Genomic DNA, 115343 nt, shown 5'->3' on the forward strand with positions numbered 1-115343 from the left:
ATGGGTGGAGTTGACCGGTACTAATAGGCCGAGGGCTTGTCCTCAGTTGCTCGCGTCCACTGTGTTAGTTCTGAAGTAACGAACTCCCACACCCCTTTTGGGGTGGCTGGTTGTAGTTCGACATCTTCATAGTGTTTCGGTGGTCATAGCGTTAGGGAAACGCCCGGTTACATTCCGAACCCGGAAGCTAAGCCTTTCAGCGCCGATGGTACTGCAGGGGGGACCCTGTGGGAGAGTAGGACGCCGCCGAACAATTATTGTGGGAAAGCCCCGCACCTTCTGGTGCGGGGCTTTTCTGCGTTCACGGGGGGTTTTCTGCGTACCGATCCCTGTCTCTGCAACGGGACCGGTACGCCGAGGGGAGAGGTCAGAGACGGCCTGCTGCCTTGAGGGCCAGATAGGCATCGGCAAGGGCCGGCGCCAGATTGTCGGGCGTCGCGTCCACGACGGTGACACCGTGGCGTTGGAGCTGTTCCGCGGTACGACGGCGTTGCGCTTGCGTCTGCGTGCCGGCGGCGGCCTCGTAGACCGCCTCGGTGCTGCCCCGCGCTGTGCTCATCGCTTCTGTGTGCGGGTCGGTCACGGACGCCACCAGGACCGTGTGGCGCTGAGTGAGCTGGGACAGGACGGGGAGCAGGCCCTCTTCGACGGGGGCGGCTTCCAGGCTCGTCAGCAGGACGACGAGCGAGCGGCGGGGAGCGTGGCTGAGGGCGGCCGAGCCGAGGCCCCGGGCGTCGGTCTCCACCAGCTCCGGTTCGAGCGGGGCGAGGGCGTCGACGACGGCCGGGAGGACGTCCTTGGCGGAACGGCCTTGGACGAGGGTCCGGATGCGGCGGTCATAGGCCAGGAGGTCCACGCGGTCGCCGGCTCGGGAGGCGAGTGCGGTGAGGAGGAGCGCGGCGTCCATGGACGCGTCGAGGCGGGGCACGTCGCCGACGCGGCCCGCCGAGGTGCGGCCGGTGTCCAGGACGACGAGGATGTGGCGGTCCCGCTCGGGGCGCCAGGTCCTGACCGCGACGGTGGTGTGGCGGGCGGTCGCGCGCCAGTCGATGGAGCGGGTGTCGTCGCCGGGGACGTACTCGCGGAGGCTGTCGAACTCGGTGCCCTGGCCTCGGACGAGGACGCTGGTGCGGCCGTCGAGCTCGCGGAGCCGGGCCAGCTTGGACGGCAGGTGCTTGCGGCTCGCGAAGGGCGGCAGGACGCGGACCGTCCAGGGCACCTCGTGGTTGCCCTGGCGGGCGGCGAGGCCGAGAGGTCCGTACGAGCGGACGGTGACGCGTTCGGCGTGCCGGTCGCCGCGGCGGGTGGGGCGGAGGACCGTGGTGAACCGCCGTCGCTCGCCCGCCGGAATGGCGGCCGTGTGCCGGGAGGCGGTGCGCTCAGAGCCGGGGACCCAGCTGCTGGGCGGCCAGGCGTCGCGGAGCTGGGCGCGGAGGCGCCGCCGGGACGGGTTGGTGACGGTGAGGTGTACTTCGGCGGCGTCACCCAGTCGAACGCTTGTGTCACCACTTCGGGTGAACCGGAGTGTTCGCACTGGCGCGGCGAGCGCGTAGTCGCACAGAATTGCGAGTGAAAGCGGGGCGTTCACCGCCAGCATTCCCGTCCAGCCGGGGGCGAGGATGCCGACGGGGAGGGCGCCGATGGCGGCGAGGAGCGCGGTGCGTCCGGTGAGGGCCACGGTTCACCGCCTCATCGGGGGACGGGGACGTGGGTGAGGATCGCCGTGATGACGGAGTCGGGGGTGACTCCTTCCATCTCGGCCTCGGGCCGCAGTTGGACGCGGTGGCGCAGCGTGGGCAGGGCGAGGGCTTTCACATCGTCGGGGATGACGTAGTCGCGGCCGGTGAGCCAGGCCCAGGCGCGGGCGGTGGAGAGCAGCGCGGTGGCGCCTCGGGGTGAGACGCCGAGAGTGAGTGAGGGGGAATCGCGGGTGGCACGGCAGATATCGACGACGTAACCGGCGATCTCGGCGGTGACCTGGGTCTTCGCGACGGCCGCGCGGGCGGCCTCCAGGTCGGCCGGGCCGGCGACCGGGCGCACCCCGGCGGCCCGCAGGTCGCGCGGGTTGAACCCTTCGGCGTGCCGGGTCAGGACGTTGATCTCGTCCTGGCGCGACGGAAGCGGGACCGTCAGTTTCAGCAGGAAGCGGTCCAGTTGGGCTTCGGGGAGCGGGTAGGTGCCCTCGTACTCGACGGGGTTCTGGGTGGCGGCGACGAGGAAGGGCTCGGGCAGCGGGCGCGGGGTTCCGTCGACCGTGACCTGACGCTCTTCCATCGCCTCCAGGAGCGACGACTGGGTCTTGGGGGGCGTGCGGTTGATCTCGTCGGCGAGCAGGAGGTTGGTGAAAACCGGGCCCGGCTGGAAGGAGAACTCGGCGGTACGGGCGTCATAGACCAGGGAGCCGGTGACGTCACTCGGCATCAGGTCGGGGGTGAACTGAACTCGCTTGGTGCCCAGTTCGAGAGAGGCGGCGAGCGCGCGGACGAGCAGCGTCTTGGCGACACCGGGCACGCCCTCCAGGAGGACGTGACCTCGGCAGAGCAGGGCGACGACGAGTCCGGTGACGACGGGGTCCTGCCCGACCACGGCCTTCCCGATCTCGGTGCGCAGTGCCTCCAGGGAGGAGCGGGCGCTGTCCGAGTTCTCAGCGGTCTCGGGGGTCGGGGCACTCATGAGGTGCGTACCTCTCTTTCGAGGGCGTCGAGTTGGTCTGCGAGGAGGGTGAGAGCGGCGTCGTCGGCGGGGATCGGGCCGAAGAGGAGGTCCCGGAGGTCCCTGTCCCCGGTGGTGGAACGTGCCGACACGGCGGGGAGCAGGGCGTCCGGGGAGTGGGCTTCCGTCGGCGGGACACCCAGGAGGGGGGCGAGTCGGGTACGGGTGGCGGCGCGCAGGACGGTGGCCGCGCGGTCGCGGGCGTTGGTGCGGCGGTAGAGGCGGGCGCGGCCCTCGGTGGTCTCGGAGGCGCGGATGGTGACGGGGAGCCGTTCGGTGACGAGGGGGCCGAGGCGGCGGGCGCGCCAGATGGCGGCGAGCACGGCGGCGAGGGCGAGTTGGAGGGTGCCCCACAGCCAGCCGGAGGGGATCAGTTCGAGGAATCCGCGCTCGGTGCCTTCTTCCCCGTCACCGGTGTCGCCGCCACCGCCGGAGGCGGAGGGGTCGTCGAGCGAGGGGAGGTACCAGACGAGATGCGGTCGGGAACCGAGCAGTTGCAGGGCGAGCGAGGCGTTGCCCTGCTGGTCCAGGCGCTCGTTGTAGAGGAGGTCGGGAGAGCCGAGGAGGACGGTGTCCCCCCGCGCGGGGGAATTGACCCGGACGAGCGCGGCGGAGGTGCCGCTGGGGTAGCAGGTGTCGCTGCCGGGGAGGGCGGTCGAGTAGAGCTCTCCGCCGAGGTCGACCGTGCCGGCCCGTTCGGCGGCGGGCAGCGAGCACCGGGGGGCGCGGGCCGAGACCGGGGCGGAGGAGTCCGCGTTCACTCCAGGGGCCAGGGTACTGACGGAGGGGGCTCCGGCGGAGAGGAGGACGGTGCGGCCGCCCGCGGAGTCCATGTGGGCGCGCAGGAGGTGCTGCTGGTGGTCCGTCAGCAGGTCGGGGGTGGTGACCAGGAGGGTGGTGTCGGGGCCGGTCGCGGCGGTCGCTTCTTCGAGGGTGGTGACGGTGCGAGTGGTGACGCCCCGGTGCCTGAGCAGTTCGGCGACGGCCCGGCTGCCCTGGGGGTCGGCGGAGCGGGGATCGAGGTGGCCGTGCTGGGTGTCGGCGCGTACCAGGGCCATGACGATGCCGGCCGCGACGAGGGCGGCCAGGGCGATCAGCAGCCCTCGGGCCCGGGTCCACGTCTGGCGGGCGGAGAGGTCCGTCGAGGTGGGAGAGGTGGTGGAAGGGGTGCTCATCCGGCCGCTCCCCGGGGAGCGGTACTCGATTCGGGCTTGGCCCGTTCCACAGCGGTGTCCAGGTGCTTGAGGCGCTGGTACGCGCTCCGGTCGGCGGTGCGGCCACCGTACGTGACGTCGTCGAACGCGCGGGCGGCGGCGTGGAGTCCGTCCGCGTGGGCGGGGAGGGACCGGCCGGCTTCGGCCGCGGCTTCGTCGGCGGTGCGGCCGGGGCGCGGGTCGAGGAGGGTGCGTTCCTCCAGGGAGCGGACGACGGCCCGCATCCGTTCCTGGACGGCCTGGTTCCAGCGGCCGGCGGCGGCGTGCTCCTCGGCTGCCGCGCGGTGGTCGGCGGCGCCGCGGGTGCGGTCGTCGAAGAGAGGGTCCGTGGTGACGGGCTCGCGCCGGGGAGTGCCGAGCCGCCACCACAGGGCGCCCAGGAGGGCCAGGACGATCACGGCGATCGCCACGAGGCCGAACGGGCCGCCCGGAGTGGCCCCCGAGGCGGAGTCGAAGAGCCGGCCGAGCCAGTCCCAGAAGCCGTCGAGCGCCCGTTGGAGCAGGTTCGGGTCGTTCTCGTGGTACCGCGGATCGGACAGTTCCCGCTCGGCCGCCTCACGGGCGGGGACGCGCGGGATGTCCAGTGGTACGTCGTCGCCCGCGTGGACCGCCGGCCACGCCGTCGTCACGCCCCCCGTGGCCGGCACCGCATCAGCCCCCGGAGGTGGTGCCGTCGGCCGGCCCGTAGCCCGGCACGCCGGCGGCGCGGGCCAGGTCCAGGTCGAGGGCCTCCCGGCGGATGCGCTGGTCGATGTAGAGCAGGACCGAGACGCCGGAGGAGATCGGGTAGGTGATGGAGGCGGCGATGACCGCGCCGATCCCGGTGATGATCAGGAACGGCCAGCCGAACTCCGGGGCGGAGCCGGTGAGCAGGCCGCCGAGCCCCTCGCCGTCCACCGCGAACGCGATGACCGTGAACGGAATGGCGATGATCATGGAGATGAGGAACATGAGCAGCATGGTGAGCGTCAGGACGCCGAAGATCCGCCACCAGGCGCCCTGGACGAGCTTGGCGGACCGCCGCAGGGAGGCGATCACGCCCTGCCGTTCCAGCATCAGCGCCGAGTAGGAAAGGCTGAAGCGGACCAGCAGCCAGACGATGCCCACGAGAGCGGCGAGGCCGCCCAGGACCGTGAGCAGTACGCCGGGGGCGGAGCCGCCCAGGAGCAGGCCCGGGAGCAGGCCCACGGCCATCACGGCGGCGCTCAGCAGCGGCAGCAGCAGGGTGAGACCGAGGAGCTGGGGGAGCCTCGGGCGGGCCTCTCGCCAGGCGTCGGAGAGCGTTACCGGCCGGCCCAGCACGGCACGGCTGATGACGATGGTCAGCACGGCGGTGGTGATGAACGTGCCGATGAGGGTCAGGATCATCGTGGGGCCCAGCGAGACGAGGCTCGCCTTGAGGGACTCCACCGACTGGGCCAGGGCCTCTTCCGGCGTCGGGTCCGCGCTGAGCTGCGGCGGCGCGGGGACGAGGTAGCGCTGGACGAGGATGTCGCCGATCTGCGTGATCACGGAGACGGTGAGCGTGATGCCGAGTACGGTCCGCCAGTGGGCGCGCAGGGTGGAGACGGCACCGTCGAGGATCTCGCCGACGCCGAGTGGCCGCAGCGGGATGACGCCGGGCTTGGCGGCGGCCGGCCGGCCCCAGGCGCCCTGGTGCTGACCGCCGCCCCAGTCGGGTGCGGGGGCGCGGGGCGGGACCGGGCCGGACGGGCCGGGCGCGGTCGGCGGGGACCACTGGCCCGCGGGCGGCTGGTTCGCGGACCACTTCGGGGGCGTGCCGGGGGCGCCGGAGGGCTCGGCGGGCCGGTCGGCGTCGGAGCCCCGGCCGTCGGAGGGGGAGGATCCGGGCGAGGCCCAGCCCGGAGTGTCGTTCACGGTCGTCCACCTCGTGCGTTGGTCGCGGTGCCGGCTCGTCGAGCCGGCTCGGTCACGGTGCCGGGCCGCTCCGTGGGGCGGCAGGTTGGCAGCCATGGTGCCACGCGCCGTTCCCGGCCGGGCCTGGGGCCGGATCTCCTCGGCACCTTCATTGTCCGTGGCTCAGCGGGCAGACTGGGCGGATGGCTGATCAGTACGCACAGACGCCCATCGGCTCCGTCCCGCCCACGCTGCCTTCCCTGCGCTGGGAGGAACCGCCGGAAGGGCCCATGGTGGTGCTCCTCGACCAGACGCGGCTGCCCGCCGAGGAGGTCGAGCTGGTCTGCACGGACGTGCCGGGGCTGGTCCGGGCGATCCAGACGCTCGCCGTGCGCGGGGCGCCGCTGCTCGGCATCGCCGGTGCGTACGGGGTGGCGCTGGCCGCGGTGCGGGGCTACGACGTGGACGAGGCCGCCGGGTCGCTGGCGGGGGCGCGGCCCACCGCGGTGAACCTGGCGTACGGGGTGCGGCGGGCGGCCGGCGCGTACCGGGCGGCGCTGGAGAAGGGCGAGACCCGGGAGCGGGCCGCCCAGGCGGCGCTCACGGAGGCCAGGGACCTGCACCGGGAGGACGCCGAGGCCAGTGCGCTGATGGCGGCGCACGGGCTGGCGCTGCTGGACGAACTCCTGCCGGGCGGCGGGCACCGGATCCTGACCCACTGCAACACCGGGGCGCTCGTCTCGGGCGGGGAGGGCACGGCGTTCGCCGTGGCGCTGGAGGCGCACCGGGCGGGCCGGCTGCGGCGGCTGTGGGTGGACGAGACGCGGCCGCTGTTGCAGGGGGCGAGGCTCACGGCGTACGAGGCGGCCCGGACCGGGATGGCGTACACGCTGCTGACGGACAACGCGGCGGGTTCGCTGTTCTCGGCCGGAGAGGTGGACGCCGTGCTGATCGGCGCCGACCGGATCGCCGCCGACGGCTCGGTGGCCAACAAGATCGGCAGCTACCCGCTGGCGGTGCTGGCCAGGTACCACCACGTACCGTTCATCGTGGTGGCGCCCGTCACCACGATCGACTTGGCGACCCCGGACGGGGCGTCCATCGAGGTGGAGCAGCGCGCCGGGCAGGAAGTGACGGAGCTCACCGCACCGCCGCAGGTGGCGGTCGGCGGGGCGGGGGCGGCGGCCGGCGGCGGACTGCCGGTGGCCCCGCTGGGAACGCAGGCGTACAACCCCGCGTTCGATGTCACGCCCCCGGAACTGGTGACGGCGATCGTCACCGATCTGGGGGTGGTCTCCCCCGTCACCGGGGGTGGAATTGCCGAGCTGTGTGCCAGGTCACGCCGGGTAACGATTAGCTAATGGGATGATGTCGAATATGAAGGGACGCGTCCTTGTCGTCGACGACGACACCGCACTGGCCGAGATGCTCGGGATTGTGCTGCGTGGTGAAGGTTTCGAGCCGTCGTTCGTAGCGGACGGCGACAAGGCACTTGCTGCTTTCCGGGAGGCCAAGCCGGACCTGGTGCTGCTGGACCTCATGCTGCCCGGAAGGGACGGCATCGAGGTGTGCCGGCTCATCCGGGCCGAGTCCGGGGTGCCGATCGTGATGCTCACGGCCAAGAGCGACACCGTCGACGTGGTGGTCGGTCTGGAGTCCGGGGCCGACGACTACATCGTCAAGCCGTTCAAGCCGAAGGAGCTGGTCGCCCGCATCCGGGCGCGGCTGCGGAGGTCGGAGGAGCCGGCGCCGGAGCAGCTCACGATCGGTGACCTGGTCATCGACGTGGCCGGTCACTCGGTGAAGCGGGACGGGCAGTCGATCGCCCTGACGCCGCTCGAGTTCGACCTGCTCGTCGCGCTGGCCCGCAAGCCGTGGCAGGTGTTCACCCGCGAGGTGCTGCTGGAGCAGGTGTGGGGCTACCGCCACGCCGCCGACACCCGGCTGGTGAACGTCCATGTGCAGCGGCTGCGCTCCAAGGTCGAGAAGGACCCGGAGCGGCCGGAGATCGTCGTCACCGTGCGTGGTGTCGGTTACAAGGCCGGACCCAGCTGATATGTCCCGCGGCAGTGCTGCTCCGAAGCCCGGGAACCCGGGAGTCCGTGCGGGGCGGGCTGCCGGGCAGGGACGTCAGCCGTGGCGGCCCGGCCGCCTGCTCCAGGACGGGGCACCGGGCGGGCCGGTGCTCCGGCTGCTGGTGCGCTGGGTGAGGCGCCCGCTGCTGCCGGCGCTGCGGCTGTGGCGGCGGAACATCCAGCTGCGGGTGGTCGTCGCCACCCTGCTGATGTCGCTCGGCGTGGTGCTGCTGCTCGGGTTCGTCGTCATCGGCCAGATGCGCAACGGTCTGCTGGACGCCAAGGAGCGGGCCGCCCAGAGCCAGGCGTCGGGCGGCTTCTCGGCGGCCCAGGACCAGGCGAACGAGCAGCCGGGCCCGGGCGGTCCGGACGGCGGTACCGGGCGGGCCTCGCTGAACTGGCGGTCCGACCTGGTCGTGCAGCTCGCGAGCGGCGGTCAGGGCGCGTTCAACGTGGTGGCCCTCAGCTCCGACACGGAGGGCGCGGCGCAGAGCCGTGGCGCGCGCGCCTCGGGCGGTGTGGAGCCGTCGCGGAGCATCCCGGCGCAGCTTCGGGACGCGGTCGCGGAGGGCACGGGGACGTTCCAGACGTACACCCGGATCAACTACTCGGACGGCAAGCAGTCCGAGGCAGGGCTGGTCATCGGCAAGCGCCTCAACGACATCGACGGCAACTCCTACGAGCTGTACTACCTCTTCCCGCTGACGCAGGAGGAGGACTCGCTCGCGCTGGTCAAGACGACCCTCGCGACGGCCGGACTGTTCGTCGTGGTGCTGCTGGGCGCGATCGCCTGGCTGGTGGTGCGGCAGGTGGTGACGCCGGTGCGGATGGCGGCCGGGATCGCCGAGCGGCTGTCGGCGGGCCGGCTCCAGGAACGGATGAAGGTCACCGGCGAGGACGACATCGCGCGGCTCGGCGAGGCCTTCAACAAGATGGCGCAGAACCTCCAGCACAAGATCCAGCAGTTGGAGGAGCTGTCGCGGATGCAGCGCCGGTTCGTGTCGGACGTCTCGCACGAGCTGCGCACCCCGCTGACCACCGTACGGATGGCGGCCGACGTCATCTACGAGGCCCGCGAGGACTTCGACCCGGTGACGGCGCGGTCCGCGGAACTGCTCGGGGACCAGTTGGACCGCTTCGAGTCGCTGCTGGCCGACCTCCTGGAGATCAGCCGGTTCGACGCGGGGGCGGCGGCGCTGGAGGCCGAGCCGATAGACCTGCGGGAGGTCGTGCGCAGGGTGATCGGCGGGGCCGAGCCGCTGGCCGAGCGCAAGGGCGGACGGATCCTGGTGGTCGGTGACGAGCAGCCGGTGGTCGCCGAGGCCGACGCGCGCAGGGTCGAGCGGGTGTTGCGGAACCTGGTCGTCAACGCCGTGGAGCACGGTGAGGGCCGGGACGTGGTGGTGCGGATGGCGGCTGCGGGCGGCGCGGTGGCCGTGGCGGTGCGCGACTACGGCGTCGGGCTCAAGCCCGGCGAGGCGACGCGGGTGTTCAACCGCTTCTGGCGGGCCGACCCGGCGCGCGCCCGCACCACGGGCGGTACGGGGCTGGGGCTGTCGATCGCCGTGGAGGACGCGCGGCTGCACGGTGGCTGGCTTCAGGCGTGGGGCGAGCCGGGAGGCGGTTCGCAGTTCCGGCTGACGCTGCCGCGCACGGCGGACGAGCCGCTGCGCGGTTCGCCGATACCCCTGGAGCCGGAGGACTCGCGGCGCAACCGCGAGCGGGCCGCCGCCGAGGAGGCGACGCTGGCCGCGGGCCGGCTGCCCACGGTGCCCGGCCAGGCCGCGGGCCCGGGCCGGGCGGGGCCGGCCGGTCCGGGGCGTACGGCACTGCCGCCCCGGCAGGCGGCGCAGGTGGCCGCCGATCCGACGGCCCTGCCCGGCAGCGGTTCGCGGGTGGTGGCGCGCGGCGCGGGTGAGCGGGCGGGCGAGGGGGCCTCGTCCACGACGCGGGACGGAAATCGGGAGGGTACGACTCGTGGGCGCTGAGCGTCGACGCGGCCGTGGACGTACGGTGCGCGCAGCCGGGCTGCTCGGATGCGGTGTGCTGCTGGCCGGGTGCGGGGCGATGCCGGACAGCGGGGACGTCTCGCAGGTCAAGGCGTCCAACCCCGGGGACTCCCAGGTGCGGGTGTATCCGGTGTCACCGCGGGAGAACGCGGAGCCGGACGAGGTCGTCAACGGGTTCCTGGAGGCGATGACGGGTGACGACCCGGGGTTCGCCACGGCCCGGACGTACCTGACCAAGAAGGCGGCCCGGGAGTGGAAGCCCGAGGAGCGGACCACGGTCCTGATGGCCGCGCCGGTCAGCCGCCGGGAGCGGATCGGCATCCGGGAGGCGCAGGACCGCCTCGTCTACCCCTTGCGGGGGGACCAGGTCGCGACGGTCGACAGCCGTCACGCCTACGAGCCGACGCGGACGACCCCGTACAACGGGACGATCCAGCTGGTGCAGGTGCCCGGCCCGGACGGCAAGGGCAAGGAGTGGCGCATCGACAGCCTCCCGCCGGGGCTGCTGCTCGGGGAGTCGGACTTCCAGCGCAACTACCGGTCGGTCAACACGTATTACTTCGCGTCCGGCCGGCGCTGGGTCGTGGCCGACCCGGTCTACATCCGGCAGCGCCAGGATCCGGTGACCCGGATGGACCCGGTGGCGCAGACGGTCAAGGCGCTCCTCGAAGGTCCGACGAACTGGCTCGACCCGGTGGTGGATTCGAGTTTCCCCACCGGCGTGGCACTGAAGGAGGGCGTCACGTCACTGACGCCCGACGACCAGAACAAGCTCAAGGTGCCGCTGAATGAGAAAGCGGACAACATCGGCTTCGAGACGTGCAAGGCAATGGCGGCGCAATTGCTGTTCACGCTCGGGGATCTGGGCTCGGCCAGGGTGGAGCAGGTCGAGTTGCAGCGGGCGGACGGCGGCGCGCTGTGTGTACTGGGGGAGAGTCAGAAGGAGAACTACCGGGCCGATCCTTCGGGCGGTCTGAGGCCGAGCACCTATTTCGTCGACGCGTCCGGCCGGCTGGCCAAGCTCGACGCGGGGGTGGAGAACATGGGCAGGCCGACGAACGTGCCCGGACCGTTCGGGAACGGGGCGGTGCGGCTCACCAGGGTCGCCGTCGCGCGGGACGAGCGCAGGGCGGCCGCGGTCACGGACGACGACCGCTACCTGCGGGTGGGTTCCGTCGTCTCCGACACGCACGAGCCGCCGGCGCCGCTGTTGCGCAGTGACGGTCCCGGTCCGGACGACCGGCTGTCCGCACCGACCTGGGACGGCCGCGGCGGCCTGTGGATCGCCGACCGCGATCCGGCCGACCCCCGGCTGCTGTACCTGCCGAACGGCGCCGAGGAGCCGCTGCCGGTCTCGGCCCCGTGGCTCGCCGACGGGGTGAGGGTCGAGGCGCTGCGGGTGTCCGAGGACGGGGTGCGCATGGCGCTGCTGCTGTCGAAGGGCGGCCGGACGACCCTGCACATCGGGCGGGTCGAGCGGCAGGGCACCGGCGCCAAGCAGACGGTGCGGATCGTCGACCCGCAGGCCGTCGCGCCCCGGATGGAGTCGGTGACGTCGGTGTCGTGGGCCGGGCAGAGCCGGCTGGTGGTGCTGGGCAAGCTGGCCGGCGGGGTGCAGCAGGTGCGCTACATCCAGACGGACGGTTCGACGTCGGCCGCGGCGGTCCCCGGTCTCAACCAGGTGAAGGTGGTCGCCGCGTCGAACGACGAGCGGGCGCCCCTGGTGGCGGCCTCGGCGGACGTGGGCATCGTCCGTCTCCAGGCCGGTGCGAACTGGCAGCCGATGGTCGAGAAGGGCACCTTCCCCGTCTACCCCGGCTGACGGCCGGTCCATGCCCGGCGGCTCGGCCGGCCGGTTGTCCACAGGGGTGGATGACCGGCCCGGGCGGCGGGAGAGTGGGGCCATGCGCTGGTGGTGGCGGGAGATCACGGGGCTGGTGCTGCCGGTCGCCTGCGGCGGATGCGCGCGGGCGCGCACCCCGCTGTGCGAGGCGTGCCGGCGGGCGCTGTGCCGGCCGGGCGGGCGGCGGGTGAGGCCCGACCCGGAGCCGGCCGGGCTGCCGGTGGTCTGCGCCGCCGCGCCGTACGCGGACGCGGTACGGGCGGTGCTGCTGGGGCACAAGGAGCGAGGAGCGCTGGGGCTGGCCCGGCCCCTCGGCATCGCGCTGGCCGGGGCCGTACGGGCCTCCGTGGCCCTCTCCGGGGCCCCGGGAGGCGGAGAGCTGCTCCTGGTACCGGTGCCCTCCTCACGGCGCGCGGTACGGGCACGTGGCCATGACGCGGTGCGGCGGATCGCGCTCGCGGCTGCGGGGGAGCTGCGCCGGAGCGGCAGCACCGCGCGGGTGCTGCCGGTGCTGCGGCAGCGCCGGGCGGTCGCGGACCAGTCCGGGCTGGGCGCCCGGGAGCGGCTGGCGAACCTGGCGGGTGCCCTGGAGGTGGTGCCCGGTGCGGGACGTCTGATCGCGGACGGCGCGGGCGGCGGTAGCGGCGGACGCGGCCGGGCTCCCGGGTCGGCCCGGGTCGTCCTGGTCGACGACCTCATGACCACGGGCGCCTCGCTGGCCGAGGCGGCCAGGGCGCTGCGGGCGGGTTCCGGGCCGCGATCGGGGGGACCCGTTCGGGTGAGCGCGGCGGTCGTCGCGGCACCGTCGATCTCGTTCGAATTAAACCGGAACTGACGGGGAACTTGCATCGTTGCAGTTACTGAGAGCGCAAAAACACCTGATCGGAGGTTCGTGCGGGCAGCGGGTGCCGACATCCGTCCGAGCGAGCTATGTTCGGGTGTGAGGAATGGCGAAAGCCGCGCTTCACCGAATGCACTGCCGTGCTTCCGGCCAGATTCCGGGTAACGGTCAGGACATCGAGGTGGTGGGGTGGGGATCTTGCCGACGGGGGAGGAGGAGGTCGAGTCGCCAAGTCCGAGGCTCCGGTACATGCCGGGGTCTGGTGCAAAAGGGAGATGCTCGCCGGCCGGTGGGTCGGCAGGCGATCCGGGAACGGAGTTCTGCGTGGACATCGTCGTCAAAGGCCGCAAAACCGAGGTGCCCGAGCGGTTCCGCAAGCACGTGGCCGAGAAGCTGAAGCTGGAGAAGATCCAGAAGCTCGACGCCAAGGTGATCAGCCTCGACGTCGAGGTGTCCAAGGAACACAACCCGCGGCAGGCCGACCGGTCCGACCGCGTGGAGATCACCCTCCACTCCCGGGGACCGGTGATCCGGGCGGAGGCGGCGGCAGGCGACCCCTACGCAGCCCTTGACCTGGCGACGGGCAAGCTCGAAGCACGGCTGCGCAAGCAGCACGACAAGCGGCACACCCGCCGCGGCAACGGCCGGCTGTCGGCCGCCGAGGTCGCCGACGCCGTTCCGGGCGTCGCCCACCTGAACGGAAACGGCTCCGTGGCGGTGGAGGAGCGCGACTCGGTGCCCACCACACGGATGGGCCCGCTGGAGGTGAAGGGCGAAGGACCTCTGGTAGTCCGCGAGAAGACCCACACGGCCGCCCCCATGTCGCTCGACCAGGCTCTCTACGAGATGGAACTCGTCGGGCACGACTTCTATTTGTTCGTGGACTCCGAGACCAAGCAGCCCAGTGTCGTCTACCGCCGGCACGCCTACGACTACGGCGTCATCCACCTGGAGAGCGACCCGCTGGCCGGCTCCGAGGCAGGCGGCGCGGGTGGCGCGCTCGGTGGCTGACCGAAGCTGAAGCACCCCGGTGGTGCCCCTGGAAGCGCCGTGTGCGCCCCCAGGGGCACCACCGTGCGACCGCAGGATCACCGTCTCGCCGTCCGGGCATGAAATCATGGCGAGGCACGCCAATCGCACCTCTCGGGGCCGGGGTTGGCGTACCGCACGTGAACGTCAGGCAGGCCTGCAGGGGGAGGAACGATGGCGGACAGCTTCGGCCCGGTGCACCACCCGGGCGGCTCCGACGCCCCGGTGGGCGGCGCGGGCTTCGGAAGCGGTACCGGCACCGACGACGGCACGTCCCGCAAGGAACCCATCCGGGTCCTGGTCGTGGACGACCACGCGCTCTTCCGCAGGGGCCTGGAGATCGTCCTCGCCCAGGAGGAGGACATCCAGGTGGTGGGCGAGGCGGGCGACGGCGCGGAAGCCGTCGACAAAGCGGCCGACCTGCTGCCCGACATCATCCTGATGGACGTCCGGATGCCCAAGCGCGGCGGCATCGAGGCCTGCACCTCCATCAAGGAGGTGGCCCCCAGCGCCAAGATCATCATGCTGACGATCAGCGACGAGGAGGCCGACCTCTACGACGCGATCAAGGCGGGCGCGACCGGCTACCTCCTCAAGGAGATCTCCACCGACGAGGTCGCCACGGCTATCCGGGCGGTCGCCGACGGACAGTCGCAGATCAGCCCGTCCATGGCGTCCAAGCTGCTCACCGAGTTCAAGTCGATGATCCAGCGCACCGACGAGCGCAGGCTCGTCCCGGCGCCCCGGCTGACCGACCGCGAGCTGGAGGTCCTCAAGCTCGTGGCCACCGGCATGAACAACCGGGACATCGCCAAGGAGCTGTTCATCTCCGAGAACACCGTGAAGAACCACGTCCGCAACATCCTGGAGAAGCTCCAGCTGCACTCCAGGATGGAAGCGGTGGTCTACGCGATGCGGGAGAAGATCCTCGAGATCAGGTGAGGCGGGCCAGCGCGGACATCAGCTCCGGGGCGAGCTCCGGCCGGTCCACCCGCTCGACCCGCACGGCGTCGCAGCCCACCCACTCCGCGGCCTCCCGCAGTGCCTCGGCCATGGGGGCGACGGCCTTCGGGGAGGACAGTGACACCTGCTTGGCCACCAGGGTCGTCCCCTCACGCGCCGGATCGACCCGGCCCACCAGCTTCCCGCCGGCGAGCAGCGGCATCGCGAAGTAGCCGTGTATCCGCTTCTGCTTGGGGACGTACGCCTCCAGGCGGTGGGTGAAGCCGAAGATCCGCTCCGTCCGCGCCCGCTCCCAGATCAGGGAGTCGAACGGTGACAGCAGGGTCGTACGGTGCCGGCCGCGCGGCACGCTCGCCAGCGCCTCCGGGTCCGCCCAGGCCGGCTTGTCCCAGCCCGCCACCCGCACCGGCACCAGCCCCGAGTCGGCGAGAACCGCGTCGAACTGCTCGCCCTTGAGCCGGTAATAGTCGGCGATGTCCGCGCGGGTGCCCACGCCCAGCGCCTGACCGGCCAGCCGCACCAGCCGGCGCAGGCACTCGGCGTCGTCCAGCTCGTCGTGCAGCAGCTCGCCGGGCACGGCACGCTCGGCGAGGTCGTACACCCGCTTCCAGCCGCGCCGCTCGGTGCACACCACCTCCCCGTACATCAGCGCCCGCTCGACGGCGACCTTGGAGGCGGACCAGTCCCACCACTCGCCGCCGTTCTTGGCGCCGCCCAGCTCCGTGGCCGTCAGCGGTCCCTCGTCGCGCAGCTGCTTGATCACCGTCTCGTAGGCGCCGTCCGGCAGGTCGTGGTGCCACTGCGGGCGCTCGCGGTAGGCGCGGCGGCGGAAGGCGAAGTGCGGCCACTCCTCGATCGGCAGGATGCACGCCGCGTGCGACCAGTACTCGAAGGCGTGCGTGCCGGTCCAGTACGCGCTGTCGACGGTGGTGCGGCCGACGGCGCCCAGCCGTGCGTACGGCACCAGTTCGTGGGAGCGGGCCAGCACCGAGATGGTGTCCAGCTGGACGGCGCCCAGCCGGCGCAGGACGCCGCGCACCCCCGCGCGGCGGTCCGGCGCGCCCAGGAAGCCCTGGGCGCGCAGCGCGATACGACGGGCCTCGTCGGCGGAGAGCTCGGCGGTGGGAGGCGGCAGGGGCGTCATGGTCCGCGCGGTCGTCATGCTGGGCACGATAGACGGGGGCACTGACAGCGGGCGGGGGCGGCGGGGACCTCAGACCGGGTTGCGCCGGGCCGGCAGGTAGGGCTGCCGGGATGCCAGCCCGAGGTCGGAGGGGAGCAGGGCGCCGATCCAGCAGTCGCGGACCGTCCCCCGGTGCTCCATGCCCGCGCGCAGGGTGCCCTCCATGGTGAAACCGGCCTTCTCGGCGACCGCGCGGGAGGCCGGGTTGCCGACCTGGGCGCGCCACTCCAGGCGGGAGCAGCCGAGGCCGGTGAAGGCCCAGCGGGCCAGGGCCAGCACCGCCTCGGTCGCGTACCCGTGGCCCCGGTGCTCGCGGACCGTGTAGAAGCCGATCTCCCAGCAGCCCGAGCGCGGGTGGTGGAGGCCGGCGGAGACCAGCAGCGGGCCGCCGTCGCGGGGGCGGGCGGCGAAGGTGTACTCCGTGTCGCCGCCCCAGCCCTCCGGGACGTGGCGGCCGACGAAGTCCTCCGCGTGCTGCCGCTCGTAGGGGACCGGGACGGAGATCCAGCGCTGGACCGCCGGGTCCTGGCAGGCGGCGAGCACCTCGTCGGCGTCGGCAGGCGTGAAGGCGGCCAGGGACAGGCGCTCGGTGGTGAGGGTGACGGGCTCCATGACGGGATTCTGGTGCGCGGCCAAGGGAGGGGGCGAACACTTTTCGGGTTCAGCGGCACCTTCGGCAGGTCCCGCGCGTTGTCCTTGGGGGCGGCATGTCGGCATGGCGGTCGGCCCAGGTGAGCGCGGACCTCCCGGCGCGGTGGCGTCCTCGCTTACGATGGCCGTTGCGGTGGGGCCCACCTGCCGTGCCCGTGCCAGTGTCCATGACAAGACCTAGTGCCAGGCCCGACCGGCAAGGAGACCAGCCTCAGTGTCCGTCTTCAACAAGCTCATGCGTGCAGGCGAAGGCAAGATCCTGCGCAAACTGCACCGCATCGCGGACCAGGTCAACTCCATCGAAGAGGACTTCGTCAACCTCTCCGACGCCGAGTTGCGGGCGCTCACCGAGGAGTACAAGCAGCGGTACGCCGACGGTGAGAGCCTCGACGACCTGATGCCCGAAGCCTTCGCCACGGTCCGCGAGGCCGCCAAGCGCGTGCTCGGCCAGCGCCACTACGACGTGCAGCTCATGGGCGGCGCCGCGCTGCACCTCGGTTACGTGGCCGAGATGAAGACCGGTGAGGGCAAGACCCTCGTCGGCACGCTGCCCGCGTACCTGAACGCGCTGTCCGGCAAGGGCGTGCACCTGATCACGGTCAACGACTACCTGGCCGAGCGCGACTCCGAGATGATGGGCCGGGTCCACAAGTTCCTGGGCCTGACGGTCGGCTGCATCCTCGCCAACATGTCGCCCGCGCAGCGCCGCGAGATGTACAGCTGCGACATCACGTACGGCACGAACAACGAGTTCGGCTTCGACTACCTGCGCGACAACATGGCGTGGTCCCAGGACGAGCTGGTCCAGCGCGGCCACAACTTCGCCTGTGTCGACGAGGTCGACTCCATCCTGGTCGACGAGGCCCGTACGCCGCTGATCATCTCCGGCCCGGCCGACCAGGCCACCAAGTGGTACGGCGACTTCGCCAAGCTCGTCACCCGCCTCAAGAAGGGCGAGCCCGGGAACCCGCTCAAGGGCATCGAGGAGACCGGCGACTACGAGGTCGACGAGAAGAAGCGCACCGTCGCCATCCACGAGGCCGGTGTCGCCAAGGTCGAGGACTGGCTGGGCATCGACAACCTCTACGAGTCGGTGAACACCCCGCTCGTCGGTTACCTGAACAACGCCATCAAGGCGAAGGAACTGTTCAAGAAGGACAAGGACTACGTCGTCATCGACGGCGAAGTCATGATCGTCGACGAGCACACCGGCCGTATCCTCGCGGGCCGCCGCTACAACGAGGGCATGCACCAGGCGATCGAGGCGAAGGAAGGGGTGGACATCAAGGACGAGAACCAGACCCTCGCCACGATCACGCTCCAGAACTTCTTCCGCCTCTACGACAAGCTGTCCGGTATGACCGGTACGGCCATGACCGAGGCCGCCGAGTTCCACCAGATCTACAAGCTGGGCGTCGTCCCGATCCCGACGAACCGGCCGATGGTCCGCAAGGACCAGTCGGACCTGATCTACCGCACCGAGGTGGCGAAGTTCGCCGCGGTCGTCGACGACATCGAGGAGAAGCACAAGAAGGGCCAGCCGATCCTCGTCGGCACGACGTCGGTCGAGAAGTCCGAGTACCTCTCGCAGCAGCTCTCCAAGCGCGGCATCCAGCACGAGGTGCTCAACGCCAAGCAGCACGACCGTGAGGCGTCGATCGTCGCCCAGGCCGGCCGCAAGGGCGCCGTCACCGTCGCCACCAACATGGCCGGCCGCGGTACCGACATCAAGCTCGGCGGCAACCCGGACGACCTCGCCGAGGCGGAGCTGCGCCAGCGCGGCCTGGACCCGGTGGAGCACCAGGAGGAGTGGGTGGCCGCGCTGCCCGCCGCCCTGGAGAAGGCCGAACTCGCCGTCAAGGCGGAGTCGGAGGAGGTCAAGGAGCTCGGCGGGCTGTACGTGCTGGGCACCGAGCGGCACGAGTCGCGGCGCATCGACAACCAGCTTCGCGGTCGTTCCGGCCGTCAGGGCGACCCGGGCGAGTCCCGCTTCTACCTGTCGCTGGGCGACGACCTGATGCGGCTGTTCAAGGCGCAGATGGTCGAGCGCGTGATGTCGATGGCGAACGTCCCCGACGACGTGCCGATCGAGAACAAGATGGTCACGCGCGCGATCGCGTCCGCGCAGTCGCAGGTCGAGCAGCAGAACTTCGAGACCCGTAAGAACGTCCTGAAGTACGACGAGGTGCTCAACCGGCAGCGCGAGGTCATCTACGGCGAGCGCCGCCGCGTCCTGGAGGGCGAGGACCTGCACGAGCAGATCCGCCACTTCATGGACGACACCATCGACGCCTACATCGAGGCTGAGACGGTCGAGGGCTTCGCGGAGGAGTGGGACCTGGAGCGGCTGTGGGGCGCCTTCAAGCAGCTCTATCCGTGCAAGGTCACCATCGAGGAGCTGGAGGAGGCGGCGGGCGACCGCGCGGGCATCACCGCCGAGTTCATCGCGGAGTCCGTCAAGGAGGACATCCACGAGCAGTACGACGCGCGGGAGAAGCAGCTCGGCTCCGAGATCATGCGTGAGCTGGAGCGGCGGGTCGTGCTGTCCGTGCTGGACCGCAAGTGGCGCGAGCACCTCTACGAGATGGACTACCTCCAGGAGGGCATCGGCCTCCGCGCGATGGCGCAGAAGGACCCGCTGGTCGAGTACCAGCGCGAGGGCTTCGACATGTTCACCGCGATGATGGAGGGCATCAAGGAGGAGTCCGTCGGCTACCTGTTCAACCTGGAGGTCCAGGTCGAGCAGCAGGTCGAGGAGGTCCCGGTGCAGGACGCGGCCGCGCGGCCGTCGCTGGCCAAGGAGGACGCCGTTCCGGCGCAGGCGGGCGCCGGGCGCCCCGAGATCCGGGCCAAGGGCCTGGACGCGCCGCAGCGGCCGGACCGGCTGCACTTCTCCGCGCCGACCGTGGACGGCGAGGGCGGCGTCATCGAGGGCGACTTCGAGAACGGTGACGGCTCGGCCCGGTCCGAGGCGGACGGGATGACCCGCGCGGAGCGGCGCAAGGCGCAGAAGGGCGGCCGCCGCCGCAAGAAGTAGCCCTCCCGCCGGAGGGACACGGCTTCCGGGGCCGGGCGCGCGACACGAGACGGTGTCGCGCGCCCGGCCCCGTCGTCGTCCGTGGCGTCAGCGGTGCTCGCCGCCGAGCTCGACGGCGGCGCAGCGCCATTTGCGGTCGTCGCCCCGCTCCAGGCGGAACGCCATCGCCCGGACCTGCTCGCCCGCCGCGATGCTGGCGAACGCCTCGACGACGCCCGGGCGCAGCGGGAAGCCCCCGCAGCGGCGGACGACGGGGCGGGCGCCGCGGGCCCGCAGCGGGGTGGCGGGCGCGAGCCGGACGAGCTGGTCGTAGGCCTGGCCGACGGTCTGGCCCAGCATCCAGTGGACGGGGCGTTCACCGCTGAGGACGGCGAGCAGCCGCTCGGCGAAGAGCACATGGGGCGGGAGCGGCCGGCGGGCGGGCGCCGGAACCGTGGTCGTGCGGGGTGGGGCGGTCCGGGGTGGGGCGGTGCGGGTCGGGGCGGACCTGTCCGTGGCGGTACGGGTCGCGGGGGACCGGTCCGCGGTGGTGCGGCGGGTGGTGGGGCCCGTCGCCGGGCGGGGTGCGGCGGGCCGGGTCGTGCCGGGGCCGCGCCGGTCCCGGCGGCGGGCCGGGCCGGACGTCGTCCTGGTTGCGGTGCTGCTCATGCTGATCGCCCCCGTTCCATGGCCCGGGTGATTACCGGGCGGTAACTTGCGTTGGTGATCTTCTACGGGGGCGGGCGGGCCGCCCGCAACGGCCGCCGCGGGGGGCGCCGAAGTTCCGGGCGGATCACCTATCCGGGTGAGGGGACGCCCGTGCGGGCGGGGCGGCACCGGGTGACGCGAGGTGTGCGGTGGACCGGGCGGGCCGGTGGGCGCCGGGCCCGAAGGGGTACCGCGCACGTATCCTGAGGGCGTCTGTCGACTACGAAAGCGGCCTGCCATGCGCGTCTACGTCCCCCTGACCCTCCCCGGTCTCGCACAGGCGCACTCGGCGGGAGAACTGGGCCCCGGACCCCTCACCGCGTACGCCGTGACGCCCGGGCTGCGCGAGTGGTACGTCTCGGACGACATCGAGGAGCTGGAGTACGCGGCGCTGAGCCGGGCGGCCGCCGCGTCGCTGCGGCTGCTGGCCGCCGATCCGGGCGCGGCCCGGCGCAGGGTCGTCGTGGCCGTCGACGTACCGGACGGAGCGGCGGTCGCCGATCCGGATGGGGCGCTGGACCCCTCGTCGGTCGGCGAGGTGCGGATCGAGCGGGCGGTGCCGCTGGCCAAGGCGGCCGCGGTACACGCGGACGGTGACGAGGCCGCGGACGACGTGACGGCGGCGGCCGACGCGCTGGGCGCGGCGGACCACGGGGACGACGACGCGCAGTTCGTCGTGGACGGGGCCGAGGACCACGAACTGCTGTGGTTCGGGGTGCAGGAGATCCCCGGGCTGATCGGCTGAGCACCGGCTTCCCGCTGGTGGGGGCCCGTTGTCGGAGCGTGCCGGTACCTTTTTGGACATGGGCAAGCGCGGCACGCACCTGGTGTGGGACTGGAACGGCACACTCCTCGATGACATCGACGCGGTCATCGGGGCGACGAACGCGGCGTTCGAGGAGATAGGCCTGGAGCCCATCACCCTCGCGCGGTACCGCGAGCTCTACTGCGTCCCCGTCCCGCTGTTCTACGAGCGGTTGATGGGGCGGATGCCCAGCGAGGCGGAGTGGCTCGTGATGGACGAGGCGTTCCACCGGCACTACTGGGTGCGGGCCGAGGTGTGCGGGCTGGCGGACGGGGCGGCCGAGCTGCTGTCCGCGCGCCAGGCGGCGGGGTCCACCCAGTCACTGCTGTCGCTGGCCCCGCACGAGCTGCTGGTGCCCATCGTGCGACGGCACGGCATAGAGGAGCGGTTCGTCCGGGTGGACGGGCGGACGGACCGGTCGACGGCCGGCAAGGCGGAGCACATGGTGCGGCACCTGAGGGCGCTGGAGGGCGTGCCGCCGGAGCGGATCGTGGTGATCGGGGACGCGGCGGACGACGCGGTGGCGGCGGCCCACGTGGGCGCGCGGGCGGTGCTGTACACCGGCGGCTCGCACAGCCGGGCCAGCCTGGAGGTGGTCGGCGTGCCGGTGGTGGACACGCTGGCGGAGGCGGTGGCGGTCGCGGAGGAGCTGGCGGCGTGACCCCGGCCGGACCGGGCGCCCGCCCGCGCCGGCCGTGAAGCGGGGCGGGCGGAGAGCGCGCCGGCCGTGCGAGCGCGCCGGCCGTGCGAGCGGGCGCCGGACCGGGCGGGCCTGTCAGGTGGCCGGTGACTTGGCCCTGAGGACCTCCAGGAAGGCGCGCATCCAGGTGGGATGGTCGGGCCAGGCGCGGGAGGAGACCAGCGTGCCGTCGACGACCGCCTCCGCGTCCTGGAAGGTGGCGCCCGCGGCCTGCATGTCCAGCTCCAGCGCCGGGTAGGCGGTGACGCGGCGGCCGTCCAGGGCGCCGACCGCGGCCGTCAGCAGCGGGCCGTGGCAGATCTGGGCGACCGGCTTGTCGGCGTCGAAGAAGGACTTGAGGATCTTGCGCAGTTCGGGGTCGTTGCGGAGGTACTCCGGCGCCCGGCCGCCCGGGATCACCACGGCCGCGTACCGGCTGGGCTCGACCTCCGAGAAGGCCAGGTCGGCCGGCCAGGTGTAGCCCGGCTTCTCGGTGTAGGTGTCGTACCCCGGCTCGAAGTCGTGGACGACGAAGCGCAGAAGTTTCCGGGCGGGCGCGGCGATGTGGACCTCGTACCCCTCCTCCCGCAGCCGCTGGTACGGGTAGAGGACCTCCAGGGACTCCGCCGCGTCGCCGGTGACGATCAGGATCTTCACGGTCATCACTGCCTGCCTCTGCTGGGAGGTGGTGCGAGGGGTATGGCACCAGGACATGTGTCGCTGTCCAGAGTGTCAAACTTCATGGCCGGGTTTTGTACACATACGGCTCATGACGGGCCGGGGGTCAGGAGCGATAGCCTGGACCCGTGATCAGCGCGATACGCCATGGGGGCAGCGGAGCCCCCGGCCAGCGCCCGGAGTGCCACCGTGCCCGGGCGATCGCTGACCCGTTCCATCCGGCCCGGTCGCCAAAATTGGCCAATAACGGCCCGGACATCTCTCATCGCGGCATAACGTCGCCTCAGACCGGATACCCCGCGTCGTGGCGTTGTGTCACTTCTTTCACCTACGTCACGCAACGGCGCGCGACAGGAGCCAGAGGACATGCAGACCAAGCTGGACGAAGCCAAGGCCGAGCTGCTCGAACGGGCCGCCCGGGTAGCTGAGCACAGCCCGGTCGGGGGGCAACTCCAGACTGGGTCCGAGAACGGGGACCGTCCGGACGAGGACGTCGTTCTCGGATACCTCCAGCGCTACTACCTGCACACCGCTCCCGAGGACCTCACGGACCGCGACCCGGTCGATGTCTTCGGCGCGGCCCTTTCCCACTACCGGCTGGCCGAGAACCGTCCCCAGGGCACCGCCAGCGTCCGTGTGCACACCCCCACGGTCGAGGAGAACGGCTGGATGTGCAGCCACTCCGTCGTCGAGGTCGTGACGGACGACATGCCGTTCCTGGTCGACTCCGTCACCAACGAGCTGTCCCGGCAGGGACGCGGCATCCACGTGGTGATCCACCCCCAGGTCGTCGTCCGCCGTGACATCGCCGGCAAGCTGATCGAGGTGCTGCCCGACGGCGGCACCCGCACCGATCTGCACGACACCCTCACCGAGTCCTGGATCCACGTCGAGATCGACCGCGAGACCGACCGCGCCGACCTCAAGCAGATCACCGCCGACCTGATGCGCGTCCTGTCCGACGTCCGCGAGACCGTCGAGGACTGGGAGAAGATGCGCGACGCCGCGCTGCGCATCGCCGAGGACCTCCCCCGCGAGCCGATCGCCGACGACCTCCGCGACTCCGAGGTGGAGGAGGCCCGCGAGCTGCTGCGCTGGCTCGCCGAGGACCACTTCACCTTCCTCGGCTACCGCGAGTACGAGCTGACCGGCGACGACGCGCTGGCCGCCGTGCCCGGCACCGGCCTCGGCATCCTCCGCTCCGACCCCCAGCACAGCGACGACGAGGCGCACCCCGTCTCGCCCTCCTTCAACCGGCTGCCGCGCGACGCCCGCGCCAAGGCCCGCGAGCACAAGCTGCTCATCCTCACCAAGGCCAACAGCCGCTCCACCGTGCACCGCCCGTCCTACCTCGACTACGTCGGGGTCAAGAAGTTCGACAAGGACGGCAACGTCGTCGGTGAGCGGCGCTTCCTCGGCCTGTTCTCCTCGGCCGCCTACACCGAGTCCGTCCGCCGCGTGCCGGTGATCCGCCGCAAGGTGGCCGAGGTCCTGGAGACGGCCGGCTTCTCGCCCCACAGCCACGACGGCCGCGACCTGCTCCAGATCCTGGAGACCTACCCGCGCGACGAGCTGTTCCAGACGCCGGTCGACCAGCTCGAGTCGATCGCCACGAGCGTGCTGTACCTCCAGGAGCGGCGCAAGCTGCGGCTCTACCTCCGCCAGGACGAGTACGGGCGCTACTACTCCGCCCTGGTCTACCTGCCGCGGGACCGGTTCAACACCACCGTCCGGCTGCGGATCATCGACATCCTGAAGGAGGAGCTCGGCGGTACCAGCGTCGACTTCACCGCCTGGAACACCGAGTCGATCCTCTCCCGGCTCCACTTCGTCGTCCGTGTCCCGCAGGGCACCGAGCTGACCCCGCTCACCGACGCCGACAGCGAGCGCATCGAGGCCCGGCTGGTCGAGGCCGCCCGCTCCTGGGAGGACGGCTTCGGCGAGGCGCTCAACGCCGAGATGGGCGAGGAGCGCGCCGCCGAGCTGCTGCGCAGGTACGGCAACTCCTTCCCCGAGGGGTACAAGGCCGACCACACCCCGCGTTCCGCCGTCGCCGACCTCGCCCACCTGGAGCAGCTCGTCCGGGGCGAGAAGGACTTCGCCCTCTCCCTGTACGAGCCGGTCGGCTCGGGTCCGGGCGAGCGCCGCTTCAAGATCTACAAGACCGGGGCCCAGATCTCCCTGTCCGCCGTCCTGCCGGTGCTCAACCGGCTGGGCGTCGAGGTCGTCGACGAACGCCCGTACGAGCTGCGCTGCGCGGACCGCACCCAGGCGTGGATCTACGACTTCGGGCTGCGCATGCCGCACGGTGCCGGCGGCGACTACCTCGCCGACGACGCGCGCGAGCGGTTCCAGGAGGCGTTCGCCGCCACCTGGACCGGCCGCGCCGAGAACGACGGGTTCAACGCGCTGGTGCTGAGCGCGGGCCTGGGCTGGCGACAGGCGATGGTGCTGCGCGCGTACGCCAAGTACATGCGGCAGGCCGGCTCGACGTTCAGCCAGGACTACATGGAGGACACCCTCCGCCACAACGTCCACACCACCCGTCTGCTGGTCTCCCTCTTCGAGGCGCGGATGTCGCCGGAGCGCCAGCGCGCCGGCACCGAGCTGACCGACGGGCTGCTGGAGGAGCTGGACGGGGCGCTGGACCAGGTCGCCTCGCTCGACGAGGACCGCATCCTCCGGTCGTTCCTCACCGTCATCAAGGCGACGCTGCGCACCAACTTCTTCCAGAAGAAGGACGACGGCACGCCGCACGACTACGTGTCGATGAAGTTCGATCCGCAGGCCATCCCCGACCTGCCGGCGCCGCGCCCCGCCTTCGAGATCTGGGTGTACTCGCCGCGCGTCGAGGGCGTCCACCTCCGCTTCGGCAAGGTCGCGCGAGGAGGCCTGCGCTGGTCGGACCGGCGCGAGGACTTCCGTACCGAGATCCTCGGCCTGGTCAAGGCGCAGATGGTGAAGAACACCGTCATCGTGCCGGTCGGCGCCAAGGGCGGCTTCGTCGCCAAGCAGCTCCCGGACCCGGCCGTCGACCGTGACGCCTGGCTGGCGGAGGGCATCGCCAGCTACCGGACCTTCATCTCGGCGCTGCTGGACATCACCGACAACCTGGTGGCGGGCGAGGTCGTCCCGCCGGCCGACGTGGTCCGGCACGACGAGGACGACACGTACCTGGTGGTCGCCGCCGACAAGGGCACGGCGACCTTCTCCGACATCGCCAACGAGGTCGCCGTCGCCTACGGCTTCTGGCTGGGCGACGCCTTCGCCTCCGGCGGCTCGGCCGGCTACGACCACAAGGGCATGGGCATCACGGCCCGCGGCGCCTGGGAGTCGGTCGAGCGGCACTTCCGGGAGCTGGGCCACAACACGCAGACCGAGGACTTCACGGTCGTCGGCGTCGGCGACATGTCGGGCGACGTGTTCGGCAACGGCATGCTGCTGAGCGAGCACATCCGGCTGGTCGCGGCCTTCGACCACCGGCACATCTTCATCGACCCCACCCCCGAGGCGGCCGTCTCGTACGCCGAGCGGCGCCGGCTGTTCGAGCTGCCCCGCAGCTCCTGGGCCGACTACGACAAGGAGCTGCTGTCCGCGGGCGGCGGCATCCACCCCCGTACGGCCAAGTCGATCCCGGTCAACGCGCACATGCGCACGGCCCTCGGCATCGAGGGGACGGTCACCAAGCTGACCCCCGCCGAGCTGATGCAGGCGATCCTCAAGGCGCCGGTCGACCTGCTGTGGAACGGCGGCATCGGTACGTACGTCAAGGCCACCACCGAGTCGCACGCCGACGTCGGCGACAAGGCCAACGACGCCATCCGCGTCAACGGCGAGGACCTGCGGGTCAAGGTCGTCGGCGAGGGCGGCAACCTGGGCCTGACCCAGCTCGGCCGGATCGAGTTCGCCCGCCGGGGCGGCCCCGGGGGCGAGGGCGGCAAGGTCAACACCGACGCCATCGACAACAGCGCGGGCGTGGACACCTCCGACCACGAGGTGAACATCAAGATCCTGCTCAACGGCCTGGTAGCCGACGGCGACATGACCGTCAAGCAGCGCAACAAGATCCTCGCCGAGATGACCGACGAGGTCGGCACGCTGGTGCTGCGCAACAACTACGCGCAGAACGTGGCCCTCGCCAACGCGGTCAAGCAGTCCCCGTCGCTCCTCCACGCCCACCAGCGGTTCATGCGCCGGCTGGGCCGTGAGGGCCGGCTGGACCGGGCGCTGGAGTTCCTGCCCAACGACCGCCAGATCCGCGAGCTGCTCAACGCGGGCAAGGGACTCAGCCAGCCCGAGCTGGCCGTGCTCCTCGCGTACACCAAGATCACGGTGGCGGACGAGCTGATCCACACGGACCTGCCGGACGACCCGTACCTGCGCGAGCTGCTGCACGCCTACTTCCCGACGAAGCTGCGCGACGAGTTCGCCGAGCAGATCGACGCCCACGCGCTGCGCCGCGAGATCATCACCACGGTGCTGGTCAACGACACCGTCAACACCGGTGGCTCGACCTTCCTGCACCGGCTGCGGGAGGAGACGGGCGCGTCGATCGAGGAGATCGTCCGGGCGCAGACCGCCGCCCGCGCGATCTTCGGCCTCGGTGAGGTGTGGGACGCCGTCGAGGCGCTGGACAACAAGGTCGCCGCCGACGTCCAGACCCGCATCCGGCTGCACTCGCGGCGCCTGGTCGAGCGCGGCACGCGCTGGCTGCTGGGCAACCGGCCGCAACCGGTCAAGCTCGCCGAGACCGTCGAGTTCTTCGCCGAGCGCGTGGAGCAGGTGTGGGCGAAGCTGCCGCAGATGCTGCGCGGCGCCGACCTGGAGTGGTACGAGTCGATCGTCGAGGAGCTCACCTCGGCGGGCGTGCCCGACGAGCTGGCGCTGCGGGTGGCGGGCTTCTCGTCCGCGTTCCCGACGCTCGACATCGTGGCGATCGCGGACCGGACGGGCAAGGACCCGATGGCCGTCGCCGAGGTCTACTACGACCTGGCGGACCGGCTGTCCATCACCCAGCTGATGGACCGGATCATCGAGCTCCCGCGGGCCGACCGCTGGCAGTCGATGGCCCGTGCCTCCATCCGCGAGGACCTGTACGCCGCGCACGCCGCGCTCACCGCCGACGTGCTGTCGGCCGGGAACGGCACCTCCACGCCGGAGGAGCGGTTCACGGCCTGGGAGCGGAGGAACGCCGCCATCCTGGGCCGGGCGCGCACCACGCTGGAGGAGATCCAGGGCTCGGACGCGTTCGACCTGGCCAACCTGTCGGTCGCGATGCGGACCATGCGGACGCTGCTGCGCACCCATAGCTGACGGGCCACGACGAGGGGCGCCCCGCCGGTCACCGGCGGGGCGCCCCCGTGCGTGTCACAGGCCCTTGAGGGAGGGCGGCCCCGGCACCGTCTCCGTCCACAGCCGCCGGCACGACAGCAGCGCGGCGGCCACCAGCACCCCGTTGCGCAGCGCCACCACCGCGCACCCGGCCGGGGAGACGGCGATGACCTCGTCGTACAGGAGGGGGTAGGCGAGCGCGCTGAGCGCCGCCGCGGGCAGCATCAGCAGCGCCACCATCCGCTGGCTGGTGTCCCGGCAGGTCAGGCAGACCGCGCCGAGACCCAGCAGCCACACCATGTACTGCGGGCTGATCACCCGGCTGGTCACGGTGAACAGCAGCACCGCGGTGAACGCGGCGTCCACCGGGGTCGCCACGGTCCACTGCCACGACCGCACCCGCCACAGCAGCAGCCAGCAGAAGGCGAGCGCGGTGAGCACCAGCGCGAAGTGCGCCGCGCTGGAGGCGTACGGCCCGGCCAGCTCGAAGGCCCCGTACCGGTAGCGGACCCGGCCGGGCCACCACCCCGCCAGTGTCGCCAGCGACAGGGCGGTGCCGCCGACGGACTCGATCTGCACGCCCCGCCCGCCCTGCTGGCGGGCGAAGTCCAGGGTGTGCGTGAAGCCCAGCGCCAGGACCCCGAACAGCACGCCCGCGGCCACCAGTGCCGAGACCCAGGCCCGGCGGGTGAGGTGCCCGCGGGGCGTGCCGAGCAGGGTGAGCAGGGGCCACACCTTGACCATGGCGCCGAGCCCGGCCAGCGCCCCGCCCAGCCGGGCGTGACCGCCCCGCAGGGCCAGCAGGCCGAGCACCGCGACGGCGGTGACCTGGACGTCGTACCGCGCCAGGGGCAGGTGCAGGAGCAGCGGCAGGCCGCCCACCCACAGCCAGGCCCCGCCGGCCCCCGCCCGCGCGAGCGCGAAGGCGACGACGGCGTCGGCGAGCAGTGTCAGGGCGACGAACGCCTGGTAGTACGTCAGCTCCGGGACGTGTCCCGGAGCCAGGAACACCAGCCCGGCGCCGGGCGGGTACTGCCAGGTGACGTCGTCGGGCGGGAACGTGCCCTGCGAGAGCTGCTGGTACCAGTGCCGGTACAGCAGGTAGACCTCGCGGCCGATCCCGCCGATGCCGAGGGTGTCGCGCCACAGCAGCACGAGCATCCCGGCGCGCGTGAAGGCCCACACGGCGGCCAGCGGCAGAGCCGGGGACCGGTCCGTGAAGATGGGCGTGCGGCGTGCGCTGATCCTGGAGATGGTCATCGCTGGGCACTTTAGCCCGCTATGACCTATTTCTTCCTCGTGTGTGCTTCATATGCGTCAACAACCTCCCCCGCCGGGCCGTCCATCAGCAGCCGTCCGGCCTCCAGCCACAGGGCACGGTCGCACGTCCGGCGGATGGCCGAGTTGCTGTGGCTGACCAGGAAGACCGTCCCGGCCTCCCGGCGCAGCTCGGCGATGCGCTCCTGGCTGCGGCGCTGGAAGGTCGCGTCGCCGGTGGCCAGCGCCTCGTCGATCAGCAGGACGTCGTGCGACTTGGCGGCCGCGATGGAGAACCGCAGCCGGGCGCCCATGCCGGAGGAGTACGTCCGCATCGGCAGCGAGATGAAGTCGCCCTTCTCGTTGATGCCGGAGAAATCGACGATCTCCTGGTACCGCTCCTGGACCTGCTCGCGGGACATCCCCATGGCGAGGCCGCCCAGGATGACGTTGCGCTCGCCCGTCAGATCACCCATCAGGGCGGCGTTCACCCCCAGGAGGGAGGGCTGGCCGCGGGTGTAGATCCGCCCCTCGCTGGTGGGCAGCAGTCCCGCGACGGCCTTCAGCAGGGTGGACTTGCCCGATCCGTTGGAGCCGATCAGCCCGATCGCCTCGCCCTTGTACGCGGCGAAGCTGACGCCCTTGACGGCATGGACCGTCCGGGTGCCGGGCGCCGCCGTGCGCGTACGGGACAGGAGCCGGCCGAGCGCGGCCGTCGCGCCGCCCCGGCCGGCCCCGCCGGCGCCCTGGACGGTGTAGGTGATGTGCACGCCGTCGGCGACGACGGTCGGAACCCGCTGCCCGGTGTGTGTGTCAGCCACGGCCGTACGTCTCCTCCGCCTGCCAGAACCAGATGAAGCCGCCCACGGCGGCGACCAGCGCCCAGCCGGCCGCCACGGCCCATACGTGCGGCGGGAGCTGGGCGGCGGTGAAGCTGTCGATGAGGGCGAAGCGCATCAGGTCGATGTAGACCGCCGCCGGGTTGCACTCCAAAGCCAGCAGCACCGCGTGCGGCAGGTGGTTGTTCGCCAGGACGTGGTCGACGCTCCACATCACGCCGGACACGTACATCCAGGTGCGCAGCAGGAACGGCATGAGCTGCGCGACGTCCGGCGTACGGGCGGCGAGCCGGGCCATCACCAGTGACACCCCCGTGTTGAACAGGGACTGGAGGAACAGGGCCGGAACGGCCAGCAGCCAGGACCGGCCGGGGGTGACCCCGACGCAGAACAGGATGAGCACCAGCGCGCACAGCGAGAAGACGAGCTGCTGGAGCTGTTGCAGCGCGAGCGAGACGGGCAGGCTCGCCCGCGGGAAGTGCAGGGCCCGGACGAGACCGATGTTGCCGCTGATCGCCCGCGTCCCGGCCATGATCGAACTGGAGGTGAAGGTCCAGATGAACACGCCCGTGACCAGGAACGGGACGAAGTCGGGCACGCCGGCCCGGGTGTTCATCAGCACCCCGAAGATGACGTAGTAGACCGCCGCGTTGAGCAGCGGGGTCATCACCTGCCACACCTGGCCCAGCCGGGCCTGGCTGTACTGCGCGGTGAGGCGGGCCGTGGCGAAGGCGGTGATGAAGTGGCGCCGCGACCAGAGCTGCCGGGTGTACTCGGGCAGGGAGGGGCGGGCCCCGCTGACGGTGAGCCCGTGCCGGAGGGCGAGCGCGCGGAGGTCCTCGGGGTGGTCGTCCACCGGTGGGGGTGCGAGTGTCTGGGTACTCACAAGGCGGTCTCCCTCGGCGAGTGGGGGGTGGTCGGCGACGGAACGGACCCGTTTCGTCGCTACGTCGAGGGTAGGGCGGTCCAACGTCGGAACGCAACCGTCCCGTCGTCTCGTGGGGGTGGCGCTATGATCCCCGCATGAGCACACCCCCGCCCCGCCGGCAGCCCGCAGGAGCCGCCGTGCTCCGGGAGGACGTCACCGAAGCCATCCGCGCCGCCGTGTTCGAGGAACTGGCCGCGGTCGGCTTCGCCCGTATGTCCATCGAGGGCATCGCCCGGCGGGCGGGCGTCGGCAAGACCGCCGTCTACCGGCGCTGGAAGTCCAAGCTGTCGCTCGTCCTCGACCTGCTGACCGCCTTCGCCGCCCAGGGCCTGCCGGCCCCCGCCACCGGCTCGCTGTACGGGGACGTCCGCGCCCTGCTGGAGGTCGGCGCCCACGCGCTGCGCCACCCGGTCGCCTCCCAGGTCATCCCGGACCTCCTCGTCGAGGCGGCCCGCCACCCCGAGATCGCCGACGCGGTCAAGGCGGCCCTGCTCGACGGCCAGCAGGGCGTGGCCGCCCTCGTCGTCCGGGACGCGGTCGCGCGCGGCGAGCTCCCGGCGGGCGCCGACCCCGCCCGCGCGCTCGACCTGATCATCGGCCCGCTCTACTGGCGCCTGGTGGTGGTCCGCACGCCGCTCCCGGAGGGGTACCTCGACGACCTGGCGGCGGCGGCGGTCGCCGCGCTCCGGGCGTGAGGGATGAGGGTCTGACGGCGTGACGGCCCCGGGGGCGGAGGGGCGCCGGCACCGGACGACGTCACCCGGTCGGACGCGGCTCCGGTGACGCCGGGCGCCCGTCGCGGTTGAGCCCACCGACACGAAAGGACGGTGGGTGAGCGTGCACGCACTGGGTATCGACGGCGCCTGGGTCATGGAGCCACGGGTCTTCCGGGACGAGCGTGGCAGCTTCCACGAGTGGTTCCGGGCGCCCGACCTCCAGGGGGCGGCGGGGTACGGGCTCGGGCTCGCCCAGGCGAACTGCTCCGTCTCCGCCCGGGGCACCCTGCGCGGCGTGCACTTCGCCGACGTACCGCCGGGCCAGGCCAAATACGTCACGTGCGTGCGCGGCGCCGTGCTCGACGTGGTCGTCGACCTCCGCACCGGCTCGCCCACCTACCGCGCCTGGGAGGCCGTACGCCTCGACGACCGCGAGCACCGGGCGGTCCACCTGGCCGAGGGGCTCGGCCACGCGTTCATGGCGCTGACCGACGACGCGACGGTCGTCTACCTCTGCTCGCGCGGCTACGCCCCCGAGCGGGAGCACGGCGTCCACCCCCTCGACCCGGACCTCGCCATCGCCTGGCCCGCCGGGCTCACCCCCCTGCTGTCGGCCAAGGACGCCGCGGCCCCCACGCTCGCCGAGGCCGAACGGACCGGTCTGCTCCCGTCCTACGAGGCCTGCCGGCGCTGGTACGAGGGTCTGCGCGCGCCCGGGGCGGACGACGCGGGGGCGCCGCCGCGCGTCCCGTCGACCCGCCGCTGAACGGCCGGGAGCCGGGTACCGCCTCGGGTGAGGCGGTACCCGGCTCCCGGGTGTGACGGGGTGTCAGTGGCCGTACGGCCTACCAGCGGTACCAGCGGCCACGTGCGCCGCCGTGACCGGCCGGACGGACCAGGAAGCCGACCAGCCAGACGACCAACACGATGGCCGCCACCCACCAGAGCACCTTGAGGGCGAAACCCGCGCCGAAAAGAATCAGGGCGAGAAGAAGAACAAGAAGAAGCGGGACCATGGTTATCAACCTCCGAAGCCGCTTGTGCCCGGCATAAAGAAGATCACACGATGAGAATCCGATTTTCTTCCCGGGTTTGCCCGGCGGTGTCCCGGCAATACGCCACACCAATCCCGTAGTCGACCGTGTGGGAGTGTGATTCCGATGGCAGCCGACGAGAAGGCACAGGCCAAGACGGAGCAGGCCAAGGGCAAGGTCAAGGAGACCCTCGGGCGTGCCCTCGGCAACGAGCGCATGGAAGCCGAAGGCCGCGCCGAGCAGTCCAAGGGTGATCTTCGGCAGGCGAAGGAGAACACGAAGGACGCCTTCCGCCGCTGAATCGCCGGACGTCCCGAGAACGCCGGACGTCCCGTTTTGCAAAGGTCCACGGCCCGCCCCCCTTTCCGGGAGGCGGGCCGTTTTCCTGTTCAGCGCAAGGTCACCGCACCGTCAACCGGCGGCGCCGCCCGGGATGAAACACGCGGTGATGGTCTTGCCGTCCTCCTGGGCGTGGGTGTGCCAGTGGTCCGACAGGGCGTCCACGAGCGCGAGTCCGCGCCCGCCGGGCGAGGTGGTGTCGGGCGTGCGGGGCGCCGGCACGCCCCTGCCGTCGTGGTCGTGGACGCTGACGTGCAGGCACCGGCTGTCCCAGGTCAGGACGAGCTGGGCGGAACTGTGCGCGTGGACGTGGGCGTTGGTGATCAGCTCCGACACCGTGAGCAGGACGTCGTCCACCGTCTCCGGGGCGTCCTCCGTCCACCCCAGGGACTCCATGTGCTCAAGTGCCCAGTGCCGCCCTGCCCGTACGCCACCCGACACGGGGAAGCACCGGGCCCAGCCCACGGCCCTCATCGACGAGTCGGACATCGTGTCTCCTTTACCGTCCGGCCTTCTGGTCAGGGAACCGCCCTGCCCGTGTACCCCCTGGACGAGGAGGACACCTGCGCCCGGATCCGGCGGCCGTACCGGCTCACCGGCCCGCGCGCAGTGCCGGGAAGGCTTCGGCGAGGGCGTCGCGCCAGGGGCGCGGCGCGGGCAGGCCGGCCTCGCGCCAGCGGTCGTGGCCCAGCACGCTGTACGCGGGGCGGGGCGCCGGGCGGGGATGGGCGGCGCTGGTGACCGGCCGGACGCGCGCGGGGTCCGCGCCGAGCAGGCGGAAGGTCTCCCGGGCCAGGTCGTACCAGGTGCCGTCCCCGCCGTTCGTGGCGTGGTAGATCCCCGGGGGCGCCCCCACCAGCCGGACCAGCCGGTGCGCCACGTCGGCGCTCCAGGTCGGCTGCCCGCGCTGGTCGTCCACCACGTCGACCCCGTCCCGGTGCGCCTCCGCCCGGATCATCGCCCGGACGAAGCCGCCCCCGCCCGCCCCGTACAGCCACGCCGTCCGCACCACGTACCCGCGCTCGGGCAGGACCTCCAGGACCGCCCGCTCACCGGCCAGCTTGGTGCGCCCGTACGCCGTGCGGGGGCCGGGCACGGCCGACTCGGCGTACGGCACGCGCGCCCGCCCGTCGAAGACGTAGTCCGTGGAGACGTGCACCAGGGCCGAGCCGACCGCCGCGCACGCCTCGGCGAGGTGCCGCACCGCCGTGCCGTTGACCGCCAGGGCGTCGGCCTCGCGCGTCTCGGCGTCGTCCACCGCCGTCCAGGCGGCGCAGTTCACGACGACGGAGGGGCGGAGGCCCCGGAGCGCGGCCAGGACCGCGTCCCGGTCGGTGACGTCCAGGTCCCGCCGGGTCAGACCGGTCGCGCCGTCCCCCAGGCACGCCAGCACGTCCCGGGCCAGCATCCCGCCGGCGCCCGTCACCACCCAGGTCACAGCGCCGCCCGGTCCAGCAGGGGCTGCCACCAGGAGCGGTTGTCCCGGTACCAGGCGACCGTCTCCGCGAGCCCGGTCGCGAAGTCCTTGCCGGGCCGGTAGCCCAGCTCGTCGCGGATCTTCGTCCAGTCCACCGAGTAGCGCCGGTCGTGACCCTTGCGGTCCTCGACGTGGTCCACCCGCGAATCGTCCGCCCCCAGGGCCTCCAGCAGCAGGTCGGTGAGCTCCCGGTTGGACAGCTCAGTGCCGCCGCCGATGTTGTACACCTCGCCCGCCCGGCCCCGGGTGCGCACCAGTTCCACCGCGCGCACGTGGTCGTCGACGTGCAGCCAGTCCCGCACCTGCGAGCCGTCCCCGTACAGCGGCACCCGGCCGCCGTCCAGCAGCCGGGTGATGAACAGGGGGACGACCTTCTCGGGGAACTGGTGGGGGCCGTAGTTGTTGGAGCAGCGTGTCACCCGCACGTCCAGGCCGTGGGTGCGGTGGTGGGACAGGGCGAGCAGGTCGGCGGACGCCTTGGTCGCGGCGTACGGGGAGTTGGGCCGCAGCGGCTCATCCTCGGTCCAGGATCCGGTGTCGACCGACCCGTACACCTCGTCCGTGGAGATGTGGACGACCGTGGCGATACGGTTCCGCACGGCCGCGTCCAGCAGGGTCTGGGTGCCGAGCACATTGGTCCGGACGAACGCGTCGGCGCCCGCGATCGAGCGGTCGACGTGCGACTCGGCGGCGAAGTGGACGATCTGGTCGTGTTCGGAGACCAGCTTGTCGACCAGGACCGGGTCGCAGACGTCGCCCTGGACGAAGGCGAAGCCGGGGTGCCGGCGCACCGCGTCCAGGTTCGCGGGGTTGCCGGCGTAGGTGAGCTTGTCGAGGACGGTGACCTCCGTGCCGGCGGGGCCCGAGGGCCCCAGCAGCGTACGGACGTAAGTCGAGCCGATGAAGCCGGCTCCGCCGGTCACCAGGACACGGGGGGCGCTGTTCATGCCGAGATCTGCACCTTGCTGTGATCGCCGAGCACCAGGCGGTGGGCGGCCGGGATGGGCGGGGCGGGAGTGATCTCGACGTTACGGCCGATCAGGGACGCCTCGACGCGCCCCACGCCGTGCAGGGACGAGCCGCTGAGCACGATGGAGTACTCGATCTCGCTGTCCGTGACCCGGCAGTCCTCCGCGATGGACGTGGACGGGCCGATGTAGGAGTTCTCCACGACCGTGCCCGCGCCGATGATGACCGGGCCGACGATCCGCGAGGCCCGCACGGTCGCGCCGCCGCCGATGCGGACGCGGCCGATGATCTCGGTGGCGGCGTCGACAGTGCCCTCGTTGAGCGGGGTGAGCAGCTCCAGGACGGACCGGTTGACCTCCAGCATGTCGGCCACGTTGCCGGTGTCCTTCCAGTAGCCGGAGACGATGGTCGAGGTGACGGTGCGCCGCTCGTCGATGAGCCACTGGATGGCGTCGGTGATCTCCAGCTCGCCGCGCGCGGACGGCTCGATGGAGCGCACCGCTTCGTGCACGGCGGGCGTGAAGAGGTAGACCCCGACGAGCGCCAGGTCGCTGCGGGGGTCCTGGGGCTTCTCCTCCAGCCGGGCCACCCGCCCGTCGACGTCGAGCTCGGCGACGCCGAAGGCGCGGGGGTCGGGGACCTTGGTGAGCAGGATCCGCGCGGCGGGGCGGGCGGCGCGGAACTCCTCGACCAGGTCGGTGATCCCGCCGACGACGAAGTTGTCCCCGAGGTACATGACGAAGTCGTCGTCCCCGAGGAATTCCCGGGCGATCAGCACCGCGTGCGCGAGGCCGAGCGGGGCGTGCTGGGGGATGTACGTGACGGCGAGGCCGAAGCGCGACCCGTCGCCGACGGCCGCCCGGATCTCGCCGGCGGTGTCGGGGGCGACGATGATGCCGACCTCGCGGATCCCGGCGGCGGCGATCGCCTCCAGCCCGTAGAAGAGCACCGGCTTGTTGGCCACGGGGACGAGCTGCTTGGCGGAGGTGTGCGTGATGGGGCGCAGCCGGGTGCCGGCGCCTCCGGAGAGTACGAGAGCTTTCACTTCACTGGCCTGCCTGTCTGCCTCGGGCTGACGGGGACAAGGTGCAGGTTGTGAACGAGAGTTGAGCGCCACGAATTACGTGCCCCCGTGGGCCATACGTGTGATTCGGCGATTCGCCCCGACGCGACAACGCCCACACGACACCCATGCGGTGAACTTCCGTGCGGCTTAAGTACGCTTATAGGTGCTTCGCTACGTGTGGTCGGTATTGCTACGTTCGGCCACCATGAACGTCCGAATGTCGTCTCTGTCCTGGGACGTACGGAAAGCCCGGATCGTCGTCATCGTCGTCGCGGCAGTCGCGTTCGTCGCGAAGACGGCGCTCGCGGCGCACACGCGCGGGCCCGCCGACGTGCGGTTCTTCTGGGGCTTCGCCCGGGCCATCGCCCGGACGGACCCGGTGCGCATCTACGCCGAGCCGCTGCCGTGGCTGCCGGTCTACAACCACCCGCCGCTGGCGAGCTGGATGCTGCTGGGGCTGGAGTGGCTGGCGCAGCACGGGGTGCCGTGGCGGCCGCTGATCCGCTTCCCGGCCTGCCTGGCCGACTTCATCACCGTGCTGCTGGTCTTCGCGATCGTACGGCGGCGGGCCGCCCGGCTGCGCACGGCGGTGCTGTGCGCCCTGGGCGCGGCGCTGTGCCCGGTGCTCGTGGCCACCTCCGGCTACCACGGCAACACCGACTCGGTCGCCGTGATGTTCGCGTTCGCCGCCGTCCACCTGCTCGTCGACCGGAGCAGGCCGGTGGCGGCCGGGCTCGCGGCGACGCTGTGCGTCAGCGTCAAGCTCATCCCCGTCGTCGCGGTGCCGCTGCTCTTCGCCGCCGCCTGGCGCACCGGGGGCCGCCCCGTCCTGCTGCGGTTCACCGCCGCGGCCGGGGCCCTGTTCCTCGCCGTGTGGGGGCCGGTGATCGCGACCGTACCGGGCGGGCTGAAGGCGAAGGTGCTGGAGTACGCGGGCGGCAACTTCAGCTTCTGGGGCATCGTCCGCTTCGCCCGCTGGGCGGGCGTGCCCGAGCCGTACGTCCAGCTCCTGCGCGGCGACGGCCACTTCCTGATCGTCGCCGCCATCATGGCCGTCGGCGTCTGGCTGGCCTGGCGGCGCCCGGCGGACGCCCCGCTCGCCGTCGCCGTCACCCTCGGACTGCTGCTGTTGCTGAGCACCGCCTCGGGCGTGCAGTACCTGGCGTGGCCGGCGGCCGGGCTGTTCGTCGTCGGCCTGTGGCAGGGCCTGGCGTACGCGGTCGTCGTCGGCTCCGTCGCCGCCTCGGTCTACTCCGGGCAGCGCCCGGTGCACTGGACGGACACCGAGATGGCCTTCGGCGCCCTGGGCTGGGCCGTCCTCGCCGTGTGCGTGGCCTCCGCGCTCCACGCGGCCCTCGCCGCCCGTCCCCGGCCCGCTCCCACGACCCCGCTCCCACCCGCCCGCCAGGCCGCCGCCGCGCCCGCCCCACCGGCCGCGAGCCCCGCACGGCACCCCGCCGACTGACCTGCCCCCGACCCCCCGCGAGAGTGGAGAAGCCCGTGACGGAAGGCCAGAGCAGCCGAAGCAGCAGCCCCAGGATCGGGATCCTGGTGGTGGCGTACAACGCGGAAGCGACGCTGGAGAAGACCCTCGACCGGATCCCCGCCGACTTCCGGCCCAGGATCGCCGAGATCCTCATCCTCGACGACGCCAGCCACGACGCGACGTTCACCGCCGGCTGCCGCTGGTCCCAGCTCGACGGGATGCCGCCGACCGTCGTCATGCGGCACACCAAGAACCTCGGCTACGGCGGCAACCAGAAGGCCGGGTACGCGCTCGCCGCCGAGCGCGGACTGGACATCGTCGTCCTGCTGCACGGCGACGGGCAGTACGCCCCCGAACTGCTGCCCCGGATGGTCGAACCCCTCGAACGCGGCGAGTGCGAGGCGGTCTTCGGGTCACGCATGATGCGCCCCGGGGACGCCCTCCGCGGCGGCATGCCGTTCTACAAATGGCTCGGCAACCGCGTCCTCACCCGCTTCGAGAACCGGCTCCTCGGCTCGGACCTCACCGAGTTCCACTCCGGCTACCGGGCCTACCAGGTCGACGCCCTGCGGCGGCTGCCCATCGACCGCAACACCGACGCCTTCGACTTCGACACCCAGATCATCGTCCAGATGGCCGACGCCGGCATGCGCATCCGCGAGATCCCCATCCCCACCTACTACGGCGACGAGATCTGCTACGTCAACGGCATGCGCTACGCCAAGGACGTCGTCAAGGACGTCCTGGAGTACCGGCTGGCGAAGAAGGGCTTCGGGACCTGCGGGTGGATCCCCAAGCCCGTCGAGTACGCCTTCAAGGAGGGCGACGGCTCCTCCCACGCCGTCATCCTGGACCGGATGCGCGACCTGCCGCCCGGCCGCGTCCTCGACGTCGGCTGCTCCGGCGGCGTGTTCGCCGGGCACCTCGAAGCCCTCGGCCACACCGTCACCGGCATCGACCGCGTCGAGGTCGAGGGCGTACGGGACAGGTGCTCCGGCGGCTTCTTCCTCGCCGACCTGGAGGAGGGCCTGCCCGACGGCATCGGCGAGGGGTACGACTACGTCGTCGCCGGCGACGTGATCGAACACCTCTCGCGCCCCGAACGCCTCCTCGCCGAACTGCGCGGCGCGCTCCGCCCCGACGGACACGTCCTGCTGTCCGTACCGAACTTCGGCCACTGGTACTCCCGGCTGCGCGTCGCGCTCGGCATCTTCGACTACGACCGGCGCGGCATCCTCGATGAGACCCACCTGCGGTTCTTCAGCCGCGCCAGCCTCCGCCGCACCGTGCGCGCCGCCGGGTACGACGTGCTGTCCATCGTCGCCACCGGAGCGCCCTTCTGGTCCGTGCTCGGCCGCGGGCCGCTGTCCCGGGCGCTCGGCGGGACCTCCCGGCTGCTGACCCGCCTGCGGCCCACCCTCTTCGGCTACCAGTACGTCGCACTGCTCACCCCGCATGCGGCGCGGACGATCATCGCTGGGGAGCACATCGATGTCCAGGACATCCTCAACCGTCAGTTCGTCCCCGACGACACCACCGCGGCCGACCGCGTCGGCGTGTGAGAGGCGGACGTTGACCCTGCCCGGTTTCACCCTGCTGCTGTTCGCGGTGTTCTCCTCCGCCGCCGGCCAGATCATGCTCAAGCACGGCATGGAGACCGCCGCCACCGCCACCGGCAAGACCGGCGGCTCCCTGGCCGTACGCGCCGCGACCACCCCCTGGGTGATGCTGGGCCTCGCCGTCTTCGCGATCTCCGCCGTCGCCTGGATGTCCACCCTCGCCCGGGTCCCGCTGTCCATCGCGTACCCCTTCAACGCCCTCGGCTACCTGCTGATCGTGCTCGCCGGCTCGACGCTGCTGCACGAGCGGACCTCGGTGTGGACCTGGGCCGGCTCGCTGCTCGTGGTGGCCGGCCTCGTGACGGTCTTCCTCGGCCAACGGAACTGATCCACTTCAGAAGGACCGAACGCCCATGCCCGCACTCAGCGTCATCGTGTCCGGCCACGCGCCCCTCGGCCGGCTCCGCGCCTGCCTGGACGGCGTCACCGCCCAGACGCCGCCCGACCTCGACATCGTCGTCACCGTCCCCGACACCGACGGCCCCGCACGGGCCCTGGCCACCGTCCACGAACTGCGCGACCCGCGCGTCACCGTCGTGCCGGTCGCCCCCGACGCGCCCGCCGCCACCGCCCGGGCCGCCGCCGCCCACGCCGCCACCGGCGCGTACCTCCAGTTCCTCCACCCCGCCACCGACCGGCTCCCCGACGGTGCGGCCGCCGCTCTCACCGCCCGCCTCGGCACCCTCCGCGACGCCCCGGACGTCCTGCTCATGGACCACCACCACGCCCACTGGTGGGACGACGCCGTGCCCAGCGGCTCCACCGACCTCCTCGCTGGCACCGGCCCCACCACGCTCGCCGACCGGCCCGCGCTGCTGGACGTCGCCCCCCACCTCGGCAACCGCCTCATCAGCGCCCGGCTCCTGGCCGAACACCCCGACCTGACCGGCACCGAGGGCCACGACGAGCTGTACCTCTCCTACGCCGTCCTCCTCCTCGCCCGCCGCATCACCACCTGCACCACCGTCGGCCTCGTCCGCCACAAGGACCGCCCCGCCCAGCGCCGCGCGGCCGGACCCGAGCAGCACTTCGCCGCCTTCGGCCAGTACGAACGCCTCCACCAGCTCGCCCACGCCGCGTCCGCGCCCCCCGCGCTGCGCGCCCGGCTCTACGACCGGATGGTCGGCGACTACCTGGCCACCCTCGCCCGGCGCGACGAACTGCCGCCCGCCCTGCTCGCCGACTACTTCCGGCACGCCGCCCGCCACACCGCCCGCTTCCGCCCCGAGGGCCACCAGCGCCCCGGCGGCCTCGACGGCGTCCGCCACGTGCTCCTCGGCCGCGGCGCCCACCTCGGCTACCGGCTGCTGCGCATCGCCAACGACAAGCGCCGCTCCGCCGCCGGCACCGCGGCCACCCGCGCCGAACGGCTCGCCGCCGCCCGCGCCCGCCACCGCTACCAGCGCCGGCTGCGCCGCGGCATCGACCAGGACCTCGCCGTCTTCTCCGCGTACTGGGGCCGCGGCGTCCACTGCAACCCCGCCGCCATCGCCGCCGAACTCGCCGAACTGGCCCCCGACATCCGCCAGGTGTGGATCGTCGAACCCGGCCGCGTCCCGCTGCTGCCGCCCGGCACCGACCACGTCCTGCCCGGCACCCCCCGCTACTGGGACGTCCTCGCCCGCGCCAAGTACCTGGTCAACAACGTCAACTTCCCCAACGGCGTCGTCAAGCGCCCCGGCACCGTCCACCTCCAGACCCACCACGGCACCCCGCTCAAGCGGATGGGCGTCGACCAGCGCGACCACCCCGCCGCCGCCCAGGGCCTCAACCTCGACGCCCTCCTGGAGCGCGTGGACCGCTGGGACTACAGCCTCTCGGCCAACAGCTACTCCACCGAGACCTGGCAGCGGGCCTACCCCGCCGGCTACCGGTCCCTCGACTACGGCTATCCCCGCAACGACGTCCACTACCGGGCCACCGCCGCCGACGTCCGCGCCGCCCGCGCCCGGCTCGGCATCGAACCCGGCCGCCGCGCCCTGCTGTACGCGCCCACCCACCGCGACCACGAGCCCCGCACCCGCTGGACGCCCCGCCTCGACCTGCCCCGCCTCGCCGACGACCTCGGCGACGACACCGTCCTGCTGGTGCGCGGCCACTACTTCCACGACCGGCTCCCCGGCCCCCGCCACGACCGCGTCCTCGACGTCACCGGCTACGAGCCCGTCGAGGAACTCGCCCTGGCCTCCGACGGGCTCATCACCGACTACTCGTCGGTCATGTTCGACTACGCCAACCTCGACCGGCCCGTCGTCCTGCTCACCGACGACTGGGAGACCTACACCGCCACCCGCGGCGTCTACTTCGACATCACCGCCGAACCGCCCGGCCACGTCACCCGTGGCCAGGACGAGCTCACCGAGGTCCTGCGCGACGGCACCTGGTGCGACGAGGCCGCGGCCAAGCAGCGCCACGACTTCCGGCTGCGGTTCTGCGAGTACGACGACGGCCGGGCCGCCGAACGGGTCGTCCGCCGCGTCTTCCTCGGCGAGGGCGAGGAGAGCCTGCCGCCCGTCCTGCCCCTGGAGCGGCGCACCCCCGCCCCCACCCCCGAGGAGGCCACGCTCCGATGACCGCCGCCCCCGACGTGACCGTCACCGTCATCGTCCACAACGACGCCGAACGGCTGCCGCGCGCCGTCGCCTCCGTACGCGCCCAGACCCACCGCGACATCGAGATCGTCATCAGCGATGACCACTCCACCGACGCCACCCCGCGGGTCGCCGCCGAACTGGCCGCCCAGGACGACCGCATCCGCGTCCTGCGGCTGGAGCGCAACAGCGGCGGCTGCGGCACGCCCCGCAACCGCGCCCTGGAGACCGCCCGGGCCCCGCACCTGATGTTCCTCGACAGCGACGACGAACTCCCGCCGCGCGCCTGCGAACTGCTCCTCGCCGCGCTCACCGGCGAGGACGCCGACTTCGCGATGGGGGCGGTCGAGCGGGTGCGCACCGACACCGGGGACGTCTCCCCCTGGATGGCCCACCTGTTCGCCCGGCGGCGCACGGTGCGGGGCATCGCGGAGGAGCCCCGGCTGCTGTTCGAGCCGCTGTCGACCAACAAGATGTACCGCAAGGAGTTCCTGGACCGGCACGCCCTCCGCTTCCCCGAGGGCGTGCACTACGAGGACCAGCTCTTCTCCGCCCGCGCCTACACCCTGGCCCGTGCCTTCACCGTCATCACCGAACCGGTCTACCGCTGGTACATCGCCCCCTACGCGACGGCCGACGCCGCGACCATTTCCAACCGGCGCCACCTGATCACCAACGTCCGCGACCGGGTCACCATCGCGCGGCTGATCGACGACTTCCTGGCCGGGCAGGGCGTGCCGGACGCGGTACGGGAGGAGAAGGACCACAAGTTCCTCTCCCACGACCTGCGCCTGTACGCCGGTGACCTGCCCTACCGCGAGCCCGGCTGGGTCGAGGAGTTCGCCGCGGAGGTCCTGCCGTACCTGGACGGACTGTCCGCCGCCGCCTTCGCCCGGATGCGCAGGGACGAGCGGATCGTGCTGGGCCTGCTGCGGGAGCGGCGGTACGAGGAGGCCCGGCTCGCCGCCCGGGGCCTGACGCACCCCGTCGGGCCGCGCGAGACGGTCACCGACGGGCGCGGCCGCACCTACTGGGGGAGCGCCCTGCCGCGCACCGGGGCCGGGCGGGACGACCTCGACCTGACGGAACTGGACCTGGCGGGCTGCCCGTTCGGGTTCGCCCGGTTCCGGCACGAGATCACCCGGGTCGCCCGCGCCGACGGCGGCGCCGTGGACCTGGAGGTACGCACCTACGACCCGGGGCGGCGCCTCCCGCTGGCCCCGCTGCCCGCGCGGCTGCACGTCTCGCCCGCCGGGCGGCGGCTGACCGTGCCGCTGCGGATGGACCCCGCGGGGCGGGGCGTCTTCGAGGGCGCCGTCCGGCTCGACCCGGCCGCCGCGTCGCTGCCCCTGCACGGCTTCCGGGGCGTGCGGCACCCCGTCCTGGGGGTCACCGACGGGCGCTCGGCCCACACCGGGGTGCTGCTCGCCCCGCTGGACTTCGCGCCCTTCGAGGTGGCCGGAGCGGGGCGGCACCGCGTCATGGTGGAGCCGGAGGGCCGGGACGCGGGGCGGCTCCAGCTCCGCTGGCGGCCGGGCGGGGCGATGGGCCGGCTGCTGGGACCCGTCGTGCGGCAGGGCCCGGTCCGCCGGGCCGCCAAGGCCCTGGTCGGCCCGTAGCGCCCGGGGGCGCGCCCCGTGCCGGCGCTCAGCGCGGCGTGGGGAACAGGGCCTGACCCGCCCCGTCCATCGACGGGGCGGGGCGGCGCTCCTCCAGCGGGACGACGGGCGGCAGGGCCGCCGGGTCCTCGCCCAGGAACAGGTGCCGCACCACCCGCTCGGCCGCGTACCCGTCGTCGTACGGACAGAAGCGCGCCCGGAACGCGGCCCGCAACTGCGCGGAGCGCGAGCCGCGCCAGTGGCCGCCGGCGAAGATGTCGATCAGCTCGTCCTCGGTGCGGGCGACCGCGCCCGGCGGGAAGGCCCGCAGGTCGAAGTAGGTGCCGCGGGCCGCGTCGTACGCCGCCCAGTCCTCGGTGTGCACCACGATCGGCCGGTCGAGGCCCGCGTAGTCGAACATCAGCGACGAGTAGTCCGTCAGCAGCGCGTCCGACGCCAGGCACAGGCTCTCCACGCAGGCGTGCCCGGACACGTCGATGATGCGGGGGTTGCCGTCCGTGGCGAACGGAGCGCCGTGGGTGGGGTGGGCGCGGGCCAGGATCACGAACCGGGGGCCGAGGGCCAGCAGCAGCCGTTCCAGGTCCAGCAGCCGTGGCTGCGGGCGCACGTAGTCGCGGTGCGTGGGGGCGTAGAGGATCGCCGTGTGCCCCTCGGGGATGCGCAGCGACTCGCGCAGCAGGGCCACGTCGGTGGCGGTCGCCCGCTGGAAGACGTCGTTGCGCGGCGAGCCGAACTCCAGCACGCGGTACGCGGCCGGGTAGACCCGCTCCCACACCAGGCTGGAGTGGCGGTTGGCGGACACCAGGGCGTCCCACTTGTCGATGTTGCGCAGGAGCTGGGCGAAGTCCGTGTCCCGCGCGGCCGCCGGCCGGTACTGGAGGTCCAGGCCCATGTGCTTGAGCGGGGTGCCGTGCTGGGTCTGGATCAGGAGCTGGCCGCGCCGCTTGACCAGCCGCCGGTCGAAGTTGACGTTGTTGACCAGGTATTTGGAGCGGGCCAGCGCGGTCCAGTACGCCGCCGACCCCGGGCGCAGCCGGCGCGTCGCGGGCGGCACGGTGTGGGCGTGCTCGGGCGCGCACACCCAGGCGGTCCGCACCCCGGGGGCCAGCTCCCGCACCCGCTCCTCGATCGCGGCCGGGCTGCACGCGTACCCCCGGTTCCAGTACGCGGCGAACACCGCCCGGTCCTCGCGCACCGGCAGGCAGAGCTGGATCCGGTAGTGGAGCTGGAGCAGGGCGCCCCGCACGGCCCGGGCGGTCCACGCGGCCCACCGCACGGCCCGCTTCAGGTACCCGCGGGCGGCCGTGATCGCCCGGTAGGTGCGGTGGCTGCCGAACCGGACCAGGGCGTGCCGCAGCCGGGTCGTGGCCTTGGGGGTGGCGCCGCGCGTGCGGAAACGGCGGTAGTGGCGGCGGGCGCGGCGGAAGAAGTCGGCGCGGGTGCCGCGCGGCAGGCGGCCGGGCGCGGAGAAGACGGAGGTGAAGTGGTCGGCCATGCGCCGGAACAGCACCGGCCGCCAGCGGGCCAGCTCGGGACGGGCGTCGATGAACGCGAAGACCCGCTCGTACTGCTCGAACAGGTCGAAGTGCCGGGGGCTGGTGGTGCGCAGGATGGAACCGGTGCGGCGCTGGCGGTAGTGCACGCACACCCGGTCGAGGGTCGCGATCGACCCGGCGGCCATCAGCGCCGGGTACGTCCACGGGGTGTCCTCGTAGAACCCGGGCGGGAAGGTGAACCCCTCGCGCTCCAGGAACTCCCGCTTGTACGCCTTGTTCCACACCACCATCAGCACCTTCAGCAGCCCCGGCCGCTCGGTCAGCGGGAAGGGCGCCGGGCCGGCCTCGGAGAGGTGGCTGCGGAACTCGTGGCGCACCGCCTCCCCCGACCAGTAGACGCGGGCGTAGTCGTACACCAGGAGGTCGGGCGAGCCGGTCTCCTTGAGGCGGTCGGCGACGGCCTGGAGGGCACCCGGTACGAAGGTGTCGTCACCGTCCAGGAAGAGGACGTAGTCGCCGGTCGCCCGGGCGAGCCCGGCGTTGCGGGCGGGCCCCAGCCCGGCGTTCTCGGGCAGGTGGACGGCGACGACCCGGCGGTCCCGGGCGGCGAACTCGTCGATCACCGCCCCGCAGCCGTCGGGCGAGCAGTCGTCCACGGCGATCAGCTCCACGTCCTCGAAGGACTGGGAGAGCACCGACTCCAGGCACTCGTGCAGATACGCCTGGACCTTGTACGCGGGGACGATGACGCTGAACCGGGGCATGGCCCGGGAACGTCGGATGAACCGACCGGGTTACGCCCGCCGTGGCATACGGGGGATCCGGTGGCTCACCCGTACCGCAGCGGCACGCGTCCGGTCGCCCCGCCCGGACGCGTCCCGCCCGGCGGTCACTTGACCGCGCCCGCCATGACCCCGGAGACGAACTGCCGCTGGAAGGCGAAGAACACGGCGAGCGGGATCACCATGGACACGAACGCACCGGGCGCCAGCACGTCGATGTTGTTGCCGAACTGCCGCACCTGCTGCTGGAGCGCCACCGTGATCGGTGGCGACTCGGAGTTGGCGAAGATCAGCGCGATCAGCATGTCGTTCCACACCCACAGGAACTGGAAGATGCCGAGCGAGGCGATGGCCGGGCCGCCGAGCGGCATGACCACCCGTACGAACAGCCCGATCTCGCCCGCCCCGTCCAGCCTGGCGGCCTCCAGGAGCTCCCGGGGGATCTCCGCGAAGAAGTTCCGCAGCAGGAAGATCGCGAACGGCAGGCCGAAGGCGACGTGGAAGAGCACCACACCGAGCGTGGTCTCGAAGATGCCGATCACGCCGAACAGTTTCGACACGGGCACGAGCGCCACCTGCACGGGCACCACCAGGAGCCCCACCACACCCAGGAACCACCAGTCGCGGCCCGGGAACTCCATCCACGCGAAGGCGTACCCGGCGAGCGAGCCGATCACCACGACCAGGACGGTCGCGGGCACCGTGATCAGGACGGTGGCCAGGAGGGAGTCCGTGATGGTGTCGTTGCGGAGGATGCTCGCGTAGTTGGACGTGGTGAGCTGGGCCGGGGCGGTGAAGACCTGCCACCAGCCGCTCGCGTTGATGTCGACCGGATCGCGCAACGACGACACCAGCAGGCCGACCGTCGGCATCAGCCAGAACAGCGCCACCACGACGAGGAAGACCCGCATGGCGCCACCGCCGGCCCCGGCGGCCAGACGCGCCCCGAGCGACCGCTTCGCCTTCACGACCGTACCGGTGCCGCTCATCGCCGCGTCTCCCTTCGCATGCGCCGGATGTTGAAGAGCATCACGGGGATCACCAGCAGCAGCAGGAGTACGGCGATGGCGCTGCCCACACCGAGGTGGGCGTCCGTGCCGAACGAGGACCGGTAGAGCTGCAGCGCCAGGACGTTCGCATCGTCCTGCACCGAACCGGGCGCGATGATGAAGACCAGGTCGAAGATCTTCAGTACGTTGATCATCAGCGTGACCAGGACGACCGCCAGGACCGGTGCGAGCAGCGGAACGGTCACCCGGCGGAAGACCTGCCACTCGTTGGCACCGTCCACGCGCGCCGCCTCCAGCAGCTCGCGCGGCAGCCCCGCCAGCCCCGCCGCGATCAGCACCATCGCGAAGCCCGCCCACATCCACACGTAACTGCCGATGATGGCCGGTGTGACCAGGGCGGGGCCGAGCCAGTCGACGCCGTTGTACGGCTCGTGGAAGTTGCTCTCCGGGAGCCGCAGGCGGGCGCCGTCCGCCTCCTCGGGCAGCGAGAACGAGCCGTCGGCTCCGGCGGTCGCCGTGGCGATGACCCGGCCGTCCCGGACGGCCTCCACCTTCAGGCCCTTCAGGCCCAGCTCCTTGGCGTCGACGGCGTTGGGCGTGCCGCCGCCGCCCCGCGAGAAGTCCAGCCAGGCGGTGCCGGTGACCTTCCCGGCCTCCGGTGCCGCCGCCTTCGCCGGCCGCGCGTCACCCGGCATCCTGGCGGGCGCCACACCCACCAGCGGCAGCTCCACCGGGGTACCCGCCCGCACCGGTTCCTTGGTGATGAACGCGCCTCCTCCCGCCGGCCGGAGCGGATGCACCGGCAGCGGGCGCGCCCCCGGGTACCCGGCGGACTCGGAGAACGTGTCGTGCACGCCCACCCAGACGGCGTTGGCGATGCCGCGGTCGGGGTCCTGCTCGTACACCAGCCGGAAGATGATGCCCGCGGCGAGCATCGAGATCGCCATCGGCATGAAGACGATCAGCTTGAACGCCGTGCCCCAGCGGACCCGTTCGGTGAGGACCGCGAAGATCAGGCCGAGCACCGTGGCGACGGTCGGCGCGACCACCACCCAGATGGCGTTGTTCCTGACGGCGGTGAGGATGGTGTCGTCGGTGAAGATCTCGACGTAGTTGTCGAGCCCGGCGAACGAACTGCCGGACTGGTCGAAGAACGACCGGTAGACCGAGTACCCGATCGGGTAGACCACGAGCGCGCCCAGCAGCACCAGGGCGGGCAGCAGGAACGCTGCCGCGACGAGTGTGCGGGTGCCGGTCACGCTCTTGCGCGTCCCAGGGGGAGCGGGGGGCTCCGGTCGCGCCGCGCCCCCCGCCGTCGCCGCGGCCACCGCGTCAGCTCTTGAACGCCTTGGCCGCGTCGGTCTCCAGCCGCTGCTGGATCGCCGCGATGTCCTTCGGGTTCTTCAGGAAGTCCTGGAGCGCCTTCCACTCGCCCTTGCCGGGCGTGCCGCCGAACGACTGCGGCATCTGGTCGGACATGTCGAAGCGGAAGTCGTCCCCGGCCGCGATCAGCGCCTTGGCGATGCCGCGCTGGACGTCGTTCGGGTACGCCGCCACGTCCATGGCCTTGTTGGGCGAGAGGAACCCGCCCTCCGCCGCCCAGATCTTCGCGGCGTCCGGGGAGGCCAGATAGGTGAGCAGGGCCTGCGTGGCGGGCTTGGAGGTCAGCCCCACCGCCACGTCGCCACCGGTCACGACGGGAGCCTCCGAGCCCACGGCGGGGAACGGGAACACCTTGGCGTCCTTGCCGATCTCGGCCTTCGTCTGGGCGATGTTGATCGACACGAAGTCGCCCTCGAAGACCATGGCGGCCTTCGGCTGGTCACCGCCGGTGAAGGTCTGGGTCACCGACTTGGGGAACTCCGTCTGGAGTGCTCCGTCCGCGCCGCCCGCGATCAGGTTCGGCTTGCCGAAGAGCTCGGCGAGCGTGGTGAGGGCCCGGGTGACGGACGGGTCGGTCCACTTGATCTCGTGCTTGGCCAGTTGGTCGTACTTCTCCGGCCCCGCCTGGGAGAGGTAGATGTTCTCGAACCAGTCGGTGAGGGTCCAGCCGTCCGCACCGCCGATCGACACCGGGGGCACGCCGGACGCGGAGATCGTCTCGGCCGTCGACAGGAACTCCTTCCACGTCTTCGGCTCCGAGGCGCCCGCGTTGTCGAACACGGCGGTGTTGTACCAGACCAGCGACTTGTTGGCGGCCTTGAAGTACACCCCGTACTGGGTGCCGTTCACCGAGCCGAGGTCCTGCCAGCCCTTGGAGAAGTTCTTCGCCAGCTCCGCCTTGGCGGCGGCGCCCAGCGGCTTGGCCCACTTGCGGTCCACGGCCTGCTTGAGCGCCCCGACCTGCTGGAGCATGGCCACGTCCGGCGGGGAACCACCCGCGATCTTCGTGCCGATGTAGTTGAGCATCGCGTCCTGGGTGGGGACGTAGGAGACCGTCGCGCCGGTGCGCTTCTCGAACTCGTCGAGAACCTTGGTGAAGGCCTTCTGCTCCGGGCCGGTCCAGACGGCCACGACCTGGACCTTCTGGCCGTCCAGCTTGGGGAGCCCGACCGTGGGGGAGGCCTCCTGCCCCGTGCCCTCGGTGGGACGGGACCCGCCCGACCCGCCGTCCCCGCCCCCACAGCCGGCCAGCGCCAGAGCGCCGGCCACCGCCATCGCCGTCACGGCCCCGCGTGTACGAAGAGTTCTGCGCATCACTGCCCCGTCTCTCCTGTGCCCGTGCTCGTCCCGTGCGATCAGGTCTACGCCCGGCGCACGGGCGTCGCAATACCGCCTTGCGGGCCGAGTGGGTGATCGTGATGCGCTTGTGACGTCGATCACACCGCTGGGCGTCGGGCCCGGGGCCTCAGGGGCGCACGGCGGGGACGAGCGGCGGCAGCGGGGCCGCGCCCACCGACCGGGCCGCCCGCTCCAGCGCGCTCGCCAGCAGGGCCAGGTCCGTCGGTCCGTTGCCCAGCTCCCGCACCGGGCGGCGGGTCGGCGGATCGCCCATCCGCTCCCACTCCAGCGGCACCACGGTGGGCCGCTGCGTCGCCGTACGGGGAATGCGCCCGGTGACCCGGCCGCCCTGGAAGGGCGTCACCCGGCCATCCGGGTGACCCAGCCGGCCGCGCCCCGGAACGGGGACGTCCGGCCCCGGGGCGGCGGCCGGGGCGTCCAGCACCACCCGCAGCCTCGACCGGCGGGCCGGCTCCGTGTCGGCGGTGCGGTCCGGGCGGCCGGACGACACCACCAGGTGCACGCCCAGCCGGTGGCCGTCCCGGGCCACGGCCTCCAGCGCCCGCACGACCGACCCGGCCGCCGGGCGCCCGGGGCTGCCGAGCGCGGGGGCGACCAGGGCGTCGTAGTCGTCGACCAGGACGACCAGGCGCGGCAGCGGGGGCGGGACCTCGTCCGCGGCGGTACGGGACGCGGGACGCAGCCGCAGCGTCCCGCTCGGCGCGGTGTCCACGTCACCCTGGCCGGCGGGCCGGCCCTGGTCCACGGGCCGGCGCGGACCGACCATGCGGTCCGCGACCTCCCGCTGGGTGTGCCACTCGGTGAACTCCTGACGGCCCAGCAGCTCGGCGCGGCGCTTGAGCTCCGCCCCGAGCGCCTGGGCGAACTCCCGCATGCGCACCGGGTCGGAGGCCACCAGGTGCTCGGTGGCGTGCGGCAGCTCGGTGCAGGGCGCGAGCCCTTCGCCGCGCTCGCCCCCCGCCCCGTCGACGAGGAGCAGCCCCAGCCGGTCGGGGCGGGACGCGGCCGCCAGCGACGCGGCGATCGACCGGAGCAGTTCGGTGCGGCCGCTGCCCGCGGGGCCCTCGACCAGCAGGTGCGGGCCCTCCGTGGTGAGGTCCACGGCCAGGGGCCCGCGCGGGCCGGTGCCCAGCACGGCGGTGCCGTCCGGCGCCGAGGCCCAGCGGGCCATCAGGGACGCGGGGGTCGCCCGGGCGAGCCCCAGCTCGTCCAGCAGCCGGGCCGAGGGGGGCAGCGGCAGGGCGGTGGCGCGGCCGGCCGGGAGGGCACCGGCGGCGGCGCCGGGGTGCGCCGCGGGCGTCGCCCGCAGCGGGGCGAGGGCCCGCGCGAACCGCTCGGCCCAGGCGGGGGAGACCGCGTCCAGGGTGCCGACCGTGCCGTGACCGGCGGGCTGCCCGCCGGCCGTGCGCATCAGGCGCAGCGCGGTCGCCACGTCACCGGACAGCAGCGCGGCGGCCCCGCACTCGCGGAAAGCCGGCGACGCGGCGCACGCCGTCTCGTACGTCTCCATGACCGGGGACACGGGTGAGGCCGCCGGGGTCTCGGCCAGGCAGACGAGGTGGATACCGGCGGCCGGCCCCGCCCCGGCCAGCCGCGCGGTCGTCTCGCGCAGCGCGGCGGAACCGGGGTCACCGTCCACGATCACCACCGTGCACCTCCCGTCCTCCGCGCGGTGCCGCCGGGCGGCCTCGGCGACGGACGCGCGGTCGGCGCTCGCCCAGCCGGGCCCGAGCGGCCCGTCGTCCAGCCGCCGGGTGAGCTCGGCCGTCCGGGCGTCGGCCTGCTCCCGGTCGTACGCGAGGAGCAGCCGGCAGTCCTGGCCGTGGGCCGGGCGCACGTGCGGCAGCCAGCCGAGCCAGCTCCACTCGCGCTTGCGGCCCGCCCCGCTGATCAGCACGATCTCCAGGTCGGTGGGCGGGTGCAGCGCGGCGAGCTGCGCGACGACGGAACGGGTCAGGCCCAGCAGCCGCGGCCGGGGCCCGGCGAGGCCGAGCGAACCGGCCTCGTGCAGGCCCACCGTGACCGGCACGGCGGCCAGCTCGGCCCGGTCGGTGGTGCCCAGCCGCACGACCAGCGCCTCCGGGTGACCGGGGCCCCGCTCCCACAGGCGCGGCCCGGGCCCGAGCGCGGTGAGCAGCACGGCGGCGGGGTCGGGCCAGGTCTCCTGGCCGGTGCCGCGCGCGAGGGCCGTGGGGCCCTGCCCGCCCGGCGCCCCGGTCTGCCCGTCGGCGCGCCCGCCCGCCAGCCGCCGCGCCCAGGCGCCTATGCCCCGCCTGCGCGGCGGTACGGCGGTGTCGGCGGGCGACCCGGGGAGGGCGGGGGCGCCCGGGGTGGCGGATCCCGCCGGGGTGCCGGGTCCCGTGGGGGCGACGGTGTCGGCAGGGGCGCCCGGGGTGGCGGATCCCGCCGGGGTGCCGTGGGCGCCGGGCTCCGTATGGGCGCCGGGAGTGCCCGGGCCCGTATGGGCGCCGCCCACGGGGGTGCCGCGCGGGGGCGTGGCCTGCCGGGTGCCGTCCGCGCCGGGGGCGCCGGCCCCGCCGCGCGGGCCGGCCGTCACCGGGCCGCCGACGGCCACGGCACCGCCCGGGCCCGACGGTCCGGCTCCGCCCGGGGCCGGGCGGGACGCCTGGCGCGGCACCGGCCGGTCGCCGGACGAGGCCGCCGGCCCGTCCTCCGCCACCCAGGGCGCCGCGCCCGCGGGGGACACCCGGAGGTGGCCCTCGCCGTCGGGAGCGGTGGGCAGCGGGGTCCCGTCAGCCGGGGGCGGCCCCGCCGTCAGCCGCAGCGACGACTCACCCAGCCGCAGCAGCGCCCCCGGCGACAGGCGGACCGGGCGGGAGCCGACCTCGGAGCCGTCCAGGGTCGTGCCGTTGGTGGAGCCCAGGTCCGCGACCGTCACCCGGCCGCCGTCCGTGACGGTCACCGCGCAGTGCAGGCGGGACACGTCCGGGTCGTCCAGCGGGACGTCGGCGTCCGCGGAACGGCCGATACTGATCCGTCCCGGATGCAACAGGTGGACCCCGCCCGCGTCCGGGCCGGCCACCACGTGCAGCCGCGCGGCCGCGCCGTCCAGGGGCGCGTGGTCCTCGCCCGGCACCTGGAGGGACAGCACCGCGCCGTCCACCAGGGGCGGTTCGCCCAGGACGCGGCGCTGCGCGTCCAGCCGCTCCCCGCCCGCGTACAGCACCACCGTGCCGGAGGGGTCGGTGCCCGACACGGCGGCGGCCAGCCCGGAGGCGACGGCGGCCAGCGCGGTCCCGGCCGGGGCGGTGACAAGCACGTCACAGGCGCGCCCCGCGGCCTGGCCGCCGGTCGGCGCCGCGAGGACGGTCAGCCGGATCTGCATCGCCGTCAGCGGTCCCTTCTGCGCGGCGCGCCCGGCAGGGGAGGGAATGGCCCGTCTCGATCTCCCCCCACCCGCCACGGACGCGTCGTCCGGTCAGGTCGGCACGGACCACGGGGCTCCCGACCCCGCGATGCGCCGTGCTGGAGGCATCCTCCCACCTGGGACCGACAGCGCGGCGCCGGACCGGCAAGAAATGATCTTGACCGATCGGAGGCGATCACGAAAAGGCCTGCTTGCGTGCGTCTTGCGATCGTGTGGGCCGGTGCGAGTCGTGTCACCCTGGCAACCGTGTCCCGTTCGCCCGCGTCTTGCAGGGTCGAACCGGACCGGAAGACGACCCGCCGGTGTGCCACCGTCCGGCACTACAGTGGGTCGGACACCCGGGCGGGCCCCAGCGGGCGGCCCGGGCAGGCAAGGACCACGATCGCAGGGAGCGCATGACGTGCGGCCGGTAGGCAGCAAGTACCTGCTCGAGGAGCCGCTCGGGCGCGGCGCCACGGGCACCGTCTGGCGAGCCCGCCAGCGTGAGACCGCGGGCGCCGAGGCGGCCGTGGCCGGCCAGCCCGGCGAGACCGTCGCGATCAAGGTCCTCAAGGAGGAGCTCGCGAACGACGCGGACGTGGTGATGCGGTTCCTCCGGGAGCGCTCCGTCCTGCTCCGCCTCACCCACCCGAACATCGTGCGCACCCGCGACCTCGTCGTGGAGGGCGACCTCCTCGCCCTCGTCATGGACCTGGTCGACGGCCCGGACCTGCACCGCTACCTCCGCGAGAACGGCCCCCTCAGCCCGGTCGCCGCCTCGCTCCTCACGGCCCAGATCGCCGACGCCCTCGCCGCCAGCCACGCCGACGGGGTGGTCCACCGCGACCTGAAGCCCGCCAACGTGCTGCTCGCCGAGCGGGACGGCCAGATGCACCCGATGCTCACCGACTTCGGCATCGCGCGCCTCGCGGACAGCCCCGGCCTCACCCGTACGCACGAATTCGTCGGCACGCCCGCGTACGTGGCGCCCGAGTCGGCCGAAGGCCGCCCGCAGACCTCCGCCGTGGACGTCTACGGCGCCGGCATCCTGCTCTACGAGCTGGTCACCGGCCGCCCGCCGTTCGCCGGCGGCACCGCGCTCGAGGTGCTGCACCGCCACCTCAGCGAGGAGCCCCGCCGGCCCTCCACTGTCCCCGGCCCCCTGTGGACCGTCATCGAGCGCTGCCTCAGCAAGGCCCCGGAGCGCCGGCCCAGCGCCGAGAACCTGGCGCGCGGACTGCGTACCGTCGCCGCCGGTATCGGCGTGCACGCCACGCCCGCCCAGATCGAGGCGGCCGACGGCGTGGGCGCGCTGCTCGCCCCCGACCCGGCGCCGGCGTCCGTCTCCGAGACCCCCGGGGCCGCCGACCCGACCCAGGTCCTGCCGAGCGGCGCCGGCCAGTACGACCCGGGCGCCCCCACCAGCGTGCTGCCCACCGGCGGAGCCGCCGGACAGGGCGGCCACGGTGCCGCCGACCCCACCGCGGTCATGCCGCCCGTGCCCCCGCGCTCCGACGGCTCGCCGCAGCCGGAGGAGCCGCACCCGTGGCAGAGCCAGCTCCGCGCCGCCCGGGACCGCAACGAGCAGACCCAGGTCCAGTACCTCGACCCGAGCCAGGACCCCCTGCGCCGCCGCCCGCAGCGCCAGGCGCCCCCGCAGCAGCCGCCGCAGCACCAGCAGCGCCCGCCCCAGCAGTACCCGCCGCAGCACCAGCGCCCGCAGCAGCCGCCGCAGCGCAGGCAGTACGCGCCCCCGCCGCCCCCGCCGCAGCAGTACGCGCCCCAGCACCACCAGCCGCACCCGCCGCAGCACCACCAGCCGCAGCAGCCCCAGCAGCCGGCCCCGCGCCCGCCCCGCGAGCCGCGGCCGCCCCGGCAGCGCAGCGCCAACCCGATGCGCATCCCGGGCCTGGGCTGCCTCAAGGGCTGCCTGTTCACGATCCTCCTGTTCATCGTGGCGGGCTGGCTCATCTGGGAGCTGACCCCCCTCCAGGACTGGATCGCCGACGGCAAGGGCTACTGGCAGGCCATCAGCGACGGCGTCTCGGCCGTGTCCGACTGGATCTCGGGGCTCAGCAGCGGCTCCGGCTCCACCGGCACCACGCCCTCCGGGCAGTAACTCTGCCGATTTGTCGACTTCCGGGGGGTGATTTCCCCCCGGAGGTGAATACCGGCGGCCGGGCCCGCGTAACTTGGTCGGGAACGCCAGCCGCTGAGGGAGCAGTCTTGGCACGGAAGATCGGCAGCCGGTACACCGCCCACCAGATCCTGGGGCGGGGCAGTGCCGGAACGGTGTGGCTCGGCGAGGGCCCGGAGGGCCCCGTCGCCATCAAGCTGTTGCGTGAGGACCTGGCCTCCGACCAGGAACTCGTCGGACGCTTCGTCCAGGAGCGCACCGCCCTGCTCGGGCTGGACCACGCGCGCGTGGTCGCCGTCCGCGACCTGGTGGTCGACGGCAACGACCTCGCCCTCGTCATGGACCTCGTCCGGGGCACCGACCTGCGCACCCGGCTGGACCGCGAGCGCCGGCTGGCGCCCGCGGCGGCCGTCTCCATCGTCGCGGACGTCGCCGAGGGCCTGGCCGCCGCGCACGCGGCCGGCATCGTCCACCGCGACGTCAAGCCGGAGAACATCCTGCTCGACATGGAGGGCCCGCTCGGCCCCGGCGGCGCCCACCCCGCGCTGCTCACCGACTTCGGCGTGGCCAAGCTGATCGACACCCCCGGCCGTACCAAGTCCACCCGCGTCATCGGCACGCCCGACTACGTGGCCCCCGAGATCGTCGAGGGCCTCCCGCCCCGCGCGGCCGTCGACATCTACGCGCTGGCGACCGTGCTCTACGAGCTGCTGGCCGGCTTCACACCCTTCGGCGGCGGCCACCCCGGCGCCGTCCTGCGCCGCCATGTCACCGAGACCGTCGTCCCGCTCCCCGGGATCCCGGACGAGCTGTGGCAGCTCATCGTCCAGTGCCTCGCCAAGGCCCCGGCGTCCCGGCTGCGCGCCTCCGAGCTGGCCGCCCGGCTGCATGACCTCCTGCCGCTCGTCGCGGGCATGCCGCCGCTCGACGTGGACGAGCCGGACACCGAGCCCGCCGCCGACGGCTACGAGGACGACCCGTACCCGACGCTCCCCAACGCTCCCCGCCGGGCCGCCGTGCCGCTGGTCCCGGGTTCCGCCACCGACTCCAACCGGGACACCCACACCTCGATGCGCGTGCCGGCCCCGGACGAGCTCTCCGGCGGCCCCCACGGCACCGCCCGCGCCCCCCGCCCGGCCGGCGGCCGCCGCCCCGGATCCGCCCGCCACAAGTCGGCGGCCGTCCGCAAGCGCCGCCTCACGCTCGGTATAGCCGCCCTCGCCCTGGTGGCCGCCGCCGGGGTCGGCGGGTACGTGGCGACCAGCGACGACGACCCCGGCGCCCCGCCCCAGGACTCCCAGCGGTCGGCGCCCTCGCAGCCCTAGGCCGGCCCCGGGCCCGCCTGGGGGCCCGGGCTGTCGCACGCAGCCGTTACGCTGGTGTCGTGGCAGTCGTCGATGTATCCGAAGAGCTGAAGTCCCTCTCCTCGACCATGGGGTCGATCGAGGCCGTCCTTGACCTGGACAGGCTGAGGGCAGACATCGCCGTGCTCGAGGAGCAGGCCGCGGCCCCGTCCCTGTGGGACGACCCGGAGGCGGCGCAGAAGATCACGAGCAAGCTTTCGCACCTCCAGGCCGAGGTCCGCAAGGCCGAGGCGCTGCGCGGTCGCATCGACGACCTCGCGGTCCTCTTCGAGCTCGCCGAGGAGATGGACGACTCGGACACCCTCGCCGAGGCCGAGGCGGAGCTGGTCTCCGTCCGCAAGGCGCTCGACGAGATGGAGGTCCGCACCCTTCTCTCCGGCGAGTACGACGAGCGCGAGGCGCTGGTCAACATCCGCGCGGAGGCCGGTGGCGTCGACGCCTCCGACTTCGCCGAGCGCCTCCAGCGCATGTACCTGCGCTGGGCCGAGCGCCACGGGTACTCCACGGAGGTCTACGAGACGTCGTACGCGGAAGAGGCCGGCATCAAGTCGACCACCTTCGTCGTCAAGGCGCCGTACGCCTACGGCACGCTCTCCGTCGAGCAGGGCACGCACCGCCTGGTCCGCATCTCCCCGTTCGACAATCAGGGCCGCCGCCAGACGTCCTTCGCCGGCGTCGAGGTGCTCCCGGTCGTCGAGTCGTCCGACCACGTCGAGATCGACGAGTCCGAGCTGCGCGTGGACGTCTACCGCGCCTCGGGCCCCGGCGGCCAGGGCGTCAACACCACCGACTCGGCGGTGCGCATCACGCACCTTCCGACGGGCATCGTGGTCTCCTGCCAGAACGAGCGCTCGCAGATCCAGAACAAGGCCAGCGCCATGAACGTGCTCCAGGCCAAGCTGCTGGAGCGCCGCCGCCAGGAGGAGCAGGCCAAGATGGACGCCCTCAAGGGCGACGGCGGCAACTCCTGGGGCAACCAGATGCGTTCGTACGTCCTGCACCCCTACCAGATGGTGAAGGACCTCCGGACCGAGTTCGAGGTCGGCAACCCGCAGGCGGTGCTGGACGGCGAGATCGACGGCTTCCTGGAGGCCGGCATCCGCTGGCGCAAGCAGCAGGACAAGTAACTCCGCGACCCCACCGGGCCCTTCGGCGCCGGACCACCCGCTCGGCGGGGGGTCCGGCGCCGCTCGCGTGGGGCGCCGATTCGCTGGCGCAAGCTCCCTGCCATACCCGAACTCGCTTTGTCGACAAGGAAACTGGGCAGCCACCGGCGAGAGTTCGCCTTTTACGTCACAGTTGCATCGTTGCACCCCTGGCAAGTGTGATCATTCCGGGCATCGCACGCGCAACCGCCTTGACGCTTGTACGAAAACTGGGAAAGCTGACGCGCGGCATGCGCATGACTGGGGCGTGTGTGATCGGGGGCGACTGAGCAGGATCCCCCAGCGTCCGCTGCCCCGAGCGCTGCTCCACTGATGAATGAGCTACTGGGGGTAGCAGCCAGATGACCAAGAAGACGCGGGTCCGCGTGGCGCGGATCGCAGCCGGTGCGGTGATCGCGGCCGGAGCGTCCCTGACCGCGGCGGGCGCCGCCTCGGCGGTCGGCATCGACGTCAACGTCGCCGGTATCGGCGTCAACGCCGAGGTGAACGAGGGCGGCGTGGAGGCCGGCCTCGGCATCAACGACGGCGACCCGGGCGGTGTCGACAACGGCGGCACGTCCGGCGACCCGGGCACCACGGGTGCCACGACCGGCGACCCGGGCACGACCGGCGCCACCACGGGCGACCCGGGCACCACGGGTGCCACGACCGGCGACCCGGGCACCACGGGCGCCACGACCGGCGACCCGGGTACCACGGGCGCCACCACGGGTGACCCCGGTACCACGGGTGCCACGACCGGCGACCCGGGCACCACGGGCGCCACCACGGGCGACCCGGGCACCACGGGTGCCACGACCGGCGACCCGGGCACCACGGGCGCCACCACCGGCGACCCCGGCACCACCGGTGGCGGCAACGGCGGCAACGGCGGCAACGGCAACTCCGGCGGCAACGGCGGCAACAACGGTGCCACCGGCGGCAACGGCGGCACGACCGGCGGTAACGGCGGCAACGGCGGCACCGGCGGCACGACCGGCGGCAACGGCGGCACCACCGGCGGCAACGGCGGCACCACCGGCGGCGGCGACCAGGGCGGGACCACGGGCGGCTCCGCCACGTCCGGCTCCGCCACCACCGGCGGCGGCGACGCCGGCACCTGCACCGTCGACCTCGACGGCGCCGAGTGCGCGGACAACACCGACACCGACTCGGCCGGCTCCAAGCCGGTCGAGCAGGGCGAGGCCAAGGAGGAGCTCGCCGAGACCGGCGCCGCCGAGACCTCGTTCCTGCTCATCGGTGCCGCGACGATGATCGCCGGCGGCATCGGCTTCCGGATGCTGCCGCGCCTCGTCGGCGGTGGCCGCACGGTCGCCTAAGGGCAGCGGAACGACGGAAGGGCCCGGGCGGGCCGGGATCGGCCGCCCGGGCCCTTCCCGTGCGTACGGCGCGTACGGCGGGCGTACGGCGGATCGCGGGGAGAACCGGAGCGTGCGGGCAGCAGGACGGCGCGGCGGGGGCTGCGCGGTCCGGTGGGCTACACGGTCTGGTGGGCCAGCAGGGCCAGCGCCGCGACCAGGATCAGCAGGAGCGTCAGCAGGGCCACCGGGTTCAGTCCGCCGAAGGGACCCTCCTGCTGGAGGCGCTCCCGGTTCGCCCGGCACACGGGGCACCGGCCCTCGTTGACGGGGGCCGCGCAGTTGGCGCACACCAATCGGTCATAGGTCATGCGCTCTCCTCCTCCCGCGCGGCGGAGCCGCAGACGCGGACCGTGCACCGACGCGGACCGCACACGGTTCTACGGTTCTCTCCGCACAACGCTCAGGGAAACGCATCCGTTCCCCCTACCACTGTGCCAGCTCCGGAGAGTTTAGGCGCGCCCCGCCGGATTCCCCCCGGTTCGAGCTTCTACCCCACCCGGACAAATGGCGCAAGGCAGGACGGCGACTGCACGTGACAGGCCCAGTCGCGTATGGTCACGCACACCTACTCCCTGCCGACCGTGGTGCACCCGTGATCCGATTCGACAACGTCTCCAAGACCTACCCGAAGCAGAACCGCCCCGCGCTGAGGGACGTCTCCCTTGAGATCGAGAAGGGCGAGTTCGTCTTCCTGGTGGGGTCCTCCGGCTCCGGAAAGTCCACCTTCCTGCGGCTGGTCCTGCGCGAGGAGCGCGCCAGCCACGGCACGGTGCACGTTCTGGGCAAGGACCTCGCCCGGCTGTCCAACTGGAAGGTGCCGCACATGCGCCGCCAGCTCGGCACCGTCTTCCAGGACTTCCGCCTGCTGCCCAACAAGACCGTCGCGCAGAACGTGGCGTTCGCGCAGGAGGTCATCGGCAAGCCGCGCGGCGAGATCCGCAAGGCGGTTCCCCAGGTCCTCGACCTCGTCGGCCTCGGCGGCAAGGAGGACCGGATGCCCGGCGAGCTGTCCGGCGGTGAGCAGCAGCGGGTGGCCATCGCCCGCGCGTTCGTCAACCGCCCGATGCTGCTGATCGCCGACGAACCGACGGGCAACCTGGACCCCCAGACCTCCGTCGGCATCATGAAGCTGCTGGACCGGATCAACCGCACCGGCACCACCGTCATCATGGCGACGCACGACCAGAACATCGTCGACCAGATGCGCAAGCGGGTCATCGAGCTGGAGAAGGGCCGTCTCGTACGCGACCAGGCGCGCGGCGTCTACGGCTACCAGCACTGAGCAGCAGCACCCGCAGCACCCCGCAGCAAGAAAGGCTGAACGCACGCGATGCGCGCCCAGTTCGTACTGTCGGAGATCGGTGTCGGCCTCCGTCGCAATCTCACGATGACCTTCGCCGTCATCGTCTCCGTGGCTCTGTCACTCGCCCTCTTCGGCGGTGCGCTGCTCATGCGCGAGCAGGTCAGCGTGATGAAGGACTTCTGGTACGACAAGGTCAACGTCACCATCTACCTCTGCAACAAGAACGACGCCGCGGCGGGCGGCACGTGCAACAAGGGCGCGGTCACCGCCCAGCAGAAGAAGGAGATCGAGGCCGACCTCAAGAAGCTCGACACCATCGTGGAGAAGGTCCACCACGAGTCGGCCGACGAGGCGTACAAGCACTACAAGGAGCAGTACGGCGACACCGCCATCGCCAGCATCATCACGCCCGACCAGATGCAGGAGTCGTACCGGGTCAAGCTGAAGGACCCGGAGAAGTACAAGGTCGTGGCGACCGCGTTCGCGGGACGGGCCGGTGTGCACTCCGTGCAGGACCAGCGCCAGACGCTGGAGAACCTCTTCCAGATGATGCGCGGGATGAACGTCGCCGCGCTGTGCGTCATGGCGCTGATGCTCGTCATCGCGCTGATGCTGATCGTCAACACCGTGCGGGTGTCGGCGTTCAGCCGGCGGCGGGAGACCGGCATCATGCGGCTGGTCGGGGCGTCGAGCTTCTACATCCAGATGCCGTTCATCATGGAGGCCGCCGTGGCGGGCCTGCTGGGCGGTGTGGTGGCCTGCGGAATGCTGCTGGTCGGCCGCTACTTCATGATCGACGCCGGGCTCAACCTCGCCGAGAGCATGCCGCTGGTGAACTTCATCGGCTGGGACGCGGTGGTGACGGTGCTGCCGCTCGTCGTGGTGATCGGCCTGCTGATGCCCTCCCTTGCCGCTGCCATCGCGTTGCGCAAGTACCTGAAAGTGTGACGATCGCCCTTGGCGCCGTACGGTCAACCACCGTACGGCGCCTTTCGTTTGTCCTAGAGTGGGCGACATGTTGGGCCCCGAGTTCTGTACCCGGCCCCGTGGCGTTCGCCGCCGCGGGGCGGCCCTGACCTTCGTCTTCGCCTCCGTCCTGGTCGCCGCCGCGGTGACCAACTGCCTTCCCCGGGACGGCGCCGGGCCGCCGGAGCGGCCCGCCGCCCGGGCCGCCGCCCCGGGCCCCGGTGCCGGGCGGGGCGCGGTGGACCAGCGGGAACTGGCCCGCGCCGCCGAAGCCGCCGTGGCCGACGGCAAGTCCGGCGCCAAGGCGGCCCGTGAGGTCGTCAGCCGCAGCGGCGACCGCTGGGGCGCCGTCTACGACCGGCGCGAGTACGAGGAGTTCGAACAGGCCCTGGACGGGCGGTACACGGGCGTGGGCCTGGCCGCCCGCCGCACCGCCGACGGCCGCATCGAGGTGGCCCGCGTCCTCGGCGGTGGGCCGGCGGACCGGGCGGGCCTCCGGGCCGGCGACCGGATCCGCACGGTCGACGGCCGGCCCGTGGACGGCCGCTCCGCCGCCGAGGTCGTCGCCCTGCTGCGCGGGGAGGGGGCCCCGCCCGGCTCGGCGGTCACCGTGGGCATGGGGCGCGGCACGCGCGCGTGGAGCGAGACACTGCGGCGGACCCGGCTCGCCACCGAGGACGTGACCGTCCAGCGGCTGGCCGGCGGCGCGCTGCGGATCCGGGTGGCGGCGTTCACCCGGGGCACGGGGGAGCGGGTGCGGGACGCCGTCCGGCGCGCCCCCGCGCACGCCGGGGTGCTGCTGGACCTGCGCGGCAACGGCGGCGGGCTGGTCACCGAGGCCGTCACGGCGGCGTCCGCGTTCCTGGACGGCGGCCTGGTCGCCACGTACGACGTGCACGGCAGCGAGCGGGCGCTGCACGCCCAGCCCGGCGGCGACACCGGCCGGCCCCTGGTGGCGCTGGTGGACGGCGGCACCATGAGCGCCGCCGAGCTGCTCGCCGGGGCCCTCAAGGACCGGGGCAGGGCGGTCACCGTCGGTAGCAGGACGTTCGGCAAGGGGTCGGTCCAGATGCCGAGCCGGCTGCCCGACGGGTCGGTCGCCGAGCTGACCGTGGGCCACTACCGCACCCCCGCCGGTCACAGCGTCGACGGCCGGGGCATCACCCCCGACCTGGTGGCCGACGAGCGCGCCGAGGAGCGGGCCCGCACGGTATTGAGTGGCCTCGGGGGCCACTCGTAGTGCGAAAATGGCCGCACTATGGCAAAGGAAAAGAACACCGGGCGCAAGCTGATCGCGCAGAACAAGAAGGCGCGGCACGACTACACCATCATCGACACCTACGAGTGCGGGCTGGTGCTGACCGGCACCGAGGTGAAGTCGCTGCGCCAGGGGCGGGCCTCCCTGGTGGACGGGTTCGTCCAGATCGACGGCAACGAGGCCTGGCTGCACAACGTGCACGTACCGGAGTACGCGCAGGGCACGTGGACCAACCACAGCGCCCGGCGCAAGCGGAAGCTGCTCATGCACCGGCACGAGATCGACAAGCTGGAGTCCAAGTCCCAGGAGACGGGCCACACCATCGTGCCCCTGTCGCTGTACTTCAAGGACGGCCGGGCCAAGGTCGAGATCGCCCTGGCGAAGGGTAAGAAGGAGTACGACAAGCGGCAGACGCTCCGGGAGAAGCAGGACCGCCGTGAGGCGGAGCGGGTCATCTCGGCGGTGAAGCGCCGGGAACGGGCCTGACACCCGTCCGCCGCGCCGCCCGCCCGCCCCGGTCACCCGGAATAGGCTGGCACCGTCGGGCGTTGGTCACGTACGATGGCACCTGCCCCTCACAGCGGGGGCGAGCCCCCTCGGGGGCACGGTTTGAAAAATCAACATGGGGATGATCGGTTTCGACAGCGGATGTCGAAGCAGGGGAAGCGTGTCGAGGAAGCGGCAATGATCTCGTAAACCATATGTCGCAAAAAATAATCGCCAACACCAAGCGCGATTCCTTCGCCCTCGCTGCCTAAGTAGCGAGCTTGCGAAGTGTCAGCCCGGGGCTGTTCCCGACCCGGATCCTGGCATCAGCTAGGGAACTAAACCTCTAGGCCCGGTCACGGGGTGTAGAGGGAAATCAAACAGTGACTGAGCCCGTCGGAGACTTGTCCGCGTGATCTCCGGGGCCGAGAAAATCGCAGCGGACTGCACACGGAGAAGCCCTGATTCTGCACCGTTGGACGCGGGTTCGATTCCCGCCATCTCCACGAGCGGTACCTCCGGGGGCATGCCCCCGGACCCGTCACCCCATGTGGACGCAAGGCCCGGCAGCCCTCACGGCAGCCGGGCCTTCGTCATGCTCGCCGCCGCCAGGGCCAGGGCGAGTGCCGCCGCGGTGACCGGTACGGCGTAGCCGGTCGCGGCGCCCGCGTGCTCGACCGTCCAGCCGCCGGTCGCCGACCCCACCGCGATGCCGCCGAGCAGGGCGGTGACGGCGAGCGTCATGCCCTCGTTGAGCTGCGCCACCGGCGTCAGCCGCTGGACCAGCGTCATGCCCGTCACCATGGTCGGCGCGGTCGCCATCCCGGCCGGGAGCAGGGCGGCCGCCAGGGCCAGGAGCGAACCGGTGGCGGCCGTCGCCGCGAGCAGCGGCAGCGCCATCAGGGCGGTCATCGCGGCGAGGCAGCCCAGCAGCCGGACGCCCACCCGGCGGGCGGGCCGCACCGACCCGTACACCAGGCCGGCCACGCACGACCCGGCCGCCTGGAGCGCCAGCAGCGGACCGGCCGCCGGGCCGTCCACGTACGCCAGGGTGACGACCTCCAGCGAGCCGAACACCGCGCCCGTCGCCAGGAACACCGCGAGCAGCGCGGGCATGCCGGGGTTCCGGAGCGGGGTGCGCGCCCGGCCGGCCCGGGGCGAGACCGGGGGCTCTGTGGCCCGCTGCGCCGCGAACACCAGCACACCGGTGAGCAGCAGGACGGCGCCGGTCAGGGTGCCGGCCTCCGGGAACAGCGCGGCGCACAGGAACGCGGCGAGCACCGGGCCCAGCATGAAGCACAGTTCGTCGACGGCCTGTTCGAAGGCGTTGGCGGTGTGCACGGCGGCGGGGTCGTCGCGGTACAGGTGGGCCCAGCGGGCGCGGGACATGCCCCCGGTGTTGGGCGTCGTGGCGGTCGCGGCGTACGCGGCGAACAGGGTCCACGCGGGCGCGTGGTGGTGCACGCACAGCAGCAGGGCCAGCGACCCCAGGACGGCCACCACGGTGGCGGGCACGGCCACCCGCGCCTGCCCGTACCGGTCGACCAGCCGTGCCGTGAACGGCGCCACCAGCGCGGTGGCGCCCAGCCCGGCGGCGGTGACGGCACCGGCGAGGGCGTACGAGCCGTACGCGCCGGCGATCATGATGACCGCGCTGACGCTGAACATCCCCATGGGGAGCCGGGCCACGAGGTTCCCGGCGGTGAAGGCCCGGGCGCCCCGCGTCGCGAAGAGGCGGCGATAGGCGGCGAGCGCTCCCCGCGGTCCGTGCCGGGACTCGGGGGCGCGGCGCCGCGGGGCGCGCGGCTCCTCATGGCGGGGGTCCTGGTGGCGGGGCTCCTCGTGGCGGGGCTCGCGGTAGCGCGGGGTGAGGACGAGGGACTCGGAGGTGAGGGCGAGCAGGGGCGCGTTCTTCGTCTGCGGCATGGCCCCACCCTCGCCGGGCACCGCTGCCGGGGTCCAACACCTGACGAGACCCCATTGACGCACTCGCGTTGTAAATTTCGCCGCGTGGCCCATGACATAGAACCCCGGCTCCTCCGCGCCTTCGTGGCCGTCGCCGGCGAACTGCACTTCACGCGCGCCGCCGCCCGGCTCTACGTGGCGCAGCAGGCGCTCAGCCGGGACATCCGGCGCCTGGAGCGGGAGCTGGGCACCGAGCTGTTCGTCCGGACCACCCGGCAGGTGGCGCTCACGGCGGACGGGGAGCGGCTGCTGCCGTACGCGCAGGGCGTGCTGGCGGCCCACGACGAGCTGGCCGCCGCCTTCGCCGACCCGGCGCGGCCGCTGCTGGTGGACCTCAACACCGACGGCATGATCAGCGGCCGGGTGCTGGCGCGGGCCCGGGAGCTGGTGCCCGACTGCGAGTTGATGGCCCGCTACCAGAGCGGGCTGACCGGTGCGGCCGCCGAGATCCTGGCCGGGCGGCTCGATGTGTCCTTCGGGCGGTTCGCGGGACTGGCGCCCGCCGTCCGCGCCCGGCTGTCGGCGCAGCCCGTACGGTACGAGCCGATGGCCGTGCTGCTGCCGGAGGGCCACCGGCTGGCGGGCCGGCCTGTGGTGGAGCTGGACGCGCTCGCGGGGGAGGCCGTGTACGCGGGCGCCGGCAACCCCGCCACCGGGGAGTGGACCGATCTGGCCGAGCGGCTGTTCGCCGGGCGCGGGATCCGGGTGGCCCCGCCGGCGCCGGTGGCGATCGGGTTCGAGGAGTTCCGCCGGGTCATGGCCAAAACTCGCACCCCGGTCCTGGCCGCCGTGGACTTCCCGGCCGTGCCCGGGAGCGTCCTGCGGCCCCTGGTCGACCCCGTGCCGCTGTCACCGGTGTCGCTGGTCTGGCGCAAGGGGCTGAAGCATCCGGGCGTCGAGGCGTTGCGGGCGGCGGCGGCCGAGCTCGCGGAGCGTGAGGGGTGGCTGACGAAACCGGCCGGAGCGTGGCTTCCGGAGGGTGATTTGACGCACATGTGCCCGAATCAATGAACCATAAGGCCTGTTGTCACACGCGTGCGCTACATTCATGGTCCGGGTGCAGTGTGGTGGGGTCGCTCCGGCAGGGTGGGGGCCCGGTCCGGTGCCGTACCCAGGTGGTCCGTACGCGCACCCTTGGTCCGTTCAGTGGGGGATGTGCGTACAAAAGTGGACAACTGGCGAGAAAGTGCCTGGAACGGGCACCAGAACGAGCCACAGGACAGCACGGTCCAGCTCGACAGTCTCAGCGAATTCGACGCCTTCGGCAGCCGCGGCGGTGGCGCCGCGCTCCAGCCCGAGGCCCACGGCTACCGGCCCGCCGGTCCCTGCCACGCGCAGGACGGCACCGGTTACGCGCCCGATCCCGCCGGGTACGCGGCGGACGGCCCGTTCCACCAGTCCGGTCACCACGACCACGGCTATGGCACCGCCCCCTACCCGGACGAGACCCTCGCCTACCGGGACGAGACCCTCGCCCACCGGGCCGACGGGCCCGGCCCGGACGCCGGGGACTCCGCGCCGCTGACCGTCGAGCTGCCCGCCGTGACGGTCGCCGCGGCCGCGGGCGCGACCGCGTCCATATCCTCCGCCGCTTCGTCGCCGACGGACCAGGAGCCCTCCGACGGGCCCGTGTTCGTCGACGAGAGCGGCCGCCGCAGCAAGAAGTTCCGCCGGCTCGGCTGGGTCCTCGCGACCGCCTGCGCGGTCTACGCCATCACGCTCGTCGTGTCCGTCATCGGCGGCAACTCCTCCGCGCCCTGGCTCCTCATACCCGGCCCCGCCGACGAGAAGAAGACCGACACCACCCAGGTCGTCCCCGCGCCCACCACCAGCGACGCGCCCCGCGGCGCCACCCCCGGCGCCGTCCCCGGCGCCCCGGCGCCCACCGACTCCACGGGCGCGGTCATCCCGCAGCCCGCCGACGGCGGTTCCCAGGGCGTTCCCGCCACCCCCCGCCCCGGCACGTCGTCGGATCCGGGCACCACGCCGAGCAAGAGGCCCGGCGGCGGCACGGACGCCGGCAAGCCGGACATCGATCCCACCCCGCCCCGGCCCACCGACGGTGGCTCCGTCGAGCAGCCGCCTCCCGTGACCCCGCCCCAGACGCCGGACCCGGATCCCACGGACACCCCGACGACCCCGACGGAAGAACCCACCGACCCGCCGGTCGGAGAGAGCGGCGGCCAGCAGATGGCCGCGGAAGGCGCACAGTAAATGACTTCCCCCGGCAGGCGGCGCGCCCAGAAGCAGAGGCGTGTCCGCCGGCGCAGGCTGCCCATGCGCTATCTGCTGCCTTCCCTCTTCCTGGTCGCGCTCCTCGCCATGCTCATGCTGCGCGGCTACGTCCACAGCGAGATCCTCGCCGACCACCGCGTCCGCCCCCCGGTCGCCTACGACCAGGTGCCCGAGGACATCCTCAAGGGCGGCCCGGTCATCGACGCCCGCGACGCGAACGCTCCCAAGGCGCTGAGCGTGCCCGACAAGAAGCTCGTCCTGACCTTCGACGACGGCCCGGACCCGGTCTGGACGCCGCGCGTGCTGGACAAGCTCAAGGAGTACGACGCGCACGGCGTCTTCTTCGTCACCGGCACCATGGCCTCGCGCTACCCCGACCTGGTCGAGCGGATGGTGAAGGAGGGCCACGAGGTCGGCCTGCACACCTTCAACCACCCCGACCTGTCGTTCCAGACCAAGAACCGCATCGACTGGGAGCTGTCCCAGAACCAGCTCGCCATCGCCGGCGCCGCCGGGGTGCGCACCTCGCTGTTCCGCCCGCCGTACTCCTCGTTCTCCGACGCCCTGGACAACGAGTCCTGGCCGGTCACCCAGTACATCGGCACCCGCGGCTACATCACCGCCTTCAACAACACCGACTCCGAGGACTGGAAGCGACCGGGCGCCGACGCGATCATCAAGCGCGCCACGCCCAAGGGCACCCAGGGCTCCATCGTGCTGATGCACGACTCCGGCGGTGACCGCTCCCAGACCGTCGAGGCCCTCGACCGCTTCCTGCCGCAGATGCAGAAGCGCGGGTACGAGTTCACCGTGCTCACCGAGGCGCTCGGCGCCCCCAGCGCCCACACCCCCGTCACCGGCTTCGAGCTGTGGAAGGGCAGGGCCTGGGTCACCGCCGTCGCCGTCTCCGAGAGCACCACCTCGGTGCTGGTCGGCGGCCTCGCCATCATCGGCGTGCTGGTCATCGCCCGCTTCGGCCTGATGCTCGTGCTGTCGTTCGCGCACGCCCGCAAGGTGCGCAGGCGCGGCTTCCGCTGGGGCGCGCCCGTCACCGAGCCGGTGACGGTGCTGGTCCCGGCGTACAACGAGAAGGAGTGCATCGAGAACACGGTGCGCTCGCTGATGGCCAGCGACCATCCCATCGAGGTCATCGTCATCGACGACGGCTCCTCGGACGGGACAGCCGACATCGTCGAGAACATGTGGCTGCCCAACGTCCGGGTGGTGCGGCAGGTCAACTCGGGCAAGCCCGAGGCGCTCAACAACGGCATCCGGCACGCGCGGTACGACATCATCGTGATGATGGACGGCGACACGGTCTTCGAACCGTCCACCGTCCGCGAGCTGGTGCAGCCCTTCGGCGACCCGCGCGTCGGCGCCGTCGCGGGCAACGCCAAGGTCGGCAACCGCGACTCGCTCATCGGGGCCTGGCAGCACATCGAGTACGTGATGGGCTTCAACCTCGACCGCCGCATGTACGACCTGCTCGGCTGCATGCCCACCATCCCGGGCGCGGTCGGCGCCTTCCGCCGCGAGGCCCTGGACCGGGTCGGCGGCATGAGCGAGGACACCCTCGCCGAGGACACCGACATCACCATGGCCATGCACCGCGACGGCTGGCGCGTGGTCTACGCCGAGAAGGCCCGCGCCTGGACCGAGGCGCCGGAGTCCGTCCAGCAGCTCTGGTCCCAGCGCTACCGCTGGTCCTACGGCACGATGCAGGCCATCTGGAAGCACCGCCGCGCGCTGATCGAGAGCGGTCCGTCCGGCCGCTTCGGCCGCGTGGGCCTGCCGCTGGTGTCGCTGTTCATGGTGCTGTTCCCGCTGCTGGCCCCGCTCATCGACGTCTTCCTGCTCTACGGGCTGATCTTCGGCCCCACCGGGCAGACCGTCGTCGCCTGGCTCGGCGTCCTCGCCATCCAGGCCGTGTGCGCCGCGTACGCCTTCCGGCTCGACCGCGAGCGCATGGTCCACCTCATCTCGCTGCCTCTCCAGCAGCTCCTGTACCGGCAGCTCATGTACGTGGTGCTGCTCCAGTCCTGGATCACCGCTCTCACCGGCGGCCGGCTGCGCTGGCAGAAGCTGCGCCGGACCGGTGTGGTGGAGGCGCCCGGCTCCATACCGAGCCAGCGGCGCAGCGGTGACGATCGGAGTCCTGTCGCATGACGACCCCCACGAGCCGCCCGGCCGGTGACGGTTCCGAGTGGTTCGGCACCCCGGCCGCCTCAGGCGGCGGGTCCGGCCGGCCCGGCGCCGACCCGCTCGGTGACGGTGCCTTCGCCACCGACCCGTTCGCCACCGACCCGTTCGGCGACGTCCCCCGGCAGCCCGGCCCCGGCGCCCACGGCCCCGCCCCGACGGCGTACGACGACGTCTTCGGCGACGGCCCCGGCGACCCCTTCGGCGCCCCGGCCCCGGCCCACGGGCCCGGCGCCCCGGCCGCCGACGGGACCGACGCCCACGGCGCCGCCGCCCTCGCCGGCACCGGCACGATGACCGTCCCGGAGACGACCGACGGCGTCCCGCGCGCCAAGCACAAGGCGCCCGTGGCGGGCGGCCCCGCCCCGGCGGCCGCGCGGCCCGGCCGTGACCGCTACCTGGACCTGCTGCGCGCCGTCGCGCTGGTCCGCGTGATCGTCTACCACATCTTCGGCTGGGCCTGGCTGACCGTCCTCTTCCCCTCCATGGGCGTGATGTTCGCGCTCGCCGGCTCGCTGATGGCGCGCTCGCTGTCGCGGCCCGCCTGGGGCGTGATCCGCGGACGTATCCGGCGGCTGCTGCCGCCCATGTGGGCGTTCTCGCTCACCGTCGTACCGATCATGTTCTACTTCGGCTGGAAGCCGCTGAAGGAAGAAGGCCTGTGGTGGTTCGCCAAGCTGGCCACCTACGTCTTCCCGATCGGCGCCCCGCCGTACCCCTGGCACAGCGGTGACAAGGCCGGTCTGCTGGAGGACACCTGGGCCGTCCAGGCCGCGGGACCGCTCTGGTACATCCGCGCCTACCTGTGGTTCGTGATCGCCTCGCCGCTGCTGCTGCGGGCGTTCCGCAAGCTGCCGTGGGTGACGCTGCTCGCGCCGCTCGGCCTCACCGCGATCGTCGGCTCCGGCCTGATCAAGATCCCCGGCGAGACCGGCAACGCGATCACCGACTTCGCCTGCTACGGCTCCTGCTGGGTGCTGGGCTTCGCGCACAACGAGGGCCTGTTCCAGAAGGTCCCGAGGTACGTCTCGGTCTCCGTGTCCGCGCTGATCATGGCCTTCGGTCTGTGGTGGGCGTCCGGCCACCTGGGCCCGGACGGCTGGGACCTCAACGACATCCCGCTGGCCCAGGCCACCTGGTCGTTCGGCTTCTGCGTGATCCTGCTCCAGTACTCGCCGTCCTGGAAGGAACTGCCGGGCAAGCTCGCCGGCTGGGACACCCTGGTGACCCTGGCGAACAACCGGGCCGTGACCATCTACCTCTGGCACAACCTGCTGATCATGGCCACCATCCCGGTCATCGACCTGCTGTTCCAGATCCCGGGCGTCTGGCCCACCTACTCCGGCTACATCGAGAGCGCGTACACCGTGCTCATGCTGATCGTGGTGTTCCCGCTGATCGGCCTGATGATCATGGCCGTGGGCTGGCTGGAGGACGTCGCCGCCAAGCGCAAGCCCCGGCTCTGGCCGAACGGTGCCAAGAAGAAGGCACGCGCCTAGGGGAGTCTCCGGAAAGTATCGGCGCCCGCCCGGCGCTCACAGTCCGCCCGCGCGCCGGGTGAGAGCAAGGTTTCAGCCCGGTCACCTCACATGACCGGGCTGAAACGCATCCTCCCTAACGTCGGGTCCTGACGGGAACGACGGACCTGAAGCAGCGGAGGTACCCGATGGGCGGCCGGTGGATCGAGCGGTGGGAACCCGAGGACGAGACCTTCTGGCGGGAGACGGGGGAGCGGATCGCCAAGCGCAACCTGCTCTTCTCGGTGCTCTCCGAGCACATCGGCTTCTCCATCTGGTCGCTGTGGTCCGTGATGGTGCTGTTCATGGGCCCGGAGTACGGCATCGACCCGGCCGGCAAGTTCTCCCTCATCGCGGTGGCGACGCTCGTCGGGGCCGTCATCCGCGTCCCGTACACCTTCGCCGTCGCCCGCTTCGGCGGCCGCAACTGGACCATCTTCAGCGCGCTGATGCTCCTGCTGCCGACCGGCGCCGCGTACGCCGTGATGGAGCCGGGCACGTCGTACACCACCTTCCTGCTGGTCGCCGCGCTCACCGGGGTCGGCGGCGGCAACTTCGCCTCGTCGATGACGAACATCAACGCCTTCTTCCCGCTCCACAAGAAGGGCTGGGCCCTCGGCCTCAACGCGGGCGGCGGCAACATCGGCGTCCCCGTCGTCCAGCTCACCGGCCTGCTCGTCATCGGAACGGCCGGCGCGGCCCAGCCCCGGGTCGTGCTCGGGATCTACCTTCCGCTGATCGTGGTCGCCGCCGTGTGCGCAGCGCTGTACATGGACAACCTGGCGCCCGTGAAGAACGACACCGGCGCCGTCAGGGAGGCCGTCAGGGACGCCCACACCTGGATCATGGCGTTCCTCTACATCGGCACCTTCGGCTCGTTCATCGGCTACAGCTTCGCCTTCGGCCTGGTGCTCCAGACCCAGTTCGGGCGTACGCCGCTCCAGGCCGCGTCCCTCACCTTCATCGGGCCGCTGCTCGGCTCCCTGATCCGCCCGCTCGGCGGCTCCCTCGCCGACCGGCACGGCGGCGCCCGGATCACCCTGGGGACCTTCATCGCCATGGCCGCCGCCACGGGTGTGGTCGTCTACGCCTCCGTCATCGAGTCGCTCACCGTGTTCCTCGTCGGCTTCATCGCCCTGTTCATCCTCAGCGGGCTCGGCAACGGCTCCACGTTCAAGATGATCCCCGCCATCTTCCAGGCCAAGGCGTACGCCTCCGGGCTGGAGGGCGAGGAGGCCGAGGCGTACGGGCGGCGGCTGTCCGGCGCCGCGATCGGGCTGATCGGCGCCGTCGGCGCCATCGGCGGGCTCGCCATCAACCTGGCCTTCCGGCAGTCCTTCCAGACCGCAGGCACCGGCACCGCCGCCTTCGTCGCCTTCCTCCTCTTCTACGCCGCGTGCCTCACCGTCACCTGGGCGGTATACCTTCGCCGCCCGGTGGAGGCCCCCGCCAAGCGGCAGCTCAGCTACTCCGAGGTGTGACGGAGGTGGCACTCCACCACGCCGTACGTAACGGGGGAGAAACCCCGGTGAACCGAGACCGACACGGATCCTTGCCAGTCTCTGGTGTCATGCACGAGCAAGAGCATGGTTCCCACGGCCCGCTGGCCGGGTTCACCGTCGGTGTCACCGCGGCCCGCCGCGCGGACGAACTGGGCGCGCTGCTGGAGCGCCGGGGCGCGGCGGTCGCGCACGCCCCGGCCCTGCGGATCGTGCCGCTCGCCGACGACGCCGAGCTCCTCGACGCCACCAAGGCCCTCATCGGCCGGGCCCCGGACATCGTGGTCGCCACGACCGCGATCGGCTTCCGGGGCTGGCTGGAGGCGGCCGACGGCTGGGGGTACGGCGAGGAGCTCCTCGACAGACTGCGCGGCGCGCAGGTCCTCGCCCGCGGCCCCAAGGTCAAGGGCGCGGTACGGGCGGCCGGACTGACCGAGGAGTGGTCGCCCGCCTCGGACTCCATGGCCGAGGTACTGGACCGGCTGCTGGAACAGGACGTCACCGGGCGCCGCATCGCGCTCCAGTTGCACGGCGAGCCGCTGCCCGGCTTCGTCGAGGCGCTGCGCGACGCGGGCGCCGAGGTCGTGGTCGTCCCCGTCTACCGGTGGATGCCGCCCGAGGACCTGGCCCCCCTGGACCGGCTCGTCGACGCGACCGTGGCCCGGTCGCTGGACGCGGTGACGTTCACCAGCGCCCCGGCCGGCGCGTCGATGCTGGCCCGTGCCCAGGACCGGGGCCTGCTGCCCGAACTGCTGGACGCGCTGCGCCACGACGTGCTGGCCGCCTGCGTCGGGCCGGTCACCGCCCTGCCGCTCCAGGCCCACGGCATCGACACCGTCCAGCCGGCCCGCTTCCGCCTGGGCCCCCTGGTGCAACTGCTGTGCCAGGAGCTGCCCGCGCGGGCACGCACCCTCCCGGTCGCCGGGCGCCGCATCGAGATCCGGGGCCACGCCGTCCTGGTCGACGGGGACCTGCGCCCGGTGCCTCCGGCCGGCATGTCCCTGCTCCACTCGCTGGCCCGCCGCCCCGGCTGGGTCGTCTCCCGCGCCGACCTGCTGCGTGCCCTGCCCGGGGCGGGCCGCGACGAGCACGCCGTGGAGACCGCGATGGCCCGCCTCCGCTCGGCACTGGGCGCCCCCAAGCTCATCCAGACGGTCGTCAAGCGGGGCTACCGGCTGGCCCTGGACCCGGGCGCGGACGCCAAGTACGCCGACGGGTAGGAATCAGCGGGGGCTCACCGAGCGCGGGGTCGCGCCGGCGCCGCCGTACGGTCCGTGTCGCCCGCCCGCCGCGATACGGCCCATGTCGCCCGCCCGCCGCGCAGGCGGGGTACCGGTCGCCGTCCCGGGCGGGCACTCTGGGGCGCATGGTGGCATGGCGGTTCCACTCCGGGCGGCTCTGCCTGGACCTCATGGCCGAGCCGCCGTCCGACCCCGGGCGGCTCGCGCACTGGCTCGTCACCGCCGGACTCGTACCGGCCGGGACGCCTCTCGACGGGGTGGACGAGCACTGGGCGGAACGGTTCGCCGAACTGGCCCGGGACATCGACCGGTTGGTCCGGGACGAGCTCGACGGCCGGGGCGGGCACCCCGGTTCCCGCCTCGACCGCCTCAACGCCCTCGCCGCCGCCCCGCCTCCGGCGCCCCGGGCCGTGCCCGGCGAGGGGGGCCGCCTCGTCCGGGCGCTGGCCGTGCCGCCCGGTTGCCGGGCCCTCCTCGCGGCCGTCGCCCGGGACGCGGTCGACCTCCTGACCGACCCGGCGACCCGCGCGCGGCTGCGCCAGTGCGAGGGAGAGGCCTGCCGCCGTGTGTATCTCGACACATCGCGCGGGCGCCGGCGCCGCTGGTGTTCCAGTGCGACGTGCGGCAACCGGGAGCGTGTGGCGCGCCACCGTGCGCGCACACACGGCCAGTTGTGAAACTTCCTGGAAAAAAATCTCCGCGCGTTGAGCAAACCCCCCCGCCCCCCACGTAGTGATGGGGGACAGCGAGTCAGATCAAGGTCTCGACCGGGAGGTTCCAGGTGCGCAAGGATGCCGCCGTGGCCGATGACCGTCGGGGGACGCATCGTGCCCGGCATCGAGCGGTGCCCGCACGCACCCAACCGGACGTCCCGGACGAAGAGTTGATGCGTGCTCTCTACCGTGAACACGCCGGGCCCCTGCTCGCCTATGTACTGCGCCTCGTCGCCGGCGACCGCCAGCGCGCCGAGGACGTCGTACAGGAGACGCTCATCCGTGCCTGGAAGAACGCCGGTCAGCTCAATCGGGCGACCGGCTCTGTCCGACCCTGGCTGGTGACGGTCGCCCGGCGTATCGTCATCGACGGCCACCGCAGCCGGCAGGCCCGGCCGCAGGAGGTCGATCCGTCGCCGCTCGAGGTCATGCCCGCGGAGGACGAGATCGACAAGGCGTTGTGGCTGATGACGCTCTCTGATGCGCTCGACGATTTGACCCCGGCCCACCGGGAAGTCTTGGTCGAGACATATTTCAAGGGGCGTACGGTCAACGAGGCGGCCGAGATCCTCGGCATACCCAGCGGGACCGTCCGGTCCCGCGTGTTCTACGCACTGCGTTCGATGAAGCTCGCGCTGGAGGAGAGGGGGATCTCGGCATGACGTCGCACCACGCTCCACAGGGGAACGAGTCGGTGCACGACGCAGTCGGCGCGTATGTGCTCGGCATTCTGGACGACGCCGAAGCCACCGCCTTCGAGGCGCATCTGGCGGGCTGCGACCTGTGCGCCCACCACCTGGAGGAGTTCTCCGGGATGGAACCGATGCTGGCCATGCTCGCCGAGGCCCCCGGCCCCGCGGAGCGGCCGGTCGTCCTCCCGATGCCGGAGCGGCCCGGCGCCCGCGGCGCCCCCGGCGGACCACCGGCGCCGATGCTCGACCGCCTCGTCGACGAGGTGGCCGTCAAACGCGCCCAGCGCCGCCGCCGCAGCCGTTTCCTGGTCGCGGCGGCTGCCGCGCTGATCATCGCCGGTCCCGCGGCGGCGTTCGTCGCCACCTCCTCCGGCGGCGGGGAGACCAACCGGACCAACCAGGCGATCGACCCGCACCCGACGAGCCCCGCCGAGGACGCCTTCTTCCACCACATGGACGAGAAGGTCCAGCACACCGACGCCGGCACCAAGGTCAGCGCCACCGTCGGCATGGAGAAGAAGGCCTGGGGCACCCACACGGTCCTGGAGCTGAAGAACGTCAAGGGTCCGCTCAAGTGCAACCTGATCGCCGTCTCCAAGACCGGCGAGGAGGAGGTCGTCACGTCGTGGGCCGTCCCCAAGTGGGGGTACGGCATCCCGGGCAGCACCCATGAGACGGGCAAGAACCCGCTGTACGTGCACGGCGGCGCCGCCATGGACCGGAACGACATCGACCACTTCGAGGTCCGCACCTTCGACGGAGAGCGCCTGGTGGAGGTCCCCGCGGCCACCGCCTGACATATGCCCCTCCTGTGGCGTACGCTCGACGGCTGCCCAGCACGTCAGAAGGGGGCCTCGGTGGCCGCGCAGGAAGCCGACCGTGGTGTCGATACGATCCGGGACCGCGAGCTCGGGATCGAACAGGACCACCTGGACCAGGTGTACCGCCGCCTCGAGGAGAAGATCCACGAGGCGGAGTTCCTGATGAACGACGCCGCCAAGAGGGGTCAGGTCGGCACGCCCGGCGCGCTCGCCGAGCGCGACGCCCAGGTGTTCCGGGCCGGTATCCACCTCAACCGGCTCAACAACGAGTACGAGGACTTCCTCTTCGGCCGGATCGACCTGCTGTACGGCAAGGACGGCAAGAAGGGCCCCGACGGCGCGTACACCTCCGTCGAGCCCGCCGACGACGCCGTACGGCCGGACGGCACCGCCGACATCGGCGAGACCCTCCACATCGGCCGCATCGGCGTCCTCGACTCCGACTACGCGCCGCTCGTGATCGACTGGCGCGCCCCGGCCGCCGCCCCCTTCTACCGCTCCACGCCCGTGGAACCGGGACGGGTGGTGCGCCGCCGGGTCATCCGCTCCCGGGGCCGCAAGGTCCTCGGCGTCGAGGACGACCTGATGCGCCCGGAGCTGAAGGCCCGGCTCGGCGGCGAGGAGCTGGCCGTGCTCGGCGACGGCGCCCTGATGGCCGCGCTCGGCCAGGCCCGCAGCCACACCATGCGCGACATCGTCTCGTCCATCCAGGCGGAGCAGGACCTGGTCATCCGGGCCCCCGCCGCCTCCGTGACGTACGTCGAGGGCGGCCCCGGCACCGGGAAGACCGCCGTCGCGCTGCACCGCGCCGCCTACCTGCTCTACCAGGACCGGCGCAGATACGCGGGCGGCATCCTCATCGTCTCGCCCACCCCGCTGCTGGTCGCCTACACCGAGGGCGTCCTGCCGTCGCTGGGCGAGGAGGGCCAGGTGGCGATCCGCGCGGTCGGCAGCCTGGTCGACGGGGTGGAGGCCACGGTGTACGACGAGCCGGCGGTCGCCCGCGTCAAGGGTTCCTCCCGGATGCGGGCGGTGCTGCGCAAGGCCGTGCGGGGCGCCCTCGAACTGGGCGACGCGCCCGAGCGGCTGCGGGTGGTGGCCTTCGGCCGGCGCCTGGAGCTGGAGGGCGAGGAGCTCACCCGGATCCGGCACGCCGCGCTCGGCGGCACCGCGCCGGTCAACCTGCTGCGCCCCCGGGCCCGCAAACTGCTGCTGGACGCCCTGTACGCCAAGACGGGCGCGGGCTCCCGGCACCCGGGCGACCCGGAGCTGGCCGCCGAACTGCGCTCCTCCTTCGACGAGGACGTGACCACCGAGGACAGCTTCCTCGCGTTCCTGGACGCCTGGTGGCCCGAGCTCACGCCCCGGCGCGTCCTGGAGGCGATGGCCGACGAGAAGCGGCTGGGCCGCTGGGCGCGCCGGGTGCTCAACCAGGGCGAGGTGCGGCGCCTGGCCCGCTCGCTGCGGCGCGACGGGTACTCCGTGCACGACGTGGCGCTGCTGGACGAGCTCCAGACGCTGCTGGGTGCCCCGGCGCGCCCGCGCAGGAAGCGGGAGCTCGACCCGCTGGACCAGCTCACCGGGCTGGAGGAGCTGATGCCGGTGCGCGAGGAGTCGCAGTGGGAGCGGGCGGAGCGGCTGGCGCAGGAGCGCACCGAGTACGCCCACGTCATCGTGGACGAGGCGCAGGACCTCACGCCCATGCAGTGGCGGATGGTCGGCCGGCGCGGGCGGCACGCCACCTGGACGGTGGTGGGCGACCCGGCCCAGTCGTCCTGGTCGGTGCCGGACGAGGCGGCCGAGGCACGGGACGAGGCGCTGGGCAGCCGGCCGCGCCGGCGCTTCGAGCTGACCGTGAACTACCGGAACCCGGCCGAGATCGCGGAGCTCGCCGCCAAGGTGCTGGCCCTGGCCATGCCGGGCATGGAGGCGCCCCGGGCGGTGCGCTCCACGGGCGTGGAGCCCCGCTTCGTGGCCGTGGCGGGCGGGGACCTCGCCGAGGTGGTGCGCGAGGAGGCGCGGCGGCTGCTGGACCGCGTGGACGGCACGGTGGGCGTCGTGGTGGCGATGAACCGGCGCGAGCAGGCGGCGCGCTGGCTGGCGGACCTGGGCGACCGGGTGGTGGCCCTGGGCAGCCTGGAGGCGAAGGGCCTGGAGTACGACGCGACGGTGGTCGTCTCGCCCGCCGAGATCGCCGACGAGTCCCCGGCCGGGCTGCGGGTGCTGTACGTGGCCCTCACCCGTGCGACCCAGCAGTTGACGGTGGTCTCGGGGCGCCGGGACGACCCGGACGCGGAGGGCGTCCCGGACCTGCTCCGGGACTGAGCCCGGGCCCTCGGAGCGGGACCGGACCGGAACCGTCGCGGGGCCGGTCGGGGAACGGATCGGCGCGGGGGGAATCACTTACCGGGGCGGTTTGTTAGCCTGGGTGTGGCACCGGCTCGATCCAAGCCCCCGGGCCCAACCTTCGTCGCTACGAGCGACCACTTGCCGCGAGGCGAGCATGGCGGGTCGGTGCCACTCAAGTCGTACACAGCAGGTCCGTGTCATCGTCCGATGGCACGGACCTGCTGTCGTTTCGTCCGCCAGGACTTCCGTCGGCACCCTGATCTCTCGTATGGTGGAAAACAGTTTCCGAAAGCTGTACGACCGAAACGACCGCTATTACCTGCTACTCGCAGGTAGGTGCGACCATCGGAGGGCTCCGCCCGGTCACCGCCGGCGCGGCGCGGCAACGAACCAGGGAAAGCAGAGGAACACGGCCATGGCAACGGCGCCCAGCGTCTCGTACTCGATGACGGTCCGGCTGGAGGTGCCCGCGAGCGGAACAGCGGTCTCCCAGCTCACCACGGTTGTGGAATCCTCGGGCGGCTCGGTCACCGGCCTCGACGTGACCGCCTCCGGCCACGAGAAACTGCGGATCGACGTCACCATCGCCGCCAGCTCCACCTCCCACGCCGACGAGATCGTCGGGAAGCTGCGCGGCATCGAGGGCGTCGTCCTCGGCAAGGTCTCCGACCGTACGTTCCTGATGCACCTCGGCGGCAAGATCGAGATGGCGTCCAAGCACCCCATCCGCAACCGTGACGACCTCTCCATGATCTACACCCCCGGCGTGGCCCGCGTCTGCATGGCGATCGCCGAGAACCCCGAGGACGCCCGCCGCCTCACCATCAAGCGCAACTCCGTCGCAGTCGTGACGGACGGCTCCGCCGTGCTGGGCCTCGGCAACATCGGCCCCAAGGCCGCGCTGCCGGTCATGGAGGGCAAGGCGGCCCTGTTCAAGCGGTTCGCCGGCATCGACGCCTGGCCCATCTGCCTGGACACCCAGGACTCCGACGCCATCGTCGAGATCGTCAAGGCCATCGCCCCCGGCTTCGCCGGCATCAACCTGGAGGACATCTCCGCGCCCCGCTGCTTCGAGATCGAGGCACGGCTGCGCGAGGCCCTCGACATCCCCGTCTTCCACGACGACCAGCACGGCACCGCGATCGTCGTCCTGGCCGCCCTCACCAACGCCCTGCGCGTGGTGGGCAAGGCCATGGGGGACGTGCGGGTCGTCATGTCCGGCGCCGGAGCGGCCGGCACGGCCATCCTCAAGCTGCTCATCGCGGCGGGCGTCAAGCACGCCGTCGTCGCCGACATCCACGGCGTGGTGCACGCGGGCCGCGAGGACCTCGTCTCCGCCGACCCCGAGTCGCCGCTGCGCTGGATCGCCGACAACACCAACCCCGAGGGCGTCACCGGCACCCTCAAGGAGGCCGTGCGCGACGCCGACGTCTTCATCGGCGTCTCCGCCCCGAACGTCCTGTCCGGCGACGACGTGGCGGCCATGGCGGACGGCGCCATCGTGTTCGCGCTCGCGAACCCGGACCCCGAGGTCGAGCCTGCAATCGCCCGCCAGACGGCGGCAGTTGTGGCCACCGGACGGTCCGACTTCCCCAACCAGATCAACAACGTCCTGGTCTTCCCGGGCGTGTTCCGCGGCCTGCTCGACGCACAGTCGCGCACGGTCAACACGGACATGATGCTCGCGGCGGCCGCCGCCCTCGCGGACGTCGTCACCGAGGACGAGCTGAACCCGAACTACATCATCCCGTCCGTCTTCAACGACAAGGTCGCGGGCGCCGTCGCGGGCGCGGTGCGCGACGCCGCCAAGGCCGCCGGCGCCGGTGTGACGGCGCCCACGTCCGTCTGACCTCCGGCGCGTCGCGTGTCCCGGGGCCGTAAAACCGCCTTTAGGGTGGCGGTTCGGCCCCGGGAAGTCTCGGAGAGTCTCGGAGGAGTCGACCGAACGTCACCACGGCGGGCCCGTGGCGCTTTTCGTGTGACTCCGGAGGGTGCCGGATTGGCTTTCCCGCCGCTGGTGGGGGCAGGATGCGTATTCGGGCGCGAGGGTCTGACAGCAGACCCGGGTCCGGGGACTGTCCGAGGGCCCTGGCAGCATCGGCTTCGCTGTGCCCAATATGCGGCTTCGCCGCGTGGCACGCCTCAACAGCAAGAAGAACACGGGAGTACAACATGAACCGCAGTGAGCTGGTGGCCGCCCTGGCCGACCGCGCCGAGGTGACCCGCAAGGACGCCGACGCCGTGCTGGCCGCGCTCGCCGAGACCGTCGGTGAGGTCGTCGCCAAGGGCGACGAGAAGGTCACCATCCCCGGCTTCCTGACCTTCGAGCGCACCCACCGTGCCGCTCGCACCGCTCGTAACCCGCAGACCGGCGACCCGATCAACATCCCGGCCGGCTACAGCGTGAAGGTCTCCGCGGGCTCCAAGCTCAAGGAAGCCGCCAAGGGCAAGTAAGCCCCCCTGGCGCGTTGAGAAGGGCGGCCACCCCCCGGAGGGGTGGCCGCCCTTCGTTTTTTGGGCTCGGTTCGCCTCCGGGGCGCTCGCCCTTTTTTTGGGCTCGGTTCGCCTCCGGGGCGCTCAAGCGTGTGTGACGGTCGATCGTGCTCGGTTTTTCTCCCGGCTCGGTTCGCCTCCGGGGCGCTCAAGCGTGTGTCGACGGTCGATCGTGCTCGACCCCCTCGTTCCTCGGGGGCCTCCGCGCGTTCTCCCTTTCGACACCCGCCGCGCCCCTTCGGCTCACTCGCCCCGTTTCTCGGGGGCCTCCGCCCTTTCGGCGCCCGCCGCGCCCCTTCGGCTCACTCGCCCGGTGCGGGGCCTGTGAGGGGCTGTGCGGGGCCCGGAACGGCCGACGGCCCCTCGCACGGGGCGAGGGGCCGTCGGAGTGGCTCACGGGGCGTCAGACGATCGCGCTGCCCGGGAGTTCGACCTTCGCGCCGAGTTCCACGAGCTTCTCCATGAAGTTCTCGTAGCCGCGGTTGATCAGGTCGATGCCGTGCACCCGCGAGGTGCCCTGCGCCGCCAGGGCCGCGATCAGGTACGAGAAGCCGCCGCGCAGGTCGGGGATGACCAGATCGGCGCCCTGGAGCTTCGTCGGGCCCGAGACGACCGCCGAGTGCAGGAAGTTGCGCTGGCCGAAGCGGCAGTCCGAGCCGCCCAGGCACTCCCGGTAGAGCTGGATGTGCGCGCCCATCTGGTTCAGCGCGGAGGTGAAGCCCAGCCGCGACTCGTACACCGTCTCGTGGACGATGGACAGGCCCGCCGCCTGCGTGAGCGCCACCACCAGGGGCTGCTGCCAGTCCGTCTGGAAACCGGGGTGCACGTCGGTCTCCAGGGCGATCGCGTTCAGCGCGCCGCCGGGGTGCCAGAAGCGGATGCCCTCGTCGTCGATCTCGAAGGCACCGCCCACCTTCCGGTAGGTGTTCAGGAACGTCATCATCGAGCGCTGCTGCGCGCCGCGCACGTAGATGTTGCCCTCGGTCGCCAGCGCCGCGCTCGCCCAGGAGGCCGCCTCCAGGCGGTCCGGGAGGGCGCGGTGGGTGTAGCCGCCGAGCTTGTCGACACCGGTGATCCGGATGGTCCGGTCGGTGTCCATGGAGATGATCGCGCCCATCTTCTGGAGCACGCAGATCAGGTCCTCGATCTCCGGCTCCACCGCCGCGTTGGACAGCTCCGTGACGCCCTCCGCCAGCACGGCCGTCAGCAGCACCTGCTCGGTCGAGCCGACCGAGGGGTACGGCAGCCGGATCTTCGTGCCGCGCAGCCGCTGCGGGGCCTCCAGGTACTGGCCGTCGGCGCGCTTCTCGATCGTCGCGCCGAACTGGCGCAGCACGTCGAAGTGGAAGTCGATCGGCCGGCCGCCGATGTCGCAGCCGCCCAGGCCCGGGATGAAGGCGTGGCCGAGGCGGTGCAGCAGCGGGCCGCAGAACAGGATGGGGATGCGCGACGAGCCGGCGTGGGCGTCGATGTCGGCCACGTTGGCGGACTCGACGTGCGTCGGGTCCAGGACCAGTTCGCCCGGCTCCTCGCCGGGGCGGACGGTCACGCCGTGAAGCTGGAGCAGCCCGCGCACGACGCGGACGTCACGGATGTCGGGCACATTGCGCAGCCGGCTCGGCCCGCTGCCGAGCAGGGCTGCGACCATCGCCTTGGGCACGAGGTTCTTCGCGCCGCGGACGCGGATCTCGCCCTCCAGCGGGGTTCCGCCGTGGACAAGCAGTACATCGTCTGTGCCGGTCATGAATCTCGCGTTCCGGTGGGAGGTCGGGCAGGGGGCCAGGGAAAAGGGTAAGGGGGCGGAGTGGCCTTCTTGGTAGCCCGTGGACGCCACTCAGATGTAATGAATTCGGCACAGCACCCTCCGTTCCCCGGCCCTTGCGGACGGTTACCGTCCGCTTTCGGCCAGAGCGCTCCCGGGGCGCCCGTGGCGCGGGGCCGTGGCGCCCGTCCGGCCGCCGACCCCCCACGGACGGCCGGGATGCGGGATCATGTCTGGCATGACCGAGGTGTCCTCGCTCACCGGACGGCTGCTCGTCGCCACCCCCGCGCTGGCGGACCCGAACTTCGACCGCGCGGTGGTGCTGCTGCTCGACCACGACGACGAGGGCTCCCTCGGCGTGGTCCTCAACCGCCCGACGCCGGTCGGTGTCGGTGACGTCCTGGAGGGCTGGGCGCCACTGACGGGTGAACCGGGCGTGGTGTTCCAGGGCGGCCCCGTCTCCCTCGACGCCGCCCTCGGGATCGCCGTGATCCCAGGTGACGAGGGCCCCCTGGGCTGGCGGCGGGTGTACGGGGCGATCGGGCTCGTGGACCTGGAGACCCCGCCGGAACTCCTCGCCGCCGCGCTGGGCAGCCTGCGGATCTTCGCCGGGTACGCGGGGTGGGGGCCGGGCCAGCTCGAGGACGAGCTCGCCGAGGGCGCCTGGTTCGTCGTGGACTCCGAACCGGGGGACGTCTCGTCGCCGCGTCCCGAGAGCCTGTGGCGCGAGGTGCTGCGGCGCCAGCGCGGCGAGCTCGCCATGATCGCCACGTATCCGGACGATCCCTCGCTGAACTGAGCCTCCGGGGCAGACGGGGCGGTACGGCGGGTTTCGGCCACCCGCCCGGACCGGACGCGCAGCGCCCGCCGGGTGACGGGCTTCACACCGCGGCCGCGCTTCCGGGGCGGCGGGCCCGCGGGGCCTCGCTCCCGGGACGGCTCCGGCGTGAGTACCCTTGGAGCTCATGAGCACTCTTGAGCCCGAGCGCGGGGCAGGTACGGGGACCCTCGTAGAGCCGACGCCACAGGTGTCGCACGGCGACGGCGACCACGAGCGCTACGCCCACTACGTCCAGAAGGACAAGATCATGGCGAGTGCCCTCGACGGCACTCCCGTGGTGGCGCTGTGCGGGAAGGTCTGGGTGCCGGGCCGCGACCCGAAGAAGTACCCGGTCTGCCCGATGTGCAAGGAGATCTACGAGTCCATGGGCGCCGGTGGCGACAAGGACAAGGGCGGCAAGGACAAGAAGTAACCTTCCGGACCCGCCGGGCAGAGGCCCCCGGGGCGCGTACACACGTACGCGCCCCGGGGGCCTTCGTCATGTGATCGCGGTGTGGTCGAGACCTCTTGTGGGCGTCGCGGGCCGGCTCTAGTCTCCTCCATGTTGTGCAGCGTGAAACGCCCGTTGCGTATGTTGCAACGCGATCGGAAGGGATCCGCCTTGAAGCTTCCTGCCCGGCCGTCCGCCCGCCCGTCGTTCCGCCTGTCCGCCCGGCTCGTCGCCCCCGTCGCCGCCGTCCTCCTGGCCGCTGCCTGCGCCCCGCGGACCTCCGACACCACGGCCACGGAGGACGCCACCACCGGCACGCTGCGCGTCTGGCTCTTCCAGGAGGTCGCCAACGGGCCCAAGGAACGGGTCGTCGACCGGGCCGTCGCCGCGTTCGAGAAACGGCACCCCGGGGTCGGCGTACGCGTCGAGTACATCCCCGTCGACACCCGCGCACAGCGCGTCAGGGCCGCCTTCAACGACCCGGCCAGCGCCCCGGACGTCATGGAGTACGGCAACACCGACACCGCCGGCCACGTCCGGGACGGCGGACTCGCCGACATCGGCGCCGAGTTCGGCGCGTGGGACGAGGCCGGGGACACCGACCCCACCGCACGGGCCTCCGTCACGGTGGACGGCAAGGTGTACGGCGCCCCGCTGTTCGTCGGCGTACGGGCCCTGTACTACCGCACCGACGTGTTCGGCGAACTGGGCCTCACCCCGCCCAGGACGCAGACCGAACTGATCGCGACCGCGAAGCGGATACGCCAGGAGAAACCCGGGCTGTACGGGATCGCCGTCGGCGGCGCGTACACCTACGGCGCGCTGCCGTTCCTCTGGGCGGCCGGCGGCGACCTCGCCACGGAGCGCGACGGCGGCTACACCGCCACCGTCGACGGCGCGGCCGCCCGCAAGGGCATCACCGCCTACACCTCCCTGTTCGGCGACGACAACTGCCCGGCCGCCACCTGCGCCTCCATGGGCGGCAACGCGACCGTCACGGCCTTCGCCTCGGGCAAGGCGGCCATGGCGATCGGCGGCGACTTCAGCCGTGCGGCGGTGGAGGCGGGCGCCGTGAAGGGCCGGTACGCGGTCGTCCCGCTGCCCGGGGCGACACCCGGATCCATCGCCCCGGCCTTCGCGGGCGGCAACAACCTCGGCGTCCTGCGCGGCAGTTCGCACCGCACCCTCGCCGTGGACCTGGTGAAGACGCTGGCGGGCAAGCGGGCGCAGCGCGAACTGTTCGACGCCATGGGGTTCCTGCCGACCTTCACCGACGTGCGGGCGGAGGCGGCGAGGAAGCGGCCGTTCGTCAAGCCGTTCACCGACACACTGTCCGCCGGGACCAGGTTCGTCCCCGCGTCCCCCGCCTGGGGCGAGATCGACGCCTCGCTGGTCCTGCCGACGATGTTCCAGGAGGTCATCAGCGGCCGCAAGGACGTGGCGGCGGCCTCCCGCGACGCGGCCGCCAAGATGAACGCGGCGTTCGCCGCGGCGGGCCGGCCATGACGCACCACGCCGCCGGCACCCGGCCCGTGCGCGGCACCCGCGCACCGGGCACCCGCGCGCCCCTGGCCGCTGCACACGGCGCCCCCGGTGCACCCGGCGCACCGGCGTCGCGCCGCGGCCGGCGCCACGAGGCCTGGACCCCGTGGCTGTACCTCGCGCCCGCGCTCGCCGTCCTGGGCGCCCTGCTGCTGTTCCCGCTCCAGCAACTCGGCCTCATCTCCCTGCTGGAGTACACCCAGGCGCAGGTCAGCGGCGGCCGGCCCACCGGTTTCCGGGGCCTGGACAACTACGGCACCCTCGTCCGCGACCCGCAGTTCCGGCAGGTCCTCCTCGCCACCGTGCTGTTCGCCGCCGTGTGCGTCGTCGCCACCCTGGCCGTCGGGTGCGCCCTGGCCGTCCTCCTCACCCGGGTGCGGGCCGTCCCCCGCCTCGCGCTGATGCTCGCCGCGCTCGGCGCGTGGGCGACACCCGCCGTCACGGGGTCCACCGTCTGGGTGTTCCTCTTCGACCCGGACCTCGGCCCCGTCAACAGGGTGCTCGGACTGGGCGACTTCTCCTGGACGTACGGCCGCTACAGCGCCTTCGCGCTCGTCCTGGGCGAGATCGTCTGGTGCTCGTTCCCGTTCGTGATGGTCACCGTCTACGCCGGTATCAGGGCCGTCCCGGCCGAGGTCCTGGAGGCCGCGGCGCTCGACGGCGCCTCCTCGTGGCGGACCTGGCGCTCGGTCACCGCCCCGATGCTGCGGCCCATCCTCCTCGTCGTCACCATCCAGTCGGTGATCTGGGACTTCAAGGTGTTCACCCAGATCTACGTGATGACGGGCGGCGGCGGCATCGCCGGCCAGAACCTCGTCCTGAACGTCTACGCGTACCAGAAGGCCTTCGCGTCCTCCCAGTACGGACTGGGCTCGGCGATCGGCGTCGTCATGCTGCTGATCCTGCTCGCCGTCACCCTGGTCCACCTCCGTCTCGTACGACGCGGGGGAGAGGAACTGTGACGCCGGCGCGCCGGCCGTGGCGCCTCGCCGCCGAGGCCAGCGCCCTCCTGGTGGCGGCCGCGGTCGCCTTCCCCCTGTACTGGATGGTCCTCTCCGCCTTCAAACCGGCGGGCGAGATCCAGTCGGCGCACCCCCGGCCCTGGACCCTCGAACCGTCCCTGGACTCCTTCCGCCGCGTCTTCGCCCAGCAGGACTTCGGCCGCTACTTCCTCAACAGCCTGCTGGTCGCCGGCACCGTGGTCCTCGCCTCCGCGCTCATCGCCTTCCTCGCGGCGACGGCGGTCACGCGCTTCCGCTTCCGCTTCCGCACCACCCTGCTGGTGATGTTCCTGATCGCGCAGATGGTGCCGGTCGAGGCGCTGACCATCCCGCTGTTCTTCCTCATGCGGGACCTCGGCCAGCTCAACTCCCTCGGCTCGCTGATCCTGCCGCACCTCGCGTTCTCCCTGCCCTTCGCGATCTGGATGCTGCGCGGTTTCGTCAAGGCGGTCCCCGAGGCCCTGGAGGAGGCCGCGTACATCGACGGCGCGAGCCGCTCCCGGTTCCTGTGGCGGATCCTGTTCCCGCTGGTGCTCCCGGGGCTCGTCGCGACGAGCGTCTTCTCCTTCATCTCCACCTGGAACGACTTCCTGTTCGCGAAGTCGTTCATCATCAGCGACACCTCACGGTCGACCCTGCCCATGGCGCTGCTCGTCTTCTTCAAGCCCGACGAGAACGACTGGGGCGGCATCATGGCCGCGTCGACCGTGATGACCATCCCGGTGCTGGTCTTCTTCGTACTCGTACAGCGCCGCCTGGTGTCCGGGCTCGGCGGCGCGGTCAAGGACTGACGACCCGATGGACCCCATGGACCTGATCCCCGCCCCGTCCCTCTTCCGGTGGGTGCCGCCCGCCGGGTACGACCCCATCGACGACGAGACGATGCTGGACGCCCGGCCGGGCACGGAAGGCGTCGCACGGTGGTTCCGGGCCACTGTCGGGGCCGCCACCGGGCTGCCGTTCCCGGACGGCGACGACGCCGACAACCGCATCGTGCTGAGCATCGACCCCGAACTGGCGCCCGAGGGCTACCGCATCGTCATCGACGGGTACGCCCAGCGCATCAGCGGCGGCAGCGCCGCGGGTGTGTTCCGGGGCGCCCAGACCTACCGCCAGCTCCTAGGCCCCGACGCACACCGCCGGGCTCCTGTCGGGCCGCCCGGCCGGGAATGGGCCGTCCCCACGGTCGTCGTCGAGGACGCGCCCCGCTTCCCCTGGCGCGGCCTCATGCTGGACGTGGCCCGCCACTTCCTCCCCAAGGACGACGTCCTCCGGTACGTCGACCTGCTCGCCGCCCACAAGCTGAACGTGCTGCACCTCCACCTCACCGACGACCAGGGCTGGCGCCTGGAGATCAGGAAGTACCCCCGCCTCACCGAGGTGGGCGCCTGGCGGGCGCGCACGAAGCGGGGGCACCGCGCCTCCGCGCTCTGGGACGACACGCCGCACGGCGGCCACTACACCCAGGACGACATCCGGGAGATCGTCGCGTACGCCGCCGACCGGCACGTGAGCGTCGTTCCCGAGATCGACGTCCCCGGCCACTCGCAGGCCGCCATCGCCGCCTACCCGGAGCTGGGCAACACCGACGTCACCGGCCCCGCCGCCCTCCCCGTCTGGGACACCTGGGGCGTCAACCGCAACGTCCTCGCCCCCACCGACCACACCCTCCGCTTCTACGAGGACGTCCTGGAGGAGGTCCTGGAGCTGTTCCCGTCGCCCTTCGTCCACCTCGGCGGGGACGAGTGCCCCAAGGACCAGTGGCGGGCCTCCCCGGCCGCACAGGCCCGGATCGCCGAACTCGGGCTGGCGGACGAGGACGGGCTCCAGGCCTGGTTCGTCCGCCACTTCGACCGCTGGCTGGCCGACCGGGGCCGCCGCCTGATCGGGTGGGACGAGATCCAGGAGGGCGGGAGTCGAGCCGAAGGGCGCGCCCCTGTCGAAAGCGACGAGGAGGAGGGAGTGAGGAACGAACGACCGTGCGACGAGGAACGTCGAGAGGGGGTACGAGCGGCCGGAGGCGAGACGACATCGTTGGGCCTGGCGCCCGGCGCCGCCGTGTCGTCCTGGCGCGGGTACGCCGGCGGGATCGCCGCCGCCGAGGCGGGCCACGACGTCGTGATGTGCCCCGAACAGCACGTCTACCTGGACCACCGCCAAGACGACGGCCCCGACGAGCCGGTGCCCATCGGCTACGTACGCACCCTGGAGGACGTCTACCGCTTCGAACCCGTACCGCCCGGGCTGTCCCCCGAAGCCGCCGCGCACGTCATCGGCACCCAGGCCAACGTCTGGACCGAGGTGCTGGACTCCCGCGCCCGCGTCGACTACCAGGTCTTCCCGCGTCTCGCCGCCTTCGCCGAGGTCGCCTGGTCCACCCGCCTCCCGGCCGACCCCGCCGCACGCGACTTCGCGGACTTCGCCCGCCGGATGACCGTCCACTACCGCCGCCTCGACGCGCTCGGCGTCGGCTACCGCCCGCCCGGCGGCCCCCTGCCGTGGCAGAAGCGCCCCGGGGTGGTCGGACGCCCGATCGAGGGAGCGCCCCCGAACGTGTGAGGGCGGCCGGAAGCCGCACCCGTCCGCGTCCGGCACCTGGGACCGTAAGGCCCGCCCGGCAAAAGTCGTACAAGGTCGCCGAGAAGTGGCAATCCGTGCCTGCCGCCAATGGCGTGGCAAACCGGTCCATCTCGCAGGTCACGGGATGTCCCGGGCGGATGCGTGCGTCGCGGACCCTCGCGTCGAGCGGCCCGGAAGATGTGCCAGAGTTGCCACGTCGGGGCTGTGAGCACGTACGGTACGGCAACACAGGCGGGACAGCCGGGACAGCCGGGACACCGGGAAGGGGCAGCTGGGTTGACCACGCACGCACCGCAGGCGGCGCAGTCCGTGACGCTGCCGGCCACGCTCGGCGAGGCCGTGGCGGCGCTCAGCGCCATGCCCGCCGCCGTGCCCGTGGCGGGCGGTACGGACTTGATGGCCGCCGTGAACAAGGGCCAGTTGCGGCCCGCCGGCCTCGTCGGCCTCGGCCGCATCAACGAGATCCGGGGCTGGCAGTACCAGGACGGCCACGCCCTGCTGGGCGCCGGCCTCACCCACGCGCGCATGGGCCGCCCGGACTTCGCGGCCCTCATCCCCGCCCTCGCCGCCGCCGCCCGCGCGGCCGGCCCGCCCCAGATCCGCAACGCGGGCACCCTGGGCGGCAACATCGTCACCGCCGCGCCCACCGGCGACTCGCTGCCCGTCCTGGCCGCCCTGGAGGCGGACCTGGTCGTCGCGGGCCCCGGCGGCACGCGCGAGGTCCCGGTCACGCACCTGCTGGCGGGCCGGGAACTGCTCGGCCCCGCCGAGCTGATCGGTTTCGTCCGCGTACCCCTCCTGCACGCCCCCCAGGTGTTCCTGAAGGCCACCGGCCGGACCGGCCCCGGGCGCGCCACCGCGTCCGTCGCGGTCGTCCTGGACCCGGCGCGGCGCGGGGTGCGCTGCGCGATCGGGGCGATCGCCCCGATGCCGCTGCGGCCGCTGGAGGCGGAGCGCTGGATCGCGTCGCTGATCGACTGGGACGGCGACCGGGGCCTCGCTCCGGAGGCCCTCACGGCGTTCGGCGAGTACGTGGCGGCCGCCTGCATCCCGGACCCGCCGGGCGAGGAGCAGTTGCCGCCCGCCGTACTGCATCTGCGGCGCACGGTCGCCGCACTGGCCCGACGGGCACTGGGGAGGGCGCTGTCGTGACCACCGACGAGAACGACGACCGGCAGGGGCGGGGCGGTTGGCAGCCGACGCCCCAGGGCGAGTACGACAGCGACGCGACCGCCTTCGTGCAGCTCCCGCCGGACATGGCGTCCGGCGCCCCGCTGGAGGCCCCCGGCCACGGCTACGTGCCGCCGGAGGCCTGGGCGCCGCACGACCCGAACGCGACGTCCCAGTGGAGCTACCCGGCGCCCGCGCCCACGGAGCTGACCGGACAGTGGACCATCCCGGTCGCCCAGGGGGACATCCCGGACGAGTCGGGCGAGTTCACCACCTCGGCGCTCGCCTCGCAGTGGACCGGCGGCAACCCGCCGGCCACTCTCCCGGGCGGCGCCGCCGCCCCGTGGGCGACGCCGGAGCCGCACGGCGCCGGGGAACCGGCCCCGCGGGCCCCGGAGACCGCCCAGGGCGGCGCCCCGGCCGCCGCGGACCCCGCGGCGCACCCCGAACCCGTTCCGGCCCACGACCCGCACCACGCCCCGGCCGACGAGCCGCACCCGGACCCGCACCACGACCGGGCGCCCGACCCGCACGCCCCGGCCCACGACCCGGACGCCGACGCCGGAGCCCCCCGGGAGGCTCATCCGGAGAGCGGCACCGAGGCCCACCGGGAGCCCCACCACGAGGCGGCCGGCCACGAGTCGCAGCGGGACGCCGCACCGGCCCCCACCCAGGTCACGGGCAGCGAGGAGCACCCGCACGTCTCGTACGTGCTGCGCGTCAACGGCAGCGACCGCCCCGTCACCGAGGCGTGGATCGGCGAGTCCCTGCTCTACGTGCTGCGCGAGCGGCTCGGCCTCGCGGGCGCCAAGGACGGCTGCTCGCAGGGGGAGTGCGGCGCCTGCAACGTCCAGGTCGACGGCCGGCTCGTCGCCTCCTGCCTGGTCCCGGCGGCCACCGCGGCCGGCAGCGAGGTCCGCACGGTCGAGGGACTCGCCACCGACGGCGAGCCCTCCGACGTACAGCGCGCCCTCGCCGGCTGCGGAGCCGTCCAGTGCGGCTTCTGCATCCCCGGCATGGCCATGACCGTGCACGACCTCCTCGAGGGCAACCACGCCCCGACCGAGCTGGAGACCCGCCAGGCGCTCTGCGGCAACCTCTGCCGCTGCACGGGCTACCGGGGCGTCCTCGACGCCGTACGGCAGGTCGTCGACGAACGCACCGCCGCCGCGGCCGCCGCGGCCGAGACGCCCGGCCCCGCCCCGGGCGCCGACGGACCCGGGGGCGGCGCGCAGGCCCGTATCCCGCACCAGATCCCCCACCCGCACGACGGAGGCACGGCGTGAGTAACGACGCGGCCACCGCCATCCCGGCGGTCGACGCCCCCCAGGGGCCCCAGCAGGAGACGCCGGCCCACGGCCTGGGCGCGTCCCTTCCGCCCGCCGACGCCCGCGCCAAGACCGAGGGCACCTTCCCCTACGCCTCCGACCTGTGGGCCGAGGGCCTGCTGTGGGCGGCCGTCCTCCGCTCCCCGCACGCGCACGCGCGCGTGGTCTCGATCGACACGACGGCCGCCGCCGAGATGCCGGGCGTCCGGGTCGTGGTGACCCACGCCGACGTCCCCGGCGACGCCACCTACGGCCGCACCGTCGCCGACCGGCCCGTCTTCGCCTCCGACCTGGTGCGCCACCACGGCGAGGCCATCGCCGCCGTCGCCGCCGACCACCCGGACACCGCCCGCCTCGCCGCCGCCGCCATCGCCGTCGAGTACGAGGTCCTCGACCCGGTCACCGACCCCGAGAAGGCGTTCGCCGCCCCGCCCCTCCACCCCGACGGCAACCTGATCCGCCACATCCCGCTGCGCTACGGCGACCCGGACGCCACGGGCGAGGTCATCGTGGAGGGCCTCTACCGCATCGGCCGCCAGGACCCCGCGCCGATCGGGGCCGAGGCCGGACTGGCCGTGCCCCGCCCGGACGGCGGCGTGGACATCTACACCGCCTCCACCGACCCGCACACCGACCGCGACCTCGCCGCCGCCTGCTTCGGACTCCGCCCGGACCAGGTCAAGGTGGTCGTCACCGGTGTCCCGGGCGCCACCGGCGACCGCGAGGACCCCGGCTTCCAGATCCCGCTCGGCCTCCTCGCCCTCCGCACCGGCTGCCCCGTCAAACTGGCCGCCACCCGCGAGGAGTCCTTCCTCGGCCACCCGCACCGCCACCCCACCCTGCTGCGCTACCGCCACCACGCGGACGCCGAGGGCCGCCTGGTCAAGGTCGAGGCGCAGATCCTGCTGGACGCCGGCGCCTACGCCGAGTCCTCCTCCGAATCGCTGGCCGCCGCCGTCGCCTTCGCCTGCGGCCCCTACGTCGTTCCGCACGCCTTCGTCGAGGGCTGGGCCGTACGCACCAACAACCCGCCCTCCGGCCATGTGCGCGGCGAGGGCGCGATGCAGGTGTGCGCCGCCTACGAGGCCCAGATGGACAAGCTCGCCGGACGCCTGGGCCTGGACCCCGCCGAACTGCGGCTGCGCAACGCGCTCGCCACCGGCGACATCCTCCCCACCGGCCAGACGGTCACCTGCCCGGCCCCGGTGGCCGAACTCCTCCAGGCCGTCCGCGACTTCCCGCTCCCCGCCCTTCCCAAGGACGGCCCGGAGGACGACTGGCTCCTCCCCGGCGGCCCCGAGGGCGCCGGCGAGCCCGGAGCCGTCCGCCGGGGCGTCGGCTACGCGCTGGGCATGGTCCACATGCTCGGGGCGGAGGGCACCGACGAGGTCTCCACCGCCACGGTCAAGGTCCACGACGGCGTCGCCACCGTCATCTGCGCGGCCGTCGAGACCGGTCAGGGCTTCACCACCCTGGCCCGCCAGATCGTGCAGGACACCCTCGGTATCGACGAGGTCCACGTCGCCCCCGTCGACACCGACCAGCCCCCCGCCGGCCCCGCCACCCACGGCCGCCACACCTGGGTGTCGGGCGGCGCGGTGGAGCGGGCGGCCAAGATGGTGCGCACCCAGCTCCTCCAGCCGCTGGCCCACAAGTTCGGCATGTCCACCGAGCTGCTCCAGATCACCGACGGCAAGATCACCTCCTACGACGGCGTCCTGTCGACCACCGTCATGGAGGCGCTGGAGGGCAAGGAGCTCTGGGCCACCGCCCAGTGCCGTCCCCATCCCACCGAGCCCCTCGACGACGCCGGCCAGGGCGACGCCTTCGTCGGCCTCGCCTTCTGCGCCGTGCGCGCGGTGGTGGACGTCGACATCGAACTCGGCTCGGTCCGGGTGGTGGAGATGGCCGTCGCCCAGGACGTGGGCCGGGTGCTGAACCCGGCCCAGCTCGCCACCCGCATCGAGGCGGGCGTCACCCAGGGCGTCGGCGCCGCCCTCACCGAGAACCTCCGCACCGCCCGCGGCCTGGTCCGCCACCCCGACCTCACCGGCTACGCCCTGCCGACGTCCCTGGACGCCCCGGACATCCGCATCGTCAAGCTCGTCGAGGAACGGGACGTCGTCGCCCCGTTCGGCGCCAAGGCCGCCAGCGCGGTGCCGGTGGTCACCTCGCCCGCCGCCGTGGCCTCCGCCGTCCGCTCCGCCACCGGCCGCCCCGTCAACCGCCTGCCCATCCGCCCCCAGGCGGCGGTCGCCGCGCCGTAACCGGGGCGCCCGGTCACGCACGCGCGAAGGGCGCGGCCCCGGTGGACGGGGACCGCGCCCTCAGGGCCTGTCTTCCGGATCTTGCCGGGCTCGCGTGCCCTGGCACGCGCGTCTGCCGCGTTGTCGTCGGTCGCCACTGCTCCGCAGTGGCTCCTCCCTGATCCGGCCTGATCCGGCCTGATCCGGAAGACAGGCCCTGGCGCTGGAGACCGTGGCGGGATTCGAACCCGCGTCACCGGAGTTGCAGTCCGGCCCCTCAGCCTCTCGGGCACACGGTCGTGAGGTGCTCCGGTACGACCGTAGGGCGGCGGCCGCGCCGTCGGGAAGGACGGCGGGGCGGCCGCAACAGGACTGCCACACGCCGTTCATGGACGGAGGGCCGGCGGACGGGACGTTCCCCGCCCCCGACAGGCGCCACCGTGTCCCACGCCTCTTACGGTGAGGGGATGACCGCTTCGGAACGCCTCCGCACAGGCACCCCCACCGCCGGGGGGCACCGGCCCGGCGGTGTCCTCGGCCGGGACCACCGCGCGCTGAGCGTCGGCATCGTCTCGGTGGTGATGCTCATCGCCTTCGAGGCGACCGCCGTCGGTACGGCGATGCCGGTCGCCGCACGGGAACTGCACGGCGTCCCGCTGTACGCGTTCGCCTTCTCCGCGTACTTCACCACCAGCCTGTTCGCCATGGTGCTGTCCGGGCAGTGGTGCGACCGCGCGGGACCGCTCGCGCCGCTCGCCACCGGCATCGGCGCCTTCGCGGCCGGGCTGCTGACCTCGGGGACGGCCACGGCCATGTGGCTGTTCATCCTCGGGCGGGCCGTGCAGGGACTGGGCGGCGGGATGGTGATCGTCGCGCTGTACGTGGTCGTCAGCCGGGCGTACGAGGAACGGCTGCGGCCGGCCATCATGGCGGCGTTCGCCGCCGGGTGGGTCGTCCCCTCGATCGTCGGGCCGCTCGCCGCCGGCACGGTCACCGAACGGCTGGGCTGGCGGTGGGTGTTCACCGGCATCCCGGTGCTGATCGTCCTGCCGCTGGCGCTCGCCCTGCCGGCGATACGGCGGACGGCGTCCGGACCGGCGGGCGCGGAGGCGACGGCGGTGCCGTTCGACGGGCGGCGCGTCCGGTCGGCGCTCGGCATCTCCCTGGGCGCCGGACTGCTCCAGTACGCGGGCCAGGACCTCCGGTGGCTGTCGCTCGCGCCGGCGGCGGCCGGAGCCGCGCTGCTCGTGCCGTCCGCGCGCAGGCTGCTGCCGCGCGGCATCCACCGGGCCGCGCGTGGCCTGCCGTCGGTGGTGCTGCTGCGGGGGCTGGCGGCGGGGGCGTTCATCTCCGCCGAATCGTTCGTGCCGCTGATGCTGGTCAGCGAACGGGGCCTGAGCCCCACCCTGGCGGGGCTGTCCCTGGCGGTGGGCGGCGCGACCTGGGCGCTGGGCTCGTACATCCAGTCGCGGCCCCGGGCGGAGCCGTACCGCGAGCGGCTGATGGTGCTGGGGATGCTGCTGGTCGCGGCGGCCGTCGCGACCGCCCCGAGCGTGCTGATCGCCTCCGTACCGGTGTGGACCGTGGGCGTCGCCTGGGGGTTCGGCTGCCTCGGCATGGGGCTGGTCATCGCCTCGACCAGCGTGCTGCTGCTGAAGCTGTCGGCGCCGGAGGAGGCGGGCGCCAACTCGGCGGCCCTCCAGATCTCGGACGGGCTCTCCAACGCGGTGCTGCTCACCGTGGGCGGCGCCGCCTTCGCGGCCCTGGGCGGCGGCTCCCCGGCCGGCCACGCGACGACGGGCGGCGGCTCGCACCCGGCGGCCTTCGCGGCGGTGTTCCTGCCGATGGCCCTGGTGGCGCTGGTGGGGGCGTGGGTGGCGACGCGGCTCGGCAAGCCTGCCACCCCGCGCGGTGACGCCGGGCCGGCCGGGCCCGCGGCGGTGTGAGCCGCGTCGCACTCGGCGAGGTCACGGCGCCGTCCCGGCGGGGACGGCGCCGGGCCACCGGTAGGGTGGCCCGGTTGTCGTACGTACCGCCGAGAGACCGAGTCGGAGACCGTGACCACTACCGCCTCCCATCACCTCTCACCCGCCTTCCCCGGCCGCGCCCCCTGGGGTACCGCGAACAAGCTCCGTGCCTGGCAGCAGGCCGCGATGGAGAAGTACGTCCAGGAGCAGCCGCGTGACTTCCTGGCCGTCGCGACGCCCGGCGCCGGCAAGACCACCTTCGCGCTCACGCTCGCGTCCTGGCTGCTGCACCACCACGTCGTGCAGCAGGTCACCGTGGTCGCGCCGACCGAGCACCTGAAGAAGCAGTGGGCGGCGGCCGCCGCGCGGATAGGGATCAAGCTGGACCCGGACTACAGCGCCGGGCCGCTGAGCAAGGAGTACCACGGGGTCGCGGTCACCTACGCCGGTGTCGGCGTCCGGCCCATGCTGCACCGCAACCGCAGCGAGCAGCGCAAGACGCTGGTCATCCTCGACGAGATCCACCACGCCGGTGACTCCAAGTCGTGGGGCGAGGCGTGCCTGGAGGCGTTCGAGCCCGCCACGCGGCGCCTCGCCCTCACCGGTACGCCCTTCCGGTCCGACACCAACCCCATCCCGTTCGTCACGTACGAGGAGGGCAACGACGGCATCCGGCGGTCGTCCGCCGACTACACGTACGGATACGGCAACGCGCTCGGCGACGGCGTCGTCCGCCCGGTGATCTTCCTCAGCTACAGCGGCAACATGCGCTGGCGCACCAAGGCCGGTGACGAGGTCGCGGCCAAGCTCGGCGAGCCGATGACCAAGGATGCGATCTCGCAGGCCTGGCGCACCGCGCTCGACCCGCGCGGCGACTGGATGCCCAACGTGCTGCGCGCCGCCGACCAGCGGCTCACCGAGGTCAGGAAGGGCATCCCCGACGCGGGCGGCCTGGTCATCGCCTCCGACCAGGACTCGGCGCGCGCGTACGCCAAACTGATCCGCGAGATCACCGGCACCAAGGCGACCGTCGTGCTGTCCGACGACGCGGGGGCGTCCAAGCGGATCGACGAGTTCAGTGAGAGCCACGACCGCTGGATGGTCGCCGTCCGCATGGTGTCGGAAGGCGTCGACGTCCCGCGCCTGGCCGTCGGCGTCTACGCGACGACCATCTCCACGCCGCTGTTCTTCGCGCAGGCCGTGGGCCGTTTCGTACGGTCCCGCAGGCGCGGCGAGACCGCGTCGGTGTTCCTCCCCACCATCCCCAACCTCCTGACCTTCGCCAACGAGATGGAGGTCGAGCGCGACCACGCCCTCGACAAGCCCAGGAAGGAGGGCGAGGAGGACCCCTACGCCGAGTCCGAGAAGGAGATGGACGAGGCGAACAAGGAGCAGGACGAGGACACCGGCGAGCAGGACACGCTGCCCTTCGAGGCGCTGGAGTCCGACGCCGTCTTCGACCGGGTCCTCTACGACGGCGCCGAGTTCGGCATGCAGGCCCACCCCGGCAGCGAGGAGGAGCAGGACTACCTCGGCATCCCCGGCCTGCTGGAGCCCGACCAGGTGCAGCTCCTGCTGCGCAAGCGGCAGGCACGGCAGATCGCGCACAGCCGGCAGAAGCCGGCCGATGAGGCCGACCTGCTGGAACTGCCGGCCGAACGGCGTCCGGTGGTGTCGCACAAGGAGCTGCTGGAGCTGCGCAAGCAGCTCAACACGATGGTCGGCGCCTACGTCCACCAGAGCGGCAAGCCGCACGGCGTCATCCACACCGAGCTGCGCCGGGTGTGCGGCGGGCCGCCGAGCGCGGAGGCGACGGCGGGGCAGATCCGGGAGCGCATCAAGAAGGTCCAGGAGTGGGCCACCCGCATGCGCTGAGCCCGGGGCGGCGGGCGTCGGCCCATCGGCACATACCGGGGCGAAGACTGCGTACCGAAAACGCTTTCGCCCGGATTCTGGACGAGGGCTTCCGCTGAGCGGAGTCCCTCGCTACTGTCCCCGGCAATCGCAATGCAAACGCCCCGTGGCAGCGCCGCCGCGGAGCGCAGCCGGTGTGCCATGGCCTGCCGGCGGCCTCTCCGTGCGTCGCCGATGGGACCGGTGCCGCGTCCGCCTTTGAGAGTGTCCGCCGTCACTCACTCCGAAGGAGAGGGCGTCGTGACCGCGGAAACCTCCCAGACGCTCGACCGGGGACTGCGCGTCCTCAAGCTGCTCGCCGACACCGACCACGGGCTGACCGTCACCGAGCTGTCCACCAAGCTCGGCGTCAACCGCACCGTCGTCTACCGCCTGCTCGCCACGCTCGAACAGCACGCCCTGGTACGCCGTGACCTGGGCGGCCGCGCCCGGGTGGGCCTCGGGGTGCTCCGGCTGGGCCGTCAGGTGCACCCGCTGGTGCGCGAGGCCGCGCTGCCCGCGCTGCGATCGCTGGCCGAGGACATCGGCGCCACCGCCCATCTGACGCTGGTCGACGGGGCGGAGGCGCTCGCCGTCGCGGTCGTCGAGCCGACCTGGACGGACTACCACGTGGCCTACCGGGCCGGGTTCCGCCACCCGCTGGACCGGGGCGCGGCCGGCCGCGCGATACTCGCCGCCCGGCAGGGCGCCCTGAACGAGCCGGGCTACACGCTCACGCACGGCGAACTGGAGGCGGGCGCCAGCGGCGCGGCGGCCCCGCTGGTCGGGGTGACCGGCATCGAGGGCAGCGTCGGGGTGGTCATGCTGGCGGACGCCGTGCCGGAGCGGGTGGGCCCCCGGGTGGTCGACGCCGCCCGCGAAGTCGCCGACGCCCTCCGCTGACGCGGGTCCGCCGCATGCCCGCCGCCGGCCGGCGGCCGCGGGGCGGCCGATAGATTGGCACCGTGCTCTCCAGTCTCACGCGCCCCCGCGCCCTCGCCCTGTGCGCCCTGCCCGTCGTCGCCCTGCTCGTGGTCGCAGGGGCCGCGCCGCTGCCGTTCACCCTGGCGCAGCCGGGGTCGACCAGCGACGTCCTGGGGGAGCACAAGGGCCGGCAGGTCATCACCGTCTCCGGCGTGCCCGTCCGCCCGACCACGGGCGAGCTGCGCATGACGACCATCGTGGCCACCGGGCCGCGTGCCGACGTCGACCTCGGGGACGTCGTGGAAAGCTGGTTCCGCGGCGACCGGGCCGTCCTGCCGCGCGACTCGGTCTACCCGCCGGGCAAGTCCGACGCCGAGATCGAGAAGCGCAACATCGGCCAGATGCGCGAGTCCCAGAACAGCGCCGTCCGGGCCGCCCTCGGCTACCTCGGCAAGAGCCCCGAGCAGGTGAAGGTCGACCTGGAGCTCGCCGACGTCGGCGGCCCCAGCGCCGGGCTGTTCTTCGCGCTGGGGATCGTCGACAAGATCGAGGGCGACGGCTCGGGCGGCGACCTCACCGGCGGCCGCACGATCGCCGGTACGGGCACGGTCGCCGCCGACGGCACGGTCGGCGCCGTCGGCGGGGTGTCCCTCAAGACGCAGGCCGCGCACCGCGACGGGGCGACCGTCTTCCTCGTACCGAAGGACGAGTGCGCGGACGCCCAGGCCGAGAAGCCCGAGGGGCTGCGGCTCGTCCCCGTCACCACGCTCAAGGACGCGGTGTCGTCGCTGCGCGCCCTGGAGCGGGGCGGGAAGGTCCCGAGCTGCTGACCGGCCCCGGGGCGTCCATCTCCCGCCAGCTCGGGAAGAGCGCCGGGGTCAGCGTGGTCAGGAAGTACAGCCCGCCGACCGTCAGCAGCGTCGGTACCAGCCCCGCCCGCTCCACCAGGTAGCCCGCCCCGACCGCGCCCAGCGGCATGGCCATCAGCGCCCCGGCGGTCGTCACCCCGGCCACCCGGCTGCGCAGCGCGTCCGGGACCCGCTCGTACATCACCGTCGTCAGGATCGGGTTGAGCGTCCCGGAGCCCAGCCCGCCGGCGGCCGCGGTCACCACCAGCGGCCACACGCCGTCCGTCGCCGCCGCCATGAGGAACGGCGGCGCCCCGCTGACCAGGAACGCCAGCGTGAACACCGTCCGCCGCCGGCAGCGGTGCCCCACCATCGCGTAGAGCAGGGCGCCCAGCAGCGCGCACCCGCCCCACACCGCCATGAGCAGGCCGATCGCGGCCGCCCCGCCCAGGTTCCGCTGGGCGTGCACCGGCAGGAGCACCGCGCTCCAGCTCTGGCTCAGGCCGTTGGTGACCATCACCATCAGGGTGATGCCCAGCAGCAGCCGGGAGCCGATCACGAAGGCGTACCCCTCGCGCAGCTCCGCCCGGTACCGCGCCGGCGAGACGGGCTCGGCGTCCCGGCGCGGCTCCGCGGCGGCCACCCCGCGCAGGCCGGCGGAGACCAGCAGCGCGGAGAGCCCGAAGGTCGCGGCGTCCAGCAGCAGCACCGTCTCCGCCCCGACCAGGGCGATCAGCACGCCCGCGAGGGCGGCGCCGGTCATCCGGGCGCCGCGCGACACCGCGTCGAAGAGACTGGCCGCCCGGGCGAGCGTGGTCCCGGCCCGCTCGGCGAGGTCGGGGACCAGGACGTGCCGCGCCGTCTCGCCGGGCGCGTGGAACAGGCCGGTGACGGCCATCAGGGCGCACAGCACCCAGAAGTCGAGCCGCCCGGCGCGGTGCAGGAGCGGGATGGCGGCGAGCGCGAGGCCGCAGACGAGGTCCGAGGCGATGCTGACACGCCGGCGGCCGATCCGGTCGATGACCGGTCCGCCGACGAGAGCCGAGACGACGACGGGCAGGGTGGCGCAGAAGGCGACGAGCCCCGCCTTGCCGGGGCTCCCGGTGGTCTGGAGCGCGAACCACGGGACGCCGATGAGGGTCAGTGCGTTGCCGCTGATGGATATGGCGTTGGCGGCCAGCACGGTGGCCAGCGGACGCCGGCTCCGGCCGCTCATGCCATACGGGCGGTGCGGGCCGGCGGGGTGACCAGGCGGAGGCCCAGTTCGACCAGCATCCAGCCCAGTTGGGCCCGCAGCGGGCGCCGGCGGGCCGGGCGCGGGGGAGCGGCGTCCCGCAGGGCGGCGGCGCGCAGCTCGTGCATCCGCAGGTGTATGTCGGGGTGCATGGCGGTGGTCGGTCCCTTCAGTCGTTCTGCTGGGGGAAGGCGTGCAGGTGGACGCGGACCTGGGTGGCGTCGGCGTCGGGTGCCGCCGCGCGGTAGCGGTCGATCACCGCGTGCAGTTCCTCGCCGAGGTCGTGGAGCTGCCGGGGGCCGAGGCGCAGGGTGAAGTCGCTGAGGTCGGCGTTCCTGACCCACTCGGCGGGCCAGTCGCGCATGGTGCCGATCCACGTCGACAGTTCCTGGCCGTGGAGGGTGGCGATCTCGTGCAGCAGGACGTTGACCGCCCCGCGCGTCTGCGGGTCCTCGTCGTCGAACAGCGAGGAGTCCCAGGCCGTGCCCTGGTGCACGGCCTGCCACCAGCGCTCGCGCCCCTTGCCGCGCTCGGGCGCGTCCTCGGTGAAGCCGTAGGAGGCGAGCTGGCGGAGGTGGTAGCTGGTGGCGCCGCTCGACTCGCCCAGCCGGTCGGCCAGTTGGGAGGCGGTGGCGGGGCCGTGGTGGCGGAGGGCGGCCAGCAACCGGATCCGCAGGGGGTGGGCCAGTCCGCGCAGCGAGCGTGGGTCCAACTGCCGGACCGGGCGGGCCCCTTGGTCGTTCTTCTCGGGCTCGGGCATGCCCTCAGCCTAGAGTTGCAAAGAAGTCTGTGCAAGGACTTCTTTGCACAGACTTCTTGGCACGCATGCGACTCACTCCTCCGACGCGGCCTGCTCCACCAGTGGGATGATCCGCAGGGGCACGGGGTTCTCCATGACGATCGCCGTCGAGGCCCGCACGATGCCGTCGAAACCGACGACCCGGTCGATCACCCGCTGGAGATCCGCGTTCGACCGGGCCACCAGCCGGCACAGCATGTCCCCGTGGCCGGTCGTGGTGTGCAGCTCCAGCACCTCGGGGACCCCGGCCAGGTGCTCCCGCACATCGGCCCCTTGCCCCTGTTTGATCTCCAGGGTCGCGAAGGCGGTCACCGGGTACCCCAGCGCCGCCGGGTCCACCTCCGGGCCGAAGCCCCGGATGACTCCGTTCGACTGGAGCCGGTCCAGCCGGGCCTGCACCGTGCCGCGTGCCACGCCCAGCCTGCGCGAAGCCTCCAGCACGCCTATCCGCGGCTCCTTCGCCAGCAGGGCGATGAGCCTGCCGTCCAGATGATCGATCGCCACAGCCGCTCCCGAATGGTCACCCTGTACAGAACGTCCGCCCATCCTGCCCACCCGCTGGTCAAAATGACCAGCGTCCATCACAACTATTGCGCACCTTGCCAAACGGAGAGAGCCTGCCGCCATGACTGAGACCATCCAGCACACGCCCGACACCGCCCGGCAGGCCGACCCCTTCCCGGTGAAGGGAATGGACGCGGTCGTCTTCGCCGTCGGCAACGCCAAGCAGGCCGCCCACTTCTACTCCACGGCCTTCGGCATGAAGCTGGTCGCCTACTCCGGACCGGAGAACGGCAGCCGCGAGACCGCCAGTTACGTCCTGACGAACGGCGCCGCGCGCTTCGTGTTCACCTCCGTCATCAAGGCGTCCACCGACTGGGGCCGCTTCCTCGCCGACCACGTCGCCGAGCACGGCGACGGCGTCATCGACCTCGCCATCGAGGTGCCGGACGCCCGCAAGGCGTACGCGTACGCCGTCGAGCAGGGCGCCACCGGCCTCACCGAGCCGTACGAGATCAAGGACGAGCACGGCACGGTCGTCCTCGCCGCGATCGCCACGTACGGCAAGACCCGCCACACCCTCGTGGACCGCTCCGGCTACGACGGCCCCTACCTGCCCGGCTTCGTCACCGCGTCCCCGGTCGTCGAGCCGCCGGCCAAGCGCACCTTCCAGGCCATCGACCACTGCGTGGGCAACGTCGAGCTCGGGAAGATGAACGACTGGGTGGCCTTCTACAACAAGGTCATGGGCTTCACGAACATGAAGGAGTTCGTGGGCGACGACATCGCGACCGAGTACTCGGCGCTGATGTCGAAGGTCGTCGCCGACGGCACGCTCAAGGTGAAGTTCCCGATCAACGAGCCGGCGATCGCGAAGAAGAAGTCGCAGATCGACGAGTACCTCGAGTTCTACGGCGGCGCGGGCGTCCAGCACATCGCGCTCGCCACGAACGACATCGTGCACACCGTCCGCACGATGCGGGCCGCGGGCGTCCAGTTCCTCGACACCCCCGACTCGTACTACGACACCCTCGGCGAGTGGGCCGGCGAGACCCGCGTGCCGGTGGAGACCCTGCGCGAGCTGAAGATCCTGGTCGACCGCGACGAGGACGGCTACCTGCTGCAGATCTTCACCAAGCCGGTCCAGGACCGTCCGACGGTGTTCTTCGAGATGATCGAGCGGCACGGGTCGATGGGCTTCGGCAAGGGCAACTTCAAGGCGCTGTTCGAGGCGATCGAGCGCGAGCAGGCCAAGCGCGGCAACCTCTGACACCCCCGCCCGGGCGGTCCGCGCCCGGCGGCACCCCCCGGCCCGGGCGTCCGCGTCCGGGCCGCACGCGCGCACCGGAACACCGGCCGCCCGGTACGGGGGGCCGGGCGGCCGGCCGCGGCCTTCTCGTCCCGCGTCCCGCGGCCGCGGGACGGCCGGGCGGAGCCGTGCGGGGTCGATCCGACGACCGCGGCGGGCGTCCACGTTCGTCGCCCCGAACCCGCCTCAGCGGCCCCGCGACGACGACGGCGACGGTGACAGCGACGGCGACGGCGACGGGCGGGCGCGGTCACGGGCGGGCGACCGGTCGGGCGCCGGGGAGCCGGCGCCGCCGGGGACGTTCCGCGGGCCGCCCTCCGGCGGTTCGCCCAGCGAGGCCAGCGCCCGGCGGGCCTTCGGCGCCAGCAGGGGCGAGAAGGACGGGTTGATCCGCAGCGCCTCCTCGATGTGTCGGCGCGCCGGCCCCCACTTCCCCAGCTCCTGTTCGATCCGCCCCCGGTGGTACGCGAACAGCGCGCTCCGCAGGCCCTGGTCCGTGGCCCGCCGGGCGTACGGCAGCGCCTCCTCGGCGTCACCCGCCCGGTACAGCGCCCAGCCGAGCGCGTCGGCGACGTGCACGGACCGGTGCCCCCTCGCCCACGCGGCGCGCAGCCGCGCCACGGCGGCGTCCGGGTCCCCGTGGTCGGCCTCGTACCGGGCCAGCACCAGCGTCCCGTCGACCCCGTGGGTGCCCGCCTCGGTGGCCCGCGCCCGGAGCACCTCGTACTGCGTGCGGGCGTCCCCTTCGAGCCCCAGCGACTCGTACAACTCGCCCGCCTCCAGGGCGTACTGCGGCAGCGGCAGCGCCTCCAGGGCGGCCGAGTAGTCCCGCAGCGCCTCGCCGGTCCGCCCGAGCGCCGCCAGCGCCCGGGCCCGGCCGGCCAGCGACGGGGCGTGGCCGGGCACCAGCCGCAGCGCCGGCCCGTAGGACGTGAGGGCCTCGGCGGGCTCGCCCCGCTCCCACGCCAGGTCGCCCAGCCGCGCCAGGCACGCGGCCTTCTCCGCCGGGGTGGCGGCCAGCGCCACCGCGTCGTGCGCCAGCGCGGCGGCGTCCTCGCGCCACCCCCTGTCCCGGTACACCAGCGACGCCCGGGACAGCGCCGGCGCCCCGGCCCGCAGCGCCCGCAGCCGCTCCATGGCCCGCCCCGCGGACACCTGGTCGCCGAGCCCGCCGTACGCGTCGATCAGAACCACGTACGCCTGCCACCGCCTCGGGGCGCGGTCGCGCACCGCCTCGCCCCACTTCCGCGCCGCCCGGAAGTCGCCCCGGGCGTTGGCGAGCGCGCCCATGCCGAGCTGCGCGTCGGTGTTGCCCCGGGCCGCGGGCAGCAGCTCCAGGGACCGCTCCAGCGCCCTCTCGGCCCGTACGTACGCGGCGGTGTCGCCGCTGCGCGTCCCGCGCTCCACGTACGCGGCGCCCAGCTCCGCCCACGAGGCGTCGTCCCGCGGGTGGGCGCGCAGCCACCGCTCACGATCGCCGATCAGCGCGGCCAGCTCGGGAAGCGACGCCTGTGCCCCGGCGTGCGCCGCCGACACGGCCCGCGCGACGGCGCCGGGCGCGGGTGCCGGAGCACCCCCGCCGAGGCCCACCGGCACGAGCACGGCGACCATGCCGGCCAGCACCATGGCCGCGCCCACACCCAGGACGATCCGCGAGACCCGTTCCGTTGTCATGCCGTCACTGTGCGGCAAACGCCCCGCCGGTACGGCGAGCCACCCGGCGCACCCCGCGCCGAACCCCCGACGGGTTCACACCGATGGCCCCGGGTGCCAGGCTGGGATCATGGACGAGCTGCTGACCCGCCTGCGGGCCGGCCTCCCGGCGGAGGCCGTCCTCACCGACCCGGACGTCACCACCTCCTACGCCCGTGACATGGCGAGCTTCTGCGACGCCGGCACCCCGGCGGTGGTCGCCCTGCCGGGCACCGTCGACGAGGTGCGGCACGTCATGCGCACCGCGACCGAGCTGCGGGTGCCGGTTGTCCCGCAGGGCGCCCGCACGGGCCTGTCGGGCGCGGCGAACGCCTCCGACGGCTGCATCGTGCTGTCGCTGACCAGGATGGACCGGATCCTGGAGATCAACCCGGTCGACCGCGTCGCGGTCGTGGAGCCCGGCGTGGTCAACGCCGTGCTGTCCCGCGCGGTCGGTGAGCACGGGCTGTACTACCCGCCGGACCCGTCGAGCTGGGAGACCTGCACCATCGGCGGGAACATCGGCACCGCGTCCGGGGGCCTGTGCTGCGTCAAGTACGGGGTGACGGCGGAGTACGTGCTCGGCCTGGACGTCGTCCTCGCCGACGGCCGTCTGCTGTCCACCGGCCGCCGCACGGCCAAGGGCGTGGCCGGGTACGACCTCACCCGGCTCTTCGTCGGCTCCGAGGGCACCCTCGGCGTCGTCGTACGGGCCGTCCTGGCGCTGCGCCCGCGGCCGCCGCGACAGCTCGTGCTGGCCGCCGAGTTCCCGTCGGCGGCGGCCGCCTGCGACGCCGTGTGCGCGGTCATGGAGCGGGGCCACGCGCCGTCGTTGCTGGAGCTGATGGACCGCACCACCGTACGGGCGGTCAACCGGCTCGGCCGGATGGGCCTGCCCGAGACCACCGAGGCGCTGCTGCTCGCCGCGTTCGACACCCCCGACCCGGCCGCCGACCTCGCCGCCGTGGGGGAGCTGTGCAGCGCCGCCGGGGCCACCGGGGTCGTCCCGGCCGAGGACGCGGCCGAGTCGGAGATGCTGCTGAAGGCCCGCCGGATGGCGCTGACCGCGCTGGAGGCGGTCAGCACGGCGACGATGATCGACGACGTGTGCGTGCCGCGCTCCCGGCTCGCCGAGATGCTCGACGGCACGGCCGCCATCGCCTCCGCGTACGGCCTGACGATCGGCGTCTGCGCGCACGCGGGTGACGGCAACACCCATCCCGTCGTCTGCTTCGACCACCACGACCCCGACGAGTCGCGCCGGGCCCGCGAGTCGTTCGACGCGATCATGGCCCTCGGCCTGGAGCTCGGCGGCACCATCACGGGCGAACACGGCGTCGGCGTACTGAAGAAGGAGTGGCTGGCCCGCGAACTGGGCCCGGTGGGACTGGAGTTGCAGAGGGGCATCAAGGCGACCTTCGATCCGCTCGGCATCCTCAACCCCGGCAAGGTCTTCTGAGACTCCGGCGAGACTTCGCGGACAGGACCTAGGGCCGATGTCCGATGGTCCGGGCCCGGCCGCCCGCATAGCGTGGAGGGACCGATGAAGGAGGAGCCGTGCCCGCACGCCTTGACCACACCATCGTCCGCAGCCGCGACCGGTTCGCCGCCGCCCGTTTCCTCACGGAGCTGATCGACGCGCCCGAGCCCAAGCCCTTCGGCCCGTTCGCGAGCGTCCCGCTGGAGGGCGGCGTCACCCTCGACTACCTCGACGACGACGCGCCCCGGATCGTCCCGCAGCACCTCGCGTTCCTCGTCCCGGAGGACGAGTTCGACCAGATCTTCGGGAGGATCCAGGAGCGCGAACTGCCGTACTGGGCCGACCCGTACCACCGCGAACCCCAGCGGATCAACCACCACCACGGGGGCCGCGGTGTGTACATCGACGACCCCGACGGCCACTCGATCGAATTCATCACGCACACGTACGTGACCGGCTGACCGGGCCGTCAGGCGAGCAGCTCGGCCAGTCCGTCGTCCAGGCCGAGCTGCTCCGACTCCGAGCCGGGCGGCACCACCGTCAGCGCCAGCTCCAGCCAGGCGGACACCTGCGGGGAGGGGGCCTCCAGCAGCGCGTCCCCGTCCGGCGACGACAGCGCGATCAGCACGACGGCCCGGCCGTCCAGGGTGGTGGGCCGGATCCGCACGTCGCCGTGGCCGCACGGGCGGAAGACGCCCTCGACCAGCAGCTCGCGGGCGAAGGTCCAGTGCACCGGGTGGTCGGTGCCGACGTGGAAGGTGATGTGCACGGCGTACGGGTCGTCCGTGCGGTAGGCCAGCCGGGCGGGGACGGGGACGCCGCGCTCGGGCGACAGCACGAGGGTGAGCTCCAGTTCGCGTTCGACGACGGTGTGCCGCATGGGACGGTTCCCTTCTCTCCGGTACGGGCCCTGGAGGGGGCCGTACCGGATGAGAGGCGCTTCGCCGTCCGTCATTACGCGACTTCGGCGGGGGACTTCCCGGGGTGGGGTCGTCCTCGCTTCCCGTAACACAGGTGTGACCTGATCGTGGCCGTTGTGGACGGACCGGTCCGGGTCCGCTCGGCGGTCTGGTAGATGTGGTGCCTTGAATTGAGGCCTCGAGGAGATACGGGACCACGGTGATGAGCGCCCCAACCCCGGCAACCGGCGACGGCAGCCCCACGCCTGGCTACTACCCCGATCCGTCCATCCCGGGATATATCCGGTTCTGGAACGGTGGCGCCTGGGTGCCGGGGACGAGCCGCCCCGCCCCGCAGGACGGCGAGGCGCTGCCCACGCCGCCGGACCGGCCGTCCCCGGCGCCGGCACCGACGCCCTCGGTGTCCTCGGTGTCCTCGGTGGAGGAGACCGGCCCGGTCTTCTTCGACGAGGAGCCGGTCGCCCCGCCCGAGCCGGAGCCCGCGTCCGTGTGGCAGGCGGACGCCTCGCGCCAGACCGGGTTCGGGGGCGACCGTGACCACCGGGTCTCCTGGGGCGCCGAGGCCGGCCAGGACCCGCGCCGCCCGGCCCCCGACCCGACGGGCGGCGCCCTGCCCGGCGTGCGGAACGTGGAACCGGAGCCGGCGAAGGCGGCCGCCCCGGAGGGCACCGTCACCATCCGGGCGGTCAAGCCCCCGCAGCCCCAGCCCCAGCCGCAGGCCCCGCAGCCCGCGCCCGGGCAGCCCGCCGACGGCACGATGACCATCCGGGCGTTCACGCCGGACGCCCCGAGCGGCCCCCGGCTCCCCGCCCAGCCGGCCGCCCCCGCCCAGGGACCGGCCCCCGCCCAGCCGGCCGCCCCCGCTCCTGCCCCTGCCCCTGCCCAGGCGCAGGCACCGGCCCCGGCCCCGACGACGCCCGCCACCCCCGCGGCGCCCGCCGCGCCGGTCACCCACGGACCCGGCGGCGGCGCCGCGTCCTGGGCGCAGCAGGTGCACCAGCTCGCCCAGCCCGGCCGCGCCGAGGCCCAGGCACCCGGGCCCGGCGTGCCGGAGGCCCGGTCGCAGCAGCCCGTCCTGCCCTGGAAGCCCCCGGTCGACGACCCGTTCCTGGCGGCCGCGCAGGCCCAGGCGGCCGCCCGCCCGGCCGGTCTGGGCAAGCGGTTCGCGGCCCGGCTGATCGACACCCTGGTGCTGGGGGCGGCCGTCGGCGCCGTCGCCGTACCGTTCGTCTCCAAGGCGCTCGACCACATCGACGGCAAGATCGAGCAGGCCCGCCGGTCCGGTGAGACGGTCACCGTCTGGCTCCTGGACGGCACCACCGCGACGTACTTCGGCATCACGCTGGCCGCCCTGCTGGTGCTGGGCGCGCTGTACGAGGCGGTGCCCACCGCCAAGTGGGGCCGTACGCTCGGCAAGAAGCTGATGGGCCTCGACGTGCGGGACATCGAGTCGCACGAGCCCCCGGCGTTCGGCGCTGCGCTGCGCCGCTGGCTGGTCTACTCGGTGCTGGGGATCCTGGTGGTCGGTGTGGTCAACGTCCTGTGGGCGCTGTTCGACCGCCCCTGGCGCCAGTGCTGGCACGACAAGGCCGCCCACACCTTCGTCGCCGGGCGGTAGCCCGAACGGCCGGTGATCGTTTGCGGGGCCCCGCCGGCCGGGGTGCACTGCCCCCATGAGCAACGAACCACCGCCGCCCGGTCAGCAGCCCCCCGAGGACGACCCGTTCCGCAAGAGGCCGCCGCACGAGGAGGGCGCCGAGCCGCCGCCCGCGCCGCCCCCTCCGCCGGGCGGTGGCGGTCCGTACGGCGGGCAGGGACCGTACGGCGGCGGCGGGCCGTACGAGGGCGGTCCGGGCGGGCCGTACGACGGCGGCGGGGGTGGCCCTTACGGCGGAGGCGGCGGCCCCTATGGCGGCGGCGGTCCGTACGGCGGCGGTCCGTACGGCTACGGCGGGGCGGATCCGCTGGCGGGGATGCCGCCGCTCGCCGACTCGGGCAGGCGCGTCCTGGCCCGGCTCATCGACTGGGCGATCATCGTCGTACCGCTCGCCCTCCTCGGCATCCCGTTCGACCTCTACGCCAAGGTGGGGGACGACGCGGACGTCGCGGACGTGTGGCAGGCCAACGACACCACGCAGTGGGTGTTCCAGCTCATCACCATCGCGGCGTACGTCTCCTACGACACCCTCATGACGAGCAAGCGGCACGGCCAGACCATCGGCAAACGGCTGATGGGCATGCGCGTGGCGATGCTCAACGACGGCAGCGTGCCGAACACGAACGCCGCGCTGATCCGGGCGGTGGTGCTGTGGCTGCCCGCGCTGATCTGCTGCGCCTGTCTGTGGCCGTTGTTGCTCCTGATCCTGATCCTCGTCGACAAGCCGTACAAACAGGGCCTGCACGACAAGGCGGCCAAGACCGTCGTCGTGTCAACGACGCAGTGAGTGCTCCCTGCGCCGGGCCGGGACCGGCGGTCGCGCGGCGTCGGGGGCCGCGCGGCGGCCGGCGGACGCCGGCAGGGTCATCGCGACCAGCAGGCCGAGCGCCAGGGCGGCGACGCCGATCAGCGCGACACCCAGTCCGGTGGTGGTGCGGGACACGAGCAGCATGGCGACGGTCGCGAAGACGACGGTGGCCGAACCGTAGGCGAGCTGTGCGGCGGTCGGACGCGGCATGGCGGGTTCCGTCCTCGAAGCAGTGGAGCACCGGATGGGGGTCACGCAACTCGGTCGCACTGTTCTTTGACTCTACGACGGTGGATGCCCGAGAGGAACCGGTAGTAAGCGTGACCTAACCCACGGTACCGGTGTATGGGGGGCGCACAGAATCACGGCCTATGCCAAATGGCCCGAATTCGGCGCCCGTTGTCGCGATCGGCAGGGGAGGACCGCAGTAAGTGAGGTACATCGGAGCCGCGTCGATCATCGTCGTCGCGCTGGCCGCGCCCTTCGTCACCACCGCGCCGGACGCCCGGGCGGCTCCGCCCGCCGCGGCGGCCGCGGCGGTCCCGGCCACCACCGCCCCCGTCGACGACGACGTCTCGCGCGGGTCCGCCGAGGGGAAGCACGACGGGCACGTCATCGACGGCCCCTTCAGCGCCCGCCAGCGGCAGCAGCGGCAGGTGGCGCTGGAGCAGGTGCTGAGCGGGCGGGCGGAGGTGGAGCGCCGGGGCGGTTCGCGGGTGGTCAAGCTCGCCGACCGCAAGTACGTCGAGCTGGGCCGGGAGCGTACGGACAAGATCTTCACCATCCTGGTCGAGTTCGGGGACGAGATCGACGACACCACCACGTACGACCCGGACGGGCCGGGCGGCCCGAAGCCGCCCGTCATCAAGTACGGGGGCACGCCGGGGCCGCTGCACAACCGGATCCCCGAGCCCGACCGGACGCGGGACAACTCCACGGCCTGGCGCGCCGACTACGACCGCGAGCACTACCGGCGGCTGTACTTCGGCGAGGGGGAGGGGGTGGAGTCGCTGAAGACGTACTACGAGAAGACCTCCTCGGGCCGGTACTCGGTGGAGGGCGAGGTCTCGGACTGGGTGAGGGTCGCGTACAACGAGGCGCGGTACGGCTCGAACTACTGCGGCGGCAACAACTGCCCCAACGTCGAGGACCTGGTCCACGACGGGGTGGCCGCCTGGGTCGCCGGGCAGCGGGCCGGGGGCAGGACGGACGAGCAGATCAGGGCCCAGGTGGCGCGGTTCGACGAGTGGGACCGTACGGACCACGACAACGACGGCGACTTCAACGAGCCGGACGGCTACATCGACCACTTCCAGATCGTGCACGCGGGCGAGGACGGCTCGGCGGGCGGCGGCGCCCAGGGGCCGGACGCGCTGTGGGCGCACCGGGGGTACGCCTACGGCCGGGACGACGGCGACACCGGTCCGGCGGGGTTCCGGGCGGGGGGCGTGGCGATCGGGAACACCGGTGTCTGGGTGGGCGACTACACGATGCAGCCGGAGAACGGCGGGCTGGGCGTCTTCGCCCACGAGTACGCGCACGACCTCGGCCTGCCGGACCTGTACGACACCAACAACGTGGCGGGCGTGGAGAACTCGGTCGGCTTCTGGTCGCTGATGTCGTCCGGTTCGTGGCTGGGCACGGGCAAGGAGGCGATCGGCGACCTGCCGGGGGACATGACCGCCTGGGACAAGCTCCAGCTCGGCTGGCTGAACTACGAGCGGGCCCGGGCCGCGGTCGCGTCGGAGCACACGCTGGGCGTGTCGGCGTACAACACCGACCTGCCGCAGGGGCTGGTCGTGGAGCTGCCGACGAAGCGGGTCACCACCCCGGTGGTGCGGCCGGCCGGGGGCGCGGGGCAGTGGTGGAGCGACCACGGCGACAACCTGTCGCACACGCTGGCCCGGACCGTCGACCTGACGGGCCGTTCCTCCGCCGCGCTGGAACTCGACGGCTGGTGGGACATCGAGAAGGACTACGACCACCTGTACACCCAGGTCTCCACGGACGGCGGGGAGAGCTGGAAGGCGGTGGACGGCACGGCCGACGGGGAGGCCATCACCCGGGACGGCGGTGACAAGCCGGCCCTGACGGGCGTCTCGGAGAGGTACCGCCGGCTGGTGTACCCGCTGGACGCGTACGCCGGCAAGCGGATCGTCGTCCGGTTCCGCTACAAGACGGACGGCGGGGTGGCGGGCAAGGGCTTCGCGGCGGACAACGTCACCGTGCGGGCGGACGGCGTGACGCTGTTCGCGGACGACGCGGAGGGGGAGGGCGCCGCGGGCTGGACGGCGCGGGGGTTCGCGCGGGTGGGGGAGTCGGTCACGGGCGACTACCCGCAGTACTACGTCGTGGAGAACCGGCAGTACGTGTCGTACGACCGGACGCTGGCGACCGGCCCGTACCACTTCGGCTTCCCCGAGCCGCGGGGCGACTGGGTGGAGCACTACGCCTACCGGCCGGGGGTGATGATCTGGCAGTGGGACACCTCGCAGCGGGACAACAACGTCACCGACCACCCCGGCGAGGGGCTGCTGCTGCCGGTGGACGCCCACCCGCAGCCGATGACCTGGGACGACGGCACCCTGATGTCCAACAAGATCGCCCCGTACGACGCGGCGTTCAGCCGGTACCCGGTGCCCGGTTTCACCCTGCACAGGAAGGGCGTACCGCAGCGGATCCCCCCGCATGCGGGCAACTCCGTCTTCGATGACCACAAGGGGGTGTACTGGTACGCCGAGAACCGGTTCGGCGGGGTGCGGACCACGGACACCGGCACCCGGATCGCCCTCGCGGGCCAGTCGCCGGGCGGCTCGTCGGTGACCGTGGAGGTGGGCCCGTCGGGCGGGTGACCAGGCCGGTTCCCCGCCGCCGCCCCGCCGGAGCCCCGGCGGGGCGGCTGTTCGCAATGCGGGTCGGGCTGTTCACATAGAGCACTTGGCCTGTGCAAGTCAAGGTCTGTCTTTTCGCGTCATTCTCCGGTCGAATGTCGTCACTTGTGGCGCGACACCGCACGCGGATAACACATCGACCCCCCATCCGCGGGCGCGGGCGCGGGGAGGACAAGATCTAAGTGACCAGCAGACGACGGGCGTTCAGAGCGTCCGCGGTGATCGTGGCGCTGGCCGCCACCGCCGCTACGGCCTCGGCCTTCACCACGGCCCAGGCCGACAACCGCCCCACCGAGGGCATCGAGCGTCATGACCCGGCTCCGGGTGCGCACGGGGCTCCGGGGCGCGACAACGCCGCCAAGGTCGACCACGACCTCGACGGCCCGTTCAGCAAGCAGCAGGCCCAGGCGCGCGAGGCCGCGCTGGAGCAGGTGCTGGCAGGCGACCGCAAGGTGGAGCGCAGGGGTGCCTCCAAGGTCGTCAAGCTCGACGACAAGAAGTACGTCGAGCTGGGCCGCGAGAAGACCGACAAGATCTTCACGATCCTGGTCGAGTTCGGCGACAAGGTCGACAACACGACGCTGATCGACCGCGCGGACGACGGCGACGACCACACGCTGAAGCCGAAGTTCGGCGGCGCGGCCGGCCCGCTGCACAACGCGATAGCGGAGCCGGACCGTTCGAAGGACAACTCGACGGCCTGGCAGAAGGACTACAACCAGCAGCACTTCCAGGACCTGTACTTCGGCACCGGCAAGGACAAGAAGACCGGTCAGCAGAAGCAGTCCCTGAAGACCTACTACGAGAAGACCTCCTCCGGCCGCTACTCGGTCGACGGCGCGGTCTCCGACTGGGTCAAGGTCGAGTACAACGAGGCCCGCTACGGCTCGAACTACTGCGGCAACACCAACTGCGCCAACGTGTGGGACGCCGTCCGCGACGGTGTGACCGCGTGGACCGCGCAGCAGAAGGCGGCCGGCAAGACCGACGCCCAGATCAAGGCGCAGCTCGCCCAGTACGACCAGTGGGACCGCTACGACTTCGACGCCGACGGCAACTTCAACGAGGCCGACGGCTACATCGACCACTTCCAGATCGTCCACGCCGGTGAGGACGAGTCCGCGGGCGGCGGCGCACAGGGCACCGACGCGCTGTGGGCCCACCGCTGGTACGCCTACGGCACCGACGCCGGCAAGACCGGCCCGGCGAACAACAAGGCCGGCGGCACGCAGATCGGCGACTCCGGCATCTGGGTCGGCGACTACACCATGCAGCCCGAGAACGGCGGCCTCGGTGTCTTCGCCCACGAGTACGGCCACGACCTGGGCCTGCCCGACCTGTACGACACCTCGGGCAAGGCGGGCGCCGAGAACTCGACCGGCTTCTGGTCCCTGATGTCCTCCGGCTCCTGGCTCGGCACCGGCAAGAACGAGATCGGTGACCTGCCCGGCGACATGACCGCCTGGGACAAGCTCCAGCTCGGCTGGCTCAACTACGAGAAGGCCAAGGCGGCGACGAAGTCCAAGCACACGCTGGGCGTCGCGGAGTACAACACCAAGAACCCGCAGGCGCTCGTCGTCGACCTGCCGAAGAAGAAGGTCACCACCCCGGTCGTCAAGCCGGCCGAGGGCTCCAAGCAGTGGTGGAGCGACATGGGTGACGACCTCAAGAACACCCTCACGCGCTCCGTCGACCTCACCGGCAAGACCAAGGCCGCGCTGACGCTCGACGGGTGGTGGGACATCGAGCAGGACTACGACTACCTGTACGCCGAGGTCTCCACCGACGGCGGCAAGCAGTGGACCGCCCTGGCCGGTACCGCCGACGGCAAGGCCATCCCGGCCGACGCCAGCGGCGCCCCGTCGCTGACCGGTGTCTCCGGCACCTGGCAGAAGCTGGCGTTCCCGCTCGACGCCTACGCGGGCAAGAAGTTCGACCTCCGCTTCCGCTACCAGACCGACGGCGGCGCGGGCGGCAAGGGCTTCACGGCCGACGCCATCACCCTGACGGCCGACGGCGCGCCGGTGTTCTCGGACAACGCCGAGGGCGACGACAACGGCTGGACGCCGAAGGGCTTCTCGCGGATCGGTGACTCGCTCACCGACGAGTACGACCAGTACTACATCGCCGAGAACCGCCAGTACGTCTCGTACGACAAGACCCTCAAGGTCGGCCCGTACAACTTCGGCTTCGCGGCGCCGATGGACAGCTGGGTGGAGCACTACCCGTACCAGACCGGTCTGCTGGTCTGGCAGTGGGACACCTCCCAGAAGGACAACAACACCGCCGTCCACCCGGGCCAGGGCCTGATCCTGCCGGTCGACGCCCACGCCACGCCCACCAAGTGGGCGGACGGGACGCTGACCCGCAACCGCATCCAGGCCTACGACTCGCCGTTCAGCCTGTACCGGACCACCGGCATCACGCTGCACAAGGCGGGCGTGGCGACCAAGATCGCTTCGCAGGCCGGTGTCCCGGCGTTCGACGACCGCAAGGGCGTCTACTACTACGACTCGAACCCGCGCGCGGGCGTCAAGGTAACTGACACCAACACCAAGATCGCCATCGTCAAGCAGCCGAAGAACGGCCAGACGATCACGGTCCAGGTGGGCCCCTCGACGAAGTAAACCCTGTCGTCGCAGGTCAGAGCATGATCGGCCGTCGCCCCCTAGCGGGCGGCGGCCGATTCTGTTTAGGTGCGTGGTGACCCATTCTTATTGACACACCATCTCACGGGGGAGTGGTTCAGCATGCCCGGTGGAGGTTTCACCAAGTTGCCCGGCGGCAAGGTCGTGGTCGCGCTCAGCCTGCCCAACCCGGTCGG

At 72.8% G+C, this 115343-nt stretch carries 92 protein-coding genes, 1 tRNA gene, 1 rRNA gene and 1 other RNA gene (1 of these 95 running past the window's edge); 62 read left to right on the forward strand and 33 right to left on the reverse strand.

Annotation, left to right across the window (positions count from 1 at the left end):
• Positions 1 to 135: 135 nt before the first annotated feature.
• A 5S ribosomal RNA gene (gene rrf / locus ACZ7LK_RS00005) occupies positions 136 to 252 on the forward strand.
• Between the two features lie 115 nt (positions 253 to 367).
• Here rrf and ACZ7LK_RS00010 read toward each other — a convergent pair.
• From ACZ7LK_RS00010 to ACZ7LK_RS00030, 5 genes are read right to left on the reverse strand one after another with little or no spacing between them, the layout of a single operon-like run.
• Complete coding sequence (locus ACZ7LK_RS00010) at positions 368 to 1678, reverse strand: DUF58 domain-containing protein (RefSeq protein ID WP_471137658.1); 1311 nt, start codon at positions 1676 to 1678, stop codon at positions 368 to 370.
• 11 nt (positions 1679 to 1689) lie between these two features.
• Positions 1690 to 2673: an AAA family ATPase gene (locus tag ACZ7LK_RS00015; protein WP_392277799.1), complete on the reverse strand. Its 984-nt coding sequence runs from the start codon at positions 2671 to 2673 to the stop codon at positions 1690 to 1692.
• Entirely contained in the window at positions 2670 to 3887 is a 1218-nt protein-coding gene (locus ACZ7LK_RS00020) for a DUF4350 domain-containing protein (RefSeq protein ID WP_471137660.1), read from the reverse strand. Before ACZ7LK_RS00020 ends, ACZ7LK_RS00015 begins: the two co-directional genes overlap by 4 nt.
• Complete coding sequence (locus ACZ7LK_RS00025; protein WP_471137662.1) at positions 3884 to 4573, reverse strand: DUF4129 domain-containing protein; 690 nt, start codon at positions 4571 to 4573, stop codon at positions 3884 to 3886. Before ACZ7LK_RS00025 ends, ACZ7LK_RS00020 begins: the two co-directional genes overlap by 4 nt.
• Positions 4574 to 4577: 4 nt before the next feature.
• On the reverse strand, positions 4578 to 5804 hold the full coding sequence (locus tag ACZ7LK_RS00030) for a DUF7847 domain-containing protein (RefSeq protein ID WP_471137663.1): 1227 nt from the start codon (positions 5802 to 5804) through the stop codon (positions 4578 to 4580).
• 182 nt (positions 5805 to 5986) lie between these two features.
• Between ACZ7LK_RS00030 and mtnA the strand changes: the two genes are divergently transcribed.
• The 7 genes from mtnA (at position 5987) to ACZ7LK_RS00065 (ending at position 14522) form a co-directional block, all read left to right on the forward strand.
• Positions 5987 to 7144 carry an S-methyl-5-thioribose-1-phosphate isomerase gene (gene mtnA, locus ACZ7LK_RS00035; RefSeq protein ID WP_471137664.1) on the forward strand — a complete coding sequence of 386 codons (1158 nt, stop codon included), beginning with the start codon at positions 5987 to 5989 and terminating at the stop codon, positions 7142 to 7144.
• Between the two features lie 4 nt (positions 7145 to 7148).
• Entirely contained in the window at positions 7149 to 7838 is a 690-nt protein-coding gene (gene mtrA / locus ACZ7LK_RS00040) for a two-component system response regulator MtrA (protein ID WP_219852863.1), read from the forward strand.
• A gap of 1 nt (position 7839) precedes the next feature.
• Complete coding sequence (mtrB, locus tag ACZ7LK_RS00045) at positions 7840 to 9846, forward strand: MtrAB system histidine kinase MtrB (protein ID WP_392277794.1); 2007 nt, start codon at positions 7840 to 7842, stop codon at positions 9844 to 9846.
• Entirely contained in the window at positions 9836 to 11689 is a 1854-nt protein-coding gene (locus tag ACZ7LK_RS00050) for an LpqB family beta-propeller domain-containing protein (RefSeq protein ID WP_392277793.1), read from the forward strand. The genes mtrB and ACZ7LK_RS00050 overlap by 11 nt, the downstream gene beginning before the upstream one ends.
• Positions 11690 to 11771: 82 nt before the next feature.
• The gene (locus tag ACZ7LK_RS00055) at positions 11772 to 12545 is read left to right on the forward strand and encodes a ComF family protein (RefSeq protein ID WP_469465054.1); all 774 of its coding nucleotides are present in this window, start codon (positions 11772 to 11774) and stop codon (positions 12543 to 12545) included.
• 330 nt (positions 12546 to 12875) lie between these two features.
• Positions 12876 to 13562, forward strand: a complete 687-nt coding sequence (hpf, locus tag ACZ7LK_RS00060) for a ribosome hibernation-promoting factor, HPF/YfiA family (RefSeq protein ID WP_392277791.1) — start codon at positions 12876 to 12878, stop codon at positions 13560 to 13562.
• A gap of 192 nt (positions 13563 to 13754) precedes the next feature.
• Positions 13755 to 14522 carry a response regulator gene (locus tag ACZ7LK_RS00065; protein WP_392277790.1) on the forward strand — a complete coding sequence of 256 codons (768 nt, stop codon included), beginning with the start codon at positions 13755 to 13757 and terminating at the stop codon, positions 14520 to 14522.
• Here the strand turns inward: ACZ7LK_RS00065 and ACZ7LK_RS00070 are convergent.
• Both ACZ7LK_RS00070 and ACZ7LK_RS00075 read right to left on the reverse strand, forming a co-directional pair.
• On the reverse strand, positions 14515 to 15687 hold the full coding sequence (locus ACZ7LK_RS00070) for a winged helix-turn-helix domain-containing protein (protein WP_471138583.1): 1173 nt from the start codon (positions 15685 to 15687) through the stop codon (positions 14515 to 14517). The genes ACZ7LK_RS00065 and ACZ7LK_RS00070 overlap by 8 nt on opposite strands.
• 69 nt (positions 15688 to 15756) lie before the next feature.
• Positions 15757 to 16338 (reverse strand): GNAT family N-acetyltransferase, encoded by a 582-nt coding sequence (locus ACZ7LK_RS00075; RefSeq protein ID WP_469465055.1) that lies wholly within the window; start codon positions 16336 to 16338, stop codon positions 15757 to 15759.
• Between the two features lie 253 nt (positions 16339 to 16591).
• Here ACZ7LK_RS00075 and secA point away from each other — a divergent pair, with 253 nt between their 5' ends.
• Positions 16592 to 19414 (forward strand): preprotein translocase subunit SecA, encoded by a 2823-nt coding sequence (gene secA / locus ACZ7LK_RS00080; protein WP_392277788.1) that lies wholly within the window; start codon positions 16592 to 16594, stop codon positions 19412 to 19414.
• A gap of 87 nt (positions 19415 to 19501) precedes the next feature.
• Here the strand turns inward: secA and ACZ7LK_RS00085 are convergent, their stop codons facing one another.
• Positions 19502 to 20062 (reverse strand): Rv3235 family protein, encoded by a 561-nt coding sequence (locus ACZ7LK_RS00085; protein ID WP_471137668.1) that lies wholly within the window; start codon positions 20060 to 20062, stop codon positions 19502 to 19504.
• Between the two features lie 277 nt (positions 20063 to 20339).
• Between ACZ7LK_RS00085 and ACZ7LK_RS00090 the strand changes: the two genes are divergently transcribed.
• Both ACZ7LK_RS00090 and ACZ7LK_RS00095 read left to right on the forward strand, forming a co-directional pair.
• The gene (locus ACZ7LK_RS00090) at positions 20340 to 20846 is read left to right on the forward strand and encodes a DUF6912 family protein (protein ID WP_392274388.1); all 507 of its coding nucleotides are present in this window, start codon (positions 20340 to 20342) and stop codon (positions 20844 to 20846) included.
• A gap of 58 nt (positions 20847 to 20904) precedes the next feature.
• Complete coding sequence (locus tag ACZ7LK_RS00095) at positions 20905 to 21567, forward strand: HAD family hydrolase (protein WP_392274389.1); 663 nt, start codon at positions 20905 to 20907, stop codon at positions 21565 to 21567.
• A 114-nt stretch (positions 21568 to 21681) separates the two neighbouring features.
• On the opposite strand, the gene ACZ7LK_RS00100 is transcribed toward ACZ7LK_RS00095, so the two are convergent.
• Positions 21682 to 22248, reverse strand: coding sequence for a DJ-1/PfpI family protein (locus tag ACZ7LK_RS00100; protein WP_392274390.1), 567 nt, complete (start codon positions 22246 to 22248; stop codon positions 21682 to 21684).
• A 381-nt stretch (positions 22249 to 22629) separates the two neighbouring features.
• On the opposite strand from ACZ7LK_RS00100, the gene ACZ7LK_RS00105 reads away from it, so the two are divergent.
• Positions 22630 to 27576, forward strand: coding sequence for an NAD-glutamate dehydrogenase (locus tag ACZ7LK_RS00105; protein WP_392274391.1), 4947 nt, complete (start codon positions 22630 to 22632; stop codon positions 27574 to 27576).
• 54 nt (positions 27577 to 27630) lie between these two features.
• Here ACZ7LK_RS00105 and ACZ7LK_RS00110 read toward each other — a convergent pair whose 3' ends face one another.
• From ACZ7LK_RS00110 to ACZ7LK_RS00120, 3 genes are read right to left on the reverse strand one after another with little or no spacing between them, the layout of a single operon-like run.
• On the reverse strand, positions 27631 to 28854 hold the full coding sequence (locus ACZ7LK_RS00110; RefSeq protein ID WP_471137670.1) for a glycosyltransferase 87 family protein: 1224 nt from the start codon (positions 28852 to 28854) through the stop codon (positions 27631 to 27633).
• 26 nt (positions 28855 to 28880) lie between these two features.
• Positions 28881 to 29672 (reverse strand): ABC transporter ATP-binding protein, encoded by a 792-nt coding sequence (locus tag ACZ7LK_RS00115; protein ID WP_469464990.1) that lies wholly within the window; start codon positions 29670 to 29672, stop codon positions 28881 to 28883.
• A complete protein-coding gene (locus ACZ7LK_RS00120) occupies positions 29665 to 30576 on the reverse strand; it encodes an ABC transporter permease (protein WP_392274394.1) in 912 nt (303 codons plus the stop codon). The genes ACZ7LK_RS00115 and ACZ7LK_RS00120 overlap by 8 nt, the downstream gene beginning before the upstream one ends.
• A gap of 137 nt (positions 30577 to 30713) precedes the next feature.
• Between ACZ7LK_RS00120 and ACZ7LK_RS00125 the strand changes: the two genes are divergently transcribed.
• Positions 30714 to 31313: a TetR/AcrR family transcriptional regulator gene (locus ACZ7LK_RS00125; protein WP_392274395.1), complete on the forward strand. Its 600-nt coding sequence runs from the start codon at positions 30714 to 30716 to the stop codon at positions 31311 to 31313.
• Between the two features lie 175 nt (positions 31314 to 31488).
• Positions 31489 to 32100 (forward strand): dTDP-4-dehydrorhamnose 3,5-epimerase family protein, encoded by a 612-nt coding sequence (locus ACZ7LK_RS00130; RefSeq protein WP_471138585.1) that lies wholly within the window; start codon positions 31489 to 31491, stop codon positions 32098 to 32100.
• Positions 32101 to 32179: 79 nt separating this feature from the next.
• On the opposite strand, the gene ACZ7LK_RS00135 is transcribed toward ACZ7LK_RS00130, so the two are convergent.
• A complete protein-coding gene (locus ACZ7LK_RS00135) occupies positions 32180 to 32350 on the reverse strand; it encodes a hypothetical protein (RefSeq protein WP_064072138.1) in 171 nt (56 codons plus the stop codon).
• Between the two features lie 144 nt (positions 32351 to 32494).
• Between ACZ7LK_RS00135 and ACZ7LK_RS00140 the strand changes: the two genes are divergently transcribed.
• Positions 32495 to 32668 (forward strand): CsbD family protein, encoded by a 174-nt coding sequence (locus ACZ7LK_RS00140; protein ID WP_392274396.1) that lies wholly within the window; start codon positions 32495 to 32497, stop codon positions 32666 to 32668.
• 111 nt (positions 32669 to 32779) lie between these two features.
• Here ACZ7LK_RS00140 and ACZ7LK_RS00145 read toward each other — a convergent pair whose 3' ends face one another.
• The 4 genes from ACZ7LK_RS00145 to ACZ7LK_RS00160 form a co-directional block, all read right to left on the reverse strand.
• Positions 32780 to 33196 carry an ATP-binding protein gene (locus ACZ7LK_RS00145; protein ID WP_392274397.1) on the reverse strand — a complete coding sequence of 139 codons (417 nt, stop codon included), beginning with the start codon at positions 33194 to 33196 and terminating at the stop codon, positions 32780 to 32782.
• A 103-nt stretch (positions 33197 to 33299) separates the two neighbouring features.
• Positions 33300 to 34145 carry a dTDP-4-dehydrorhamnose reductase gene (gene rfbD, locus ACZ7LK_RS00150; RefSeq protein WP_392274398.1) on the reverse strand — a complete coding sequence of 282 codons (846 nt, stop codon included), beginning with the start codon at positions 34143 to 34145 and terminating at the stop codon, positions 33300 to 33302.
• A complete protein-coding gene (rfbB, locus tag ACZ7LK_RS00155) occupies positions 34142 to 35131 on the reverse strand; it encodes a dTDP-glucose 4,6-dehydratase (protein ID WP_392274399.1) in 990 nt (329 codons plus the stop codon). Before rfbB ends, rfbD begins: the two co-directional genes overlap by 4 nt.
• Positions 35128 to 36198 carry a glucose-1-phosphate thymidylyltransferase gene (locus ACZ7LK_RS00160; RefSeq protein ID WP_392274400.1) on the reverse strand — a complete coding sequence of 357 codons (1071 nt, stop codon included), beginning with the start codon at positions 36196 to 36198 and terminating at the stop codon, positions 35128 to 35130. The genes rfbB and ACZ7LK_RS00160 overlap by 4 nt, the downstream gene beginning before the upstream one ends.
• Before the next feature lie 238 nt (positions 36199 to 36436).
• Here ACZ7LK_RS00160 and ACZ7LK_RS00165 point away from each other — a divergent pair, with 238 nt between their 5' ends.
• From ACZ7LK_RS00165 to ACZ7LK_RS00185, 5 genes are read left to right on the forward strand one after another with little or no spacing between them, the layout of a single operon-like run.
• The gene (locus tag ACZ7LK_RS00165) at positions 36437 to 37684 is read left to right on the forward strand and encodes a hypothetical protein (RefSeq protein ID WP_392274401.1); all 1248 of its coding nucleotides are present in this window, start codon (positions 36437 to 36439) and stop codon (positions 37682 to 37684) included.
• A 35-nt stretch (positions 37685 to 37719) separates the two neighbouring features.
• On the forward strand, positions 37720 to 39267 hold the full coding sequence (locus tag ACZ7LK_RS00170) for a methyltransferase domain-containing protein (RefSeq protein WP_392274402.1): 1548 nt from the start codon (positions 37720 to 37722) through the stop codon (positions 39265 to 39267).
• Positions 39268 to 39277: 10 nt separating this feature from the next.
• Positions 39278 to 39652, forward strand: a complete 375-nt coding sequence (locus ACZ7LK_RS00175) for a DMT family transporter (RefSeq protein WP_392274403.1) — start codon at positions 39278 to 39280, stop codon at positions 39650 to 39652.
• A gap of 25 nt (positions 39653 to 39677) precedes the next feature.
• A complete protein-coding gene (locus ACZ7LK_RS00180) occupies positions 39678 to 41897 on the forward strand; it encodes a CDP-glycerol glycerophosphotransferase family protein (protein WP_471137674.1) in 2220 nt (739 codons plus the stop codon).
• Complete coding sequence (locus ACZ7LK_RS00185) at positions 41894 to 43534, forward strand: glycosyltransferase family 2 protein (protein WP_471137675.1); 1641 nt, start codon at positions 41894 to 41896, stop codon at positions 43532 to 43534. The genes ACZ7LK_RS00180 and ACZ7LK_RS00185 overlap by 4 nt, the downstream gene beginning before the upstream one ends.
• A 28-nt stretch (positions 43535 to 43562) precedes the next feature.
• Here the strand turns inward: ACZ7LK_RS00185 and ACZ7LK_RS00190 are convergent, their stop codons facing one another.
• From ACZ7LK_RS00190 to ACZ7LK_RS00210, 5 genes are all read right to left on the reverse strand, one after another.
• On the reverse strand, positions 43563 to 45794 hold the full coding sequence (locus tag ACZ7LK_RS00190) for a bifunctional glycosyltransferase/CDP-glycerol:glycerophosphate glycerophosphotransferase (RefSeq protein ID WP_471137677.1): 2232 nt from the start codon (positions 45792 to 45794) through the stop codon (positions 43563 to 43565).
• 125 nt (positions 45795 to 45919) lie between these two features.
• A complete protein-coding gene (locus tag ACZ7LK_RS00195; protein ID WP_469464998.1) occupies positions 45920 to 46801 on the reverse strand; it encodes a carbohydrate ABC transporter permease in 882 nt (293 codons plus the stop codon).
• Positions 46798 to 48150: a carbohydrate ABC transporter permease gene (locus tag ACZ7LK_RS00200; protein WP_471137679.1), complete on the reverse strand. Its 1353-nt coding sequence runs from the start codon at positions 48148 to 48150 to the stop codon at positions 46798 to 46800. Before ACZ7LK_RS00200 ends, ACZ7LK_RS00195 begins: the two co-directional genes overlap by 4 nt.
• 4 nt (positions 48151 to 48154) lie before the next feature.
• The gene (locus ACZ7LK_RS00205; protein ID WP_392274409.1) at positions 48155 to 49519 is read right to left on the reverse strand and encodes an ABC transporter substrate-binding protein; all 1365 of its coding nucleotides are present in this window, start codon (positions 49517 to 49519) and stop codon (positions 48155 to 48157) included.
• Between the two features lie 151 nt (positions 49520 to 49670).
• Entirely contained in the window at positions 49671 to 52910 is a 3240-nt protein-coding gene (locus ACZ7LK_RS00210) for an FHA domain-containing protein (RefSeq protein WP_471137681.1), read from the reverse strand.
• Positions 52911 to 53352: 442 nt separating this feature from the next.
• On the opposite strand from ACZ7LK_RS00210, the gene ACZ7LK_RS00215 reads away from it, so the two are divergent.
• From ACZ7LK_RS00215 to ACZ7LK_RS00230, 4 genes are all read left to right on the forward strand, one after another.
• Positions 53353 to 55050 carry a serine/threonine-protein kinase gene (locus tag ACZ7LK_RS00215; RefSeq protein ID WP_471137682.1) on the forward strand — a complete coding sequence of 566 codons (1698 nt, stop codon included), beginning with the start codon at positions 53353 to 53355 and terminating at the stop codon, positions 55048 to 55050.
• A 107-nt stretch (positions 55051 to 55157) separates the two neighbouring features.
• Positions 55158 to 56393 (forward strand): serine/threonine-protein kinase, encoded by a 1236-nt coding sequence (locus ACZ7LK_RS00220; protein ID WP_469465002.1) that lies wholly within the window; start codon positions 55158 to 55160, stop codon positions 56391 to 56393.
• A 59-nt stretch (positions 56394 to 56452) separates the two neighbouring features.
• On the forward strand, positions 56453 to 57559 hold the full coding sequence (prfB, locus tag ACZ7LK_RS00225) for a peptide chain release factor 2 (RefSeq protein WP_392274413.1): 1107 nt from the start codon (positions 56453 to 56455) through the stop codon (positions 57557 to 57559).
• Positions 57560 to 57939: 380 nt separating this feature from the next.
• The gene (locus ACZ7LK_RS00230) at positions 57940 to 58917 is read left to right on the forward strand and encodes a hypothetical protein (RefSeq protein WP_471137684.1); all 978 of its coding nucleotides are present in this window, start codon (positions 57940 to 57942) and stop codon (positions 58915 to 58917) included.
• Between the two features lie 158 nt (positions 58918 to 59075).
• Here ACZ7LK_RS00230 and ACZ7LK_RS00235 read toward each other — a convergent pair whose 3' ends face one another.
• On the reverse strand, positions 59076 to 59267 hold the full coding sequence (locus ACZ7LK_RS00235; RefSeq protein ID WP_392274415.1) for a hypothetical protein: 192 nt from the start codon (positions 59265 to 59267) through the stop codon (positions 59076 to 59078).
• Positions 59268 to 59551: 284 nt separating this feature from the next.
• On the opposite strand from ACZ7LK_RS00235, the gene ftsE reads away from it, so the two are divergent.
• The 5 genes from ftsE (at position 59552) to ssrA (ending at position 63481) form a co-directional block, all read left to right on the forward strand.
• Entirely contained in the window at positions 59552 to 60241 is a 690-nt protein-coding gene (gene ftsE, locus ACZ7LK_RS00240; RefSeq protein WP_064072157.1) for a cell division ATP-binding protein FtsE, read from the forward strand.
• Between the two features lie 48 nt (positions 60242 to 60289).
• Positions 60290 to 61210, forward strand: a complete 921-nt coding sequence (gene ftsX, locus ACZ7LK_RS00245) for a permease-like cell division protein FtsX (protein ID WP_392274416.1) — start codon at positions 60290 to 60292, stop codon at positions 61208 to 61210.
• A gap of 67 nt (positions 61211 to 61277) precedes the next feature.
• Positions 61278 to 62468, forward strand: a complete 1191-nt coding sequence (locus tag ACZ7LK_RS00250) for a S41 family peptidase (RefSeq protein WP_392274417.1) — start codon at positions 61278 to 61280, stop codon at positions 62466 to 62468.
• A gap of 18 nt (positions 62469 to 62486) precedes the next feature.
• Positions 62487 to 62972, forward strand: a complete 486-nt coding sequence (gene smpB / locus ACZ7LK_RS00255) for an SsrA-binding protein SmpB (protein WP_064072159.1) — start codon at positions 62487 to 62489, stop codon at positions 62970 to 62972.
• Between the two features lie 138 nt (positions 62973 to 63110).
• Positions 63111 to 63481: a transfer-messenger RNA gene (gene ssrA / locus ACZ7LK_RS00260) on the forward strand.
• 64 nt (positions 63482 to 63545) lie between these two features.
• Here the strand turns inward: ssrA and ACZ7LK_RS00265 are convergent.
• Positions 63546 to 64898, reverse strand: coding sequence for an MFS transporter (locus tag ACZ7LK_RS00265; protein WP_392274418.1), 1353 nt, complete (start codon positions 64896 to 64898; stop codon positions 63546 to 63548).
• Positions 64899 to 64982: 84 nt separating this feature from the next.
• Between ACZ7LK_RS00265 and ACZ7LK_RS00270 the strand changes: the two genes are divergently transcribed.
• The 12 genes from ACZ7LK_RS00270 to ACZ7LK_RS00325 all read left to right on the forward strand — a co-directional run bounded on the left by ACZ7LK_RS00270 (position 64983) and on the right by ACZ7LK_RS00325 (position 80657).
• Positions 64983 to 65948, forward strand: coding sequence for a LysR family transcriptional regulator (locus ACZ7LK_RS00270; protein ID WP_469464892.1), 966 nt, complete (start codon positions 64983 to 64985; stop codon positions 65946 to 65948).
• 144 nt (positions 65949 to 66092) lie between these two features.
• Complete coding sequence (locus tag ACZ7LK_RS00275; protein ID WP_471137687.1) at positions 66093 to 67151, forward strand: hypothetical protein; 1059 nt, start codon at positions 66093 to 66095, stop codon at positions 67149 to 67151.
• Positions 67152 to 67214: 63 nt separating this feature from the next.
• Positions 67215 to 69338, forward strand: coding sequence for a bifunctional polysaccharide deacetylase/glycosyltransferase family 2 protein (locus tag ACZ7LK_RS00280; RefSeq protein WP_392274861.1), 2124 nt, complete (start codon positions 67215 to 67217; stop codon positions 69336 to 69338).
• Between the two features lie 326 nt (positions 69339 to 69664).
• Positions 69665 to 70870 carry an acyltransferase family protein gene (locus ACZ7LK_RS00285; protein WP_392274862.1) on the forward strand — a complete coding sequence of 402 codons (1206 nt, stop codon included), beginning with the start codon at positions 69665 to 69667 and terminating at the stop codon, positions 70868 to 70870.
• A 167-nt stretch (positions 70871 to 71037) separates the two neighbouring features.
• Positions 71038 to 72369, forward strand: a complete 1332-nt coding sequence (locus ACZ7LK_RS00290; protein ID WP_392274421.1) for a nitrate/nitrite transporter — start codon at positions 71038 to 71040, stop codon at positions 72367 to 72369.
• 89 nt (positions 72370 to 72458) lie between these two features.
• Positions 72459 to 73607 (forward strand): uroporphyrinogen-III synthase, encoded by a 1149-nt coding sequence (locus ACZ7LK_RS00295; protein ID WP_392274422.1) that lies wholly within the window; start codon positions 72459 to 72461, stop codon positions 73605 to 73607.
• 146 nt (positions 73608 to 73753) lie between these two features.
• Positions 73754 to 74305 carry a CGNR zinc finger domain-containing protein gene (locus ACZ7LK_RS00300; RefSeq protein WP_392274423.1) on the forward strand — a complete coding sequence of 184 codons (552 nt, stop codon included), beginning with the start codon at positions 73754 to 73756 and terminating at the stop codon, positions 74303 to 74305.
• A 104-nt stretch (positions 74306 to 74409) separates the two neighbouring features.
• Positions 74410 to 75003, forward strand: coding sequence for a sigma-70 family RNA polymerase sigma factor (locus ACZ7LK_RS00305; RefSeq protein ID WP_064072166.1), 594 nt, complete (start codon positions 74410 to 74412; stop codon positions 75001 to 75003).
• Positions 75000 to 75830 (forward strand): anti-sigma factor family protein, encoded by an 831-nt coding sequence (locus tag ACZ7LK_RS00310; protein WP_392274424.1) that lies wholly within the window; start codon positions 75000 to 75002, stop codon positions 75828 to 75830. Before ACZ7LK_RS00305 ends, ACZ7LK_RS00310 begins: the two co-directional genes overlap by 4 nt.
• 60 nt (positions 75831 to 75890) lie before the next feature.
• Positions 75891 to 78179: a HelD family protein gene (locus ACZ7LK_RS00315; RefSeq protein WP_471137689.1), complete on the forward strand. Its 2289-nt coding sequence runs from the start codon at positions 75891 to 75893 to the stop codon at positions 78177 to 78179.
• 439 nt (positions 78180 to 78618) lie between these two features.
• On the forward strand, positions 78619 to 80052 hold the full coding sequence (locus tag ACZ7LK_RS00320) for an NAD-dependent malic enzyme (protein WP_392274426.1): 1434 nt from the start codon (positions 78619 to 78621) through the stop codon (positions 80050 to 80052).
• Between the two features lie 323 nt (positions 80053 to 80375).
• The gene (locus tag ACZ7LK_RS00325) at positions 80376 to 80657 is read left to right on the forward strand and encodes an HU family DNA-binding protein (RefSeq protein ID WP_017237029.1); all 282 of its coding nucleotides are present in this window, start codon (positions 80376 to 80378) and stop codon (positions 80655 to 80657) included.
• 442 nt (positions 80658 to 81099) lie between these two features.
• On the opposite strand, the gene murA is transcribed toward ACZ7LK_RS00325, so the two are convergent.
• Positions 81100 to 82440 (reverse strand): UDP-N-acetylglucosamine 1-carboxyvinyltransferase, encoded by a 1341-nt coding sequence (gene murA / locus ACZ7LK_RS00330; RefSeq protein ID WP_336322887.1) that lies wholly within the window; start codon positions 82438 to 82440, stop codon positions 81100 to 81102.
• Between the two features lie 256 nt (positions 82441 to 82696).
• Between murA and ACZ7LK_RS00335 the strand changes: the two genes are divergently transcribed.
• The 9 genes from ACZ7LK_RS00335 to ACZ7LK_RS00375 all read left to right on the forward strand — a co-directional run bounded on the left by ACZ7LK_RS00335 (position 82697) and on the right by ACZ7LK_RS00375 (position 93617).
• Positions 82697 to 83257: a YqgE/AlgH family protein gene (locus ACZ7LK_RS00335; RefSeq protein WP_392274427.1), complete on the forward strand. Its 561-nt coding sequence runs from the start codon at positions 82697 to 82699 to the stop codon at positions 83255 to 83257.
• Positions 83258 to 83423: 166 nt separating this feature from the next.
• Positions 83424 to 83711 (forward strand): DUF3039 domain-containing protein, encoded by a 288-nt coding sequence (locus ACZ7LK_RS00340; RefSeq protein ID WP_023588437.1) that lies wholly within the window; start codon positions 83424 to 83426, stop codon positions 83709 to 83711.
• A gap of 189 nt (positions 83712 to 83900) precedes the next feature.
• On the forward strand, positions 83901 to 85235 hold the full coding sequence (locus ACZ7LK_RS00345) for an extracellular solute-binding protein (RefSeq protein WP_471137692.1): 1335 nt from the start codon (positions 83901 to 83903) through the stop codon (positions 85233 to 85235).
• Positions 85232 to 86233 (forward strand): carbohydrate ABC transporter permease, encoded by a 1002-nt coding sequence (locus tag ACZ7LK_RS00350; protein ID WP_471137693.1) that lies wholly within the window; start codon positions 85232 to 85234, stop codon positions 86231 to 86233. The genes ACZ7LK_RS00345 and ACZ7LK_RS00350 overlap by 4 nt, the downstream gene beginning before the upstream one ends.
• Positions 86230 to 87063, forward strand: coding sequence for a carbohydrate ABC transporter permease (locus tag ACZ7LK_RS00355; RefSeq protein WP_392274430.1), 834 nt, complete (start codon positions 86230 to 86232; stop codon positions 87061 to 87063). Before ACZ7LK_RS00350 ends, ACZ7LK_RS00355 begins: the two co-directional genes overlap by 4 nt.
• Positions 87064 to 87070: 7 nt before the next feature.
• Entirely contained in the window at positions 87071 to 88831 is a 1761-nt protein-coding gene (locus ACZ7LK_RS00360) for a beta-N-acetylhexosaminidase (RefSeq protein WP_471137695.1), read from the forward strand.
• A gap of 297 nt (positions 88832 to 89128) precedes the next feature.
• Positions 89129 to 90004: an FAD binding domain-containing protein gene (locus ACZ7LK_RS00365; protein ID WP_392274432.1), complete on the forward strand. Its 876-nt coding sequence runs from the start codon at positions 89129 to 89131 to the stop codon at positions 90002 to 90004.
• The gene (locus tag ACZ7LK_RS00370) at positions 90001 to 91308 is read left to right on the forward strand and encodes a (2Fe-2S)-binding protein (RefSeq protein ID WP_471137697.1); all 1308 of its coding nucleotides are present in this window, start codon (positions 90001 to 90003) and stop codon (positions 91306 to 91308) included. Before ACZ7LK_RS00365 ends, ACZ7LK_RS00370 begins: the two co-directional genes overlap by 4 nt.
• Positions 91305 to 93617, forward strand: coding sequence for a xanthine dehydrogenase family protein molybdopterin-binding subunit (locus ACZ7LK_RS00375; RefSeq protein WP_392274434.1), 2313 nt, complete (start codon positions 91305 to 91307; stop codon positions 93615 to 93617). The genes ACZ7LK_RS00370 and ACZ7LK_RS00375 overlap by 4 nt, the downstream gene beginning before the upstream one ends.
• Positions 93618 to 93820: 203 nt before the next feature.
• On the opposite strand, the gene ACZ7LK_RS00380 is transcribed toward ACZ7LK_RS00375, so the two are convergent.
• Positions 93821 to 93895: transfer RNA gene (locus ACZ7LK_RS00380), tRNA-Cys, on the reverse strand.
• A 168-nt stretch (positions 93896 to 94063) separates the two neighbouring features.
• Here ACZ7LK_RS00380 and ACZ7LK_RS00385 point away from each other — a divergent pair.
• The 4 genes from ACZ7LK_RS00385 (at position 94064) to ACZ7LK_RS00400 (ending at position 99210) form a co-directional block, all read left to right on the forward strand.
• Complete coding sequence (locus ACZ7LK_RS00385; RefSeq protein ID WP_392274435.1) at positions 94064 to 95542, forward strand: MFS transporter; 1479 nt, start codon at positions 94064 to 94066, stop codon at positions 95540 to 95542.
• Positions 95543 to 95653: 111 nt separating this feature from the next.
• Entirely contained in the window at positions 95654 to 97438 is a 1785-nt protein-coding gene (locus tag ACZ7LK_RS00390; RefSeq protein WP_392274436.1) for a DEAD/DEAH box helicase, read from the forward strand.
• A gap of 279 nt (positions 97439 to 97717) precedes the next feature.
• Complete coding sequence (locus ACZ7LK_RS00395) at positions 97718 to 98359, forward strand: IclR family transcriptional regulator (RefSeq protein WP_392274437.1); 642 nt, start codon at positions 97718 to 97720, stop codon at positions 98357 to 98359.
• Positions 98360 to 98421: 62 nt separating this feature from the next.
• Positions 98422 to 99210, forward strand: coding sequence for a YlbL family protein (locus ACZ7LK_RS00400; RefSeq protein WP_392274438.1), 789 nt, complete (start codon positions 98422 to 98424; stop codon positions 99208 to 99210).
• Here ACZ7LK_RS00400 and ACZ7LK_RS00405 read toward each other — a convergent pair.
• The 4 genes from ACZ7LK_RS00405 to ACZ7LK_RS00420 all read right to left on the reverse strand — a co-directional run bounded on the left by ACZ7LK_RS00405 (position 99149) and on the right by ACZ7LK_RS00420 (position 101765).
• The gene (locus ACZ7LK_RS00405) at positions 99149 to 100444 is read right to left on the reverse strand and encodes an MFS transporter (RefSeq protein WP_469463774.1); all 1296 of its coding nucleotides are present in this window, start codon (positions 100442 to 100444) and stop codon (positions 99149 to 99151) included. The two genes, ACZ7LK_RS00400 and ACZ7LK_RS00405, sit on opposite strands and share 62 nt — an antisense overlap.
• Complete coding sequence (locus ACZ7LK_RS00410) at positions 100441 to 100614, reverse strand: hypothetical protein (protein ID WP_392274440.1); 174 nt, start codon at positions 100612 to 100614, stop codon at positions 100441 to 100443. Before ACZ7LK_RS00410 ends, ACZ7LK_RS00405 begins: the two co-directional genes overlap by 4 nt.
• A 17-nt stretch (positions 100615 to 100631) precedes the next feature.
• Complete coding sequence (locus ACZ7LK_RS00415; RefSeq protein WP_392274441.1) at positions 100632 to 101222, reverse strand: ArsR/SmtB family transcription factor; 591 nt, start codon at positions 101220 to 101222, stop codon at positions 100632 to 100634.
• 72 nt (positions 101223 to 101294) lie between these two features.
• Positions 101295 to 101765, reverse strand: a complete 471-nt coding sequence (locus ACZ7LK_RS00420) for an Lrp/AsnC family transcriptional regulator (RefSeq protein WP_392274442.1) — start codon at positions 101763 to 101765, stop codon at positions 101295 to 101297.
• Between the two features lie 121 nt (positions 101766 to 101886).
• Here ACZ7LK_RS00420 and hppD point away from each other — a divergent pair, with 121 nt between their 5' ends.
• Positions 101887 to 103032, forward strand: coding sequence for a 4-hydroxyphenylpyruvate dioxygenase (gene hppD, locus ACZ7LK_RS00425; RefSeq protein ID WP_392274443.1), 1146 nt, complete (start codon positions 101887 to 101889; stop codon positions 103030 to 103032).
• A gap of 225 nt (positions 103033 to 103257) precedes the next feature.
• Here hppD and ACZ7LK_RS00430 read toward each other — a convergent pair whose 3' ends face one another.
• Positions 103258 to 104745, reverse strand: a complete 1488-nt coding sequence (locus ACZ7LK_RS00430) for a tetratricopeptide repeat protein (RefSeq protein ID WP_471137701.1) — start codon at positions 104743 to 104745, stop codon at positions 103258 to 103260.
• A gap of 109 nt (positions 104746 to 104854) precedes the next feature.
• Between ACZ7LK_RS00430 and ACZ7LK_RS00435 the strand changes: the two genes are divergently transcribed.
• A complete protein-coding gene (locus tag ACZ7LK_RS00435) occupies positions 104855 to 106222 on the forward strand; it encodes an FAD-binding oxidoreductase (protein WP_471137702.1) in 1368 nt (455 codons plus the stop codon).
• Between the two features lie 98 nt (positions 106223 to 106320).
• A complete protein-coding gene (locus ACZ7LK_RS00440; RefSeq protein WP_469463777.1) occupies positions 106321 to 106704 on the forward strand; it encodes a VOC family protein in 384 nt (127 codons plus the stop codon).
• A gap of 8 nt (positions 106705 to 106712) precedes the next feature.
• Here ACZ7LK_RS00440 and ACZ7LK_RS00445 read toward each other — a convergent pair whose 3' ends face one another.
• The gene (locus ACZ7LK_RS00445; RefSeq protein WP_392274447.1) at positions 106713 to 107123 is read right to left on the reverse strand and encodes an SsgA family sporulation/cell division regulator; all 411 of its coding nucleotides are present in this window, start codon (positions 107121 to 107123) and stop codon (positions 106713 to 106715) included.
• 242 nt (positions 107124 to 107365) lie between these two features.
• Here ACZ7LK_RS00445 and ACZ7LK_RS00450 point away from each other — a divergent pair, with 242 nt between their 5' ends.
• Positions 107366 to 108781, forward strand: coding sequence for an RDD family protein (locus ACZ7LK_RS00450; RefSeq protein ID WP_471137705.1), 1416 nt, complete (start codon positions 107366 to 107368; stop codon positions 108779 to 108781).
• A 55-nt stretch (positions 108782 to 108836) separates the two neighbouring features.
• The gene (locus tag ACZ7LK_RS00455) at positions 108837 to 109607 is read left to right on the forward strand and encodes an RDD family protein (RefSeq protein WP_471137707.1); all 771 of its coding nucleotides are present in this window, start codon (positions 108837 to 108839) and stop codon (positions 109605 to 109607) included.
• On the opposite strand, the gene ACZ7LK_RS00460 is transcribed toward ACZ7LK_RS00455, so the two are convergent.
• A complete protein-coding gene (locus ACZ7LK_RS00460) occupies positions 109593 to 109838 on the reverse strand; it encodes a hypothetical protein (RefSeq protein ID WP_392274450.1) in 246 nt (81 codons plus the stop codon). The two genes, ACZ7LK_RS00455 and ACZ7LK_RS00460, sit on opposite strands and share 15 nt — an antisense overlap.
• Positions 109839 to 110059: 221 nt before the next feature.
• On the opposite strand from ACZ7LK_RS00460, the gene ACZ7LK_RS00465 reads away from it, so the two are divergent.
• The 3 genes from ACZ7LK_RS00465 to ACZ7LK_RS00475 all read left to right on the forward strand — a co-directional run.
• Complete coding sequence (locus ACZ7LK_RS00465; protein WP_469463781.1) at positions 110060 to 112480, forward strand: immune inhibitor A domain-containing protein; 2421 nt, start codon at positions 110060 to 110062, stop codon at positions 112478 to 112480.
• A gap of 221 nt (positions 112481 to 112701) precedes the next feature.
• Complete coding sequence (locus ACZ7LK_RS00470) at positions 112702 to 115146, forward strand: immune inhibitor A domain-containing protein (RefSeq protein ID WP_392274451.1); 2445 nt, start codon at positions 112702 to 112704, stop codon at positions 115144 to 115146.
• 123 nt (positions 115147 to 115269) lie between these two features.
• Positions 115270 to 115343: the start of a hypothetical protein gene (locus ACZ7LK_RS00475; RefSeq protein WP_469463782.1), read on the forward strand. The gene runs 280 nt beyond the window's last position; 74 of the gene's 354 nt are visible here — the first part of the coding sequence; it begins with the start codon at positions 115270 to 115272; its stop codon lies off the right edge, out of view.

The sequence above is a fragment of the Streptomyces sp. NPDC039423 genome, assembly GCF_055598725.1.

Bases quoted from the DNA above. Each gene is read 5' to 3' on its own strand.
- ACZ7LK_RS00015 (WP_392277799.1), bottom strand. From the start codon at position 2,673: ATGAGTGCCCCGACCCCCGAGACCGCTGAGAACTCGGACAGCGCCCGC.
- ACZ7LK_RS00020 (WP_471137660.1), bottom strand. From the start codon at position 3,887: ATGAGCACCCCTTCCACCACCTCTCCCACCTCGACGGACCTCTCCGCC.
- mtnA (WP_471137664.1), top strand. From the start codon at position 5,987: ATGGCTGATCAGTACGCACAGACGCCCATCGGCTCCGTCCCGCCCACG.
- mtrA (WP_219852863.1), top strand. From the start codon at position 7,149: ATGATGTCGAATATGAAGGGACGCGTCCTTGTCGTCGACGACGACACC.
- mtrB (WP_392277794.1), top strand. From the start codon at position 7,840: ATGTCCCGCGGCAGTGCTGCTCCGAAGCCCGGGAACCCGGGAGTCCGT.
- ACZ7LK_RS00055 (WP_469465054.1), top strand. From the start codon at position 11,772: ATGCGCTGGTGGTGGCGGGAGATCACGGGGCTGGTGCTGCCGGTCGCC.
- ACZ7LK_RS00065 (WP_392277790.1), top strand. From the start codon at position 13,755: ATGGCGGACAGCTTCGGCCCGGTGCACCACCCGGGCGGCTCCGACGCC.
- ACZ7LK_RS00070 (WP_471138583.1), bottom strand. From the start codon at position 15,687: ATGACGCCCCTGCCGCCTCCCACCGCCGAGCTCTCCGCCGACGAGGCC.
- ACZ7LK_RS00075 (WP_469465055.1), bottom strand. From the start codon at position 16,338: ATGGAGCCCGTCACCCTCACCACCGAGCGCCTGTCCCTGGCCGCCTTC.
- ACZ7LK_RS00085 (WP_471137668.1), bottom strand. From the start codon at position 20,062: ATGAGCAGCACCGCAACCAGGACGACGTCCGGCCCGGCCCGCCGCCGG.
- ACZ7LK_RS00090 (WP_392274388.1), top strand. From the start codon at position 20,340: ATGCGCGTCTACGTCCCCCTGACCCTCCCCGGTCTCGCACAGGCGCAC.
- ACZ7LK_RS00095 (WP_392274389.1), top strand. From the start codon at position 20,905: ATGGGCAAGCGCGGCACGCACCTGGTGTGGGACTGGAACGGCACACTC.
- ACZ7LK_RS00100 (WP_392274390.1), bottom strand. From the start codon at position 22,248: ATGACCGTGAAGATCCTGATCGTCACCGGCGACGCGGCGGAGTCCCTG.
- ACZ7LK_RS00105 (WP_392274391.1), top strand. From the start codon at position 22,630: ATGCAGACCAAGCTGGACGAAGCCAAGGCCGAGCTGCTCGAACGGGCC.
- ACZ7LK_RS00110 (WP_471137670.1), bottom strand. From the start codon at position 28,854: ATGACCATCTCCAGGATCAGCGCACGCCGCACGCCCATCTTCACGGAC.
- ACZ7LK_RS00125 (WP_392274395.1), top strand. From the start codon at position 30,714: ATGAGCACACCCCCGCCCCGCCGGCAGCCCGCAGGAGCCGCCGTGCTC.
- ACZ7LK_RS00130 (WP_471138585.1), top strand. From the start codon at position 31,489: ATGGAGCCACGGGTCTTCCGGGACGAGCGTGGCAGCTTCCACGAGTGG.
- ACZ7LK_RS00135 (WP_064072138.1), bottom strand. From the start codon at position 32,350: ATGGTCCCGCTTCTTCTTGTTCTTCTTCTCGCCCTGATTCTTTTCGGC.
- ACZ7LK_RS00140 (WP_392274396.1), top strand. From the start codon at position 32,495: ATGGCAGCCGACGAGAAGGCACAGGCCAAGACGGAGCAGGCCAAGGGC.
- ACZ7LK_RS00145 (WP_392274397.1), bottom strand. From the start codon at position 33,196: ATGTCCGACTCGTCGATGAGGGCCGTGGGCTGGGCCCGGTGCTTCCCC.
- rfbB (WP_392274399.1), bottom strand. From the start codon at position 35,131: ATGAACAGCGCCCCCCGTGTCCTGGTGACCGGCGGAGCCGGCTTCATC.
- ACZ7LK_RS00165 (WP_392274401.1), top strand. From the start codon at position 36,437: ATGTCGTCTCTGTCCTGGGACGTACGGAAAGCCCGGATCGTCGTCATC.
- ACZ7LK_RS00180 (WP_471137674.1), top strand. From the start codon at position 39,678: ATGCCCGCACTCAGCGTCATCGTGTCCGGCCACGCGCCCCTCGGCCGG.
- ACZ7LK_RS00185 (WP_471137675.1), top strand. From the start codon at position 41,894: ATGACCGCCGCCCCCGACGTGACCGTCACCGTCATCGTCCACAACGAC.
- ACZ7LK_RS00190 (WP_471137677.1), bottom strand. From the start codon at position 45,794: ATGCCCCGGTTCAGCGTCATCGTCCCCGCGTACAAGGTCCAGGCGTAT.
- ACZ7LK_RS00195 (WP_469464998.1), bottom strand. From the start codon at position 46,801: ATGAGCGGCACCGGTACGGTCGTGAAGGCGAAGCGGTCGCTCGGGGCG.
- ACZ7LK_RS00205 (WP_392274409.1), bottom strand. From the start codon at position 49,519: ATGCGCAGAACTCTTCGTACACGCGGGGCCGTGACGGCGATGGCGGTG.
- ACZ7LK_RS00210 (WP_471137681.1), bottom strand. From the start codon at position 52,910: ATGCAGATCCGGCTGACCGTCCTCGCGGCGCCGACCGGCGGCCAGGCC.
- ACZ7LK_RS00230 (WP_471137684.1), top strand. From the start codon at position 57,940: ATGACCAAGAAGACGCGGGTCCGCGTGGCGCGGATCGCAGCCGGTGCG.
- ACZ7LK_RS00235 (WP_392274415.1), bottom strand. From the start codon at position 59,267: ATGACCTATGACCGATTGGTGTGCGCCAACTGCGCGGCCCCCGTCAAC.
- ftsX (WP_392274416.1), top strand. From the start codon at position 60,290: ATGCGCGCCCAGTTCGTACTGTCGGAGATCGGTGTCGGCCTCCGTCGC.
- ACZ7LK_RS00250 (WP_392274417.1), top strand. From the start codon at position 61,278: ATGTTGGGCCCCGAGTTCTGTACCCGGCCCCGTGGCGTTCGCCGCCGC.
- smpB (WP_064072159.1), top strand. From the start codon at position 62,487: ATGGCAAAGGAAAAGAACACCGGGCGCAAGCTGATCGCGCAGAACAAG.
- ACZ7LK_RS00265 (WP_392274418.1), bottom strand. From the start codon at position 64,898: ATGCCGCAGACGAAGAACGCGCCCCTGCTCGCCCTCACCTCCGAGTCC.
- ACZ7LK_RS00280 (WP_392274861.1), top strand. From the start codon at position 67,215: ATGCGCTATCTGCTGCCTTCCCTCTTCCTGGTCGCGCTCCTCGCCATG.
- ACZ7LK_RS00285 (WP_392274862.1), top strand. From the start codon at position 69,665: ATGACCGTCCCGGAGACGACCGACGGCGTCCCGCGCGCCAAGCACAAG.
- ACZ7LK_RS00290 (WP_392274421.1), top strand. From the start codon at position 71,038: ATGGGCGGCCGGTGGATCGAGCGGTGGGAACCCGAGGACGAGACCTTC.
- ACZ7LK_RS00295 (WP_392274422.1), top strand. From the start codon at position 72,459: ATGCACGAGCAAGAGCATGGTTCCCACGGCCCGCTGGCCGGGTTCACC.
- ACZ7LK_RS00300 (WP_392274423.1), top strand. From the start codon at position 73,754: ATGGTGGCATGGCGGTTCCACTCCGGGCGGCTCTGCCTGGACCTCATG.
- ACZ7LK_RS00310 (WP_392274424.1), top strand. From the start codon at position 75,000: ATGACGTCGCACCACGCTCCACAGGGGAACGAGTCGGTGCACGACGCA.
- ACZ7LK_RS00320 (WP_392274426.1), top strand. From the start codon at position 78,619: ATGGCAACGGCGCCCAGCGTCTCGTACTCGATGACGGTCCGGCTGGAG.
- ACZ7LK_RS00325 (WP_017237029.1), top strand. From the start codon at position 80,376: ATGAACCGCAGTGAGCTGGTGGCCGCCCTGGCCGACCGCGCCGAGGTG.
- murA (WP_336322887.1), bottom strand. From the start codon at position 82,440: ATGACCGGCACAGACGATGTACTGCTTGTCCACGGCGGAACCCCGCTG.
- ACZ7LK_RS00335 (WP_392274427.1), top strand. From the start codon at position 82,697: ATGACCGAGGTGTCCTCGCTCACCGGACGGCTGCTCGTCGCCACCCCC.
- ACZ7LK_RS00340 (WP_023588437.1), top strand. From the start codon at position 83,424: ATGAGCACTCTTGAGCCCGAGCGCGGGGCAGGTACGGGGACCCTCGTA.
- ACZ7LK_RS00350 (WP_471137693.1), top strand. From the start codon at position 85,232: ATGACGCACCACGCCGCCGGCACCCGGCCCGTGCGCGGCACCCGCGCA.
- ACZ7LK_RS00360 (WP_471137695.1), top strand. From the start codon at position 87,071: ATGGACCCCATGGACCTGATCCCCGCCCCGTCCCTCTTCCGGTGGGTG.
- ACZ7LK_RS00385 (WP_392274435.1), top strand. From the start codon at position 94,064: ATGACCGCTTCGGAACGCCTCCGCACAGGCACCCCCACCGCCGGGGGG.
- ACZ7LK_RS00405 (WP_469463774.1), bottom strand. From the start codon at position 100,444: ATGAGCGGCCGGAGCCGGCGTCCGCTGGCCACCGTGCTGGCCGCCAAC.
- ACZ7LK_RS00410 (WP_392274440.1), bottom strand. From the start codon at position 100,614: ATGCACCCCGACATACACCTGCGGATGCACGAGCTGCGCGCCGCCGCC.
- ACZ7LK_RS00415 (WP_392274441.1), bottom strand. From the start codon at position 101,222: ATGCCCGAGCCCGAGAAGAACGACCAAGGGGCCCGCCCGGTCCGGCAG.
- hppD (WP_392274443.1), top strand. From the start codon at position 101,887: ATGACTGAGACCATCCAGCACACGCCCGACACCGCCCGGCAGGCCGAC.
- ACZ7LK_RS00430 (WP_471137701.1), bottom strand. From the start codon at position 104,745: ATGACAACGGAACGGGTCTCGCGGATCGTCCTGGGTGTGGGCGCGGCC.
- ACZ7LK_RS00435 (WP_471137702.1), top strand. From the start codon at position 104,855: ATGGACGAGCTGCTGACCCGCCTGCGGGCCGGCCTCCCGGCGGAGGCC.
- ACZ7LK_RS00445 (WP_392274447.1), bottom strand. From the start codon at position 107,123: ATGCGGCACACCGTCGTCGAACGCGAACTGGAGCTCACCCTCGTGCTG.
- ACZ7LK_RS00450 (WP_471137705.1), top strand. From the start codon at position 107,366: ATGAGCGCCCCAACCCCGGCAACCGGCGACGGCAGCCCCACGCCTGGC.
- ACZ7LK_RS00455 (WP_471137707.1), top strand. From the start codon at position 108,837: ATGAGCAACGAACCACCGCCGCCCGGTCAGCAGCCCCCCGAGGACGAC.
- ACZ7LK_RS00460 (WP_392274450.1), bottom strand. From the start codon at position 109,838: ATGCCGCGTCCGACCGCCGCACAGCTCGCCTACGGTTCGGCCACCGTC.